We start from the raw sequence: 115,343 nt of genomic DNA, 5'->3' as shown, positions 1-115,343 counted from the left end.
GGGCTCTCATTCGCGGACCGCGCGTGCCTGGCTCTGTGCCTGGACCGCGGGCTCCCGGCCGTCACCGGGGACCGGGACTGGACCAAAGTCAACGTCGGAGTAGAAATCGTCGTGTTCCGATGAGCGATCTCGTCCCGCCCGCACCTCGTTCTCACCTGACCGCACCCGGCGAAATGGTGCTGCCAGCGTGCGTCACCGAGGCCGGGCCCAACGCATGGTTCGCCTGGGAAGAGTTCTTTTGTGGTATGCTCGCCAACCCGCACACCCGGCGCGCGTACACTCGGGCCGCACGCGACTTCTTCGCCTGGCTCGCCCCGACCGGTACCCAACTGCCCGACATCACACCCGGTCTCGTGGGCCGGTATTTCCACCAGCACCCGGGCAGCATCCCGTCCCGGAAACTCGCCCTGGCGGCACTACGCGCCCTGTTCGACGTGTTGGTCCAGCGGCACGTCATGCTCCTGAACCCGGCCGCCTCGGTCCGGGGCGAAAAGTACCGCGTGGTCGAGGGCAAGACGCCCGAGATCACGGTGCCCCAGGCCCGGTCCCTGCTGGCCTCGATCGAGCCCGACACGCTCATCGGCAAGCGGGACAAGGCGCTGATCGCAATGCTCGCCTACACGGGTGCCCGGGTCGGGGCCGTGGCCCGGCTCCGGGTACGCGACCTCCAGGACGACGGTACCCAGTGGCTCCTGCGGTTCCGCGAGAAGGGGGGCCAGGAGCGGGAGATTCCGGTTCGGTACGACCTGCAAGAACTGCTCCTGCAGTTTCGCCGGGCGGCCGGTCCCGTGCACGCCACCAAGGACGCGCCCGTGTTCCCGAGCGTGGCCGGCCGGACCGGGCAACTCACCCACAAACCGCTCTCGGGCAACGACATCTACCGGATGCTCAAGCGCCGGCTCTGCGCGGCCGGGGTGCCGAACCGATTGTGCCCCCACTCGTTCCGGGTCGCCACGGTCACCGATTTGCTCGATCAAAAGGTGCCGCTCGAGGACGTGCAGTACCTGGTCGGGCATGCCGACCCGCGCACCACTCGCCTGTACGATCGGCGCCAGCAGAAAGTATCGCGCAACATCGTCGAGCGGATCACGATCTGAATCGCGGCTCGCCCGATCCTTTTCATGGTCCCACAACGCGCCTGTTTCGATTGCACTTGTGTGACGGGATCATCAGATTGAAGGTAACGCCACCTTGTTGAGCTCGCTCTGGGATGGCTCGGAACTCCCTTTCCCAGAACCTCCAAACGGTTAGCTTTGCTTACCTTTCGGACAGCAGCGGACTGTGATTCTTCGATCGGTGGATAGAGGAATCGGAGCTTGATGCGGGCATCGGCCGTGCAGAATCGCCATCGCACGCCGATCTCCCGCTTGTTCCAATCCTCGGCGTTCTCGTCCTGGGGTCCGTCATTGGCCGACCTGGTTGGGGGCGCTGGTCACATTGACACCCTTCTCCGTAGCGGTGCCGGAGAACGAGTTTCCTTTCCAGATACTCAGAATGCCCAGAACTGCGTAAGTCAGGCCGAAGCACGTGACTCCGACCACGCTGACGACCATTGCCGCAATCACCGTGTCGTTCATCTCGAAGCCCTCCTCAAAAGCCGCCCGACGGCGGCTTGGTCATGAACATCCCGGTAGTCTCTCGCAACCTTCTGGTTCAGAGGCGCGTGACATCTTCGAAAAAGGCCGGCCGCTCACTTACTGCTACGTTTGGCTGGCTTGGTGCGTCTTGCTGACTTGGCCTTCACCCTAGACTTCGGTGGGTCACCTCGAGCTCGACCCTCACCTTGGGTTCGGTCGAGGCGTCGGCCTTCACCTCGGACTGCAGTGGCTTGGGCTCGGTCGGGGGCACCGGGTTCTGTGGTGATATCTCCTCCTCGGTCTCGTTTTTCGCCGCTTGGTCGTCAGGTCGGCGACCGTAGCAAATCGCCAGGATGCCGAGAACGGCGATGGTCAGCGAGAAGCACATGATTGCGATTCCGCCGAGAATCAGTCCGACGATAGCTGAATCGCTCACGCTGAAGTCCTCCTTCGAGAGCACCGACCACTCGTGGGGTCGGATAAAGAACGGGTCAGAAGAAAACTCGGTGGTCTTGGTTAAACCCACACTCCAGGTCGAAACGCTCAGAACTCGCTACCGGCGGCAGCAGCCGAATCGTTGCGTCATCACTGCCCCTCGCGGTATCATGGGTTGGGTTTTCAAACCAGCCCCTGGCTAGGGGCCATCGATCGACATGCTGTATCCTTCAACGAGTGGTCTGAAGGATCACCCAACCCTCGCCGCAACTTCACCACATCCACGGCACCGAACGCGAGAACTCAGGTCATGGCCACTCATCAGCCCAACAAGCCGGGTCGGAGCGCGAAGCCGAATGTGAAGCGGATCGTGGAGTGGCGGGTGCTGAAGGGCTGGACTCAAGCAGATCTGGCTGCCAGGGCGGGAGTCTCGAAACGCACTATCGAGAACCTGGAAAGAGGTAATCCGGTCAACCTCCAGACAATTGCGGACGTGGCGGAGGCACTCGGGGGCGAGGTGGCCGAGATCATCATGTCGCTCGGCAGGTCATCACCAACGCCGGCGGCCACGCCAGAATCATCGGTGGCGTGGTCGGAGGATGACGAACTGTTCGAAAGGGAATACCGCGAGGCAGCATTCAACGAACTGAACCGCGTGGAGCTGATCGGTGCCGATATCGAACACGACGTGCGGTGCTCCGAACTGCTCCAAGCGTTCGTGATGCTGAACCTCAATCACCAGGAATCAGAGGTACAGAGCGATGCGGAATTCGATGAGGCGAGCCAGACAGAAACAGACAACGAACTTGTCAGCGCTCGCACCGCGCTCAATCAACTCCTCTCCGACGGCAACTGTGGCAGGTTGCTGATCCGTGGCAGTGCAGGTACAGGAAAGACGACACTGGTGAAATGGGCTGCGATCACAGCATTGAAATCCTGGTTCAATAGAAATGTTCATCCCCAGATTGCACATCCGATTTTTGCGATCGAAAACCAAGTGATTGTTGCTCCGAAACCCAATAGGGTCTTCGCTGCTTGGGATGACATTCGCTCTACGGCTGAAGCGTCTTTCATCAATCTCTCTCCACGCGGGGTAGTCTCGGTCTGGCCATTCCGCACTCCGCTGATTGTATTTCTCCGTAACTACGACGGCGAAATCCCGCCTGTGGAGGAGTTCACGCGGTTCGCCGGCAAGATGATCGCACCGCAACCGGCGCGGTGGGTGGAACGTGTCCTGCGGGTTGGACGGGGGCTCGTGTTTCTCGACGGAATCGACGAGGTACCCATGTTCCACCGTGAACGTCTCAAGGGGCAGATCAAGACGCTCGTCGAGACCTACCCAAACAACTACTTTGTACTGACCACCCGGCCGCAGGCGGTGCGGCCCGGGTGGCTCGAACCCCTCGGCTTCGGCGAGGCCGAAATCGCCCCGATGTCAATTCCCGACCGAGATCTGTTCATCCGCCGGTGGTACAAGGCCGTCGCCGAGTACGCGGATATGGGCGCACGGAAGAAGGCTCAGATGCCGCAGATTGCAGAAGACCTGATCGCGAAATTGGCCGACGCTCCGGGACTCACCGAAGTGACAGCGAATCCGCTTTTCTGCGGAGTGACCTGCGCTCTGTTCTACGAGCGGCGGGAGGTACCGGAGAACATCGCCAAACTATGCGAGCAGTTGTGCTGGATGCTGCACAAGCGGGAGCGGCCTGAAGGCGAGAAGTGGTGGGAGAAGTTCCCTGCCGCTTATGTCAAAGTTAACTACGACCAGAAGAAATTCCTCAACGGTCAACTCGCCGTGGCCGCGGTGGAATCGGACCAGTCCACGATTCCGGTCCCGCAGGCTCGCGAGGTCATCCGCGAGGCACTGAAGCGTATCCCGGGGGCGGATGCTGGTGACGCCCGCGACGTGCTGGACGGGCTGCACGAGCGCTACGGGTTGCTCCGCGAGGCGGCTCCGGAGCGTGACGACCAGCCGAAGACGCTCACCTTTGTCCACAATACGTTTAAAGAATTCCTCGCCGGATCGCGGATCGCCGCCGAGGGCAACCCGAAGCCGCTGCTCAACCACGCTGACAGCGAGACGTGGCAGCGCGCGGCTCTGTTCGCCCTCGCCACCACGGACAGTGTCGCGTTCAAGAACGAGTTCCTGGGCGCGTTCCTGAAAACGCTGCCCGACCCGTTACCAGAAGAGTGGCGACCGGAAGATCGCAGGATGCGAGATCGCGCCCTGTTCGCCCTGCGATGCTGGAAGCTCACGACCGGCTGTGCCCCTGACATCCTCACGCGAGTGGCGAATCTGGTGCCACAACTGCTGCCACCGCGAGCAACGGCGGACGCCGAGTGGCTGGCCGCGGCCGGCAACGACATCGTGGACCGGTTGAAGCGGACGCCCGGATTGGACGATGTGCAAGCGGCGGCGTGTGTGCGCACCCTTCGGCTCATCAACACTCGCGACGCGCGAGCTGCCTTGGATGCCTACCGAGACGAGAAGCGTTGGGGTGTACTGGCCGAACTCGCCCCAGTTTTCAACCCGCTGACTCTTCCGGCAGTGATGGGCTATCTCCATGAAGGAGAACATTCGCTGCCCGAAGGCGTCGCCCGCGAGGTGTCGGACCTGGGTCCGCTAGCCGGGAAGACCGGGCTGCTGGGATTATGGCTGCGTGGCACGTCTGTGTCGGACCTGAGCCCGCTGTCCGGGCTGACCGGGCTGCGGACGTTAGAGCTGATCGACACACCGGTGTCGGACGTGGGTCCGCTGTCCGGGCTGACTGGGCTGCGGGAACTGTGGTTGCGGGGTACGTCTGTGTCGGACGTGGGTCCGCTGTCCGGGCTGACCGGGCTGCGGACGTTGTCGCTGTTTGGTACGTCTGTGTCGGACGTGGGCCCGCTGTCCGGGCTGACCGGGCTGCGAAGGTTGGATCTGGCAAAGACGCCGGTGTCGGACCTGGGTCCGCTGTCCGGGCTGACCGGGCTGCGGGAACTGTGGCTGCGGGGTACGTCTGTGTCGGACCTGAGCCCGCTATCCGGGCTGAAGAAACTCGAGCATATTGACATACGGACCACACGTGTCAAGGATGTGACGCAACTGGCCCACCTCAAGATGCTCCTGATCGACCGGTGACCGCAATCGGCCACTGCATTCGCAAACGCCCATCACCCGATATCGTTTCCCCCTGCGATTGCCTTCTTGTGAGACTTCCCAAAGGTCAAAAAAGCTCGCCGAAAAACGTTCTGAATTGTCACCTCGTGATGCCTGACGTGCGTTTAGGACGTCGCACCTGTGTCGGTTGCCTCGACCACGAGCGGTTGCGGCGTCGGAATGACCGCGGATGTTCTTTCTTAGGACTACCGGACAAAACCCGATCGTAAGAGGATCACGCAAGCCGCCATCTGGCACCAGCCGAGGTAGTTGCGCGCGTTGCGGTCGCGCCGCCTGCGGACCCGGCCGAACTGGGCGAAGAAGTTGTGACACCGCTCGACGGCGTTGCGCACCTTGCCGACTCCGGGGCGCTTCTGACCACGGCCGGGAGCGTACAACCGGAACCCCTGGGAACCGGCTCGGCCCCGCGACGGTTCGTTCCCGTATGCACCGTCCGCTCGGGCGGTTGGTCGGCCCCGCTCGTCGGTCGTGTCGGTCGGCACCTCCGGGGCCGGCGCACGAACGACCAGGGCCGCCAGCACCTTGTGGGTCTGGCAGCCGTCGTTGGCCCCGGCTTTGGTGACTACGACCGCCAGGGGCATGGCTCGCGCGTCGCTCGCTATGTGGATCGCCGTGCCCGACTTGCCGCGATCAACCGGACTCGGCCCCGAAGCTTCGCCCCCTTTTCCGACGGCTTCTTGGACCCGTCGAGGAGGATCTGGTCCCAGTTGATCCCGTGCAACCGCTGGTACCGCTCGGCCAGTTGTTGCCACGCCCGAAGAAACGCATCCTCGCGGAGCCAGTCCTTGAGTCGGCGTTGGACCGTCTTGTACGACGGGAAGCACCACGGGAGCAACTCCCAACTAATGCCCGAGGCCAGGACGTACAACAGCGCGTGAAGGCATTCCCGATTGCCGCACGGCGGGCGACCGTTGCCGGACCAAACCTTGGTCGGCAGGACCGGCTCAAAGACCGCCCAGATGCCTTCCGGTAGTTCGCGGGCCAGATCCTTCAGTTGCATGGACCGAATCCTGAGCAGAATGGGTGCCGATCAGGATAGGCGACTTCGTAGTTTTGTCCGGTAGTCCTTAGGACGGCTGTGAGACCGCACGTGTACCGGGCCTACTCTGCTCCGCAGGAGAGTTTCACTGACCGTCAGGCGGCCCGCCCCGGATTTGCACGGGTTGCACTGAATCCTGCACGGAACGGGGTAGAAAACATACCAAAACGTGGGCCGGTGCCATCTGTGCAACTGCGGAAGTGTTGATTGTGTAAGGTGTTTACGGCCCGCAGAAGATCAGGTCGTGTAAATTTCTGCTGTTTCACGGAGGAGAAAGGCGGAGGGCCGCAACGGGCGCGGATTCCGTGCGTATCAAATTGGAGGCACTCAAGAACAAGATCCGGTTTTCCGTAAGCTCCTTTTGGTAGGCGGAGTTGAGTCAAGGGAGCGCCGGTCATGGCTGAGATCACGGTCCACCAGTGCCAGTGCCCGGCGTGCGTTCGGGGTGAGGACCATCCCGACCGACACCTCCACCACAACATCAACCTCCTGCTCAGCCACCTCGACGAACAACAGCGACGATGGCTCGCGGCTCTGAAGTCGCAGAAGATCGGGCACGGGGGCGACATCCTGCTCTCCCAGATCACCGGACTCCACCCCGACACCATCCGGCGCGGGCGCGAAGAACTCGACGCCGACCTTCAGGACCGGCCCACCGACCGCATCCGCAAGCCCGGCGGCGGTCGCCCGCGCCTCTCAAAAAAGATCCCCAGATCGTCCCGGCGCTGACGGCACTGGTCGAACCCGAAACGGGCGGCGATCCGATGTCCGCGGACAAGTTCGTCCGCGCCAGCCTCCGATCCCTCAGTGACGCGCTCCACCGACTCGGTCACCCGGCCAGTCCACCCACGGTGGCCCGGTTGCTCCGCGACCAGAAGTACAACCTGCGCGTCAACGTCAAGCGCCTGACCGGTCCGCCCCACCCCGATCGGGACCGCCAGTTCCGGCACATTCGGGAGAAGATCGCCGAGTTCCGTGCCGAGGGTTGGCCCGTTCTGAGCGTCGATTCCAAGAAGAAGGAACTGATCGGCGACTTCCGCAACGCCGGCGCGGTGTGGTGCCGGACGGGTGCCGCGGTGAACGCGCACGACTTCCCCTCGGATGCGTTGTGCAAGGCGGTGCCGTACGGCCTGTACGACGTCCTGGGCAACCGCGGCACCCGTCGTGGTGGGGACCTCGTCGGACACACCCGCCTTCGCGACCGATGCCATCGCCACGTGGTGGGGCCGGATCGGGTCGCGCCGTTACCCGCGCGCCGGAGCGCTGTTGGTGCTGGCGGACGCGGGCGGGAGTAACGGGTGCCGGCCGCGCCTGTGGAAGTACCGACTGCAGGCTCTGGCGGATCGGTACGGGTTGGTGGTGAACGTGTGCCACTACCCGACCGGTGCGTCGAAGTGGAACCCGGTGGAGCATCGCCTGTTCGGCCCGATCAGCGTGAACTGGGCGGGCATCCCGTTGCGGACTCCCGGGGTGATGCTGTCGTGCCTGCGCGGGACTTCGACGCGGGGCGGGTTGCGGGTGAGCGCCCAATGGCAACCGCGCGCCTATCCAAAGGGCGTGAAAGTGACCCGTGCCCAAATGGATCGCGTCCACGTCCTCAGCAACGATCTCTGTCCGCGGTGGAAGTACTCGGTTGTACCCGCCGACATCTGGGAATAATCGAGAGCTGAAAAGTGGACGTTATTCTTTTGTCCCTCCAAAGACGGTGATGCGACGGATTCAGGTGCGGGGCTTGTTCCTGTACCGTGCTTCATGTCGCCCGCTCACCCACCAAGGCCCGGCCCAGTTCGGTGAGCCGCCACCCGCCGTAGATCTTAACAAAGTACCGGCACTCGGGGCGCATGATCGACGTCCCATTGTGCGACAGGCGGCGGGTCACGACCGGGAGGGGCAACCCGGTTCCCTCACTGAGCGCGGCCACCGTGGCCGTTCCGCCCAGGCGGTCGAGAGCAAGTGCGATCACCGCCACCTGCGCGAGTGCCGCACGCTGCGCGTCGGTCATCGTTCACCTCCGTGGTCCCACTCTATTTACGTATTCTGGTGGGCCGATTCACGACGGCCCATCGCCAGTGAAAAAGCACGAGTCTCCGAGGGCACGCGCCTGGAACGCCACGATGCCCGTCGGACGGGGCATGAGCCCGCGGACCTTCGCTCGAAGTACAAGCGGTCACCTGGGTCACCTCGCCGGCCCCACCGCATCGCACCTCAACCGATCGCTACCGGCCGGTACCCATGATACCTGTTGAGCCTCGAATCTAAACGCGCGATCGAAGCCGGGGCGCGGTCGCAAATCCTCCGATTTTTTATCTCCCAATCATATACACCTTGTTTATGCTGATTTGACCGGACCACTCAGTTTACCTCTTTTCCCGAAACACCCATGTTCCCGCACCTCAGCCCGTCCGAGCTGAAGGCCACCGCGGACCCGACCGATGCGGCCGAAGAGCCCGTGCGCCGCGCCCAAAAAATGGAAGCCCTGGGGCGGGTCGCCATCGGGGTGGCCCACGACTTCAACAACCTGCTCACCGTCATCAACGGGTACGCCGAGCTGGTGGCCGAGGACCTCGAGGGGGCCCCGGCCCGGGAACTGGTCCTGCGGATCCGGAGCGCGGGCGAGCGCGGGGCCGCCCTCACCCGCCAGCTCCTCACGTTCGCCCACACGGGAGCCCGGGGGGACGGGGCGACCGACGTGAACGCCGTGCTCCTCGGACTGGCCCCGGTTCTGACTCGGCTCATCGGGCGCGGGAGCACCGTGGCGGTCGCCCCGGGGCCCGACCTGTGGCCCGTCGCGGTCGACCCCGCGGGCGTGGAACAGGTGCTCCTCAACCTGGTGTCCAACGCGCGGGACGCGATGCCCGACGGGGGACGCGTGAGCATCGAAACGACCAACGTGGGACCGGGCGACCCGGCGGGGCCTGGGGACCAGGGGCACGTGCTACTGACGGTTGCGGACACCGGGACCGGCATGACCCGCGAGGTGCTCGAACGGTCCGGGGAGCCGTTCTTTACGACCAAGGATCCGGTCCCTTGGCCCGGGCTGGGCCTGGGTACCGTGTTCGGCGTGGTCCGGGCAGCCGGGGGGCGGGTCGAGATCTCCCGCGCGCCAGGCCAGGGGAGCGTGTTCCGGGTGTACCTGCCCCGGGCCGGCTCGGCCCCCAGGTCTTAATTCAAAATGTTGTGCGCCCTGCCGATAAAATTGTGATTATCGTTAAATTCGGCCCCTCCCGACGGGGCCGAATTCGATAAAACGGCCTTGGCCCGTAGACAATTCACACGCGCCGTCCGTCGCCGCCGGAGCGGGAATGAGCCCACCTGACTCGGTCCCCCCAACGGTTCTCGTCGCCGACGACGAGGGCACCGTTCTTCAGATGTTGGAAGTGGTTCTCACCCGCGCCGGGTTCGGCGTCCGCACCGCGTGTGGCGGGGTCGAAGCGGTCGCTGAGTACCGGCGCGGCGGGGTCGACCTGGTGCTGCTCGACGTCCAGATGGTGCCGCCGTGGGACGGCCCGCGGACCCTGGTCGCACTGCGGGATCTCGACCCGGGCGCGCGGGTCGTGTTCATGTCCGGGAGCACCGGCCCGTACCGGGTCGAGGAACTACTCGCCCTTGGCGCCGTTCGGGTGCTGTCCAAGCCGTTCCCGAGTTTAAAGAACCTGATCGCCGAACTCCGAAGCGCGCTCCCGTCGGACCGGTGAATGGTTCCTGCAGGGGTGCTTTTGCTCGGGTGGTATCACCACGCTCGTATCCGGCGCCCTTGCGCCGCGTATTCAGCCCGACCCGGCAGTGGTATCGCCGCATCCGGGTGATGCACTGAAGTGTTGCCCACCTTTTCTTCGATCGGTTACCCCCGCCACCGTGGAACTTGCGAGGTTCCACGCGCCCTTCATCACGTCGGACGAAATCGGTTTCGTGGATCGTGTTTTCGCCACGCGGCTTCACGTTGTGTGGGCGCGGTGATCTGTGGGACGAATCTGCTGGCGCGCGGCGCGGATCTGTGGCACTAATGATTCCCCGGCCCGGAGCCGGGTTCCATACGACGATCCGAGGAGGACTACCATGATTTCACAACTCGTCACCCGAACCGAGCATACTGGCAACGCGTTACCCGAAACCGTGAACCACCAGGCCCAGTCCCTGTCCGATCTGCTCGTGGCCCTCACGGGCAAACTGTCCGAAGCCGGTCGCGCAGCATCCGAGGCGCGGATCGCTTTAAATTGCGGCGAAACGACGGCCGCCATTAGTGCCTTGCTCCCGACCGAGCAGGTGCTCCGGGACGCCCTGGCCCTGCACACCGCCGCCGTGGTGCTCCATCTCGAGCCGTGCTGACCGGGCCGCCCACGCGTACTGGTCCTGATTCGTTCGTTCGCACCGCTCAGCTAGGTGCCCACAACGTCGCTCACCTCTACTACGAAGCACTGAGCGAGGGCATATCGTCGCGGGTTTTTGCGATCAGGGCCGGCCCGTTTGGTGCAAATCGCCCTCTAGACTGTCAGATTTACGTTCTGCAGGCACAATCGATTGCCGGAACGGATTCACTCTTGCCAAACTCATTCGGGCCGCCGATTATCTCGAAAGGTCCGATATTATAGCTCCAAACAGAGTGCTGGTGGAGTGTACGATGGGCTCCGGAACGTTCACTTTTGTTTCTTTGCTAGAACGCTTTCGCGGCGGCGATCCTGAGGCGGCAGGAAACATCTACGCCGAGTACGGCGGCGTTATCCGCGCAGCCGTTCGCCGCCACCTTCCCGACCGGCTTCGGAAGGAATACGATTCGCTGGACTTCGCCCAGGACGTTTGGGCTTCATTTTGCCGGCTCGCCGGGGGCTCGTACCATTTCGCCACCCCAGAAGAACTTGGTGGGTTCCTGGCCCGGGTCGCGCGCAATAAGGTCATTGACGTTTGCCGGCGGCGCTTCGAGACGCAAGCGTTTAATGTCCGCCGCGAACACCCCCTGACGAGGCGGGACGGAGCCGACATCCCCGTCTCGGGACGCGAACCTACCCCCAGTAAGTGGGCGATGGCGGCCGAGCGCTGGACCGCGATCGCCGCTCAACTACCGCCCCAGCACCTGGTAGTTGTCGCGCGCCTGCGTGAAGGGTTCACACAACAAGAGGTGGCCGAACTGACCGGCATCACGGACCGAACGGTCCGGCGCATTGTGGAACGCGTCCGGGAAATCTGCGAGGACGAACTGTGACTCCCTTGCTGTCGACCACCGGGACCGCCGCCGAACGAGCGCTGGCGACGGAACTGAAACGGCGGTGGCGACGCGGCGAGTCACCCGACGCGGCGGCCGCTCTCGCCGAACACCCCGAATTGACCCGGCACAAGTCGCTCGTGGTCGACCTCGCCTACGAAGAATATTTGCTCCGCGAAAAGGCTGGCGCGGCGCCGGAGATCAGTGCGTTCGCGGGACAATTTCCCGTGTTCGGTGGGAGCGTTCGAAAGGTGCTCGACGCCCACCAACTGCTCACCGAACACCCCGAATTACTCGATCCGGCCGCAGCCGCCTGGCCGGAACCCGGCACTCAGTTCGAAGGACTTGAACTCCACGTCGAGCTCGGGCGGGGGGCATTCGGGCGCGCGTATTTGGCATTCGATCCCGGGACCGATCGCTTGTGCGTACTCAAGTTGACCACAGGGCGGTCCGCCGAAGCACGTGTCATCGGGCGCCTAGCGCACCCGAACGTTACGGACATTTACTGGACGCGCCCGGTCGGACTCCGAACGGCGCTCTGTATGCCGTTCGTCGGGGTCAGTACGCTGGCGGACGTCAACTCGGCCGTCTTCTCGCGGCCCGGGGGCCAGCCGCCCGACGAGGCGCGCGTCATCTTGGAGGCGGCTGAAGCCGACGGACTGGCCGGTTACGCCGACCGCTTATCGCAACCCGTTGTACGACCGGACGAACCGTACCTGGTCGGCGCGTGCGCGGTCGCCGCGAAGATCGCGCACGCGGTTGCGTACCTCAATAATCATGGCGTTATTCACGGGGACTTGAAGCCCTCGAACATTGTGGTCGGTCCCGGGGGGACGCCTCACCTGATTGATTTTAACCTCTCGACAGCCGAAGCGCCTCGAATGGTGCGCGGGACTCCCGCTTACATGGCGCCAGAGTTGCTGTCGGCGGCCCGCGCCGGGGGCACGGCCGCGGGTATTGATGCGGTGCGGGCGGACCTGTTTTCTCTCGGGCTTGTAGTTACAGAGCTGCTGACTGGGCGATTGCCGTTCGAGCTCACCGGCTCCAGAGAGGGCGCGCAGCTTGAAGGGGTGGTCGAACGGGGCGCGGCCCAGTTGCCGCCCGCGCTCCCGGCTGTTGTCGCCTCGGTTCTAGCGTCCTGTCTGGCAACGGACCCGGAACAACGCCCGGCCTCGGCCGCGCCCGTTGCGGTCGCTTTGGACCGGTTCGTTGCGCGCTGGCGGAGCCGGCGGCTGAGGCAGCGCGGCACCGTTGCCGCGCTCGCGTCCCTTGCCTTACTTTGTGGAGTAGCGGCTGCCTTGGCCCGAACGTGGCCCTCTTCCCCCTCGCGTGAACTCATGGCATCGGAACCCTTGCCCCGGAGTGCCAACGATTTCCTGGAGCGCGGGCGGAACTCTCTCCGCAGCGGAAACGTGGCTGCCGCGCGCACCGATTTTGCGGCCGCGTACGACCGGTCGGGGGACCCTCGGGCCCTCGCGTTGGTCGCGTACGGAATGGCCCTTGATGGCCAAGCGGCCCCTTCAATTGAAGCCGGGAAGCAAGCGATCCAAGAAGGGGCCGCTTCGGCTGAAGTGTATAACAATTTGGGGTACGCCCTTTCCCAATCCGCCCGGCCCGCGGACGCGGTTCCCCCGCTCAACGAGGCCATCCTACGCGCGCCGCAACTTCGAGCTGCTTATTACAACCGGGCCTTGGCCCGGTACCGTGCCGCGCTCGCGGCCCAGACGGTGGACCTCCACGCGGCGGAGGACATCGCCACCGCACTCTCGCTCGGGGAGCCGTCCTTGAATCTTCATTTTGATGCCGCGCGGATCTACGCCGCCTGTTCGGTCAAGGCGCCCGAGTTCCGGATCGCCGCGCTGGAACAAATACGAGCCGCAATTTCCGCCGGCAAAGACCCCGTCGCGTGCCGGACGGATGCCCTCCTCGCTACCCACTTGAAGATCGACCCTGGGTTCGAGGCGGCGCTCGCGACCCCACGCGGAGAACCGCCGGGGCGGGTTCCGCAACTCCGATTGGTAGAGCCGCTTTCGTAACTCACCTGTTTTTTGACCAAGGCCGCCCGCGGGGCGGCCTTTTGTTTTTCCTGTCCGCTTTTCGGGCCGCATCTCGATCGGGGGGCTGCCTCCGGCGGTAACACGTAGCCCTACGGTCCGCCCGGAGTCGCCACCGCGATCCCGGAACGTCAATGCCCCTTTTCGTTAAACCCCCTCGGCCGGGCCGAGAGGGGACCGCCCTCCGTGCGCGCCTTTCTTTGGAACGATTAGACGCCCGCGTTCTCCCGACGCCCGCATTAACCGATCCCCCGCCCGCGGTTCCGGGCATTGAAGCCGCAACCGGCCCGCAGATCCTGGACTTCACCGGCGAAGAGGTCGAGCACGGCTGGTACTACTTCAGCGGTCGGGTCAGTGCTGCTCCGTCTGCCAGCGGCATCACCGTCACGTTTGGGGGCGTGCCATCGCTTCAGGGGAAAACCGTGACAACCGCGTCAGACGGCACCTTTGCCCTCCTCATTCGCGTTAAGACCGATGGCTCGGATGATGGCACCGTGACGGTCCAGGCCACAGTCAACGGGCAGACCTCAAACATCGCGCTCTGGGACATTACCCCGACACCCTAGCCGTCGGCTTTCCTCGCCGCCGAACCGAATCGCCCGACCTTTAGCGGGCCGTTGATGGCGCCTCCTCCAAGCAGCAACGAGCGATCTCACGCTTCGTCCGCACCGGCTCAGGCACTCTGCGCGGACGAATTGCTCCCCTTAGTGCGGGCTGCCATGACTCAAGGGAGTGGCCCGCCCGTCGTGCGGGACTGGCTCGAGCGACAGGGCGTTACGACCATTTTTCTCAACGATTGGACTTCAGACGACGAAATGCGCGCTTGGATGTTGGCACTGCGGCTGGCCGAAGATTTGGACCTTATCCGGCAGCAAAAAAACGCCACCGAAGTGTTCGGGCCGGCCCCCACGGCCGGTGGAAGCGACCGTTCGAATCAGAACGCCGCCCCCTGATTCTGCCCAAAGAAAGTTTCAAGAAGCTTCAAAAATGTCGCTCAGAAATGGCCCCATGCGTTCCCTGGACCCAAGTGCGCCGGTTGCTGGCGCCTGCGACGCAAGACTCTCAGCCCCCATTCCCTCTCTGGCCCGGAAAAAGCGCCTCTCCGCCGCCCTCCCGATTCTTTGTGATGCGTTCGATGACGCGGTAGAGTGCCAGCGCGACCGATGGGATTTTTCGATTAGTGTCAGGGAGTTGTCCACTGCGGGGGTATCTGGGGTCGACCTTCGCTGGCTCATTGCGCACGACCTTTTGGCACACAAAACCGTAGCGGGTCAACGGAGCATCGGGTACCAGCCTCCGATGCCCGGCATCGAACTGGTATTGACCGGGCAATCCCGGTTTGTGCTGACGGAGCGGGGGCGCCGGTTCGCACGTGCGTTCGATGGGCACGAGCAGGAGACCGGTCCGTTTCTCGGGCCGGAAGTCGAATCGGTTCCCGTTCCGCACTGGGACGAGTCCACGCGGCAACTGAACTGGCGGGGGCGCGTGGTCAAGCGTTTCCGCACCCCGGCCAACAACCAAGAGCGGATCCTCGCCGTGTTCGAAGAAGAGAAGTGGACGCTCCGGATCGACGATCCGCTGGTCGGGGGCGCGCGCGACCCCGTTGAGCGCTTGCACGACGCGATCCGTCGGCTCAACGGCAACCAACTTGATGGGCGCATCTATTTCAGTCGAGATGGAACGGGTAAAGGGATCTGTTGGCGCGGGGAGTGAACTACCCCTGATCCGGGACTGGGCAGTGCGGACGTCACGGCCTCTCTTAGGGCGGCGAAGGGATCGATGGGCGTAGACGTATATCGCCCCCGGCGCGCCACTACCGCGCCCCTTCGGTAGGGCGGCTATCAGGAGTAATATGCCTCAGCCCACTTCAGTTGCTCTATTCAGGTGAGGAAACTGCCATGCTCAGTTGCGTACTGGCTCTGTCGACTTTGGTGGCACCCACCGCTGCGGCGCAACCGCCGGGTGGTCCAGCAAACAAGCTGTACATCAAGAACGCGACCAAAGTTACGGCCCGCTTCGACATCATCCGTCACGAAGGCGATAACACGATCGTGACCACAGTTTCCCTGGGAGCGAATCAGGACACGCACCTCGACCTCAAAGCGATTAAAGGAGATCGCGCACTCATCGCCGGATCCGGCAACCCGAACCGGCCGTGGAAGGTGTATGGCCAAGCGTATTTCAACGCGGCGGATTCCCCATTTCCAACCGTCGGGTACGTCCTTCAGCAAGACGAGGACGGGCACATCGAGCTAGTTGCTCTGTTGCAAGGGGCCGCTGGTCCGAAGGGGTTACCCAAAGAGTTTAAGGGTAAGGCTGTCGAAGAGAAGCCAAGGAGTGAGCGGCCGTTAACTGCTCACCGCGCGTTACAGTCCCCAGAGGTTGAGGGCCACATCCGATGATGTGGCCCGAGTCGTTTGCGGTACGAACGATTCTTTAGAGTGTTGATGCAAGCCCCGCCCCGAGTTCTCAAAGGCGACACTGCTTCGATTGCCCGACGAGTTACCCCCAGCTATCGCGCCAGCTCGATCGAAAAGCGTCTCGCTAGCTGGGGATAACTCGCTCGATCATAAAAGAACAAACGACGAGTTAGGTTTTCGCGGGTTTACTGAGATTGTTGACCGGCACACTTTAGACGGCGAGCCTTTAATCTCGAACTCGTCCCAACCTTCCCCACAAAAGGCCTCCCTTGCTACTGCTTTATTTGATTGTCCCTTGCCGTGGTTTTTTCGAGTTCAGGTGAGCCGCAGTGAGCTTCATCATTGTCTGTTTTGTAGTTGACCGGTAGGGCGGTTCGATACTCCTCGCTGCAGGAGGGCAAACTCGAGAGGTTGAGGGACCAACCGCTCTCGGTGACTTCTCATCAAGGGGCGGTTCGCCGAAATCAGAGCGAACGTCAAGTCGGGCCGCCCCTGACGCGCCCCCGCCGCGCCCCTTGGTAGCACAGGGGTTATGGGTAATATGTGGCGAGTTCGCTGTTTATCCCGACTTTCGTATGAGCCGGGGCAGTTCGTGTTTCTTGTTGAAGGGGCTGTAATGGGTACGAAGCTCGCAAAGTTGAGCATCCTTGCCGGACTCGTGGTCGCCCTCGGTGCGACACCCGCAGAAGCGTTTGGGCGGCGACACGCGACGACGAGTTACTACTACCCGCGCTACCCGATCCCGACGTGGCCGCACGACGGGTGTTGTGTGTACCGCGTCTCCGAACCTGCCGAGAACCTCCACCCGCCGTACTCGGGTAAACTCCGGGTGGTGAAACTTCATCATGGGGCTATTGTCGAAATCAACGCCCCAACGGGCACGAACCCCCAACCGACAGGCACGATCAGTGTGATCCAAACGGGTCCGGGAGAAGTGAAGTACGAAGGGTACAACAGTTGCGCTACTGCCCCGGGTAAGCCCGGCGCCCCGATCCGTTGGTCCATCTTCTTTTGCCCAACCAAGGTCGGGAAGACGAGCGTCAAAGTGGGGTTCGTCATGTCGGACAACACGATCGTGAACGTTCCGCTCGAGTTCGAAGTGATTCCTTAAAAAGTGCAGTTCGCTCGACGAACCTAAGCTCCAAAACTCCGATTCGGATTTGGCGCGACCGCATGTTGCGGTCGCGCTTTTTACGCATGCGATTGATATTCGTATGTCTTGCTGTGTTAAATAAATTTAAAATATTCAGGCTGAATCTGGATATTTTGATTCGGGTTGATTCGTAAATGAAATTTGAAAGTAACGGGGTGTTAAGGTCATGAAATTATTGCACACCGCGCTAGTGATCGCAACTCTGTTTGGGGTCGGGGCGATCGGGGCGATACCCGTGACTGCCGCTCAACCAGCGGCCGCACAACCAGAAGCGCCACTACCCGGCCCCGCAGCAGAGGCCGCCTACGAGGCAACCGGAGAAATGATCGTTCGCTACGAGGCCGGTAAAGCTGACGAGGCAATCGCCGAATGCAAGGAACGTGGGTTGGTTGTGAAAGAGGTACACGGCCCAGGCAACCTGCTGCTCTGCGGGTGGCCGAAAGAAGTAAAAGCAGTAACGGCCCGGACCGAATTGCTCAAATCTAAAGCAATCGTGTACATCATACCGAACGCCCCGGTCAGTATCCCACCATTACAACCCGCTGGCAAAGCGCCTCTCGCTCCGCGTGAGGCGCCGGCCGCGGCCGCTCCTCCGGCTCTTGAGGCGAAGAGCACCTCGGTGAGTGGCTACACCGGAGCGGGTGCTCCGAACGACCCCTTTCTCAACAAACTGTGGGGTATGAGCGCCATCAACGCCGACAAGGCATGGGGATGCGCCCGTGAGGCGAAGGTGGTTGTGGCCGTTCTCGATACCGGGATCGACTATAACCATGAGGACCTGGCCGCCAACATGCGGCGCAACCCTTATGAGGTACCCGGAGACGGACTGGACAATGACGGGAATGGCGTGGTTGATGACGTATTCGGGTTCAACACGTTCACCGGTGGCGGTGACCCTATGGACCGACACGGACACGGAACTCACTGCGCGGGAACGATTGGCGGAGTCGGGAACAATGGTCTTGGAGTGGTTGGTGTAAATTGGAAGGTCCAGTTACTGGCGGTCAAGGTCCTTAATGACAACGGGAGTGGTAGCACGTTCGGCTTAGTGAAGGGAATCGATTACGCTTGGCGCGCTGGGGCCAAAGTCATGAGTGCCAGCCTCGGCTGGCAACCTGGAACGCCTCGGGCGCTGGTGCTTCCGGTCCGCGAGGCGATCTCGCGTGCCGAAGTTGCTGGTGCGGTGTTCGTCGCGGCCGCCGGAAACAATTACCGGAATAACAACGACACCCGCCCGGTTTACCCCGCGTCGTTCGGTGATCCCAGCGATCCTGACGGGGCACTCGGTAATGTGATTTCGGTCGCTGCCATCAACATCAATCAGCAGCCCTCGAATTTTACGAACGTTGGTAAACGTTCGGTCCACTTGGCGGCTCCCGGCGGTGAGGTCAAATTCGATTCAGCCGGCGCCTTTTTCACGGACGAGACCGATATCCTGAGTTCGGTGGCCGCAACTAACACGTTCGGTCCGAATTTTAAGCGCGAAGGCGGCGGAAAGTACGCGTACCTGCCCGGAACCTCAATGGCCACCCCGCACGTTAGTGGGGCCATCGCTCTGGTATGGAGTCGTCCAGAGTACTCAGGTCTGTCGGGCCGCGAGATCAAAGGGCTCGTTCTGAGTAAAGCCCGAAGGGTCGACGCGTTGAAGGGCCTGTGCGCAACCGAAGCGATCCTCGACCTCGGCTTCGTGTGCGCGGGCGATGCCGACCCACCGTGCCCCCCGATCATTATCTGCCCCGTGCCCTGTCCACCCAGTTGCGCGTGGCTCCCGCCGAGCCGCCCGAAGTGCCGCTTGTTCCGGCGCTAGCGTTACAAGCCGTTACCTCCGATGCCTTGAAGCCCCGCGCGGCGGGCGGGTATCATGGTGTGACTGGCCCGGAGCGCGCAAGTCGCGCCCCGGGCGGTCCGCCCGGAACTGGAGTAACACGATGGTAGCCTCTTATTTACTTGTGCTGGTGCTCGCTGGGACCGGGCAACCGGCCACGGCGGTTCCCGGCGCCCAACCACCGGCTGACACCAAAGCCACCGGTGGTCCATCTGGATTCGCCCGGGTCGAGGTGAAGGGCCTTTTGAAAGCAGCCCCCAAAAACGAAGTCGGCCATTACACCGTGACTCACAAAACTACCACGCTGGGGCTCGTATTCGACGAGAAAGGTGGTGGAGCGCGGGTGGCAACTGCTCTTGAAGGAAAGGTCGTTGTCGTCGTCGGGGACCTGGAACCGGCCTCGGTTGCTGAGAAGGGATCTGGCTTTATCGTGCGAGTTCACTCGATTGCCCCAGTCGGGGCAGACCCGAAAGACGGCCACATGACTCTAATAAAGCAACTCCGGGAGTCAAAAGAGGCGCTCGTTCGGTTCAAAGCGGGACGAGCAGACGATGCGGTCGAATTATGCAAAAAACTGGGGTTGGAGGTCGCAGAGGTGTATGGAACCGGAAGCCTACTGCTCTGCCGATGGAAAGAGGGGATCGACCTAGACGAAGCTGTTCGGAAACTGACAGACAGCAAAGTGATCGAATATGTTGTTCCCAACGCTCCGGTGCAGATCCCGCCTCTAACCCCACCAGTCAAAAAATGATTCTTGTTTCTTATGGCGAGTGGGCATTCTGAGCGGAGGAACTTGAGTGAGTTCTTCCGCTCTCATTTATCGTTCAAGCAAGAGGTGGGTCGATCGGAGTTACACCCCGTAAATGGGACCCCCAAGAGCGTCCGGCCTGTACAGACAGCGGAACTCGGACGCGTAAAGCGTCAATCGACTCCACCGCTCCTCCGCTTCACGCACCCGCTGCAAGTCCAAATCGAGTGTGAATTTGAGCGTGCGTGAGGACTCGTCCTGTTCCTGGATCCCCACCGCTCTGCTCCCGTAGATCCCGGTGTCGCACAGCAGGTCCGGCTCGCGCGATAGTTCGGCCTCACGAACGATCCAGAGTCGCACCCCGCGCTGGTGCTGCTCCGCGAGCCACGGGTAAATGCCCGCTTCGGGTGCCGGTGCGTTATTCGGCCACAGCGCGCGCGACAGGATCACGATCCGCTCGACCGCCACCCCGCGGCCCACGGCCTCGAAGTTCGCACGCATGCTCTGGCGCCCCGGTGCGTCCTGCCAGTAGTCCTTCGTTCGCACCCATGCGACCGAGCGGTACGACTTGAGACCCGGGGACATCAACAAGTGCTCGTACACCGTGCGCCACCCTTCGGTCAACGCGAACACAACGCGCCCCTCCCCTAATTCCGCGACCTGAGCCACGACCGATTCGAGCTTTTGGACAGCGGCTTCGCGCAGAATACCGTCGGGCAACCTGGATACGGCTTGCAGTCCGTCGCACAAGGATCGGTACACGCGGAACACGTCGGGGTCGCCGGCCAGGGCCAGCGGTACCGACAAATTTTCGAGGGCCGCGTTGCGGCGGCGCTCGCGCTCCTCTTCTTGGCCCAGATACGCGAGAAACAGTCCCCCCACGACGCTAATCAAGCATCCGAGTGTTGCGAGTTGTGCCGGTAGCGTGCCGAGTGCCGCAACGAGGCCCATAAGAATGGATCCGAATGCGGCGCTGAACAGAAACCGGAAACTCAGCAGGGCCGAGCGCCTTTGGGGAGGTTGTTCACGTGGCATGGCCCGCACATTAGCGCACCCGGGGCACGCGCGCAAGTGCGAGATAGCCGCCGAGGTGCAAGCGGAGCGAGTGGCTCGATGTGGCTCGCCGAGCGCGGTGTGCCGTTTCGGGATTCACGCCACCGTGTGCAGCGCGCGGGACAGGTGCTCCCGTTCTGCGGAGGTGAATGCAGTGGCGGGCATCGACAGGCGGATCAACCCACCCTCGTACGTCGTCGCCGCGATACCGGCGTTCCGAAGTGCCGTTCGCAACATGTCGGGAGAAACGGACCGAACAGCGGGGCGTTCGGCTTCGAGGAGTAAGATTCCCGAGCGGAGTGGCAGGTCCAACAACATGGGACGCCAGCCTACCTCGGCTGCGAGTGCCGCTGCTGCTTGGACATTGTTCAATTGCTCGGAAATGGCACTGCGTTGAAGCGCATCGTGGGCCGACGCGCGGGCCGTGAATAAGGGTGTTAAGTTCAGTGTCTCAATGGCGCGATCCTGCCCCTCCTCGAGTTGTGCCGAGAAACGCAGTAGCGGGTCATCAAGCACCTTGGCCGCAACGAGATCGGTTGCCGTCATTTCAATCACGACCTGGGACCGGCGTCGGCCGCAGAACCCGAGCCCCATCGGATGATGGGCGCCGAGCCACTTATGGGTGCCGGTCAGGTATAAGTCGCAGTATTCGGCGTCCAATCGCCCCGGCACGTGGCAGAACTCTTGGGCTCCGTCCACCACCACAAACCACACCCGGCGCCTCGCTTCAAGGCACCGGACAATACGCTCGACCGGGAGACGAACGCCCCAGTTGCTCACCGCCGAGAGGAACAATCCGTCGCACCGGTTGCGCGTGTAAGCAGAGCATACACGCTCGATCAACTCGGGTTCACTCAGTTGGCCAGAAGTAACGTCAGCTCGCACTTCGATCCGCGTCAGGCGCCGGTCCGCGCGCTTGGCCTCGTGTTCCAGAATGTCGTGATAGGTCGGCCAGCCGAGGTCCGTAACCAAAACGTTGCGGCATGTGGTGAACAACAGGTGCCCAGCCAGCTTCATTAGCTCGGCCGCGCGATGGGCCACGAACAAGGGAAGGTCTGGGCGATGGCCAGCTAGCGCACGAAACGTTTGCTTCAACTCGCCGACGCCCGCCCAGTGCTTGAGTCCCGAATAATGCTCTTCTTGGGTCGCGAGCGGGCTTGCTTCAAACCCGAAACGCACGAACTGCTCAAAGTAGGCAGACGGACCTTCCTGCCCTGCGAGCGACACGAGCGCGCGTTCGGCCCGTTGCGCAGCGGGCGTCATGCGGCCGAGGCGAGCAGTATCCAAGTACAAGAGGTCGGACACGTTGATCTCCGGAAGCCGGGCTTGATCTTAACGGCTCCGATCAGCGCGTTCCAAGAGTTCTCCGTACGGAATCCCGATTTGTGACAAACGATCCAGCCGTTCTCGAGCGATGCGAATGGCGTCGGGTGCAAAGTCGAGGGTGACACGCAGCGTTTGATCGCGGTCGTCCAGGTTCCGAGTCCCGACCCCCCAATCATCGAAGACGCAGGTGTCGACCGCTCTCCCCGTGTCGTTTAACAGATCGCGCTCGCGCAGGAGGATCACGCGAAGCCCGTGATTGTGCTGATCCTCGATCCACGGTCGGATGTCGTCGGTTGGGAGTATCCGGTCGGCCGGCCAGAGAGAATCGGAAACCACAAGCACGCGCTCGACCAGAACGCCCCGGCGCACCGCCGCGTAAGTCGCGCGCAAGCCCTCCTGGATGACCGGATTGTGGATGTCTGCGGGCGCCCGCACCCAAATTACTGCTAAATATTCTTTCAAGCCCGGAACGGTGAGGACCGCATCATGCGCGACGTACCAGGATGCGGGTCCGGTAAATGAAGCCGTTCCGGAGGCCACTCTGCGGAACTGTACCCCCAGAGCTATTAACTTCTGCGTGAGGGTGTCCCGTTGTTCCCCTGCTGGTTGTTCCGTGATTCCGGCCAAGGCCTCATGCAGGATTCGGTACAATCTCGCAAGTTCCGGGTCCGAAGTGAACTCAGGTGGAAGCCCTTGTTGTCCGCTGTGTACTACGCGGAATCGCCCCCGCATGCTCCATGCAACGAGCATCCCCATAAGGGCGCCGATGCCGATCCCGAGGAATGCGAGCGTGAGCGCGGGTAGCCCGAACCAGGCTGCGGGCACCAAAAATGCGGTTTCCGCAGCGGGTATCCAAAAGATAGGGTGAATGAATGAGATCGAGCGGGACTCGGTATGCGCGCGTGACATGAGGCGCAGGGTAAGGAACCGGCCCCTGAAGGCAAGCGCGGCCGGATGTCTTAGATTTGCGTTAAGCCAGTGGAACAATCGGTTCGGCACATATGGTCAAATAAATTCTAATGTATTCGGAGGTTTGGATAGAAGGAGAGGCATTAGTGGTTGAATATCCTGCCTTCCGTGGATCTATCGCATTGTATAACTAAGACGAAGTTGGCGGGGCGATTGGGCTGTTGTAGATCTGCACTTGGTGATTGCAGGATAGGTAGTTTAATCCGCACCCATCGCCGAGAATTATTGCGACGTTGGTCTCTAATGCGCACTGTAAGATTTCACCTGGAACATGTGTGGAGAAGTTAGCCGCATCTGAGGTGGCGGCCGGGACTGCCCGGAGGTCTAATGCTGGAGGGGTTCTGGCAATCCATACTTCATCAAATCCTGTAAATATTTTATTTTTCAGGGCTGATTGCAAATTGCTGGCGGGTAGAATTATATTACCGTTGTGATGACAGCACGTGATTTTGTGATTGCATAGTATGTTTTCCAATTGAGCTGGTGAGGTGATGCTATCGATGCTACGGATGATGGCAATCCAATCGCGATCGAAAAAAATAGCTGCGATGGTCAAGGCGTCGCGAAGGCAACAGTGTACCAAGTGTCCATATGAAAAGGGGGGCATAATCTCATTCTCCTGGTTTAAGAGGGCGGCCAGGTTGACGAGGTTTCATCTGAGTCCAATCCCAATCGTGTGCGTGTGGATCACCAGCACCGTGATCGTGGCCAAAATCAATGTCTTTTGTTGCGCGACCATCCGGCCCATATTCTCGTGTCTGTCTATTACCCTTGCCATCATCCTTTGCAGCTGTACTGTTTGGTGTGCCTCGCGCAGGCAGATCTCCTCGTGGCCTAGGTGCTGATCCGCTCTCATCTTGGATAAGATCACGGAGTATACTAGTTTTTGACCATCTAACTGATAGTATCGTAAATCCAGCTACTGCAATGTCAAGAATTAAATGCTCTACGAGACGATTTGGGTCATCTTGATAATTAACGGTTGTGGTGTAGATTCCATATCCAAACGAAGCCGTCGCCAATCCTTCTAAAAAGGCTATTGTTGCTTGCGCGAGGGTGCTGCCGGCGGCAGCGGCAGCAGAGGCGACTCCAAATGTTGCGCCAAGAAAGGCGCCAAGAATTCCACTGGTTGCAATGTCAATGTAATCGTCTTTAGTCCATTCGTCTGCTGGTTTGTCAATTGCTTTGTGGCCGGCACCCACAAGTATCCCAAACAATCCTCCAACGGCCGCGCCGATAACGAGATTAGTTGTTAATGAATACTCAATCGCCTCAGTGTTTCCGCTTGGGTCGGTACTGTTTATCGGGTGATTGCCAGTGTATTGATAAAAATTAATTGAATTTCCTAGCAACCTGATTGAATCTTCGGTGTTAAACCGGCCATTTGTTGGGTTGTAAAAGCGTGCCCGATAGTAATAAGAGCCTGTTTCATTATCTAACTCTCGCCCAGTGAACGTGAAACGGTCACCATAGGTCGTGCTAGTTTGGCTAATAATATCACCAAAACTACCATAGTCGATTCGACCTAGCACTGCGCCGGTATCGCTGAATAGCTCACGGACGGTGCCAATTTTGTCGGTGAGGTACCACACGGTCTCTTCACGTGGCCTGAAGCGGGCCAACATTTCATCAATTCGGTCGCCCAGTAGGTAGTGGGCGCTAACATCTCCAATTGTGTTGTAATCGGCCCAAGTAGCGTTGCCATCGTGAACAGTGAGGGTGCTCACCCCATTCACGGTTGTGGCAATGCGGCGGTCGAGGGCATCGTAGGTGTAATGTACCTCGGTAGTGATGCTCCCAACCGTATCTCGTTCCGTCACGCCAACCAGACGATTGCGGTAGTCGTAGGTGTATTCAGTGAATGCGCCCGTGGTGATCTCCGTCTTGCGGACGAGATTGCCCTCGAAATCGTAGCTGTAATTGAACGTGCCGTCGCTCAGCAGACGATTTGCCGGGCCGGTTTGGTAGCCACTGCCCGTGCGGTTGCCGGCAGCATCGTAGCTGTAAGATTCGTCCGGTCCGGTGGCGCGGTCCGCGCCTAAGAGTTGGCCGATCGCATCGTAGCGGTAATCGATGACCGTACCGTTCCGCAGTTCGCGGGCAAGTTGGCTCGCGGCGTCGTAACTGTAGCCGTAAGCAGAAACCGCGGTTCCGTTTGCACCGAAATGGTCAATCTCGCTGACACGGCCGAGTTTGTCGTAGCTCAGGCTACTGTGACTCACGAGTTGCGAACCCGCGAGGTCGCTGTAACGGGCCACACTCGTGCGCTCGGTCCGTGCGTCGTACCCGAAATCAATTCTCGCGTCTGAGACCCCGCCGCCGGACCAGCGACGCGAAGTGAGCAGATCGCGGGCGTCATACGTGGAGTCGACCGTCACGCCCGTGTTGTCCCGCACCTCGATGCGGTTCCCGACCGCATCATAACGGTTCGTCAGGATGAGGTGCGGCAGGTTCGGGGTGCCCGCATTGTCCACCGTGATTTGTCGATCGAGGGCGTCGTAGGAGAACTGGTACGTGCTGTCAGGGTCGCTGATCCGCATCAGGTTGCCGACCGCGTCGTAGTCCGAGTGGATCGTGCGGATGGCGGTTGCACCGTCCCACCAGGTTTCGTCGGTTAATCGATCGAGTTCGTCGTAGATGAACGTCCGCTTGCGCCCATCGCGGTCAACCACCTCAATGCGGTTCCCAACTGCGTCGAAGCGCGTGTTGATCGAATGCCCCAGCGGGTCGGTCTCGCGCACCTGACGGTTCAACTCGTCGAAGCCGAACGTGGTGCGGTTCCCGACCGGATCGGTCAGCGCCGTTCGGTTCCCTGCGCTGTCGTACTCGTATGTCACGATCCCGCTTGCTGCGTCGGTGACCTTGACGAGGCGCCGCAGAAGGTCGAACGTGTAGTGCGTCTCGCGACCCAGCGGGTCGGTGGTCGAGACCAAATCACCTGCGAGGTCATATTTGTTCGACGTGACTCCGTGTTCCGGGTTCTCGGTCCGCACCAATCGGCCCAAGCCGTCATAGTCGAACCGGGTGATAAAGCCGAGTTGGTCCGTTGTAGAAACCTGATTCCCGGCCCCGTCATAGCCGAACGTGACGCTGAACCCGGCCGGGTCGGTTCGCCGGGTCAGCCGGTTGCGGGAGTCGTACGTGCTTTGTGTGGCATGGCCGTTAGCGTCGGTGACAGCCGTTTGGTTCCCGTTCGCATCGTACTGATAGCGTGTCACCCCGTTTAGCGCGTCGGTCTCGGTGACGAGTCGGTTCAGCTCATCGAACTCGTACCGCGTGATGTGGCCGTTCTTGTCGGTCCGGCTCACCAGGTTGCCGACGGCATCGTAGGCATAAATCTCATCGGGACACGGGCAATCGTCCTTGCGGACGAGACGATTTAATTCGTCGTAAATATAGTTCCGGCGCCGGTCGAGCGCGTCGATCTCGGCCGTGCGGTTGCCGGCCGCATCGTACTCATACCTCGTTATCCCGCCCGCCGCATCGGTTACGCTCTCCACCTGACCGTCGGCCCGGTAGGCCGTGGTCGTCGTGTGGTTCATCGGATCGGTCGTCGTAACCAACCGGCCCGCCTTGTCGTATCCGTAGCGCGTCACGCCCTTGATTGCGTCCGTTTTGGCAACGAGTTGGTTTGCGGCATCGTACGCATACAGCGTGACACCTCCGAGCGGGTCGATCTGGCTGGTGAGCAGGTCGCCCGTGTAGCGGTACTCGGTGAGCCCGGTATCGGGTGCGAGAACGCTGAGCAACCGGCCGCTCGCGTCATACGCCAGTTTCAACTTGGCGCCGCGCTCGTCGGTGATGAGCGCCGGCAGTCCCAGCGCGCTGTATGCGATGGTGCGGAACGTCCCGTCCGCGTGCGTCACCCGGGTGGGGCCGGCGACCGACTCGTCGGTGTACGCGTAGCTCGTGACGTTCCCGTTGGCGTCGGTTTCGGTGACGGGCCGGCCCTGGTCGTCGTTGGTCCGTGCGGTCGCGTAGCCGAGCGCGTCGACCGTGCCCAGCGGGTTGCCCTTCGCGTCGTACCGGTAGGTCGTCACCCGGCCGAGCGCGTCGGTGGCGCTGGTGACCTTGTCGAACGTGTTGAACGTGTACCGCGTGGTGCCCCCGCGCGCGTCCGTTTCGCTCAGCACGTTGCGCCGCGCGTCGAACGTCCGGCGCGTCACGTGCCCGAGCGGGTCCGTGGTCGTGATCTCGTTGTCGGCCGCGTCGTACTCGCGCAGCGTCGTGCGGCCCAGCGGGTCGGTCTCTCGCACCACGTTACCGCGCGTATCGTAGACCAGGGTGGTCACGTTCCCCAGCGCGTCGGCCACCGTCTCCGTAAAGTGGTCCGGGTCGTAGGCTTGTACCGAGCGGTTGCCCAGCGCGTCGGTGGTCGCCACCAACCGGCCTGACGGGTCGAACTCGGTCTTCACCGCCCGGTGCTGGAGCGGGTCGTATACCTCGCCCAAATAGTGGGGCCGGTCCGTGCGGTACACGTTCGTCGTGACCTGGTTCGTCCGGTCCGTAACGGTGACCAGGTCTCCGGCGCCGTTGTACCCGTAGCGGATCGACTTGCCGTCGGGATCGATTACTTCGGTGATCCGGCCCCAAGTATCGCGCAGGAACCGCACGGCCACGCCGGTCGAACTGGTGATCCCGTCGCGCGTGAACGTGAGCGTGGTGCCGGTGCGGTCGGTGACCGTGCGCAGCCCGCCCGCCTGGTCGTAGGTGTAGGTGCGGCCGTCCTTGGAGGTCAGCCGGTACGTGTCCGGGTTGTACGGGAACCCAACCAGGTACGCCGCGAACGTCCCGTCGGCCTTCTGGATCAGCGTGAGGTCGTCCACCGTGAGCGTGTCAGTGACGCCCGGGTCCGGGACGAAGACCGGCTTGAAAGCCGCCGTGAAGAACGCGGGCGTGGGCACCGGTTGGAACGTGAATCCCTCGCGTTTGCCCTCGGCATTGGTGAGGTACACGCGGGTTCCGACCCGGAACGCGGCCCCGGTGGCGAAGAACCCGTCCCCGGTCTGGGGCACGGTCTCACGGATCCGCGCGTCGGCGATCCCCAGGCGCCACCCGAACCCGAAGTCCCCCTCCTCGCCCGCCTCGCGCGAGTCGTACACGCGGGTCACGGTGATCGGGATCCCGGCCAGCGGGATCTCGAGGTCGGTGACCGCGAGGGTGAACGCGCCGATTTTCGGCCCGCCGGTGACGCTCACCCGGACCGGCTCGACCCAACCCTGGCCGTTCAGGTCGAACGCGGCCACCACGAGCACGTACTCGTCGTCGGTAAGAACGGTCGGATCGAACGCCGCCAGGCGCCCGTTGGCGATCGGCCCCCGCCCCTCGCCGATGAGCACGTAGTCCGGGTCCGTGAGCCGACCGGCAACCGCGTCCCATTCGGGTTGGGACGGGTCGACGCGGTCGGCGCGAGCGTAAAACACCTTGTAGAAGTCTACCTGCCCGCCGGGACTGGCGACCGTGCCGGTCACCTCGACCGGTAACCCGACGAGCGCCCCGTTGGTCGGCGAGGTGATGGTCACCACCGGCCGCGCGGCCGGGTCGGGAACCGTGACGGTAAACGTTTGGGTCGCGGTTGCAAGGGACGGATCGGTCGCGGTGACGGTGACGCGGGCCGAACCGACCTGATCGGCCCGGGGCGTCCAGGTAACGGCCCCGGTGGTCGGATCGATCGTCATCCCGGCGGGGGCTTCGGTGAGCGCGAAGACCAGCGCGTCACCGTCCGGGTCGCTCGCCGCAACCGCGTACCGGTACTCGGCCGCGACCCGCGCGACGTCCGGTGCCGTCGAGGTGATCCGCGGCGCGCGGTTGTCGGCCGCGGTGTGGACCACGATCCGGAACGCTTGGGTCGTGGAACGCTCGACCGCGTCCCATACCCGGAGCACGACGTCACTCGGCCCGGCCTGGTCGGGAGCAGGCTCCCAAAATAGGGCGCCGGTTGCCGGGTCCACCGACATGCCCGCCGGGGCGCCGACGAGGTCGAACCGGACCGGGCCGGCGGGCGCGGCGACCGTCGGGGCGTACCGGTAGGGGTGGCCGACCGTTGCGCCGGTCAGAGGTTGTGACGTGAACCGCGGACCCGCGGCCGGGGCGGCGGGCGCGTACACCGCGACCTCGTCGATGACCGCCCCGAACGACCCGCCCGCCGGCCCCAGGCTGGCGAACTCGAGGGTCGCGGTCGGCCCGTCGGCGACGAACGTCCACTCGACCCGGCGCCAGTTCATCACCGCCGTGGTCGAGTTGGTGACGTCGAACCGGAAATCGGCCGACTGGCCCGCGGCCGAAACCCGCATCTCCTTGACGGCCGGGCCGCCGTACATGTTCCCGCCCAGGTCGAACGCGACCCGGTACGTTTGCCCGGGCACGGTCGGGATCGTCTGGGCGATGGCCCCGGCCCCGGGGGTGCCCGCCAGGTCGATGCTCCGGGTCCCGTCGAGTTCCGTCCAGTGGGTGCCCTCGTAGTCGATCGTGTCGCGGGTGACGGTCCACCCCGGGATCGCGGTGCTCCCGGCCCCGTAGATCCGGTACCCGAGGTCCGTGGGGAGCGGGTCCGGGCCGGTCTCGAACCCCCCGTTGACGATCAAGTTGGGACTCGCGGTCGGGGCCACGACGAACGCCTGTTCGGTTGCCCCGTTGCGCCCGTCCCCGACCCGCACGCGCACCGGATACGCCGGAGCTTTGGTGCCCAGCGCCAGTTCCGAGATCCCGAACTTAATGTCAGAGCCGAACGTGTTAACGACCTCGACCCGGCCGATCGGCACCGACGTGCTCACGCCCGCGAACACGCCCGGTTCCACGTCCACCTGCGCGAGCAGGCTGCCGCCCGCGTCGTACACGCGCATGTACCCGCCGTCGCCAGTGGGGTTGTCGAACGGGTGCCGGTTGGTCACCACCCCGACCGCGTAAGTGGGCACGGTGAACTCGAACCGGATCGCGCGCCCGAGCAGGTCCGAGACCGGGTTCGGGGACGAGTTGTTGGCCAGCAACCCGTCGCGCGCCGGGTCGGGGATCTGGTGCTGCTGGTTCCGAAGAATATACGGGTACACGTTGGTGCCGGTAAACGGCAGGAACCGGACGCCCTGGCTCAAATAGGACGGGTCGATGCGGGGATCGTTCACGGCCCGTTCGTTGGTCGCGGTCGGACCGTCGAAATGGAGCGCGGTCGTCGCCGCGGCCCCGCCCGCGGACGCTTCCCAGGCCGCTCGCCCCTGGAACGTGGTCGCCTCGCTCGGCGCGGGCCAGGTGAGAACCCCGGTGACGGGATCAACCGCCATCCCGGCCGGCCCCTCAACGAGCGAATAGCTCAGCGGGTCGCCGTCCGGGTCGGTCGCCTCGACCGGGTACGTGTAGACGGTACCCGGGACCAGAGTGGGAGGTGTACTGGTGATGACCGGATCGTGATTGCCGGAGTGCGCCCGGATCGTAAAGTTCACACCGTTCGTGACCGCCCCGCCGGTGACCGCGACCGTCCGAAGACCCGCGGGCGGATCGGTGATTTCCCACCCGACGGGGAGATCGACGGCGACCGCGTAGGACCCGGCTTCCAACCCGGTGAGCACGTAATTCCCGTTCGCGTCCACCGGGACCGCACGCTCGCCCGCGTCGCGCCGCCCGTTCGCGTTGGCGTCCAGGTACACCGCGAGCGCCGACGGGAGCGGTGCGCCAGCGGTCACCGTTCCCCTCACCTCCCCGGTCGCAGAAACCGCGACCGTGAAGCTCTGGCGGGCCGTGCGGCCCTGATCGTCGGTGGCCTCCAAGACCACTTGTTGGGTACCAATGTCGGCCGCGGTCGGGAGCCACCCCAGGTACCCGGCGACCGGATCGAATTGCGCGCCGGTTGGTCCGGAAACGAGGGCGTATTTCAGGGCGCTGAAGCCCTCGGCCCGGGCCGCGTACGCGTACAGGCGACCCACGGCGGCGGTGCCGGCCGGCACGCTACGGAACGCGGGCGCCGCATCGGGCGGGGTGACGCTCAACTCGAACTCGGTGGACGCGGTGAGCCCGCCCTCGTCCGTCACCCACAGCGTCACCCGCGCGGTGCCCGTCACCCCGGCCACCGGCGCGAGAGCCACCGTGCGGTCGGCACCGGACCCGCCGAACACAATGCCGTCATCGGGCACCAGTGCCGGGTTCGACGACGAGGCGCGGACCCGCAAGCGCGCGGGCGGCGTTTCGTGGTCGTCGACCCGGAACGCGATCGGCCCGGTCGCGGCGCCCGTGGTTGTGTGCTGGGCCGCAACGGCCGAAATGGTCGGCGGGGCGTTGGTCAGGACGGGCGACGGGTTCGATCCGCCGTTGGTAACGGGGGGCCGGATCTCGACCAGCAGGTCGTTAAAGTCCTCGTCGCCCCCGCCGGGCAGGTCCTCGAACGCGAACCGGTTGCGCGCGAGCACGCGCAGGTGATCGAACCCGTCCGAATTGGCCCCGGGGAACGAGAACCAGGCCACGGGGCCGCCGTCGCGCACCGCGTCCGCCGGTTCGGTCGCGCGGGCCGCATCGGCGGACCCGCCCCGGACCAGGTAGAGCCCGTAATGGCGCCCGGCGACGAGACGCGCGCTCACCTCGGAGGGCGAACCGGAGCCATAAAGCGGAACCCGGCGGCTCGCGTCCAGTGCCGCCCGCGTATAGCCCGGGGCGCCCGGCGCGAGCCCGCCGATCGTGCCCGTGGCGTCGTCGACCGCGAACAACCCGGCCTCGCTGTTCGTGTACAGCGTGTGCTGTCGGTAGCGGATGAATCGAACGTCGGTGGTAGCACCGGCAGTCCCCGGGATCACGACCGCGCGCCCGTTGAACACGGTCGAGGCGAAACTCCCGGTGGGGACCGCGAACCCGGCGGCCGGATTAACTACTCCGTCGGCCGTTACCGCGCGCTGCCAAAGTGCTGTCCCGTCGAGCCCGCGCGTCGCGTATAGTTGGTCCCCCGAACCGGCGACCAGATCCGCGAACCCGTCCCCGTCCTGATCGGCGGCGGCGATCGTGGTTTCGCCCTGCCGTGCCGGATCCGCCGCGAAATAGTTGAAGAACAGGCTGCCCTGTCCGCTAAACACGGCGACGTGCGGGCCGGCCCGCCGAGTGGCGTGGCGATGATGTCCGCCGCGCCGTTGCCGTCGACATCGGCGGCGGCCACGCGGACGCCACCGCGGAATGCGGGGGCGTAGACGAAGAAGCTGTGCGTGACCCGACCTGTTCCGGCGTCAATCGCCACGACGTGTGGCCCGGCCCCGGGGCCGGCCCCAACGATGATGTCGGACCGACCATCGCCGGTGACGTCGCCCGCGCTAACCGAAACACCACCCCGGAACGTGGCGGCAAAGGCGAGGAAACTACCGATCGGTCCGGACGCCAGCGTCCCGGAAGCCCCGTCGAACACCTCCACGTGCGGCCCCGCGCCGGCCCCGGCTCCAACGATGATGTCGAACCGCCCGTCGCCAGTCACGTCGCCCGCGCCAACCGAGATCCCCCCGTGGAACCCGGCATCGAACGCGAGCCAGGAGCGGACGATCCGTCCGGTCGCGCCGTCGATGACGGTGGCGTGCGGGGCCGCGCCAGGCCCCGCACCGGTGATCACATCGGCCCGGCCGTCACCGGTGACGTCGCCGATCGCGAGCTCAACGCCGCCCAGGAATTGCGGATCATACGGGAACGCGTCCCAGAGCGCGTGCCCGTCGCGCCCGCTGACCGCGCGAACGAACGGGGTACGACCCGGGCCGGACGCGGTCACGAGGTCCGGGATCATGTCCCCGTCGACGTCGCCCAAAACGAACCGCGTGGGGGCCGGGAGCGATGCGGGCACGACCCGGTCTTCCAGCACTTCCAGGGCCGAGGTCAGGGGCCGGCACTGGGGTGTGACGAACGGACGGGGAACGCGGACGCGTGCGGCGGCCCAGGCAAAGAGCCGGCGGATGCGGGGGCGACGGGACGGCATGGGCGACTCCGGACCGTGCGAGCGGTCGGGTAAGAGCCGGTCGATCGTATGCAAGTCGAGAAGTGAATGTTACTGAACTGAACCCCGGCGCGAAGGCTAATTCTCGCGAAAGTTCAGATTTGATGGGCCAACTGGAATGCGCGTGCCCTGCTGAAACAGTCATCTGCGGGATGACTGTGTCGCGGCGCGGTTTCAGGTGTATGCAAAAGCTGCCCACGAGCAATGTGGCGTGGCCCGAAAGGCCGAGCGCGGGCCCATCGAGCAAGATCGGGCCACCCTCACGTTAGCGGAACATGAGGCGCTCGGGGAACCGCTCGTCACTGCCGAGCTCGGATACCGTTAGGGCTTTTTCAAACCGGTTCCCTGCCGCAACATAAAACGGCTCGCGCGGGTGCCGGGAGTGGTCGCGCTTTTCACTCCGTTCTTGAGTCGGCCGTCGGTTTAGGGTACGGTCGGACCGAAAGGGATCGCGATGGGCAAACGCAAACCGCCGACAAAAACGGCGGCACTTCAATCCGTGAACCCGCCGGCCGACTTTGAGGCGGTGGTGGCAATGATCCGCGACGCCCGGGCGCAGGCCGTGGCGCAGGTGAATTCCACTCTCGTCGATCTGTACTGGCGCATCTGAGCCCACTTGTCCGCGAAAATCGCGGTGGGTGAGTGGGGGGACGGAACCGTTGAACAACTTGCCACCCACATCCGCCGGACACAGCCGAACGCAACCGGGTTCTCGGCCAAAAATCTGTGGCGAATGCGCCAACTCTATGACACGTATGCCGCCGCCCCAATTCTCGCAGCGCTGCTGCGAGAATTGCCCTGGACGCACAACATGGCCATTCTCGGCCGGTGCAAGCGCGAGGACGAGCGAGAATTTTACCTGCGCATGGCGGTCCGCGAACGGTGGACCTCGCGCGATCTCCAACGGCAACTCGACGGCGCGCTGTTCGAGCGAGCGGCCCTGTCACCGGTAAAACTGTCCACGACGCTGACGGAATTGCACCCGGACGCGGCCGCTGTGTTTCGAGACAGTTATTTGGTCGAGGTGCGCCATGACAACCGTGAAGGCATTGCTGACTCAGTCAGCAGAACACTCGGGAGGAGGTATCTAAGCCGACCAACTTACTCACCGTCGAAAGACGTTGGGGAACATAGCCTGTTGGTGAAGCGGCGGTGGGCGACGAAGTGCCCGGACCCACGTGCCGCAAGGCTTGCGAAGAAGGGTGAAGGCTATACTGCTTGAACTCCAGTTCCACCGGACCTCAGGTAGTCCCGTCGGCATGGCACTCGATGACGACGCCGACCGCTCCGCTCGCTTAAATCGATGGCGTGCGGAATCCCGGCGGTCGGGGTGACGGGTGATGAGCCCGCCCACGGAACGAACGGAGCACCTACCCTTCGCTCGGACGTGTCTTCACGGCGAAGCATGGGATGGCCTACCGGGCGCGAGCCCCACGGCCACGGAGTCCCCGTAATAGTCCGCGCCGGGGAAAGCCCGGCACATGGCGAAGGGGGACAGGTCACTCGGTGCCACGGGTCCTGAGGTGCGCGAGATGCGTAACGCCGAAACGATCCTGGGCATCATCCGGGAGCGCGGTCGGAAACGGCTGCCGCTCGGGGACGTCTACAGACAACTATTCAACCCGGCTCTGTACCTGCACTCCTACGCACGGCTCTACCGTAACAGTGGAGCCCTGACGCAAGGAGCGACAGCCGAGACCGTGGACGGGATGTCGCAGGGGAAGATCCACGGGATCATCGAGCGGGTCCGCCGCGAGAGTTACCGTTGGACCCCCGTGCGACGGGTTCACATCCCGAAACCGAAAGGAGGTACCCGGCCGCTCGGGATTCCCACCTGGTCGGATAAGCTGCTCCAAGACGTAGTCCGCGCCATTCTGGAGGCGTACTACGAACCGCGCTTCTCTGACCGCTCCCACGGCTTCCGGCCGGGGCGCGGGTGCCACACCGCCTTGACGACGATCAAGAAGGTGTGGACCGGCACCAAGTGGTTCATCGAGGGTGACATCCGGGGCTGCTTCAACAATATCGAGCATTCGGTCCTGTTGGGCATCCTCCGGCGAGACATCACTGACAACCGCTTTCTCCGGCTGATACAGAACCTCATCCGGGCGGGCTACCTGGAGGACTGGCGACTACACCCCACCCTGAGTGGGTCACCGCAGGGCGGGACGGTCAGCCCAATCCTCTCGAACATCTACCTGGACCAGTTGGACCAGTTCGTCAAGCAGACACTGATTCCGGAGTACACGAAAGGCAACCGGCGGGCGAAGAACCCGGACTACAATCGGATCTCGAGCCGGGCGCGGTACTGTCGGAGGACGGGGCGGGGGGAAGAGGCGAAGGCACTGGAAGCGGCCCGACGGGCCGTCCCGGCGAACGACCCTCACGACCCCAACTACCGCCGACTGTATTACGTCCGGTACGCGGACGATTTCTTGCTCGGGTTCGCCGGACCGAGGTCGGAGGCGGAAGCGATCCGGGACCGACTGTCGGCGTTCCTGGCTCAAGAACTGAGACTGGAACTGTCGGCGGAGAAGACCCTGATCACCCACGCCCATACCGAGAAAGCTCGCTTTCTCGGGTACGACATCTCGGTCGCCCACTGCGACACCAAGATCGCCGCCAACCGGCGCTCGGTGAACGGGGTGGTGACCCTGCGGATGCCACCTTCCTTCGTGGCGGAACGGAGCCGCTTCTACACGAGGGACGGCAAGCCCATCCACCGGATGGAACGAACTCACGACTCGGACTACAGCATCGTCTGTGGTTACCAGGCGGAGTATCGGGGCTTCGTGCAGTACTACCAACTCGCGGATAATATCGCCTGGCTGAACCGGCTACACTGGGTCATGCAGACCTCGCTGTTGAAAACGTTGGCCCACAAGCACCGGTCATCGGTCGCGAAGTTGGCCCGCCGATTCAAGGCGAAAGTCGAAACGCCGCATGGTCCCAGGACGTGCCTGGAGGTGCGGGTGACGCGGGAGGGGAAACCGCCGCTGGTCGGACGATTCGGCGGGCTGCCACTTCGGACAACCCTGTCGGCGTCCATCGACGATCGACTTCTTGCTCGCAAGAGCCGGGGCCGCAGCGAACTGCTCCAGCGTGTTCTGGCGGACGCGTGCGAGGCGTGTGGGTCCACGGAGAACGTGGAAGTCCACCACGTCCGCAAGCTCGCCGACTTGAACCGCCGGAACGGACGCCCGCCACCCGACTGGGTGCGACTCATGGCCTCTCGGCGGCGGAAGACGCTGGTCCTCTGCCGCGTATGCCACGACAACATCCATGCTGGGCGGCCGCTGCGACCCAAGTCGGAATGAGTGGCTGGAGAGCCGGATGATGCGAAAGTATCAAGTCCGGTTCGGAGGGGGGCGGATGGAAAAGGTCCGGGCGACCGGAACCTCGCCAGCCGCCTACCCAACTTTCTGGAACTTCCGCACCCGCACGCGGAAGCCGATCTGCAACGCGGGTTGGTGGAGCGGCTGAAAGACTTTCTGCTCGAACTCGGCCGCGATTTTTGCTTCGTCGGCAGCCAGTATCCGCTTCAGGTCGGGGGCAAGGATTTCGCCCTCGACCTGCTGTTCTTCCACCGCGGGATGGCCGCTCTGGTTGCGATCGAGCTCAAGATTTCGGAGTTCGAGCCCGGGCACCTCGGGCAGTTAGAATTCTACCTCGAAGCCCTGGACCGGGACGTGCGCAAGCCGCACGAATGCCCGTCCGTCGGGGTGCTCTTGTGCGCCGCCAAAAACGCAGAGGTCGTCGAATACGCGCTCAGTCGGTCGGCCTCCCCGGCCGTCGTCGCTGAATACCACACCCAGTTGCCGGACAAAGCCCTTCTCCAAGCCAAATTGCACGAGTTCTATCAGCTCGCGGCACCGGGTGTGGACGCGGCACCCGACTCGGGGACGAAGAAACGTCGCTGAGCGCTCGTCGCCACGTTTCGCCGCGAAATTTCTGGTCGGCGGGGCTGAGGGAATGCGCCCGTAGCGCCTTGGCTCTCAATCACTCACTGTCGCAGAACCGCTGAGATTTGGCACTTCCGCTCTTCGCCGGATCGACCAGCGGCAACGGGTCTATCGTTCCCCGGAAACGCGCTCGGCCCAGTTGCGCCCGGTGGCGCCTTTGAGCGTATCCACCTCCACCCGCAGCCGCGCGATCTCGTCGCGCTGGCGCTCGATGATCCGGTACGCCAACTTCTCGCGCGGCTTGCCCGCCAGCAACCACTTGTAGTGCTTCAGGAAGGCCGCCACTTGGGCGTCCGGGACCGGGAACCGACGCGCGCTCATGTCACGTTGGTAGCACCATCAGAAAGTTCTTTCAACCCCCGCGCGAACGCGCTACGACTGCCCGCTCTGGTGCGGCTTTGTGTCGCGTTCCGTCGGATGGTCCGGCGGAATCAAGTGGGCCGGGCGAGTGCGCGAACACTCCCCGGCCCGTGGCCCTGTCGTGAAAGGACAGGACGATGGCCACGATACGTTCGCTGTTGGCCCTGGGCAACGCCAAGCTCGGGCGCGCGATCCACCACTTCGACTTGGCGGCGGTACACACCTGCCCCGGGCGCTCGAAGGTGTGTGAGGCGGCATGTTACGCCACGCGCGGGCGGTTCCACACGAGTTTGGTGCGGGACCGATTGCGCTGGTGCCTCGCGCAGTCGAAGCGCCCGGACTTCGCGGACCGCATGGTGCGCGAGGTTCGTGGCAAGGGCGCGCTGGTGGTCCGGGTCCACGTGTCCGGGGATTTTTACGACCCCGAATACGCGGGCAAATGGCTCTCGGTGTTCCGCCGGTGCCCGACCGCCACGTTCTACTTCTACACGCGCTCGTGGCGCGTGGCGGAAGTGGTGCCGGTGCTGGAACAGGCCACGGCGCTCGATAACGTCCGCGCGTGGTACTCGGCCGATGTCGAAACGGGGTTGCCTGATCCGCTCCCCGAAAGGGTGCGGGTGGCGTGGCTCCAGACGGACCCGGACGAACCGGTCGCGGGGAACCTGGTGTTCCGGGACGAGCCGGTTCGGGGCACGCGCCCGCGCACGGCCCTGCCGGTGGTGTGCCCGAACGAGACCCCGGCCGGGCACCGGTTCGGGGTCAACTGCGGCAACTGCGGGCACTGCTGGAAGGCGTGACCGCGGCCCCCACACCCAGTTGGGTGTGGGGGCTTTATAACGCAGGGTGGCGCAGATGACGTTGCGGACCCACAGCCGTTTTGGGAAAAGGGGCCGCGCACTGGCGCCGCAACAGCGCGATCTGCTGGTATTCGTCCAGACCAGCCTGGGCCGCTCCTACCATCGATAGTCGGGCCGTGGTTCGGAGAACGCATGATGGGTATCGCGCCGCTGGTTTTGTTCCTCGTTGCGCCGCCCGTGACCGATGAGGTCATGGAGCAGGTTAAGGGCGAGGCGTTCAAGGCCCTGATTACCAACGAGCGCCCAAAAGCCGAGCGCCTGGCAGGGATTGCGGCCGCGTACTATCGCGGCCGCGCGGGGTATGATCGCGCGTATGCCGGTGCGCTCAACACGCTCGCGGTAGCCCAGGCGCGGAACCATAAACATGCCGACGCCGATCGCACGTTCCAAGAATTATGCCGGATGTTCCAGGGAAAATGGGGCGCGGGTCAGATCGCAACCCCAGCTCCGGTGATTAATTACATTTTCTTTCTGACAAACCAGAGCCGGTTCCGTGAAGCCGAACAATGGCTCACCGCGCACCTGACGAATACGGCCCTTTGTTACCCGGATGAGCCGGACTACATGGCGAAAGTGCTCGCGATCTTCGCACAGCTGTACCGGGTGGCTGGACGACTCGAAGACGCCCGCGTGTGCGGACGCCGTGCCGTCGAGTTGTACGGCGATAAGGCGGCTTACGAAACCGGTGTTGCCGAGGCCTCGATTGAGTTGGTTTCGGTGTACTGCGTGCGCGGCGAACTGGAGTTAGCCGAGAAGGCACTGGAGGCCGTGGGCCGGTCGGCGATGTTCCGCTACCGGGTCGAGGAATTGCGAGCCGAGTGCCTCCTCGCCCGGGGGCGCCCCCGGGCGGCGCTCCTGGCACTTGAAGCCAGCCGACAGAGGCTCGAAGGAGAGAAACCGAGCGACGTGTTCGCCGCGGTTTTGCATGAACACGTGGGCACGGCTGCGTTTCAACTCGGCGATACGGTAGCGGGCAAGAAGTTCCTTCTGGGAGCAATTGCCGCGTGCGAGCGCGAGTACGGGCGCGACAGCCAAGCAGTTCTCCGGCTCTGTGAGAAACTGGTGCGGCTGTGCCCGGCCGAACGGGATCACTACGCGGAGCGGATCGCAGCCGTTCGCGACAAACTCAAAGTCAATGAGCCGAAGGGGCTGAAGGCCGTGGGCATCAAGCTGCCCTGAGCATCAACCGATGGGGTTCTGACCCGTTACCGCTGCGAGCACCAGGGGCGGCCTTGGTGCTTTCTTTTTGTCGGAAACGCCTGTTTTCCACCTCCGTACTCCGAACGCCTGAAGGTCGACTCCGAGCAACCTCGGGCTCAAGAGGGGGAGCCAAACATCGTCCCCCTCGGGCGTGTCGCCTCTGTCCGTCGTCGCCGTGCCCCAACTCGGGCGAGGGCACGGCGATGACGGCCGACGGCGACGGAGGGGGACTTTGGGAGCAGATGCCGGTCGCGCAGCGGCCGGCACGAAACGGATGACCGGACCGATGGCTTGCCGCCCGGTGTCGGTGCGGAAATTGCTAGACCACTGCCCGCCATGCCGACCGGGTGAGAAACGAGGGCCAAATGGGCGGCAAAGGGACGTGGCTGGAGCGGGCATCCGGGTGGGCGACGAAGTGGACCGGCAGTTCCCTCGCGTTCGGGCTCGCGGTGGGCACGATCGTCGTGTGGGCCGTGACCGGGCCGATCTTCACGTTCTCGGACACGTGGCAGCTCGTCATCAACACGGGCACCACGATCGTGACGTTCCTGATGGTGTTCCTGATCCAGCGGGCCCAGAACAAGGACTCGCGGGCCGTGCACCTGAAATTGAACGAGATCGTGGCCGCGCTGCCCTGGTCGAGCAACCGGCTCATCAGCGCCGAGGACCTGACCGAGGACGAGGTGCGGGTGCTCACGGAGCACTTCCGCAAACTGGTCGAGCTGGCGAAGCAGGACGAGGACTTTAAGGCGTCGCACTCGATCGAGGAGGCCCAGGTCGAACACGACCGAAAGCAGGCCAGCCGAGGTCCGAGGAGCGGGGTGGGTTCGGGTCCGGACGAACCTCGCGGCCGCGGTGCGCAGGCGGGTTTCCGTTCTTGACGACCGAGTAACCGCCGGTGGCGGCGCGCACGGGCCCGCGGTCCCCACGAACCCGAACCGGGCACCCCTTGCTTCCTTTGCGTTCGCCATCGTCGCGGTGGGTGCAAAGGTGCGAGCGATGACCGAGGTACAACAGCTGACGAGCACCGAACCCGGGCCCGGGTTCGATGCGGTTGCTGGGCGGACCGGGCCGACCAGCGAACACAAGGCGCGCCCGTTCCGCCGGGCGTGGGGCCGGTGCCGGGATGGGACCGCACTCGGTGATGGATCGTTTCACCCGTTCGGCCAACGGGTGCTCAATTGTCTGGAACGCGGCCAACGGGTCGGTCCCACGAGCACAAACGGTGCGATAAGGTGTTCACTCAAGGAGGTCTCACTCGACCAAACGGTTCTCGGTACCGAGTTCGGAGAGCAGATGGATCTCGGGGAACGTGTCGCGCACGGCATCCCGGAACGGTTCGTCGGCGGTCACCAAGGGTACGTTGTGGCGCGCGGCCAGGGTCAGGTACAAGCAGTCGGCCAGCGGGTGCCCGAGGGCCAGGGAGCGGGCCGCCGCGTCCGTCAGGAGGGCCCGGTCCGGGGTCAGGCGCACGTTCCCCAGGCTCAGGAACTCCCACCACGAGTCGAGCGCGCGCTCGGCCGCGGGGCGGTCCAGTTCGCGGTTCCGAACCTTGCGAGTAATCGCCGAGGTGACTTCGAGCGCCACGAGCTCGGGGGCCAGCAAGAGCGGGTACCGAGCGACCAGGCGGGCGGCCGCGGCGGACTGCGACTCTGCTACGAACAGTTTGGTCGCCACGCACGCATCGAGCACGATCACCACCGGGCCTCGCGCTCGGCGCGGATCCCCGGGGCGCTGTCCGACAGCTCCCCGAACTGTGCGAATTGCGCGGCGCGCTCGGTCGCGAGTCGATCGAGTAAACGGCCCTTGCGGGCACTGGCGATCTCGCGGAGCCCGGCCCGGATCTCCTGTTCCATCGTGCGCCGGTTCTGTCGGGCCAGTTCCCGGATCACGGTCAGTACCTCCGGGTCCACGTTCCGCAGTCGCACCTCCGTCATACGCCCCTCGTCCCATTGTTGCCTATAGTTCGACCGTAACACGAATTCGCAAATAGTGTCAACAAATTTAGAACGTGCGGACATATGTCGGTACGCACGGGTTCTAATGGCATTGTGGGGTTGTGAAGTATTCGGAGCGAGGCCGACCAATGGGCACGTCAGTTGACGGGTCGGTACGGTGGCGGGTTGGCATACACCGGACGACTCGGACCTGACAGCACGGTGTGTTCCGTCGTTTCCCTCGGTGCGGTCCGCAAGCCACTTCCGGGACCGTTCCGGAGCCCGGGCCGGGGCAGACGTTTCGCTTGCGGCTGTGATCAATGTGAGTAAATCTGGGTCCTGTTCGAACAACCGGTAGCCGGCCGATGCCGAGTGCCCGAGGTCGAGGGAACTACAGGTCCGCTGGAACGTGGTCCGGTGCCGTGGGTCCGACGCGCGTGTTCCACGTTTCGACCGGAACGGACAAGGATTCCATTGCACATCCCGTCCGCGAACATTGGGCGCGCGGCGGGCGCTCTCGGATGCGTCTGAGGAAGCGTCCCTCCGCTCCACAAAATGGGCAGTGCAGCAGCCCTTCTTGTACCGGTGTGTTGGTCACGCATCCCTCGTTTCGTTGTTGCCGATCTTTCGACCGTAACACGCATTCGGCGACGCTGTCAACGAATTCAGAATGTGCGTGCCGGGGGACCACATTAAAACGGCCCCGGCTCACCAAGGCGCCGGCGACGTCTTCCCGTTCATTTTCTGGTCCGGGTTCCAAGTACCCGAACAACCCCATTCGAACGTGCGCCCGCGCAACTCAAATCGCTCGAAGCTTCGAGCGGAGGCGGACGTGCGTCCGGTGGATTGCTGCGGCAACGATGGTGGGAACCACGCCGGGGTGATTGGCGCGATGACGAACCACAGCGGGGATCAGAGCGGGACCGGGCGCCGCGAATGCGGTGAGGCACCGTTAGCGCCCTTTGCGACCGGCACGAACCGAACGCACCGGCCGGTGAGCCGACCGTTCGTCCCTGAACGAGTCGAGTCACACGGCCGGCTTCGCACCATTCTCGGAACGCGTCCCGGGAAGGCAACGCCCGGCCGGTGGGGTGGGATCCGTCGAGAGGGCTTGTTTGGGTACGAGTGCCCGGAGCGTGGCGCCGTCCCGGCGTAACTCGGCCGCACGGGCCATGACCACCCAGCGCGGCACGCGCGGGCCGACGCGCGCGAGGATCTGCGCCGCCACCTCATCGAGTGACCCGGCCGCGTTCCACAGGGCGATGAACTCCTCTCGCGGCACCTGCCGTACCTTCTCACCCATCCCGACTCCTTCTTGTCCGCACGGAACGATCTACGAGGTACCACTGGCCGAACGGATGCGTGCTCGTCCGTTCGGGCCCCGCAAGGTTTGAATCGGGTTCTCACGTGGCCGAGCCAGTTGAGCCGCGGCGCCCGGCTCGTTTGGCCTTTACGGGCCGCGTTTTCGGCACCTGAGCGCGGGGGACGTACTCGGTTTCGCACTCGCCGTACTCGGCCGCGTGCGCGCCCAGCGGGGTCAGCGCGCACGTGGCCCCGAACGGGTCACCCTCGCCCCCGGTCGCGTACGTCAAGAGCCCGCGCGACACCAGCGCGGTGAGGAACGATCCGTCCTTGGTGCGCCGGGTCGGGGCCAGGCGCAGGGCGCGCCCGGGCACGGGCTTGCGGCTGCGCCCCACGGCCCGCAGCACCTGCCACTCGAAGTGGAGGACCGGGAGGATCAGTTTCATCGGTTCTCCTGATGGGAACGGGTTCGGAACCTGGCAACTGCAGCGTATCCGCCACCGCGACCGGCGCCCAGTCGACGCGCTCGGGCGCCCGGTCCGGATACGCGAACCCGGTCGGTACGAGCGGATCGCGTTGTCCTGACGGCGCGAATCCCGTGCCGCGCACGTCCGTTCGATCAACCGGTTCCGGGACGCGTGCTCCCTCAGCGGCCGTGGGACCTGGTTCGAGCCCGTCTGCCATTCCCGCCGGGGCCGTTTCCGACTCACTCGCGAACGCCGAAGCGGACCCGCGCGGGCGCCGCTCTCGTTACTCCTCTTAACTATGGGCGGCCCGAGCCCTCGGGTCTTGGTGTGGGACGCTGAACCGGGCGCCGGGGGCCGCAAGGACAATGACGGTTCCTCCGCTGCGCGGCCCCGCCGTAATTGTCCGTGCACCCGCGCTGCGCTCCCGGCTCGACCCGGTTCGCCCGCGGTCCCACAAGGCCCGGGGGTCGGGCCTCTCAACCAAGAAGGAGAAACATCATGTCACAACCCGCTCACAAGATCCGCATCGGTGCACTGCAAGCCACGATCTGGCGCAACCCGTCCGAGAAGGGCGACTGGTACTCGGTCAAACTCACCCGCGGGTACAAGACCGACGACGGGTGGCGCGAGTCCGACAGCTTGGGTCACGACGACCTGCTCGCAGGAGCGAAGTTGCTCGACTTGGCCCATACGTGGGCAGTGCACCAACTCGAGGTCGACCGTCAGGGCCGTAAACAGTCCGAACAGGCCACCGAGTAACCCGACCGGGCGGGGTCTCGGGGCCCCGCCCGCCCATCACCCAAAACAGAAAGGAACCGTATGGGACTCGACATGTACTTAACCGGAGAACGATACTTTTACGGCGCACGGACGCGCGGTGACAAGAAGTCCGAGCAGTTCGATCTCGGGCACTGGCGGAAGCACCCGGACTTACACGGGTTCATCGTGCAGGCGTTCGCGGACGGGGTCGACGACAGCCGGGACATCCCGCTGTCGGCCGAGCGCGTGCGGGAGATCATCGGGGCCGTCACGGCCCGCCGACTGCCCCACACGACCGGCTTCTTGTTCGGGGTCAGCGCAGGGCGATTGCGCCATGATGGGTGATTTGGGATGATCGGGAGATGGCAACCTTCGGTGCCGCGGATCACCGGATTGCCGACGTACTCGGGATCTCGTGCCATCATGTCCGACAAGCTCTGCTCTCGGATCCAGGATCACTTCGCCGACCTGACCGACCCGCGCCGTCGCAAGGTCACGTACCCGCTCATCAACATCGTGACCATCGCCGTGTGTGCCGTCATCGCCGGGGCCGATGATTTCGTCGCCATCGCCGCATGGGCGCGCCAGAAGCGGACTTGGCTGGCCCGGTTCCTCGACCTCACCAGCGGGATCCCCTCGCACGACCGGTTCAACGCCCTGTTCCGGGCGATCAACCCCGACGAGTTCGAGCGGTGCCTGTTCTCGTGGATCACCTCGCTGCACGAGATCACCGCCGGGCAACTCGTGGCCATCGACGGCAAGACCTTGCGCCAGAGCTTCGATAAGGCCGATGCCAAGTGCGCGATCCACATGGTGAGCGCCTGGGCCACCGCCAACCACATCACCCTGGGTCAGGTGGTCGTCGATCAGAAGAGCAACGAGATCACGGCCATCCCCAAGCTGCTCGAACTAGTGGATGTGTCCGGCTGCCTGGTGACCATCGACGCAATGGGCTGCCAGGCCGAGCTCGCCAATCGGATCATCGAAGCCAAGGCCGACTACGTGCTGGCGGTCAAAGGGAACCAGCCGACCCTCCACGATGGGATCATGGACTTCTTCGTGGACCAGATGGAGGACGACTTCGCTCGGGTGAAGGTGAGTCGCCATGAGACCAAGGAGCACGGGCACGGTCGTGACGAGCACCGGACGTACTTGGTGTGCGACGTGCCCGCGGGCTTTCCGGATCGGGGCCGTTGGAAGGGGTTGAAGCGGATCGGGGTGGCCATCCGTGATGCCGTGCGTGGCGGTAAGGGGTGCGATGACGTGCGCTACTACATCCTGAGCAAGAAGTTGAGTGCCCGCCGGTTCGGGGCCGCGGTTCGGGGGCACTGGGGGATCGAGAACGGGTGCCATTGGCAACTCGACATGTCGTTCGGCGAGGACCGGAGTCGGATTCGGAAGGGGCGAGCCGATGCCAACTTCGCGGTGGTGCGGCGGATGGCTCTGAGCATGCTGAAGAACGAGAAGAGTCAGAAGGTGGGCGTGAAGGCGAAGCGGCTCACCGCCGCCTGGAGTGATGACTACCTCGAACAAGTGCTATTCGGAACATGACTTATGGTGCAATCGCCCTGGGGGTCAGCGAGAGCACCGACGAGCAGGTCGCGGATGACCTCGAGATCCTTGAGGACGCACTGGAGTGGCTCGACACCGAGGAACCGGACGTGTGGCGCTCGGTCGCGTATCGCGCGAGCTGGTAACGAACCGGGCGGCCCAAGAATAGGCCGCCCACCGCAGGACGCCGCACCCGAACGGCGTACCCGACGCGCCGCCTTTCACCTCTTTCATCGCCTCCGTGCTCGCGGACCAAAGCCTTCAGCGGTGGCCCGTTTGATCAACGCGGGATGCTGTGCCGCGTATCACGCGCGGTACGAATCGCCACGGGCGTTCGAGTCGTCGCGGGCCGAGTTGCCACCGTTGGGACGGTTCGGGGCTCGACCGGCCGGCCGACATGTCGGACCGCCGGCAAGCTGGCCGGCCAGCCGGCTGGCTTGCAAGCTGGCTGGCCGCTTTTGGTCAGCACCCGTCGGCGCCCAAATTGGCGCCGACGAGCCCGCGCACTGCGCGGCCCAGTTCACTCGCGCCCACTCGACGCGCAGTGCCCACGCGGCGGCCCCCAGGCGCGGTGCAGGGCCTGATGGCCGAGCATCGGAATCGGGTCGGCGAGATGGCGTTCCCGAGAGCGCGCGGCGAATCCGGAACCGTGCACGAGGGCGGAGTGGATCGGTACGGTCGGGGCCGGCTCTCGGGTGCCGGACCCACGCCGGGCCGATTGCGGGGAGGCTGAGGCACCGGGCGTGCCCGTCAAGCTGCCAACCGGGTTTCCGCTCCGCGGACCCTCCCGGTTTCGCTGGACGGGTCACTCGGGCCGGCACCTCGGGCGCTCCCCATCGGCCCCGCGGTGGGGCCGGCTCACACCGAAAGGAACCCGACTATGACCGACGACCCGCTCGACACCCCCTGGACCCTGCTCTTCGACCGCGACGGCACCGAGGACCGGGGCTTCATCTGTGACGCCAACGGGCACGTGCTCGTGACCAGCCGCCCGTTCTGGCTCCCGGAAGGCGACGACCCGGTGCCCGCGACGCTCGCGTCGCTCTGGGCCATGACGGCCGCACCCCAACTGGTCGGGGTCCTCCGCGAGGGCCTGGATCTGCTCGCGGAGGCGCACCGGCTGAGCTCGACGTGCAGTTTCTCGGACCTGACGACGCGGTTGGGCTCGCACCTCGGGCGGGTGCGCGCGGCGCTCGTCGAAGCGGACCGCGGCCCGGCGGACCCGAGCGCGGCGGCCCCGATCGTCATCGAGGTGGGGGACGGGGCGGTACGCGAGGTGCGCAACGTCCCGCCCGGGACCCGGTACGTGATCATGTACGACGACGACCGGCTCTAGCCGGTCGTCCCGCGGGCGGCCACGTTTGGGTCGCCCGCGGGACGTAGTAAAGGCCGGGTCGCGATCCGGCGGATCGTGCGAGCCAGGGTGAGCCCGGCGGGCAGCCCGCGCCGGCCCCGCTCCAGGGCCTTGGCCACCGCGTGCCACGTCTCCCCCGCGGTCCCCGGAATCGCGCCCGAGCCCCGCGTCGGCCATGCGCCGGTGCGCGCGTGGTGGTCCCGGGCCCAGCCCCGGATCCGGGTGAGCGTCAGGCGCGGGAGCGCGGCCGGGTTCCGCTTGCCCCGGTGCCGGGCCAGGAACCGGGCCAGTGAATCGCCCCCGGGGAGCCCCCGGAGCCCGGCCCGCAGGGCCGCTTCGACCGCCGCCCACGTCTCCCCCGGCGCGCCGTCGATGGCCCCGCCGGCCCCGACCGGCCACGCGCCCGTGCGCCGGTAGTGCGCGTCGGCCCAGGCGAGGAGGTGTTCGGGCGCGAGCGCGGGCGGGGCCGCGGGATTGCGCACGCCCCGGTGCTTGGCCAATAGTCGGGCCAGGGACCCGCCCCGAGGGAGCCCGCGGTGCCCCATCAACAGGGCCGCGTCCACCGCGTGCCACGACTCGCCCGGGGCGCCCGCGACCGGGCCGCTCCCGATCGCCGGCCACGCGCCCGTGCGCCGGTAGTGCGCGTCGGCCCACCTCAGGATCTGTTGCGCCGTCAGCGCGGGCAGGTCCAGATGGTTACGTGCCCCGCGCCGGGCGGTGAGCAGTCGGGCCAGTGAGGACCCGCCCCGGAGCCCCCGGCTCCCGGCCCGCAGTGCGGTCTCGACCGCGAGCCACGTCTCCCCGTTGGTGTCCGGGACCGGACCGGAGTCGTGCCCGGGCCAGTCCCCGGTGCGCGCGTGGTGCGCGTCGGCCCAGGCCAGGATCTGGGCGAGCGTCAGGCGCGGCGGGTACGTCCTGTGGCGTGCGCCCCGGCGGTCCCGCAGGAGCGCGGCCAGGGAGTGCCCCCCGGACAGGCCCCGGTACCCGCGGGCCAGGGCCAGGTTCAGGGCGCACCAGGTGAGGTCGGCCCCCGGGACCGGGCCGTCGCTGATTCGGGGCCAGCGCCCGCGCCGGTCCCGGAACGCGTCGCACCAGGCCAGGACCGCGTCGATCGTGAGTTGCGACTTCATCGGCAGCGTATCGGGTTTCGGGAGTGCCCTCCGGGAACCCGCAGGGCGATTGCACCATAAGTCATGTTCCGAATAGCACTTGTTCGAGGTAGTCATCACTCCAGGCGGCGGTGAGCCGCTTCGCCTTCACGCCCACCTTCTGACTCTTCTCGTTCTTCAGCATGCTCAGAGCCATCCGCCGCACCACCGCGAAGTTGGCATCGGCTCGCCCCTTCCGAATCCGACTCCGGTCCTCGCCGAACGACATGTCGAGTTGCCAATGGCACCCGTTCTCGATCCCCCAGTGCCCCGAACCGCGGCCCCGAACCGGCGGGCACTCAACTTCTTGCTCAGGATGTAGTAGCGCACGTCATCGCACCCCTTACCGCCACGCACGGCATCACGGATGGCCACCCCGATCCGCTTCAACCCCTTCCAACGGCCCCGATCCGGAAAGCCCGCGGGCACGTCGCACACCAAGTACGTCCGGTGCTCGTCACGACCGTGCCCGTGCTCCTTGGTCTCATGGCGACTCACCTTCACCCGAGCGAAGTCGTCCTCCATCTGGTCCACGAAGAAGTCCATGATCCCATCGTGGAGGGTCGGCTGGTTCCCTTTGACCGCCAGCACGTAGTCGGCCTTGGCTTCGATGATCCGATTGGCGAGCTCGGCCTGGCAGCCCATTGCGTCGATGGTCACCAGGCAGCCGGACACATCCACTAGTTCGAGCAGCTTGGGGATGGCCGTGATCTCGTTGCTCTTCTGATCGACGACCACCTGACCCAGGGTGATGTGGTTGGCGGTGGCCCAGGCGCTCACCATGTGGATCGCGCACTTGGCATCGGCCTTATCGAAGCTCTGGCGCAAGGTCTTGCCGTCGATGGCCACGAGTTGCCCGGCGGTGATCTCGTGCAGCGAGGTGATCCACGAGAACAGGCACCGCTCGAACTCGTCGGGGTTGATCGCCCGGAACAGGGCGTTGAACCGGTCGTGCGAGGGGATCCCGCTGGTGAGGTCGAGGAACCGGGCCAGCCAAGTCCGCTTCTGGCGCGCCCATGCGGCGATGGCGACGAAATCATCGGCCCCGGCGATGACGGCACACACGGCGATGGTCACGATGTTGATGAGCGGGTACGTGACCTTGCGACGGCGCGGGTCGGTCAGGTCGGCGAAGTGATCCTGGATCCGAGAGCAGAGCTTGTCGGACATGATGGCACGAGATCCCGAGTACGTCGGCAATCCGGTGATCCGCGGCACCGAAGGTTGCCATCTCCCGATCATCCCAAATCACCCATCATGGCGCAATCGCCCTGCGGGAACCCGGTCAGTATCGCCCTTTCTGATCGTGTCCGCAAGCGGTCCGCCGGTACCAGAATTAATGAGTTAGCCGTCTGAATGACTCTCGAGTTCGCACGACCCAAAGTTGTTCCGACCAGCAGGCATCTTCCCGATGCACCGCATCGGCCGACTTGCACCGTGAAAGACGCCTGACCGGGCGGCATTCCGGCTGGGCGACGGGCCGGAATGCCGCCCAGCGTGCCGACATACCGGCTTGCGGACGTGCTGGCTTGTCGGCGCGACTTCAGAACTGCCGTACAACTGGCCGACTCAACGGAAGGCTGGCCGGCCATCACGCCTGTGTGCTGTCCGAACGGCCGAGAAGTCGGCTAACTGGACTGCGAGTTGGCAGTCTGCTCGGTTGGCCAGCCGGCTTGCATGCCGGCCAGCCAGCTTGCCGGCATGCAAGCCGTACCGGTGGTACGACGGCTTGCCGGCGGGACGCACATATTGCTTGCCAACCGTTTCAAGTGGCGCTACGGTCCGGGGCATGATTATTGTCCTCGCGAACTCCAAGGGCGGGGTCGGCAAGACGTCGATCTCGGTGCACCTGGCGGCCTGGCTGGCCGAACAGGGGCACTCGGTCGTGCTCGCCGACTGCGACGCCCAGGAGTCCTCGAGCGAGTGGGCCGCCGAGGCCGCGCCCGGGATCCGCACCGTCCGGCTCGCGGACCCGACCGCGATCCTCGACGCCATGCCCCAACTGGCCCAGGAGGCCGACTTCGTGGTCGCCGACGGACCCGGGAGCAACACCGAGACGAGCCGCGCGCTGCTGCTCCGGGCCGACCTCGCGCTGGTCCCGTGCAAGGCCTCGATGCTCGAGGTCCGGGCCCTCGCGCAAGCCACGACCGTGCTGCGCCAGTCCCAGGACATCCGCCAGGGCAAGCCGGACGCGGTGATCGTGCTCTCGATGGTGGGCAAGCGGTACCGGCTCACCCAGGACATGAAGGACGCCGCAACCGCCCTCGACCTCCCGCTGGCCCGGACGGCGCTCACGCTCAAGCAGATCTACGCGGACGCGCCGGGCCAGGGCACCGTGGTGTGGCGCATGGGCACCCGGGGGCGCGAAGCCGCTGCCGAGATGGAGGCCCTGTTCCGCGAGGTGCTGCCCCATGCGGTGGCCCAGAAGAAGCGCCGAAATAAATCAACCGATGTGACGCAACACGAAGCGAAGAGGAGGTGGGGATGAGCGAGCGCCGTCCGCTGATCGAAGGATTAAAGTCGAACCCGGCAAACGACCCGGTGGTTGAGAAGCAGTTCGTGTTCGGGGGACGCACGGAACCAGTCCCGCCGGTAGAACGCGCGGTGGCGGCGCCGGTGCGGGCCCCGCTCACGACCCGGATCCGGGCCGACTACGTGGCCGCACTCAAGCGTGCCAGCCTGACCCGGCAACTCGACGGTCAGATCCCGAGTTCCCTCCAGGAGATTCTGGAAGAGGCGTTGGAACCGTGGCTCACGGCCCACGGGTACGTCCCGTAGCGGTCATGGGCGCGCTCACCGACGGCCTGCATCTGACCCGGACCCAGCGCAAGCGCCTGGACGCCGCGGGCGCGATCATGACCGCGCGCCCCGAGCGCATCGACTTCCTGCACACGGTCCAGTGCCAGTGCGGGATCCCGTACGGGAACCCGGGCGACGAGGTACGCGAATGGGAGCGCAAGCAGGGCCTGGCGACGCTCCGGATCGAGGCCGGGTCGGCGTACGATCCGGCGACCGGGGACTTCGTCCGGCTGGGACTCCCGTACGGGGAGAAGCCCCGGCTCGTGCTCATCCACCTGGCCACCGAGGCGATCCGCACGGGCTCACCCGTGGTGGACGTCGAGGACTCGATGACCGCGTTTGCGCGGGCGCTCGGGATTGCGGTCAACGGCCCGCACCTGCGTCACTTGAAGGACCAGCTCTCGCGCCTGGCCGCGGCGACCGTGCGCATGGGCATGGTCGAGGGCGGCCGGGCCGTGCAGTTCAACACCCAGATCGTCAGCGCGTTCGACTTGTGGTACCCGACCGAGCCGGGCCAGCGCATGCTCTGGCCCTCGACCGTGCGCCTCAGCGCCGAGTACTTCGCCAGTTTGGAGCGGCACGCGGTCCCGCTGGACCGCCGGGCCGTGGGCGCGCTGTCCGGTTCGGCCCTGGCCCTGGACGTGTACACGTGGCTGGCGCAGCGCCTGCACCGGGTGCCGACGGGCAAGCCCCAATTCATTCCCTGGACCGGAGTGTATGACCAATTCGGTCAGGGGTACGCGCGGATCCGGGACTTCCGGCGCCGGTTCCTCGAGACGCTCCGGCAGGTCCAGGCCGTGTACCCGCAGGCGCGACTTACGGCAGATGAAAAGGGCGTGACCCTTGAGCACAGCCCGCCGCCAGTTACTGCAAAGCCGGACCGGCTTCAGATCGGTTGAGCTTCCGAACGAGATGGCTCAAAATCGCACAGAAATAGGCCTGTGAAGCGTGAAGGTGTGTGGAGGTGGGTTGATAGCCAGTGCTTCGGCTTAGCGCTTGGGTGGGTGTTTTCTGCGAGAACGTGGTGGGGTTGCCTCCGGTCCTTCGTCTCCGTCACCTGCAAGCCAATTCGGACTCAAGCTGCCCCGGATGCAGCCGTTATCCCCGTAATCCACCGAAACGGTCGACCAACTATCGGTAGAAGTATAGGTGTATATAGGTTTGTGCGACCAAGTGTACGTTATAGCCCCGCAGAAACTGGCGAGGTGGCGCGACCAAGTGTACGTAACACGCGCGACCAAATGTGCGGGGATAACTTTACGGCGCGACCAAGTGTACGTGGATGACCCTCATACCGCGATTGATCACAAAACAGCGTGCCGAAGCTCGGAGAGGAGCACTGTGGACCGGTTCTACCATTTCGTTACCCGGTTCTACTCCGCAGTTTTGCAAATTTTAGAGTGCCGGATCGACAGGTCGATACTCGCTGCCGTCCTGCCTCGCTAAAAATGCCTTATTTTCTCGGGGATTTTGATCGCGTCACAGGCTTCCGACGCTTGCCGTGACTTCACACAGATTAGCGCCTTTTACCTTGGATTACAATGCCTTCGGTACCCATTCTGTACCGATTCCGTACCAGCCAAAACGCGCACCTGAGACCTTTCCCGGTGCTTTCCTCGTACCCGCAAGGCCTTCGGAGGCACATCAAACGCGAAAGCCCCGGCATCTGCCGGGGCTCCGGAGTCGTTCTGGTCACTCGGCTGCAGCAACGGTTTCGAGCTGATCCTCCCGCACCTCGACATAGTCGGGGGTCGGTTTCTTCCGCAGGCGGACCCGGTAGACCTGCATGCCCTTGGGACCGAGGGGGCCGCGCAGTTCGACGATTCGCCCCGTCACGCCGTTCGCGTGCAGGATCTTCACCCGTTCGCCGACCTTGTGTAGGGTCACGATTTTCTTGCTCTCAGCCATCGCATCCCTCCCGGCAGGCTCACCAGGGGTGTGCCCCGGTCAGCGTGTGTAATTGATTGTACATGATGCCGTCAAGCGCTGTCGCCAGCGCGTTGCAAGAATTCCGCCAGCCGACCACGGTCGCAACCGTAAATGGCAGCCCAACCGTCGGTCTTGAGACGTTTTGGTGGGCGGCGTAGTTCCGCCACTCGTTCATGTAATGAATCAGCCTGACGTGTGCCTTGTTCGCTGGGTTGGCTGGAGGATCTGTTGCGATGCCCAGTGCTGCCTTGAGATTGAACCCGAACCGCTCGAAATCGGCTTGGAGGCTGTCGAAGTTCGGGTTTCCCTTGTCGAGCTTTCGCGACGCGACGCCCTGCCGTTGAATAGCGAACTGCATTGTCGCTGGGGTTGCAGCGGCAAGAAACTGAACGCATTCGGTGTGCAGGTCGCGGCAGAAGCCCTGAAAATGAGCGCTCAGCAGGAGCACGTGCGCGCGCATGTTCTCATCGGCCAGGTTAGGGAGCGGTACGATGGCGTTCGTTGCCACGCACTGATTTTCGACCTCAATGAGGTTGGGAATCCTGGTGTTCTGCCAATTGAGAAGCGCTTGGGATGGCATCCCTTTTCCTCTGCAAGCTCAAGAGCGGATGGCATCACGGCCGAGCGGAACTGATCAAGCTCACTTCGGCGGATTGCAAACGCTGCACGGCTCGTATTTCTTCGCCTTCGCGTCAGCGAGCGAGCAGAGAATCTTCGATTTTGCGAGGAATTTGCAGCCGTCGGCGTGGTACTTCGCGCCGCTGCTGGTGACGTACACCTCACTCTTGACGTCCTTCGGCTCCACCTTATCGGCCTTCGTGTCCTTGCCGTCGATCGGGTCGGCACTTCCCCACAATCCGCGCCCGGCCTCGCGCGCTGACTTCTCGTGGGCACGGAACTGCTTCATCAGATCGTCGTCAAACGGAAAGCGGGTGTATGCAAAACCGTAGCCCTGACGGATGATCTCCGCGTTCACGAACAGCACGTCCGGCGCGCGGTAGACGAACGCCAGCGCTCGCCCGTACTTGTCCGGCTTCGCGTCGAGTTCGAGGTAGACCGATTCGCCCTTCAACAGGTTGGAGGTGAACCGCGACGCTTCCTTACCGTACTGCTCAACGGGCTTCGAGGGGTGAACGGTTTCGGGCGTGTCCACGCCGATGAGCCGTACCTTTACGGGTTTGCCGTCCTTCTCAACCTCGATGGTGTCGCCGTCGATCGTGCGCAGCACCTTGTACGCAGTCGTGCTCTTGAGGTCTTTCTTCTTCTCGTCCGCGTGCGCAAAAAACGTGGCAACGAGGAGAACGGGTATGAACAGAAGTGTGGTACGGACGTGATTCGGGCGCATCAGAATCCCTCGATTCATCCGAGCTTACCCGTCTTGCCGTACGAGAGCAACGAATGTTGAGGGTGAGGGCCGGGAAAGCGGGTGATTGCGGGTCAGACATCGTTTAGAATCCACTATTCTGCGATTGTCCGAGGTCCGTGAATGATCGCCCCACAGTTCATCCATGGAGTTCGACCGGAAGGGTTCCTCGAGGTCGATGCGGCTCGCCTGCTCCTCATTCTCCATCGGTTCGCGCGACCGGCGGAGGAGCAGACGTTTCCGGCCCGGTACGCGCCTGCGCAACCATTCGTCGCGCACTTCGCGTCCGAGTACTACCTTCAGAAGCTCGACTTCCTGCTGCGATACCCCGCCTACTTCATCCACGAACTAACGGAACTGTACCAAGAGAACGCTGCCGATCGCGATATCGTCATCGCGACCATCCGCCAGATCCACCGCGATCGTGAGCCGGAGCTGCAGACGATCCCGTTCCGGAAGTTCTGGCGCGGGGCGTACGAGCGGCGGGACGACGTGGAAGCGTGGTGGTGGTCACGAGGTCTCGTGTACATCCGGTTCGAGTTGCGCGGTTCGGCTCGCCCGTGGAAGCACTATTTCCTGACGCAAGCCGGAGTGGACGTGGCCGAGCGGCTCGTTAGGAACCTGTCGCACGCCCAATGGTACGCCGACCGAATCGGCCAGATCCATCACTACATGGGCCACTTGAGCGCGTCCGACATCAAAGACCGGCAGTACCGTCATGCTCGGTACAAGGACGCGAACCTGAACGAGTACATACCCGACCTTACCGCGCAAGAAATCGCGGACAATTTCTTTTACGTATTCGGCGAGCAGCTTGAGGTGTCGGATGGCTAAAGGCCCCAAGAAGAAAGCGGAAGAGCCGGCGGCTTCACCCCTGACCATAGACGGCGTGACAGACGCGGCGCTTGAGCGTTTCCAGACCAAGGTGCGGGAGAGAATTCCGCGCGATGAGGTGCGCGCGATCGTCGCGAAGCTCGATCTCGCCAAGATGCGGTCAACTCGAAAGGTTCCGCGCCTGCTCGTCCGGCGGTTGAAGTTTGTCGGAACCAAGGTACTGAAGGACGTCACGTCGCCAATCGATTACGACCAGGAGTTTCAGAGTGGGGTCAACGCACTCGTGATCGAGGATAACTTGGTCGGGAAATCCTCGGTGTTGAAGACGATCAAGTTCGCGCTGACCGGCAGCTACGACGAATACGACCAAGAGGTCCGTAAGTGGATCACGGACATCTGGCTCCAGTTCAGCCTCGATGACAGGCGCTACACCGTCCTGCTCGGCTGGCGCAAGGAGGAACTCCGTTGCGTGTTGGTGCCGGAAGATCACACCTGCCTGATGGAAGACGTTCCGAAGGCCGTAATCCGAAAGGGGTTTCAGCAGAGCGGAGACGAGGAGGTGCAGGCGGCGCTTGGCGCGTTCTTCGTAAATGAGTTTGAGTTGGCGGCGCTCGGCTGGAATCGGGCTCACCCGACGAAGGGCAAGGACAGCATCGATATACCGGCGACGTGGCCCGCTTACTTCCAAGCCCTGCGTATCCTCGACGACAATCACACCTACTTACTTTGCAAGCCGGAGTACGCCAATCAGGACCGAATCCTGTTCTCGGCGTTCCTCGGTTTGCACCTCAGCGAACCACTGAATCAACTCAGCATGGAAGCGGCAGCAATTCGGAAGCGTCAGGAGGCGACCGCAACCGAGGCGGGAGAATCGGCGGAGAAGCGGGCGAAACTGGTCGAGCGACGGGAAAAGCTCAGGAAGGATCTGGCCGCTCTCGATGCGGATCAGGCGAAGCGGCTGGAAGTGATTAAGGGCGGGGATCTGACGGCAAAACACACTGAGGCTCAGGGGAAGTTGATCGAGGCCAACACGGAGGTGACCGAGATCGAGGAGCAGCAACAGACACTCAACACTCAGATGAAGCAGCACAACGCGACGGCGCGGCTGCTCCGCGAGCAAATAGATCTCAGCCGGGAGTTGACGGGGCTCGACGTCAGCATTTGCCCGAGTTGCGCGCGGGGGATCGATCCCGAGGCGCTGGAGCGCGAAAAAACGGTCCATCAGTGCCGGCTTTGCGTTCGGCCCGTACCCACGGTCGGTGCCGATGACGCGGCACAACTTGAAGCCGCCGCAAAGGATCGTGAACGACTCGCCGCCGAGATTAAGGAAAGACTGCCCAGCGTGGCGCGCGATCTGGCAGAGGCGAGAAAGAAGGCCGCGGAGCAGCGGGCGGTCGTCGAGGCGCTACGGGCCTCCATTACTGACGGCATGACCAAGGGCTTCCCGACCCCCGAGGAGAACGAGCGCCGCGGAAAGATGCACGAAGAGATCGGTGAGATTAACCATGAGGTCACCGCCCTGGACCGCGTTACGGGTGGAGGGACCGCAGAAGACCACGAGCGAAAGCTCAAGATCATCGAAAAGGTACAACTCGTTCTGAAGGAAGAGGCCGAGGAGCGGAACAAGGAGATCGAGGCGAAGCTCAACGAACTTGCGACGGAAGTCATCAAAGCGCTCGGAGCCGACCAGATCACGGGCATCAAGTGCTACGCGAGCGGGCTGGTGAAGCTAACGAAGAACGACGAACTCGTTTCGTTCTCCAACATCAAGAACCCCGGCGAGCGTTATCGGGCGAAACTGGCGCTGTTCCTGGCAATGATGCGTCTCGGATGTGAAGCCGGAGTCGGGCGGCACCCGGGCTTCCTCATGCTCGACCAACTCGGAACCGCGGAACTTGTGCCGGAAGCGCTGAAAGCCTCGGCCGTGGCGCTGAAGCAAATCGAGGACAAGTATGCCGAGCACGTCCAGATCATCTGCTTCACTGCGAAGCCCGAGTTCCGCAAAGCGACCATAACCACGAAGGTCTATGGGCACCGAGCCGTGACGAGCGGAAAGAAGTGCGCGTTCTAGCAAGGGCAAAGAATGGCCGATTGGCAACCTTGGGTCGGAAGGCTCGAGAACGAAGGTGACGATGCGGTCGATGAACTCACCGCGTTACTGCTCTCCACACCGCCTGATCCCACGGCGACCACCATCGCTATCAAGGCGCTGTCAGCCGCACGATCCGATCTGAGCGTCAGGTCGGCTGCGCTCGCCCTCGCGTGGGTCGCAACCGATGACGACACGGACTCCGTGGATCAGTTGGAGCAGGCGTACGATTCGCGCCGGAGCCACGTGTTCCTCGCTCCCGCGCTGCTGAGTTCGCTGACGCTGCTCGGCCTCCGGAACCCCACAGCCCGTACTGGCGCTGCTCGCTACCTGCTCAAACTGAAAGTGGGCGAACCTGGGCCGCTGTTGGTGGCCGGCGCGAAAGCCATCGGCGTACTCTGTGATCGGTTCGACCTGCCCGACCTGCGGATGAAGCTGGTCGCGATCGCCGGTAGTTCAGACGTGCCCGTTCGCGCCGAAGCCAGATGCCAGCTCGCTTTGATGAGGTTGGCAGATGCACTGCTCGCGGATTCCGGGGACGGGTTGACCAACTCGCTGTCCGCCGCGCGTGAGGCGTTCAGGGTCGCTGAGGAATCAGAGGAGGTGCGCCCGGACGCAACTTTGTTTCGGCTCTTGCTCGACGCGGTTCTCCAGTTCGCGGCTTTAGAACGTGACCGCTCTGCTGCTGCGGTTGGTGTCAAGAAGGTGGCAGCCCAGTTGCGTGACATGGGCGGCAGGCTCGCGGAGGAGATCTTCAGGATGGACCGCAGTCCTGCCGCGTCGCAAGTTGCAAGCCAGTGTGCGGTCGTTGCGTCCGCACTGGAAACGGCCGCGGCGGAGGTCGAGTCGTCGGTGAGGTGGACGAACTTTGATTGTTCAGTGGTGCGTCTGGCGGAGTGCTATGGAGAGGTACGATACAGGCCGGCAGCTTTGGTCGGGAACGACCAAGCCTTTGCTGCGCTGAGCAGCGTCGCCGACCGCGTCCTCAAGCCTCGGCTCGGCCCTGTACTGGCCCTTAAAGTTGGGAGAGAAAGCTTCGAGCAGGTCATCCGCAACTACGAGTCCAGCGGCGGTCAGCAGGAAATTCTCGACGGGCTTAAGGCTCTCCAAGAGGCGTCGATCGAGGCCGAGCGCGTCAAAGGGTTTCGGCTATCCTCTGAGGGAGCCGCGCTGCTTTACGAGCAGGCGAAGACGGCCAACTGCACACCGGACGAGCTGGTTCGTCGGTTTAATCTGACTCTCAGCGCCAACGGCGGGAACGGTCTGGCCCTTGGCATAGAACTGCTACCACAAGGTGCAAGAATGAACGGGTCGGGGCTAGATCCCAAAGTGCGACTGGTGCTGTCCGGGCGGCTTGTCACCCGCTGGACCGAGCTAGCGATTTACTTCGACATCCCGCCTTCGGACAAAGCGAAATTTAAGCAGGGTCACGAACCTGAGCACATCTTCGAGTGGCTGGAGCAGAGGAGTCGGTTGGGGGAGCTTCGGGGTGCCTTTGATCACCTCAAGTGGCCCGATCTGATCGAGGAACTCGACCGCCACCCTTGGTAGCCCCCGGCGCCGTCGCTAGCGAGCGACCGGGGGTTATCGAGGCCGTTGCGTTGTCCCTGCGCGACCTGCGGAGCCGGTTCGTGGCCGCACAGGATCGCTTCCCGAGGGAGGTATCGTTTGCCTTGGTGCTAATCCCGCACGAAGAACGACGTGCTTGGAACGAGGCGTACCGATGGTTTCATGACTTCCCCAATGGACCGCCGCAACCGTTTGGCTGGAGATGCTTGGGCTACGCGGGCGGCGGGGACCGGCCAGAAATGGTCAGAATACCCGCATCTGAGCGACAGGACGGAATCAACGACGCGACGATGTTGAGTTCTGTCGAATCCTGGCGGTGCTGGCTGCTGAGGCGATCTAAGAACGCCCCGTTTCCGGAGAGTGCATTGAATATGTTCCACTCTCTGGCGGGTGAAGTCATCAGGTTGCTCGACCTGAAGGATTGCGGAATGACTGTTGATGGTAGCTTCGTCCCTGGCGGGCGAGCGGAGTACCAGCATCTTCTCAGGTGGGCTATCGAAAAGCTCAGCCCAGACGAATGCCGGAAACAGACATGGTTTGATCCGCCCGAAGATTACATCAAGACGACCTGGGGTCAGAAGGACACTCCAAAACGGTGGTTGGTTGAAATGTCCTGCGTCTTTGCGGCTGTTTCCCTCGCGCTGGAACGCCACCTGAATGGGCAAGGAAACCCGTGGCCCCCGACGTGATTCTACAGCGCCCTCTGTTTGGAAGCTGCCCATGAACAGCGCCGCGATCCTGAGCCGGTTCGAGAAGATCAACGTCTGGAAGAAGGGTGACCAGCGCGCGCCGCACAAACCGCTGCTCATTCTTTATGCTCTTGGGCAGTGGCAGGGCGGGCGGAGCGAAGTCACGTTCAAGGAAGCAGAGCCGGAGTTGAGGAAGCTTCTTCAACGATTCGGCCGTCCCAGAAAGTCGGATCACCCCGAACAGCCGTTCTGGCGGCTGCAGCGCAACCGCGTGTGGGCCGTTCAAGCACCAGCAGACATACCGCGGAAAACGGGCGACACCATTCCGACTATCGACGCGCTGCGGTCCCCGGCCGTGCGCGGGGAATTCTCTCCGGAAGTCCAGACCGCGCTGACCGCGGACAAAGCGCTCATTACGCGTATCGCAAACCTCATCCTTGAGCGCCACTTCCCGGAGTCGTTGCACCAGGAGATCCTCGACGCCGTTCACCTCTCGACGGAAGCGGTGACGCGGAAGAAACGCGACGCGAAGTTCCGTGAGAAGGTACTCGATGCGTATCAGGGGTGTTGCGCCGTCTGCAAGTTTGAAGTGCGCGTCGCGGACGTGCTCGTCGGGTTGGATGCCGCCCATATTCGCTGGCACCAGTTCAACGGCCCGGCTACCGAGCAGAACGGCCTCGCCTTATGCGTGATGCACCACAAGCTGTTCGACTTCGGTGCCTTCACCATTCGTGAAGGGCGGCTGCGGGTTTCGAGCAAAGCGAAAGGCGCGGGGTTCCAAGAACACCTGATGAAATTCCACTGCCAGGAAGTGAAGAAGCCCATCGACCCGGCCCTACACCCGACCGAAAGCAATCTCGCGTGGCACGCTCGGGAAGTGTTCAAGGGCGAAGAGCTGCCGTGCATCTAGGAGCACCATGATCCTCGAAGTGGCGATACTCGATGTGCGATCTGGGTCCGAAGCAGCCTTCGAGGCGGCTTTCGCAGAGGCCCGCCCACTGATCGCATTGATCGACGGCTTCCTCGGGCTCGAACTCCAGCGCTGCCTGGAGCGGCCTTCTCGGTACGTCCTCTTAGTCCGATGGCGCAAACTGGAGGATCACACCGAGGGGTTTCGCGGGTCGCCACAGTATCTCCGATGGAAGGCGCTCCTGCACCACTTCTACGACCCGTTTCCCACGGTCGAGCATTTCCAACTCGTCAACCTGCCGCCCTGATCCTCCGTGCCATGGTGACCCACACTACGGGCGGTTCTACGCGCACGTTCGCCACGAACAGCCGCGCGTCTTTGCCGCCGATCCGCGCGGTGATGAGCTGACCTTCGCCGATCTGAAGCTGTTGCCAGTCGTCGATTCCGAACCGCACCCGCACTCCCTCGTCGGACTCCACAACGTAACCCCAAACGTCGGCACCGTTCAGGTTGACCGGCTGCATGTACGAACCCTCTTCACTCGGATAATGCACTTATGTGCGCTATTCGTGCCGGAAAGCAAATTGGTTTGCGGGTTTTAGGTGGCGGCGGAATGCGCAAGTGCGGGAAGTGAGGGTATCGGGAGAAGAGGCTGCCGGGCTGAAAAGGAAAAGGCGGGGCGCTCCGTGGTGGGCCGTCGCCCATTCAACCCACTGCGGTCGCCCCGCCCACTTGAGATAATGCAGCCCGCGTGCCGAATCTTGAACAAAGTAACGTGCGACGACGGTTTCAAGGCCGCACTGCGGTGGGCCGCGAGATGAGCTGGCGCTGGATTTTCCCTCTCGTTGCTGGCATTATCGCCGCCGTTGCAATGGCTGATTTGGGAAGGAGCTGGTAATGAACTTCGCGGTCATCACCCGCGTACAATCCGATCTCGAAGGAGTTCGTGAGCTGGAGCACGAGTGCCTCCGGCGCTGGTATTCGGGGGAAGGCTCTCTGTGGAGCGAACACGCCTCCGTGATCCGCGGCTGGGTTCCTTGGACAATACGCATTGAGAAATCGCCCGTTTCACGACAAGTCTGCTGATATGCTCCGCGCCAGCCCCTACTATGGCGCATGCTCACAATAATCCCGAGGACCAACGCCGCCACTGCCAAGTAGTATTACCAGCGCGAGGACGCTGCCGTTCAGGGCTTGGCCCGGTTCGCCCCGGAGTTCGGCGGGCAGGCGATGGCCCTCGGCGACTTCGACACGCGCGCCTTCAACCGGCTGGTCGATGGGAAGCACCCCGCCACGAACGCCCAGCTCACCCCTCGGCATCGCTCCGACCGCATCTGCCTGTGGGACTTTACGTTCGACTGTCCCAAGTCTGTCACGCTCGCGATCTGGTACAACCCGGAAGAAGAACGCATTCGCGAGGCGTTTCACCAAGCCGTTCGTGACACGATGCGCGAGGACGTCGAGCCGCTCGCTGCAACCCGCATCCGCGGAACTGTCGTCTCCTTCGATGACGGCAAGATGCAGATCCGCCCGCACTACGACGACCGGCAGACGGGCAACATGACCTGGGCGATGATCCCGCACTCCCTCGCGCGGCCCGTGAAGGGAAGGCCCGATCCGCAGGAGCACGTTCACGCCACCATCTTCAACCACACGTGGGACGCCACCGAGAATCGCTTCAAGGCGCTGAAGGTCCACGAGATCAAGAAACAAGCCCCCGTGCTGCAGGACGCCTTTCACCAGCGATTGCGGAGCAACATCGAGGCGCTGGGCTTCAAGACGGTGGACAAGGGCAGCGTGTTCGAGCTGGCGGGGGTATCGGACAAGACGATCAAGAAATTCTCGCAGCGGCGCAACGTCATCACCGAGTTCATCGACAAGCACCTTGTGAAGGGGAAGCGCCTCGGGAAGGTCGGGATCGAAACGAGGGAAGAGAAAGGAGAAGAACACACGCTCGCGGACCTGAAGGCGGAATGGGACAGTCGGCTGACGAGGAACGAGCGGGTCGGGCTGGAGTGGCTGAAGGCCAAGCCGAAGCTCGGGAATCTCGGTGCGTTGGTGCGGAAGAACAAGGCGCACGTTGCGCTCTTGCAGCGGATCGGTACACTCGCGGGGTTTGGAAATGAGCGGGAGACCCGCACCAGTGTTTGGGGACGTAGCTGACAAGAAAGAGAGCGATCAGGTCGAAGACACCCGCGCGCCGGGACGCAACAGCAACGCTCATCTCGTCGCGCTCTTGGTCACGGACGATGAAGGGAAGGTGTGGTTCATTCCCGACGGATGCTTCCTTCCCCGTCCCGCAGGCAAGAAAGGCGAAAAGGCACGGCAGATCTACTTCGCCAAGGACGATCAGCAGGAGGTGGAGATCGAGATCCGGGGCGAACAGGCCGCTTATGTGGTGGACATGATCGCGGCAGGGAAACGGGCCTCGGTGCGGCCCGGTTCGGGGGCGATCGATTCGATCACGATAACGCCGGTGGTGTAGCCTCGCAAGCAGCACAACCGGCACCGATTAGCTTGACGCTTGTTCAATCGCTCGCGCGAAATCGAAACTGTTGGCCCACGCAATTCCCGTCGCGTAGAATCACTCCCAATCGCGCTCCCAGCCGGACTGATGCACTTCGCGTGCCGGCCCCGACATGCGGGTCGCGATTGCGCCTCGCTTCGACCGAGTGGAATGCCCCGCCATGCTTGCAGCGTCTGATATTCGCGGGTCGGTAACTTTCGGCATCCTGACGGTACGCTCGGACGAGTACACCGCCGTTCTGGAGCATTTCCCCAACAGGGAGACAGTCAAGGGACGTGTCTTCTACGAGTACAGCCAGCAAGAGGCGGCGGACGGGAAGCGAGTCGGAATCGCCGTTGCCCGAAGCCTTGAGCAAGGTCCGGGCGCGGCTCATGATCTGACTCGCGATTTGATTGAAGATCTCGATCCGGATTGGATACTTGTGGTCGGGATCGCCGGAGGGCTGCCCGAAGACGATTACAGCTTAGGTGACGTGCTGCTTGCGAGCAGAATCTACGACTTTTCCGTGTCCGCTGAAATTCTGGACGGCGAACAACATCAGCGAGAATGGAGCCTAGGTGGTGGCGCAGTCCACCCCGATGTTGCCGCGGTCTTGGGCGCCATTCCGGGCTGGGAGTCTAAGCTCAAGGGATGGAATAAGCAGACCACAGTCGGAATGAAGAAGCCGGTTTGTGAAATTCCGCATGACGCGTCGAGCGACCGGCTGTATGGCCCAGTGGATTGGCGATCAAAAGTGCAGAAAAGTCTCGCGCGCCACTTTCCAGAAAGCAGAAAGCCCAGATTACCCAATTACGCGGTCATTCCTGTCGGTGGCGGCGGCATCCTCGTCAAAGACCCCGCGCTAATTACCGAGTGGAAGCAAAGCGCGAGGGCATTAGGCTTCGTTGAAATGGAAGCGGGAGGAGTGTACCGCGCCGCCCGCCGCACGGAACGAGAGTATCCGGTCTTGGTGGTACGGGGGCTCAGTGACATTGTTGGCTTTAAGCGCGCTGGCGAGTGGACCAGTTACGCATGTAAAACCGCCGCGTCATTCGCAGGCGCCTTTGTCCGCTCTGGTATCGTCACGCCGAAGCCGCTCAAGTACACTCAGGCTCAAGCCAAGTCGCCCACGGTTGCTGCGGGGAAAAACGATCGGGCGGAGCAACAAGGAGATAATAGGGCCGAGCACGTAGTGTTCATCGAGTTCTTGCTTCGGGGGCCAATCGAGGAGTTCAACGAGTCAAATTTCCGGCAAGCGTTACAGACCACTACCGGACTTGACGTTTCGTCCGCCCGTATTGCATCTATTCAGAAAAGAAGCACCCTGGTTCGCCTCGAAGGCGACCCGGAGGTCTTGGCTCGGATTGTGGCACAATTCAAAGCATCGCAGGACGCACTTCACGCTTTCGCGACGACGACTGGGCTCACCCTGATCCGATGGCACGTCGGCAGTCAACAATACGAGCTGACTGTTCAGTCAGAAGGCAACAGCCCGCACGAAGCCAAGCAGGTGACGCCGCAATTGCTCTCATCACCGAGTTCCGATCAGAAGGCGCACGGCTTGCCGCCTGCATCAGGCCGGACCGCTACATTTGCGAAAGGTCGCGCGCTGGTGATTGGCGTGGCGAATTACCCGCACGTCAACAAGCTGCCGGGTTCAGTACTCGACGACGCGCGCGATGTGGCCGATCTCCTGCGCTCGTCCGATTTCTGCGGCTACCCGCCAGCGAACGTAGAGGTGCTGTTGGATGCGCAGGCTACTCTGAACGGAATCCGTGAGTCACTGACGCGGCTGACCCAAACCTCCGCACCGGATGAGACGGTCGTTGTGTACTTCTCTGGACACGGCGGTCGCATTCCTTCCGGTGAGTTTTTGATTCCATTCGACTGCAACCCGAGGAACATCGCGAACACGGCGCTCAGCGGTGCAGAACTGACCACCTTCTTGAGCACCATTAAGGCGGAGCGACTCGCGATTCTGCTGGATGCGTGCCATTCGTCCGGGACTGCGGAGCTGAAAAGCCTCGATCCCGCCGAAGGCGTCAAGGCGGGGTTGTCCGACGCCGCGTACAACCTGCTCGCTCAGGGGAAGGGGCGGGTGATGATGGCATCGTGCCGCGCAGATGAAACCTCGGTCGTACTCGGCGGAATGCGAAACAGCCTTTTCACGCATCACCTATTGGACGCGCTCCGCGGTAAGGCCTCAACGGAGAACGTGGTTCGCGTGTTCGATGTGTTTAATTACGTCTCGGACAAAGTGCCAGCTCAGGAGAAAAAGCAGCACCCTGTCTTCAAGGCTCATAACCTGGAGACTAACTTCCCGTTATCGCTGCGAGCCGGCGGGAAAGCCCTTGGCGGCCCGGAAGCCCCAGTGCCTCCAGCTCCACGGCTCATCAAACTTAGTGGCAAGGCAAAGCTGACGCTTTATGCAGGTCTTGTCACCCGCTGGAGTGCGCTTGCCACATACCTCGACATCTCGCTAGAAGATCGGGCGAAATTTTTGCAGGGCCACGAGCCTCGACAGATCTTTGAGTGGCTGGAAGAGCGGAATCGGCTTGGCGAGTTAAGAGGCGCCTTCAAGGATCTTGGGTGGCCCGACCTGATCGAGGAACTCGACCGCCACCCTCAGTAGCCTCCGACGCAACAGTAGGCGAGCGTTCGGAGGGAAGTGGGAAGCCTGCAACCTCGGCTCGGGCGGCGATTCATCGCCTCCGGAACAACTTCTTCTGTGGACGAGAGGAGATTCTGTCGCGCCTCCGAGGTGCGTTCCTGCAGCCCGGAAAGGACGGAGTAGCCAACATCCAAGCCATCTGGGGTCTTGGCGGTGTTGGAAAGACGCAGATCGCCGTCGAGTACGTGTACCAGCATTACGCCGATTACAAGCACGTCTTTTGGGTCAATGCTGCCTCGACGTTCACGATCGATACCGGAATCGCAGAAATCGCGCGGCGGCTTAAGCTGCCGGAGGCCCATGCGCAGGACAAGGCTATCATTACCGAAGCCGTAAGGCTGTGGCTGGAAGCCAACGAAGGATGGCTCTTCGTGACCGACAATGCAGATGAGCCTGAGTTGGTGCAGCCACTCATCGTTGGTAATCGGCTGGGGAATTATCTCGTCACTTCTCGATCGCCCGAGCTTGATGGAATTGGTGTAGCAAGCCCGATCCAGGTCGGGACTCTTACTCCCGAAGAGGCGATCGCATTTCTCCTGAAGCGAACTAATCGAGAGGGCGCCGAAGGCGCAGATCTGGAAGCGGCAAAGCAGATCACTGCAGAACTGGGTGAGCTACCGCTCGCGCTCGAACAGGCTGGCGGCTATATCGTCTCGCGAAACACCGTCTTTGCAGCATACTTATCATCTTATCTCAAGCGAAAACTTAAACTGCTTGACCAGTCGCGCCCAAAGGCTGGCGAGTATCGAGAAACAGTTTCGACAACCTGGTCGCTGAACCTCGACGCCGTGAGAGAGGAGTCGAAGGCTGCAGCAGAACTGCTCGGGTATATCGCTTTTCTCAGTCCGGATAATGTACCATTCGAGCTACTCGCGAACGGAGCCAATGACTTTGGAGGCGAGATCCAAGTCGCCCTGAAAGACTTCTACGTCGATCACGACGAGCAGGTGAATCCTCAGCCACGTATCGATGAAACCCTTATAGACGACCTGCTCTTCCCGCTACTTCGCTACTCACTCATTGAAAAATTCTCTGACGGGCGCACGTTTTCGATTCATCGTCTACTCCAAGAGGTGATCAGAGCAAGTATTGATCAAGCAGAGGGGAAAAGCCTTCGCGCTCGCCTGCTAAAAGCCTTGGCGAGCGTTTTTCCCATTGTCCACTTTGAAGTCTGGGCTGGCTGTGAGCGATTGCTTCACCAAGCAATTGGGTTCGTAGGATCGACCGACGATTCTGAGCTTCAGACAGTTGAAGCCGGTGTGCTACTTCATCGTATCGCACATTATCTGGAAGAGACGGGGAGCTATAAACTCTCGCTGTCAGTGTACCACAAGGCCGTCGAAGTAAGAAAGGTGGCGCTCGGTCCTGAGCACGCCGACGTCGGCACAAGCATGAACAATATGGGCATGATGTTGTTCAAGCTCGGTCACTACGAGGAGTCCGAGAAGATATTGCTGCAGGCGCTTCAAATCCGTTCGAAGGCGTGCGGCGAGCAGCATCGGGATGTCGGACAGACTTGCAACAACCTTGGGCTCACAGTCGGTGAGCTTGGGCGATTGGACGAAAGCCAAGCGTACTTTGACAGAGCGGTTGCAATTCTGGAGCGAGACGCGGATGGTGAGTGGGATGAAGGCGCTTCGACGACGTTGTGCAACATCGCCATCTTGATGAATGAGCGTGGAAAGAACAAAGAGGCAGAGGACGTCACTCGGAAGGCACTCGCAGATCGCGAAAAACATCTACACGAAAAACACCCTCTAATCGCATTCGCACTTTGTAATCTTGCTGCTATCGTCGGCGAGCGGGGCGCAACCGAGGAGGGGCTGGTGCTAGTCCGCCGAGGGATGGCCATTCAAGAGGAATCGATCGGGCAGGTTCATCCAGATTATGGAAATGCTTGCAACATCTACGCGCGGCTGCTGTCAGACAGCGGGCATCATGACGAGGCTCTAAAGTGGTACAACACGGCAGGCGATGTGATTGCGTACACAATGGGGGTGGCGCACCCGCGCATCGCCACCATTTACAACAACATGGCTCACTGCCACATAGATCTCGGGCACCTCGACAAGGGAATCGAGTTGTTTCAACGTGCGGTTCGATTGCTAGAAAACGTCGTTGGGCCGGATCACATTAATGTCGCTTCCCCCCTGAACAATATGGCCTTTCACCTTTTGCAGAAGAAGGAGTACAAGGCGGCAAAGGATTTTTATCAGCGAGTGCTGACCATTCGGCGGAAGGTGTATGGCGAGGCCCACAACGGCGTTGCCGTGGCGCTTGCCCAGCTTGCATATATCGAGATGTGGATTGGAACGAAAGAAGATGCGGTCAAGATTTATCAACAAGCCGCTTCGATTTATGAGGCGCTCGGCGATCCAGACATCTCCGACTGTAAAAATGTCCTTAAGAATTACCGCCGATGTTTAAGGGATTTGAGGCACTTCGATGACGCGGCCCTGGTTACGAAACGTCTCAAAGCAATGGGGGAGAGCTAAAGCCTTTCGCTTACGGCGTCGGCCCCTGCTGTGGTGGAACGGGACACTGATCCAGCCACGACATCATTCTGCCCATCCGGCCGCGCTGTTCCTCCATCTGACGTGCGATGGCCTCGTGGTCGATCGGCCGGCTCCGCATCTCGTCGAGCAGTCGCATGAACTCCCGCTGGACCGCTTCCTGCTCTTCCGGAGTCATTTCAGGTGCGGGCGGATGCTGCCCGAAGAGAAAGGTGCGGGCCGCTTCTGTCGTCGCCACGGTGGCGCGACTCTCCTCGCGGTCGATGAGCAAAACGTGGGTTCCGTCCTCTTCGCTCGAACCAAGATCGTAGCCCTGCAAGAGCGGGGCGACGGCACGGTGGCGACGGTACGATGTATGCGTTCACGAGCCAAGGGTTTGGTCGCCTCAAGTGTGCGCCTGGCGTTGGAGCACTTTCCGGCTAGAGATGGAGGGGAAGTTTCGTAAAGCGAACGAATGACTTGAGCAGGTCGGGTTTACCTTGCAGCCGCTCAAACTCACTCGTGACTCTACTACGCAGGACCGAGAGATCGGGCGGGCAGTAATTGGCGAGCCGGCCATACTTGATATAGCGCCAGATGCCATCAGCTGGGTTCAGTTCCGGGGCGTATGGCGGGAAGGGTTCGAGCACCACGTCGGGCGCAATTGCAAGGTACTCGGTCACTGCCGAACAGTCGTGGATTGGAATCTGATCCCAGAAGACCGTCATAGGAGTGGCTAAATCTGCATGCAGTGTGCGGAGGAATTGCGCCACCGTCGGACCTCGGTAATTCACGTTGTCTGCCAACAGGCCGTAGTGGAGCCGAATACAATCCCGCAGGGGGCTAACTATGATCGCTCCGATGGCCGAAATGCGGCCGTGCTCGTCCGCTACTCGCTGCACCAAGGTGTGGCCCCGACGAGCATAAGCCCGGCGGACGAGTGGCTTCATCATGAACCCGCTTTCGTCGATGAAGACGACGTACGCGTCCCGCGTCGCTGCTCTTTTCAGGACCTGGGGAAGCCTTCTCTTGATCCACCGCTCGATCACGGCATCGTCGCGCTCTATCCGCTGAAACACTGGCCTTATAGTCCTGTAGTCCCAGCGCCGCAGGTACTCGCCGGCGGTCCGCACCGCGATACAGATACCGTACTCCCGTCGGATCAAGTCGCACACGGCGCGCCGCGTCCATAGCGGGACGGTGATGCCCACCTCTTCGGGGGTGTGCCCATCAATGATTAGCTGGAGTTGGGCGGCCTGTTCGGCACTTAGCGCGCGGCCCGAACCCGAGGGCCGCCCGCTGCGCTCGTGCGGCAGGGCCACCAAGCCGCCCGTGACGTACGCGGACCACCAGCGGGATACGGTTTCGCGGGTGACTCCGAGGACGTCAGCCATCTCGGTCTCGGTGAAGCCTCTCTCGCAGCCGCGCAAGGCCCGCATCCGCCGCATCCGCGTCCGGTTCGGGATCGGCACTTATGCACGCACGCAAGAGTTCGTCCTCCGGTGGTTGGATGCGACCTCGAACCGTCGGGAGATTGTCCGCCAGCGGTGGAATTTCAGTGCCGGCGGGTCGGTTGAGGAGGTGGAAGACTACCGGGTGGACCTGATTGGAGTCACCGAACTGGAGTTGGTCGTCACGCCGGACGTGTCAGGCGGTGACGAGCACGCGTCCCTAGCTGAGATGCGCCTCGCGTAACCTCATCGTTTCTGTTTCGAGGAGAAACATCTTGGGGACGCCGGAGGTGTTTTATCGCGCGGATGTTGGTAACGAACAAATCCCCGCTCGCTTTGGTCCAGGTTACGAACGAACCGCGGGTGCCCTCGTTCGACCAGCACGAAAGCACATTCAGGTGTGCTCCCTACAAGTGCTCTCTATCCGTATCAACGGCTGCAAAAGAGTGCATTCTGTGTAATTCATGCGATCTTGTAAACTCTTACCGAGATGGATCTTCCGGTCAAAAGGTGGTGCCCCGCCCTTGTCGAAGAGAATGAGCGTGGACAAGGAAAAGGAACCTGTTCCACCCCGTGATTTTCACCGCCCGGAGCCGAACTTCCACCAGGCGCACATTCCGATGGCTCTGCCCGACCCGATGTCGTTGCTCGGGTTCACCGACCGCTGGCTGGCCTTGGGGGTCGTCACCCGTGAGCGGGTCGAGGCCCTCGGCCGGGAATTCGAGTCCAGCAGCGACAAGAACCCAGAGCACTATCGGTACGCGGCCTTCCGCGACTACCTGGCGGCCCACCGGCCGCTACAGCCCGCCGTCGCCGAGGCCCTCTACTTGCTGGGGGAGGCGGGCCCGGACCGGGGGATGGGCGGGGCAATGACCAGGGACATCGCCTGCCTGCCCGAATGTCCGTCCGTGGTCCGCGACCGTGCCCTGGGGTCCGGGGAGCGAAGTTTGGTTGCGGCCGTCCGGCAGGCGGTCCTGATCGCCGAGTTGGCCTGTGGGCTGACGGAGGAGTTGTTCGACAGGTGCCTGACCGCCGCCAACGGAGCCGTCCACCGCGCGCTCGTGGCCCGACCGGAGTTGACGCGGTGGCAATTGGAGCGAATCGCGGAAGCGGGGGCAAACAGGGCCGTGAGGAATCTGGCGGCGGTTCGACTGAGAGGATGGCGGTAACAATGGCCCCGTACCCATCTGCCGAAGTAAGCGTGACGGACCACTAGGCGGCCCCGGCGGCCGCCCGGGCGGGCCGCTTCGGGGGCCCGGGGACAAGAAGGTCGTGGACCCGGGCCAGCAGGGCGGTCAGGTGGGCCGGGTCCGCGGGCTTGACCAGGTGCAGGTCGATGCCCGCGTCCGCCGAGCACACCCGGTCCCGGTTCGTCCCGTACCCGGTGACCGCGACGACCACCGGTTGCTCGCCCGTCGATTGGGCCCGGAGCCGCCGCGCCACCTCCCACCCGCTCATCCCCGGCAGCCCGATGTCCAACAGGACCACGTCCGGGGCGTCCGACCGGGCCGCGCGCAGCGCCTCGGCCCCGCACGACGCGATCCTCACCTCGTGGCCGCACGCGGCCAGCAGATCGGCCGTCGACTCGGCCACGTCCGGGAGGTCCTCGACGACGAGAACGGAAAGTGGGGCGCGCGGGGAATCACTCATCTGGGGTCCGTTGAGGTCGGTAAAGGTCGTCGCCATGCGCGGAGGGCCGGGCTCCGGTTTAGAGTGGCAAGCCACGCGGTCACGCACACCTTCCGGCGCGACTGGCGAACGTCAATTATTGGCACGCATTCGCGTGCCTGGTCCATTGTTTGCGGCGGACGAACGGTACTGATGAACCACTTGAGCGAGTGCCACAGCTTAGATGCTGTCCCCTGTCAAAACGATTCCGGTTTTCTGGAAAGATTATCCGGTGCAACCCGCACCACCTGTTGGGAAATCGGAACCGGAACGAGGGATTGCATTTGCGCCAGGCGGGCCGGCACTCTTGAATAAACGAGAGCCCCGCGTCACTGCTACACGCGTCACACCTTTACTCCAAGAGGGCACCCCAATGCCGGCTCCGGTCATGAGTTCCATCGTTCGTACCATCTTGTCCGAGGACCTGGACCTGTCGGCCGATGAGGTCATTCAGAAAGCCAAGTCGCGCGGGGTCACGGCGCCGGACCGGGTCGTCCGGACCACCGCGCACAACATCAAGAGCGAGCTGAAGAAGAAGGCCGCGAAGGCGGTTCCCGTTGCGGCCGCGGCGCGCACGACCCGGGCCCCGGAGCCGGCCGCGGTCGCCGCTTCGGTCCCGGAACCCGTTTCATCACATTCGGGGCCGGACCTGACCTCGGTTCTCGCCAACGTCGCGCTCGTGAACTCGGTGCTCGTCGGTTGCGGCGGGGCCGAGCCCGCCCGGCAGGTGGCCGCGGCGGTTCGTGCGTGCGGGGGCGTCGAGTCGTTCCTTCAGCACCTCGACGTCGTGACCGGCATCCGGGGTCCTTCGCCCGCGTGAGTGCCTGGGTCCGGGCCGGAGAGCTCGATGCTCTTATCCTCGCTCTCCTGCCCGTCAACCCGAATACCTCGTGCTCGTCACCGGGCCGCGTTCACTCCGAGGGCCGAGTACACGGAACAGTGCCCGGTAGCCCCGCGGTACGCCGGCGCCCCGCCCAACGCCGCGAGCGCCAGGCCGGCCCACCCGCCTTGACTCACCCCCAGGCCCGCGATTACCGCCCCGCCGATCGTGGACGCGGCCTGTTCACCCGGACCCACGTTCACCGCGGGCCGGGGCGAGCGCACGGGATGGTTCAGGTCTCGCACGCCTTGTCGGGTCTGCGCGTATTCCGCCGTACCGGCCATTTTGTTCTCTCCGGGTTGCACCGGGCACGAAATCGGCCCGTACACTTCAGAGCCAGCAACTCGAATGCCGGAACCGATTGGGAACGCACGGCTCTGATTTGGTGTGTACGCCCTCCGAGCCGGGGCACGCGCACTAGTGTTTGGTGTCGCTCTCCTGCCGAAGAAGGGCCGATGTCGCAACTCGGGACACACGCGGAACGGGTCAACATCCTGGTGGTCGACGACGAACCCGCGAACGTACTCGCCCTCGAAGTGGTGCTCGCGGGCCTGGGCCAGAACGTGGTCCGGGCCGGGTCCGGGGACGAGGCCCTGCGCCGGGTCCTGGAAGCGGACTTCGCGGTCGTCCTCATGGACCTGCGGATGCCCGGGCTGAGCGGGTTCGAGGCCGCGCAACTCATCCGCTCGCGCCCGCGCTCCCGGTCCACCCCCATCATCTTCCTCACGGCCGCGGACGGGGACGGGTTCTCGGCCACCGAAGCCTACGCGCTCGGGGCCGTGGACTACCTGACCAAGCCGTTCGTCCCGACGATCCTGCGGGCCAAGGTCGCGGTGTTCGTCGAACTGTACCAGAAGACCGAGGCCCTCAAAGCGGCCGAGCGCGAGCGGGCGAGCGCGGCCGTGCGTGAGAGCGAGGAGCGGCTCAAGCTGGCCGCGGGCATCGCCCGGCTGGGCACGTTCGACGTGGACCTGCGGACCGGCGCGGTGGTGGTGAACCGGCCGAGCCAGGACCTGTTCGGGATGGCGACCACGCACACCACGTTCGCGCGGGCCCAGGAGCACTTCCACCCGGACGACCGGGTTGCGGTGATGGCCCGGGTCCGGGCCGCGTTCGACCCGGCCGGGCCGGGCGAGTTCGAGGTCGAGCACCGGGTCGTGCGGCCCGACGGTGAGGAGCGTTGGCTCCGGGCCCGGGGGCGCGCGTTCTTCGCGGGCGAGGGGGTCGGGCGGAAAGCGGTCCGGTGCCTGGGCACGTACCTGGACGTGACCGAGGCGAAGCGGGCCGAGGAGGCCCTGCGGGCGAGCGAGGAGGAGTTCCGCACCACGTTCGAGCGGGCCGGGGTCGGGAAGGTGCACGCGGACCCGCACACCGGGCGCATCGTGCGCGTGAACCCGGCGTTCTGCGCGCTCGTGGGGTACACGGCTGACGAACTGTTGGGCCGGACCGTGAGCGACGTGACGCACCCGGACGAGCGGGACGCGAGCGACGAGCGGTTCGGGGCCCTGGTGCGCGGGGACATCTCACAGTACGCGGTCGAGAAGCGGTACGTGCGCAAGGACGGGTCGGTGCTCTGGGGGCGCGTCACGGCGACCGTGGTGCGGACCCCGAACGGGTTCCCGGTCCGGACGTGCGCCATCGTCGAGGACATTACGGCCCGCAAGCACGCTGAAGCGGCTCTACTGGAGGAGAGCCGGCGCAAGGACGAGTTCCTGGCGACCCTGGCCCACGAACTGCGGAACCCGCTGGCCCCCATCAGCAACGGGATGGAACTCCTCAAGGCGTACCCGGTCGAGAGCCCGGCCACCCAGAAGGCCCTGGTCCGGATGGAGCGCCAGTTGGCCCACCTGGTTCGGCTCATCGACGACCTGATGGACGTGTCCCGAATCACCCGGGGCAAGCTCGAGCTGCGCCGGGCGGCGCTGGCCGTTGGGGACGTGGTCGAGAGCGCCGTGGACACGAGCGCGCCGGCACTGAGCGCGGCCGGGCACACACTCGGCGTGCGGGTGCCGGCCGAGCCGCTGGTGCTGCACGCGGACCCGGTCCGGCTCACCCAGGTGGTGTCGAACCTGTTGAACAACGCGGCCAAGTACACGCCCCCGGGCGGGCGCGTCATGGTGACTGCCGAGCGGGACGGGGGCCACGCGGTCATCCGGGTGTCGGACACGGGCGTGGGCATCGAGCCCGAGATGCTGCCCCGGGTGTTCGAGATGTTCACCCAGGTGGGCAAGACCCTGGACCGCGCGCAGGGCGGGCTCGGCATCGGGCTCGCGCTGGTCCGGCGCCTGGTCGAGATGCACGGGGGCACGGTCACGGCCGAGAGCCCGGGGGCCGGGCACGGGAGCACGTTCATCGTGCGCCTGCCACTCGCTGAGAGTCCCGGAGAAGGAGTGACCGAAGCAATAGAAGGAGCGGTCAGATGACCTCGCCGACGAGCAGCGGCATCCACTCGGACCGCGTCATCACCTGGTAATAGCGTGTGGCGGGCTGGCAGATGAGGAACACGACCGGAGCGTTCGTGTGGTCGTGGACCAACAACCCCCGCATTCCCTGCTTCAGTTTGAACCACACCCCGTTCGCGAGCGCGTAGGTCGCCGGCACGACGACTGGCTCGGGGGCCAGTGCGGACCACTTACCCGCGGCGACAGAATCTTCCCAGGTCCACCCGGTCGGGGGTAATTTCCGTTCGGCCCGGTCCTTGTTCCCCCACCGAACGACTTGCAACCGCCCGTTCCACCAGACCGGGAGCAGGGTCGGGGTCGCGGCCCAGTAGAACCGCACTTCCTTCTCCCCGCCCCGGTCGTGGATTCGTTCGTCGAGGCCGTTCTGTTCCATAAGCAGGAGAGGGAGTTCGCTGTACGCCAGGGCCACACCGACACACATGATGTTCACCGCCTCCACACTCACGCCGAGCGCCGGAACCGGGCCTTTGGTCTTCCGAACTGGTTGAAGGCAGCCGGATAGCGGGCGACCACCACGGACCGGAACCGGGCGCGAATCGCCACGGCGAACGCGAGCACCTCGTCCCGGCTCGGATGTGTTGGCACTGAGACCGGAAGGGTGATGTTCAGCGCCCCTTCACAGACGGACCGTAGTCGGGCAACGGCCGGGGCGTATTGCCCCTTACGAAAAAGCAGATGGGCCCACGCGAACTCGCGGTACAGCGCGCACACGGTCGTGTAGAACGCGCTCGTGTCACCCGGGTACGCGGCGCGAACCGCGTCTCGAATGGCAACCCACTCGATGGCCCCTCGAACGAACTCGTCGGCGCGCATAAACGCCTCCCCTCAGAAGCACACCTTCCCGCGCACGTCGCAGATGTCGAAATCGTTGGCCGGGTCTTTGTAGACCTTCGGGAGGTGCAGTGTGGTCCCGCTCCGCACCTTGAACCGACCGTACCGCGCGTTGATGGCCGCTTTCGCCGCCGCCAGAGCTTCGCGTTTTGGGTCCGGAATATCGAACAGGCTCAGCTGGAACCCCTTCGCCCGGCGCAACTCGGGCGCGATGACGTGCAAGTGTGTGGCGGTCCCGTCCGGTACGTAAGCGCGCCGGAGAGCGACGCGCGCGGCGTCGAGCAGTTCGTCGAACCGGTCCGAGGGGCACGCGAGCCGGCACAGCCCGCCCGTCGATTCTCCGTTCTTCCACGCGACCTCGACCCCGAGCGTGCTAGTCCGTACGACGTGGAAATGCAATTCCTCGATGAGTCGCTCGACGTGGCGTACGGTCCACGCCCACAACAGGGTCGGGTCCGACACATTGCCCATCAGTGACCCGCCCCGCGCGAGCACCTTGTGCGGGGTGCGCTCGGTCCGGATGGGCGTCACCGGGCGCCCGTTAAGCTCAAGCCAGAGTTCGTACCCGGCCTTGGTCAGGAGCTTCTGCACGAGTCGCCCGTCCGCGTCGGCCAGGTCCAGGCACGTGCGGATGCCGTAGGGCGCGAGCCGAGCTGCGCGGCGCCCCGCGATGCCACTGATTTCGGTCACCGGCATGTGCGCCAGGAGTTCGCGCTCGTGGTCCCGGCCCAGAACGGCAACGGCCCCGAGGGGCTTAGCCGTGTCGCTGAACAGTTTCGCGAGCGTGCGCGTGCGGGCTACGCCGATGGTTACGGGCAGGCCCGCGGTTTCGTAGATGTGGTCCCGGATGTCGGTTGCCGCTAGTGCCGAAGGTTCGGCCCGGAAGAAGAACTCGTCGATGCTGTAGTATTCGATTTGGGGACTAAACAACCCCACGATACCCAGCATCTTCCTGCTCAACAGCTCATACCAGTAAAAATCTCGCTTCACGTAAACGCCGTCCGGGCACAATTCCTTGGCGTCCCAGATGGGCGTCCCGGTCTTCACGCCCCGGGCCTTCATCTCGTAGCTCTTGGCAATCACACACGCCCCGTTGTTCCCGAGCACCCCGACCGGCTTCCCGGTCAGTTCCGGGTGCCGAACGCGCTCCGCGCTGACGTAATAACAGTCCGCGTCCAAATGGGCGAAATACGCAACCATGACGATTTTCCCGATTGTGCCGTCTGCCACTGCGTTCAGTACCGTCCTCACGCTTGAAACTGTACACCCGAATATTAAGCTGGTCCAGTGGGGAGAATGTTCCGGTACCTTCCGGTAACGAGTCATGATTGACCCGAGAGCCGTCGTCGAGAGCGCGGCCCGCGAACTGTTGCGGGCCCTATCCGCGTTACCGGTTGCGCCCCGGGTGCGTGTGGCGAGTGCCGACGGCCGCGTGGCGTGCCTCATCCAGGTGTGGGGCGGTGACCACGTCATGCCGACCGCGACCAGCAAGCGTCGGAAGCGGGCTACGGGCGGACGTGACGAGTGCCGGGCGGATATCCTCGCGGTCGTGACCGCGGCCGGGCAGGCGCGAACGCAGAAAGAAATCGTTCGCGAACTGAAGTTAGCAGGGAAGGCTCACGGCCCGGGCACGGTGGTCAAGGCGCTGGCCGATTTGACGACGTCGGGGGTGCTCGTGAACCCGCGAGACAAGAAGGGCTACCGGTTGGCCGAGTGGCGCCGAAACAAGACCCCGAGCTTGTTCGACTGAGCGAGGGCGTCCGGCACCGGTGCGCGGTTCTCCGAGTGCGATTGCTCGCGTACTGAGCACACACCGAACAACGAGAGTGGTTCGGGGAGACAATCAAGGACGGAAAAGCGGCTGAGAAACGATGGCCGGAGCGAGATTCTGGATGGCCCCGCGGGATTGGCCCCGGGTGTGCTTGTGGACGGGCGGCTCCGAGTTGAGACGGTTCGTCGTGCGGGGCGAGGGAGAGGCGCTCCGCACGGCGTGCCGTTTTCACGAACTGTAACACGCGTCGTGGTCACGCAACCACCCGGGCGGGCGCCAGTCGTAAAGGCTGGCACACGTCCGGGTGGCGTCCTTTTGCGGGTCGATAAGCGCGCTGACCTGCCCGATTCGACTCCCCGCACCACCACAGCAGGGGACACCGGGGCGAGATTGCGGCCGTTATCATTTCTCCCCGACGCACCCACACATCCGGTGTGCATTTTCAGGACCGTTTCCTCTTTCGGAACGTTTCGGCCGGTGTGTCCCTACGGAGTTCACGCCCCCTCACCGGGGCGGATAATATGGGTATTCGCTCGCCACCGCCGGATTCGCTGTGAACGACCCGCAGAACTACCGCACCGCCCTGGACAACCTGCCCCAACTCGTGTTCGGCGCCGCCCCCGACGGGGCCGTCGAATACATGAACACCCGATACGTGGAGTACACGGGCCTTCCCCTGGACGACCTGCTCGGGTGGAACTGGGGCTGGGTCGTCCACCCGGCCGACCTCCCGAACTCGCTCGACGTGTGGGCCGCGGCCGTGCGCACCGGGACCCCGCGCGAGGTGTCGCACCGGTTGCGCCGGAGCGACGGCGAGTACCGGTGGTTCCTGGCCCGGGCCGAACCCGTGCGGGACGAGGACGGGCGCGTGGTCCGGTGGTTCGGAACGTGCACCGACATCGACGAGTCCAAGCGCGCGGCGGACCAACTCCGGGGCACCCGGATGCTGTTCCGCTCTTTGGTCGAGCGGAGCCCGGACGGGGAGGTGCTGGTCGGGGCCGACGGGACCGTGCGGTACGCGAACCCGACCGCGGCCCGGCTCCTCGGGTTCACGGTTGAGGAGTTCTCGGGCACGGACCTGTGGGGCTTGGTGCACCCGGACGACCGTGGGGCCGTGAGCGCGTGGCTGGAGCGGGTCATGCTGGCCCCGGGCGAGCACCTCCCGCTGGTCGTCCGGTTCGTACTTCGGGACGGGTCCGTGTTCGTGGCCGACGTGCTGGGCACGAATCTGCTGCCGGACCCGGACGTGCGGGCCCTGGCGATTCAGTTCCGCCGGGACGAGACCCCGGCCCGGTAGCACGTGTGAACACAGAGACCTGAGCCTAGGAGCGTCGGTGGCTTCATTCGACATCGTGTTACGGACCCAAGGGAGCTTGCACCCGGGCGGCTCGCCGACCGAGTTCGTCTCCGAGTACGCGGGCCTCATTCGGTGCACGGACGACGAGACCGGGGTGGTGACCAACGTGGGGCGGGTGGCCGCGCGCCGGGTTCACGCCGAACGGGCGTGTGACGCCGGGGAGTGGCTGTACGACGTGTGCGACGCGCACTCGGCCGAGTTGCACGACCTGCACGGGTTCGTGTACGAGCCGGACGGGTACGACTTCAAGGCCCCGCTGGTGCGCCGGTTCGAGACGACCGGGTGCGACCTGTTGGTGCTCGACTACGTCATCCTGAGCCCCAAGTGGCGCGGGCTCCGGTTGGGCCTGCTGGCCGTGCGGAAGCTCGTGGACCTGATTGGGGGCGGGTGCGGATTCGTGGTGAGCGAGATTGCCCCGCTCTCGGCCGAAGGGTACGAGGCGCTCCGGGTGCCCGCGGCGTGGCTCCCGCCGCTTCCCTCGGACGAGGCCATCCGGGACGCTACAGTGCGGCTGCGCAGGTACTACCGGCGCATGGGGTTCCGGCGCCTGGGGCGCACGCGGTACTACGCGCTCCCGCTGAACCAGGTCACCCCGACCGCACACGATTTGCTCCGGCCCACGTGAACGGGTTCTCGTAACCTTCCCCTGATCGTTGGTCGAGGTGGCGTGCCTACACCCGAAGCCGTGAATCGTGCGACCGCTCAACGAGAACCGAATTCGGTGCGAAGATTTCCGCGCGGCTGCCGAGTTACGAACGGGTTTCTCTGCTGGGCCCCCGGTGCCTGCCCAGACGACGCAAAAGGAACCTGGTCCCGGCAGGCCGGCCTTACCGGGGTGTTAACCACCCTTTCCAGATGGGGCTTGGCACAAGTACATGTGCCCCTCGTACCGGTACCGGGGGTGCTTGGAGACCGCGCGGTGATCGGCCGTGGGCACCGCGTGGGCCGCGCCGACGGCCGCGATGACCGCGTCGAGCGCGTCCCGCCGGGGTTCCGCATGATGACCCGGCGGAACCGGTCGCCCACCCGAACGGCGCCTTCGAGCCACTCCAGGATCGCGTGCCGGGTCGCCCTTCGCACCCGGGTGAGTGGCCCGCCCTTGGGCTGCTTGTAGTTCTGATGCGGCACTCCCAGCAGTTTCAGGACCGAGCCCGGGCAGCACTCCACCACGACGCGTTTCGCCCGGGCGAGCTTGCGGTACTGGAACGGGAGCACCGCTGTGCACGCCGCCCGGCGGAGCGGGTTGACCACGTCGCGCATCCCGAAGAAGGTCTGATAAATGAGCCGGTAGTGAAACGTATCAAACGGGGTCCGGGCTTCGGTGTCGGACGCCCGGCGGATGTGCTTGCGCTGGAGCAATTCGGTCGCCCTCCGGACGCACTCCAACCCGCACCCGTACGCGTCGTCTTCCCACTCCGACAGGAAGGCGAACTGTTCTTCCCACGGCGTTCCCTTCGGGAACAGTTCCACGGGCAAGCCGAACGGGAAGTCGAACCCCCAGAGCGCCCGCTCGGACTCGAGAATCGAGCCGACCAGGTGCGCGAGGGCAGGGGCGCGTTCGGCGGTCCCGCAGATCGCGGAGAGAGGACGAAGGGACGTCAGGGCCAATCGGGGCGGGCGGGGGTGCGGCTCCAGTTCGGCCACCCAAATGAAGTCCCCGGCCTGCCGCGCGCCGCTAAAATCGACCCCGAAAAAGTGCTCGAGAACCGGAAGCTTCATGCAGTCATTATCCCGCGTTTCATAGGGTTCCGGCGAGGTCAGAAGTGGTTACGCACTTTTCGCAAAAAATCTACTAGGGCCGCATCTTTTCCCGCACGTTATCCTGCGCAAATCGTGCTTTTTTGTGCGGTCTAAGCGTTTCATGAGAGCCGCGGAATACTGGGATTTGCAGGTTTCTCTAGCGTTCTACAGCTCCTCCTGTTCCACTACCGCATGATTTACCAGACGTTCTTTGGGATGCGCGACGTGGTGCAGCATTTGGCCGCTACACCGGGAACGGCCGTACTGCCATTCCAGTATCGCAAGTTGCCGAAGGCGAAGCGCGTCGTGGTCGAGTGCTGTCCGTCGTCGGTCCTGAAGAAGAACAAGCTCCCGCACCAGAACTACAAGCAGCCCAAGGGCGGTCCGCTGCTCCGGCTCCGGCGCTTCACTCGACACGAGATCCTGGCGGACGCGGACAAGTGGGTGCGGATCAGTGACCGGCACCGGCGCGTGATTATGCGCAACCCCGGTGGGGACGCGCTGGACGCGGTCTTGGCGGCGGTCGGGGCGTTTCGCGGGTTCTGCGCGGCCGACCATGCGGTTCTGTCAACGCACCCCCGACTCACCCGTGAGGGGTGGATGTACGTGTGATGTTCGGCAGGCCGTTCCTCGGATCATCTTGGCGCGAGCATGCTTGTTGGATAGATATGGCAATCCTTCGACCCTAGGTGTGTGGGTTACAGGGCCTGATTCACCGGTGCCGGGGGCGCCCGCACGGACTCCGCGTGCCCACGCGCTCGGGTTCCGGCGCGGCAAGGCGCCGGCCACGGGTGGATGAACCCTGCGGGCCACTCCGATCCTGACCGCCCGCGACCGGTGGGCGGGGTTCCGGGCCCCCGGAACCGGGCAGTGAAGCGAATGGCCACGGTGGAAGTGATGCACGGGATCACCAACCTATCACCCGAGCGGACCGGTGCGCGAGCACTTCTGAATTGGGTCCGGTCACTGGCGCATCGAGAACCAGTTGCACTACGTGCGGGACGTGACCCGGCGCGAGGATCCGTGCCGGGTGCGCGGTGGCGCGGCCCACAGGTGCTAGCCGCGTTCCGTAACGCCGCGGTTCACCTGTTCGCCACCGTTCCCGCCAAGAGATGCGCCGAGGCCATCGGGTGGTTGCCCGTGTATCCCGAGCACGCACACGAGCTTATTGGCATCCCCCAGCGTGAATAACGGAATGCCCCTGCCCCACGGCCCTGGAAAATTCCCGCCACCGCTTGCCCCTTCGGGGGTTCGAGAGATATACTTATTGATGGTCTGCAGACCACACGCCAGCGGGGTTACCTTCAACCTCCTCTACAATCCAGTTCTGTCACATTACCACTCAACTGAGGAGGAAGTTATGTCCGCATCTTTATTCGCTGTGTTTGGTCTCGGCCCGCCTGAGATCCTGCTCCTATTGGTTCTCGGCGTTCTCCTGTTTGGCCGGAAATTGCCCGACATCGGCCGCTCGCTTGGCAAAACGGTTGTCGAGGTGAAAAAAGGGTTAAAGGGAATCGAAGACGAAGTCAGCGAACCAGGTGCCCAACGCGCAGCGATCGAACCCGAACCAATCAAAGCTCCAACCCGTGTGACTCCATCGAACACTCCAAAATTCGACGATTCACCCGCTCCGGCCAGCGTCCCGCCCAAACTTTGATTAGGGCTGTTTAGTTCGTTAATTCTGACAACTTAGCGAGTTTCGGTTATGCGCTCCCGGGAAAAGGACCGGGAGACCGGTATGGGAGCCGCGCCGTCGTTAACAGAGGTTTTGGCCGCGCTCCCGGACCCGCGTGATCGGTCGGGGCGCCACGCTCCCGGTGGTTCCGAACCTCGTGATCGTCGCCCCACTCGCGGGCATGCGTTCCCTGGAAGCCGTTGCCCAGTTCGCACGCGACCACAACAGCCACAGACCCTCGCGCTGGGGTTCCGGTCCGCCAAGCCCCGCGCGAGGCAACTCCCTCCGCCCTCCTGCCCCCATTCGGTATCGGGCGGTGAGGGCGCCGGCCGTGTTCGTTGTGGCAACAGTCCACGGGTGCTGGCCCCAAGTCGCAACGCTCTCACGCATCTCTTGCGCCGTGGCCAAAGTACCGAACTTCGCGGCAGTACGCCGAGAACGTTGTTGAAGTCGTGGGCGACGCCGGCGGCCGTCTCGATGAGTTCGCCCACCCGCCGCGACTCGGCTAACTGGGCCGCCTGCTCCTGCAAGCCCCCGCGCAAGTCTTCGGCTTCGGCGGCGCGGATCTTCAGCGCGAGCACATCGGCCATCGAACCGGCGAAGTCGCGCTGCTCGGTGGTCCACTCCCGCGGTGCCCCGATGTGCTCGTGGCACAGGACGCCAATCATCTCCCCGCCGACGTAGATCGGCGCGTCGAGCTTCGAGGTGATGCCCAGCGGGGCGAGATAAGCGTCGGCCAGCCGTGTTGTCCGGGGGTCCACTACGACGTTCTCGGCCGGAAGAGTTTTGCACCGGCCGAGGGCGGCCAGGTATTCCGGGAACTCGTCCACGCGCATGGTCGCGCCAGCCGAGTGGACGGTCTTCCCCCGCTCGAACAGATCGACGCACCGGAGGAGGCACCGTTCGTCGGCCAGCAGCCAGATCCCGACGCGCTCAACGTCGAGGACGTTCGCGGCCGCCTCGGTGACGCGCTCGAACACGGGACCGAGCGAGGCACCGTCCTTGATGCGCAGCTTCATCAGTGCCAGGCGGGCGTCGTCGGCCGGGCGGGACGGTTCAGTCGGGAGTGACGGTGCGGGCACGAGAAGCGCCTCGGAGTTTCCAACTCTGTGACCGAACTTGGAATTGATTTACGGGCCGGTCCCTGTACTCGTTTGCTTCGGGTGACGAACGAGTATGGGTGTGGGTGCGACGACAATCGGCGTAACGATCAGCAGAACAACTCATTCGTCACCGCGCTCGAGCGGAAAGTGGCCCGTGCTCGTTTGCTCTGATCGGCGAAGGACATCGTGTCGGCTCTCACGCCGACCTCGAAGGGGTCCGCGGAGCGCTCGTAATCGGGACACAGAGCGGATTTAGGGGCGTCAGCGCGCCTCGAACCGGATCTCACCCGGGCCGAGACGTGAACCCGTTGACCGCATACGCCCGCCTCGTGGTGAACGACCCGGAGCGCCCCGCGAACCATGAGTGTCTTCCCTTCACGCGACTTCCGAGAAAGGTGTACGTGGCCCGATTGGACCCGACCGACGAGCGGAGCACGGGCCGGGCACCCTTACGCCACGTCGAACGGGCTCGGCAGATCGTTCCGGCAACTGGTCCTATTTTTTGTCCTTCGGCGGCCCCGGCGGTGGGCCGAACTTCGGCGCCGGGAACACGGTCGTTAGCAGGTCCGAGAACGCTTCCTCGTCCAATCTCCCGCCCTTCTTCTTGTCGAATTCATCGAATGCCGCCTTTGCAGCACTGAGCATCTCCTCGGAAGTGAGTTTCTTATCCTTATCCGCATCCGCCCGGTCCATGATGGCCGTCGCCATGAAGGTGCCGAGGTTGAAGCCACCCGGCGGCGCGCCCTCGGGTGCGGGCGGGAGCGACTTGCCCAACCCAGCGGTGAGCGCCTTCAGGTCCACCTTGCCGTCCGGCCCCTTCTCACAGGCGTCCCACAACCGCTTCACCGATGCCAGTAACTCGTCCCGCGACACGAAGTCGTCCCCGTCCTTGTCCATCGCTTCCATCATCGGCGGGGCCAGCAACGCACCGAACTTCGGCGGCCCGCCGAACCCGAATCCCGCCGGGATGTGCCCCTTCGACGTGCCCGCGACCTGGGCCGCGACCGACGCGGTCCGCTTCTCGATGAAGCCCTTCAGCCCCGGCGGCTTCACGAACATGGTGACCGCGCCCGGGGCTTCCTTGCGTGCCGCGGCGGCCTTCTGGTCCCGCTCCAGTGGTGCCTTTACCGCCAACTCCGCCTCGACCAGTTCTTTGAGCAACCGCTCTTTCGAGAACGCGCTCCCGGAAAGCTCTTTGAGCAGCTTCTGGTACTGTTCGCGGACCTCGGGGATCGCGAGGAGCCGATCGGTCAACCGGTGCGTCCCGGGGTACGGGTGCGTCAGACTCAGGTTCATTTGCTGGCTGTTCGAGCCCAGCACCGGGAAGTTCGCGAACGCCCGGTCCAGGTCCCACGGGACCAGGTGCAGCTTGTTGGTCCGCGGGTTCAGGTACAGGCAGTAATTGTGTCCGAAGAACAGGCTGTCCCCGTTGGCCACGAACGCGGTGGCCGCCAGGAACCGCAGGTAGTTGTCCACGTCCAGGTACGAACCGATGTCCCTTTCGAACGTCGCGTCGTCGCCCTTGTGGACCAGTTTCGCGAACGCGATCACGCGCGCGGCCTCGCCCCTCGTCGGTTCCCGCTTCGGGGCGTACTGCGCCTTGTACTTGCTCCAGTCGTCGCCCCGGTCCTCGAACTCGCGCAGCCCCTCGGGCTTCATCAGTACCCCCTTGTCGTCCCCGAACCGGTCCTTCAGGAACGACTTGTCCACCTCCTCGACCAGCGTGTACACGCCCAACAGTTCCTTGTCGAACTTCCCCGGCACAGTGAGCCACACCTCGGCCAGAGCGGTCCGCGGGGCGGGCACCCCGGCGCCCCGGTAGATCGCGTACCCGAGCACCTCCCGGCACTTCGTCGGGTCGGTCACCTCGCAGTGCAGGTTGATCGACTTGGACCCGCCGAAGCGCCCGCTCCCGCCGGCCCGGTCGAGATCAATCTTGATCGACTTCTTGGCGGTCCGGGCCGCGTCCATGATGGTCCCGTTACCCTTGTACCGGATGCCCACCTTCTCGAACGTCTGATCCCCGATCGCCACCGAAGCGGTACCCCACGGCAGGTCCGTACCGAAATTGTTGCGGTGTACCTCCCGTTTCGAGTCGACCGGTTTGTCGGGAGCTTTGGGAGCCGGTTGGCCGAAGCCCGGGAACCCGCGGTTGCCGCGCGGCTCGATGGCGGCGTACTCCTCGGCCGATAGGGTGATATGGACCGGCCACAGTTTGCCGGGAGCGAAAACTTCGGACTTCTCCGCGGCTGAAAGCGAAGGGGTGCCGAACAGCCCCAATACCGTGAAAAGCACTGGCAACGACCGTTCTGCGGCCCGGCGTGCGGAACGAGCTGTCATCAGTAAACCCAGAATCGAGGGGATGTTCAGCCGACATGGAGAAACGGCTCGATCATCATACCCGAAAATTTCACGCAAGTTTCACACAAATTAAGACGGGATACCAGAGCGGTGGAATGAGGCGGTTTGTAACCGTCACCACGATGTGATTTTACTTCCGTGCCTTTCTGTCCCCAGTTACTCTCGCGTCTTTGGTACCACCCGGGTCCCTACCCTGGGGCACGCATGAGCACGAATAGGCCTTGCATTTCGTTTCAGCCGGTATTGACCGCAATCGTAATGGCGGCTCTTGTTGCCGCACACAGTGGGGTGTGGGAAGCGGTGTCGGCTGTGGGTAAGACAGCGGCAAAATCCTCTGCTCATCTCGCGAATATCGAACTCACACTTCCACCCGCCCGTGCACCCGAGTAAGCTGATCGCCACGTTTACTGACGAGTTGCAGCGCGCGGGCCGCAGCACTCGGCGAGGCTGTGCCCGCACTGGGTGGCTCCATGCGCACGGTATTTTGCATCTCTCTGTCCGTGTTCGCGGCGAGCGCACCTGCGTGCGAGTTCAGAGTGGTACACAGATCCGCTAAGAAAAGTGAGTCCCAGAGGATAACTCTGGAAGAGGCCCGGTCCCAAATGGTCTCACAAACGAGTGCAGGGGGAATGAATCGGGATGAGGTCAAGCAGCTGATGGGGCGACCGAGCCACACCCATGAATCGGACCCCCAAATCGGGTTCAATGACATCTGGATCTACGAAAATCAGAAAGTGATTTGGGACAAGACCGCCAACAGGTATTACTCGCGAGTTGACATCGTCTTCAACCGTTCCGAGAAGAGCAAGGTTCTCGGGATCGACGCGAGGTAGCGCGTCCGTTTGTCCCCGGAGCAATCCGGGGAAATGAATTTGTTTAAGGACGGGTAGCGGCGCCACGCGCCGTCATCTAGGCACTTCTCCTCGGCCCGCGGCACTGCGAGAACGGTCATTGAGGGCCTCGCGCCTACTCGCTACACCATCGTGCCCGGTCTCGCGCAACTCGGTGGGCGAAACGTCCGCACCCACCGCACGACCACCGCCGCCCAGACGCGGACGCCGGACCGGGGCCGCCCGGTACCCGCTACGAGAAGACGGCCCGCAACTTCCTCGCATTCGTTCAAGTGGCGTCCGTCATGGTCCGGCCCTGGCAATCTGTCAATCCGTCCACTAAATCTAGGAACCTGGACAGTTCTCACCTACGGGAAATCCTTCTTGGAGCTGTGCTCGCGCGCCTAATTTTTGCTGCGTGTTGCTTTCTGGAAAGGTGGAATATAGTTACTTTACCCATTCCGTTTCCCCTTGCGGTGAAAGCGGTTATAGTGATTAAAGAGGGCCGGAAGCCGTCGATTTGGTACAGGAGCGAGTACCGGGCCGATTGCTGGAGGTTCTGACCGTGCTTCGAGCCGTCATTGCGTTCGCCCCGGTCGCACTGATCGTCCTCTGTCCCCTCCCGAGTTCGGCCACACCTCCGACGGCATCGCTATCACGACAGCAGGCCGAGCAGCAAACAAAAGTCGGAGGGCGGCTCGCAGAACTGCGTACCGTCCGGGACTTGCTCTCCACATTCAAAATCGATCCAAAGCAGCTAAAACTGTTCGACGAGCCGCCGGACCGACTCGCAATCATCCGTGTTCATGCCACATCGAGTAATGGGAAGCAGCGCGTCACATTGTCCATCCGGCTCAAAAACGCAGACGATTTGGTCGTCGCGTACCGCAACCTGGACGTGAACAGGCTCTTGGACGCGGAAGTAAAGAGTGCGGCGATCGAATACGATGACGTAACGCCCTAACGGGTTCGCTCCCCATCAGAACGCGCCGGCCGCGTTTCAGCAATTTTTGTCACCTAGCACGGGGTTGAGCGACAACGGACTTCGGGCGCGGTACTTCGCCGTAGAAAAGCACTCCGACGCGGTTCTCCACCCGGGCGAGTGGCGGGAGGTCACACGGGCCGCATTCCGTGCGCGCCACGACCAGCGCGGGGTTGCTCCGGGCGGCGTGCTTCGCGGGCAGCACGGATAGCTCGGTCGCGGTGAACGGGCGCGAAACGGTCCGGCGCCGGAGGTAGGTGCCGCGTTTGAAGAACGTCGGATAATCGGACCAGTTCACGCCCTTCTTCCAAAGCAGCTCCTGCATCTCCGCGCCGCTCTTGGCGTGCAACTCTCGGTGATCGTAGTGTGCGTGGGCCGCCATCGCGATCGAGTTCTTGGTCGCGTCCAGTTCGCGCCACAAGAAGGTGTTCGCGGCCTCTTCCAGCGTCGGCACGTTCCATACGCGGCAATCGAAGACCGGCAGCCGGTCAGCGAATTCGCTGGGCAAAAACGCGGGCAATCTTCGATTGAAGTGAGCCGAGCACAGCGCCGCCAGCGTGGACGTCATCTTTTGAATGCGGCCGTCGAAGAAGACCTGCGTGTCGTATTCCCCCGGTACCCACGCGAGCGTGATCTCGTCCGACTGCGTGTAGCCCACCACCGCGTTCGTTTCGCGCACGAGGAACGTCGCGGTATCGATCATGAGATGGGAGAGGCGCTTATCGAACGGTCTCTCCAGCCCGCGCACGAACGAGTGGAACGCGCGCCCGTCGAGCCGCGCGAGCGCGGGCACCAGTGGCATCAGGCGCCGACCGGCCTCCGCGCCCTCGTACCGCTTCATCCGGTCGCCCAAGCTGTCGCTCATGGCCGTCTCGTATTCCCGCGCCGGTCCCGGTATCAAGGTATGAGGGGCGATGCGCGGACGGGTTCATCGCGCCGCCCGTAACGACGCCGCACGGGTCGAGGAGGTTCACGCCATGTCCGCACCGCACGTCGAACACGTCGAAATGACCGGCCACATCGTCGACTCGCTCCTTTTGCCGAAGGTGCTCGACGCGATCCTGTCACGCGGCGGGCGGTACCACATCGAGACGCTGAAGCTCGGCGAGCGCCAGGACGATCCCAGTTTCGTGCGCATCGAAGTGCGCGCGGACTCGCCGGACCAGCTCGACGCGATACTGGCAGAGGTCCACCCGCACGGCGCGGTGCCGGCGCAGTCGGAGGACTGCCGCACGCTCGCGGCCGATCTGGACGGCGCGTTCCCGGACGGGTTCTACTGCTCCACCAATTTCCGCACCCAGGTGAAACTGAACGGCGAATGGGTGGACGTGGAGGACCAAGAGATGGATTGCGGGATCGTGGTCGATCCCGAGGGCGGCGCGGCCCGGTGCCTCCCCATGACGGCCGTGAAGACCGGTGACCGCGTGCTCGTTGGGCGCCGAGGGACGCGCGTGTTCCCGCCCGAAGCCGAGATGCGCAAGCACGAACTGTTCGAGTTCATGGCCAGTCCCGTTTCGAGCGAGCGCCCGAAAGCCGTCAGCGTGCGCGAGATCGCCAGCGCGATGCGCAAGACGCGCGCCGCGGGCGACAAAGTGCTCGCGGTCCTCGGGCCGGCGGTCGTTCACACCGGCGGGGCCGAACTGGTCGCGAAGCTCGTGCGCGAGGGGTTCATTAACGTGCTGTTCGCGGGTAACGCGCTCGCCACTCACGACATGGAACAGGCGTTCTACGGCACGAGTCTCGGCGTCTCGCTCGACCGGGGATTGCCGACCGACGAGGGGCACGAGCACCACCTGCGCACGATCAACACGATCCGGCGAATGGGGGGCATCAAGAAAGCGGTCGAGGCCGGGCGCCTCAAGAGCGGCATCATGTACGAGTGCGCGACCCGGAACGTGCCGTTCGTGCTCGCGGGCAGCATCCGCGACGACGGCCCGCTGCCGGAAGTCGTTACCGACGCGCTCGCGGCCCAGGACGCGATGCGCAAGCTCATCCCGGGCGTGGGTTTCTGTCTGATGGTCGCCACGACGCTGCACTCGATCGCGGTGGGCAACCTGCTGCCCGCGTGGGTGAAGGTCGCGTGCGTGGACATCAGCCCGGCGACTGTCACGAAGCTCATGGACCGCGGGAGCACGCAGACCGTGGGGATCGTTTCCGACGCCGAGCCGTTCATCCGCGCGCTCGTGACCGAACTCGATAAGGGCGGGGCGTGAAAGGGTCGCGGCATCCAGCCTGGGCGTCCGCATGCGATCAGGGCCACAGGGGGCGCAACGCTTCCTTCTGTGGCCTCGAACGGCGGGTGCAGTGAGGTATATTAGCGGGCACGTGATCCACTCACCGGGCTTCGCCGATGCACCTCTCCCGTTCCGGTCGCCTGATATTCCTGGGGGCACTTGTGCTCCTCGGCTCCGCGGCGTTGGCGGCCTGGTATTTCACCCTCCCCACTCCGCCTCCCGTATCGACCGAACCCGAACCGCCTCAACCGGACCCACCAACACCCGATCCCCGCATCGTGTTCGATTCTCCGTACCGGAACGTGAAACCGGGGGTCGGTTACGTCGGCGACGCGGCGTGCGCGAAGTGCCACCAAGCCCTTACCAAGTCGTATCACGCGCACCCAATGGGCCGGTCCGCGGCGCTCGTATCCCAGGCAACGCCCATCGAAAAGTACGCCCCCTCTGGGCACACCGAGTTCACCTCCGGACCGTTCGCCCTCAGCATCGAAAAATCGCCCACAGAAGTGCGGCACCGGGTTCGCGTGTTGGAACCGACTCCGGTTCCCGTGAGTGATGTCATCATCCCGGCCGAAATCGCGATCGGCTCCGGCACTCGCGGGCGATCATACCTGAGCGTCGAGGGCGGGGCCGTCTGGCAAACGCCCGTGAGCTGGTTCGGGCCGGAAGACCGGTGGGACGTTTCGCCCGGATTTCACCTCGGAAGCATGGCCCGACGCGCGATCGTGCCCGAGTGCCTCTACTGTCACGTGGACCGGGTCGAGCCCGTGCCCGGGGCCGACAACCGCTACCGCGAACCACTGCTCCCCGTCCAGGCCGCGATCGGGTGCGAGCGGTGCCACGGACCGGGCGCGCTGCACGTCGCCGAGCGCACTGCGGGCGCAACCCCTCAAACAGACACGTCTATCGTGAACCCGCGGCACCTCGCGCCCGCGCTCCAATCCGCGATCTGCGAACAGTGCCACCTTCAGGGGGAAGAACGAGTACCCCGGCGGGGGCGTGATCTGTTCGAGTACCGGCCGGGGCTACCGTTCGAGCAGTTCGTCAGCGTGTACGTCCGGCACCCGGACCTCGCCGCGGCGAACCGCTCGGTCGGCCAGTTCGAGCAAATGGAGCAGAGCCGCTGTTTCACCGGGAGCCGCGGCGCGCTGTTGTGTACGAGCTGCCACGACCCGCACGCCGCCCCGGACGCCCCGACACGCGACGCGCACTACCGCCAGCGGTGCCTGAGCTGCCACAAATCACAGGGATGTACCCTGCCCGAACCGGACCGGCGGACGAAGAACGATAGTTGCGTCGCGTGCCACATGCCCAAGGCCGCGAGTGCCAACATCATCCACGCTAGCGTGACGAACCACCGCGTCCCGAGGACCGCCGCCCCCGGCCCCGCGCCCAAGGGTTTGCCCTTCGCGGAATCCCCGCTCGTGCGGTTCCGAAGCGGCCCGTTTTCCCCCACCGGTGACGAACGCGAGCGCGACCTCGGGCTCGCACTCGCCGGGTTCGCCAAGAAACGGCTGCCCCCCGAAATCACAACCCGTAGCGACTTGCGGTCACTCGCGACCGAGCGATTACGCGCCTCACTCGCTCGATGGCCGGGCGACGCGGACGCCTGGCGCGCGCTCGCGTCCACGCGCCCCGATCCGGCCGAAGCCGTCGAGAAGTTCCGCGCCGCGCGAAACGCACTCGCCCTGAACCCGGAAGCAGAAGCGGCTCTGGCCGGACTGGTCGAAGCCGCGACGGTAGCGGAGCGCTACGACGCGGCCCTCGAAGCGGCCGATACGCGCGTCCGAATCAACCCGACCGCGGTCGATCCGCTCCTCAGTCGCGCGATCGTACACCTCGCGCGCAACGATTGGGAGCGGGGCGAAGCGGATTGCCGCGCGGCGCTGCGCATCAACCCGCTGCACCCACAGGTGCGCACGTACCTCGGCGCCTGTTTGCACAAACGCGGCGACCCGGCTGCCGGTCAGCGCGAGCTTCAAACCGCACTCCGGTTCGAGCCGGACGTGCGAGTACAAGCGAACCTGCGCGAATGGTTCCGACAGGCCACGCGCTAGTTGCGGCTGTCAAGGCGCGCGAGCCGGCTTCGCCTCGGCGCTCTCGATCAGCGCCAGGCCCGCCCACGCTACCCACCGCCCGGGGAACTCCAGTTGACCGCCGGCCCAGCGCTCGGGCGAGTACGTGAGCGCCGCGCGGAAGGAATCCCGGGCGCGGTCGATCGTTCCCGCTTCCAGCGCAATTACCCCGCGGAGCACCGACATATCGGCCACCTGGCTCAGTTTCAGTCCGATCTGTGTCATCCGGGTCCGGAGGTCGAATTCGCTCAGCGCCCGCATCACGACCTGCGAGGTGAACGACGTGCTGGGTTGAGCGTCCAGGAGCGCCTTGCCGACCACACCAGCGACCTCGGTCCCGACCGGGGACGGCACGACGAGCAGGCTCCCCGGTTCGATGATCTCCCCCAGTTCGGTGTCCGCCGCCGCGTAGTCGCCCAGTGCAATGTGCGATTGCGCGCGGAGCCAGTGGTACGTGAAGCCCCCGAGCGAGCCCTCCAGTTCGGGCGTCGTCCACTCCAACACGTCCTCCGGCCGCCCCGTGCGCAACAGCAGGTTGAGTTCCAGTTCCATGCCCTGCGTGCCGAACGCCGAAACGTCGGACTTCAGGAGCAGGTCGCGGGCCGCACCCGCCAGCCCGCGCCGGTCGGCCATGATCGCCCGGTCGCCCACCGAGGAGCGGGCCGATTCGTTGGCAAACGCGCGCGTCTGTTCGTCCACTTCTTTGGTCAGCCGGTCGAGTTCGGCGAGAATTTCCGCGGCCCGCCGGTCCCCCTTTTTCGGCCCGCCGCGGCTCGCCGGAACGTCCCGGTACGCGCGCAGGTGGGCGGCGGCCAGGTCCAGGTACTTGATCGTCAGGTACAGTTGCCCGAGCGCGATGTGGGCCTCGGCCAGGTTCGGGTCCAGGGCAACCGCCCGGTTGAGGGCCGCACTCGCCTGGATCTGCCGGAGGCGCACGAGGTCCGGTACCCGCCCGGCCCAGCTCTGCTCCGACGTGATCCGCACGAGCGCGGCGTAAATCCGCCCCAGGGCAAAATAGGCGGTCGCGTCGTTCGGGTTCTCCGCGACCGCGCGCCGCGCGGCCCGCGCCGCCACGTACAGGATCCCGACGGGCGCTGACCCGCGGTCGTACTCGAACCGCTGCTCGAACCCGAGCGCCAGTTGCGCAACTTGTGGGGGCGGCGCGTTCCGCACGAGCGGGGGCCGGACGAACGCCCCGCGGATCGTCGCGTCGAGTGCCCCCGCGGGCGTACTCCACCCGCTCGCGGCCCCGACGAGGCCGCCCATCTGCCCGGGCACCCACACACTCAAGTGGCGCTGGGGGGCCGAACCGAGCATGGCCTCGGCCTTCTCGAGCAGCACCAGCGCCTCGTCCCGTCCGGCGGGGCGGGACGCGGGCGCCGGTTTCCAGAAAGCGTCCCACCAGCGCCGGCCCGCCGGTCGCGCGCCGGGCGCGCGATCCTCGTCGCCCGGGCGGAACGCGCGCCCGGTGAAGTCTACCCCCCGGCCCTCATACGGGTCCGCCCCGCGCCCCCGAGCGGGATCGCGCCAGCCGAACACGACGAGCCCCCCGGTCAGGTGCAGCACCGGCCACTCGTCCGGGTCGGCCAGGAGGCGTGCGCGTGCCTCGCGCGCCGAGCCGTCGGTTTCGGCCACGAACGCGACGACTCGCGACACCCCCAGTGCACGGAGTTGCTGGCGGGCCTTCTCGGGCACGTCGGTCTTCAACAATTCCTTCACCGCGTCCTCGTCGCGCAGTCCGCGGTCCTCGGGGCAGAACCAGGCGAGCATCGACGCAGTTTCCGAAGAGAGGTAAAGCGTTCGCGACTCCTGGGGCCACAAGTTGCTCGCGTGCGCCCGTCGGAGGAACGCGGCACCGTCCAATACGGCACTCGGTGGCTCCACCGCCCACCGGCGCGGCTCGAACGGCGGCGCCTGTAACCAGCCCGGCCAAGCGGCCACCAGGAACCCGACCGCCAGTGCGACCGTGAGGCCGCGGAGGGCGAACCGGACCCGCGGGCGCACCAGCGCCGGCGCCTCGCGCCCGGTAAAGTACGTGACGAAGTTCCAGGCCGTAACCGGGCCTGCAACAACCGCGAAAAACGGCACGAGCCGGACCTGGATACCGCTCACGAGCGCCAAGCCGATCCACGGCAGCACCCACGCCCAGTGCCACGCCTTGCGGTTTAACAGGAACGACACCAGCCCCAGCCCCAACAGGGGGAAATAAGACAATACCACGGGGCTTTCCCGGAAACTGGCGAAGAACTCTCGCGTAAACGGTGAGTTCACAGCTCCGCCCCCGCCTTCTTCGTGTAGCGCGGCCAGGGCGCGCTTGAGTTCGGCGGGCACCTGTAAGTTGTGTACGTGCGCGGGGCCGGCACACGCGGCCACGACCAGAACCGCGATTCTCGCAACCATCCGCCCCAACTCCGACCCGAACGCGCCCGAAGACCGTGCATCCAGCAGGCGCCCGAACTCGATCAGGGCGACGACACACAGTCCGATCACAACGTTCTGGTCGACGTTCCCCCACACCACGAACAACGCGACCAGGTACCAATCGGGACACCGCGCGCGCGGGCGGTCCGCGGGGCGCGGGGCGCGGAACAAGAGCCGAACCGCAACAGTCAAGAAAAACGCGGAGAACGTCGCGGGGTGGAGCAGCACCCGGCTCCCCAGCGCGAGTACGGCCAAACCCGAGATCGCCAACGGGAGCAACCGCCCCCCGCGTGCGCGACTCATTTGAAAGATCAGGAGCGCGATCGTCCCGGAAGCCAGGGCCTTTACGAGCACCAGCGCACCGCCGCCCGCGACCGAATACACCGCATAAACCACGAGGTCGTAGAGCCACGCGGGGCCGATCGTGCCCGGGCGCGAAACGAACTCGCGCCCGGCCACCAGGTGCCGCCAGATGTCGCCGTCCCGCCCGGGGAACGACGCCAACAGCACCCCGAAGAGGCCGATGAACGCCAGAGCGAATGGGAGCTTGGGCGCGGAGCGCGAACTGGCGACGGAGGGCCGCCCTTGTTCTTCCCCGCGGGGGGAAGAAACAGAGAGTTGGGAGAGCATGCCAGGACTATTTCCAATATATTAGATAAATAAATTAAAAACAATCGCTACGAAATAGAAACTAACAACCGGACCACACAATCGCCATCCCGAACATTGAACTCTTTTGAGCCGGAAGAACCAATTCCTACCTCCGAGGTAGCGCCGGGTGCAGGCCAAATACGCCACGGCAATTTAAGTCGTCGGCCGAACCTTGCCGCCGGAAATGCTAATCAATGAGAGAAAAATTGCCAACTCATTGCCGATTAGAACAAAAACCATTGTCGAATTATAAAATCGACACAAACACCTGAAAAACACGGCCAATACGCGGAAAGCCGCTCCTTCAACCTCTCACAAAATATGATTTTGGGGTTGACAAAAGTGGCAATTTTGACGAAATATTGACACATTCTCCTTCCGTGGGATTCTCCCATTCTCCGCGGGTGCTTTAATGTCCCTCCATTCTTTCCGACCGGCCGGGCGTAAGGGTTTTACGCTCATTGAGTTGTTGGTGGTCATCGCGATCATCGCCATTTTGATCGGTCTGCTGCTCCCAGCAGTCCAAAAGGTCCGCGAAGCCGCGGCCCGCATGAAGAGCCAGAACAACCTCAAGCAGATCGGCATCGCGCTACACGCCTGCCACGACGCGGCGGGCAAACTGCCCACTTGTCACGGGTCTTTCCCCACCGGTAACGACCCGAACTGGGGCGCGGCTTACAACCCCTCGCACTTCGGAACGCAACAGTACTTCCTGCTCCCGTACCTCGAGCAGGACAACGTCTACAAAGCTTCGGAAATCAACGCCGGCGGGACCGCCGCGGGCAACTCGTGGCGCTCGACCGCAATCATCAAGACGTTCCTGGCCCCGAGCGACCCGAGTCTCCCGGGCGACGGGCGCACCTGGGTCAGCGGTAACGGGCGCGGGGCTACGAGCTACACCCCGAACTGGCACGCGTTCGGCGGCGGGTGGGGCGAGGACTGGCAACTCGGCGGGAAGGCGCGCATCCCGGCCTCGTTCCCGGACGGTACGTCCAACACGATCGGCTACTTCGAGTGGTACTCGGTGTGCGGGAACCCGAGCGCCCCGACCGGCAGCGGGTACACTGAGCGAGTGTGGTGCGAAGACGGGCAAAACTGCAACCCCCTCGCCGAGATGTCGGGGCGCAACGACCCGAACGTGCGATTCGTCCCCGCGTGGTGGGCGTACTACCCGGGCGGATTCGACCTCGGGTCGCCCGAGAGGTTCCCCAGTGGGTACCCGCAGAACTACATCACGCTCCCGCAGTTCGGCGTGAACAAGAACCAGTGCGACCCGCGGCGCGTTCAGGGGTTCACCTCCGGTGGGATCAACGTCCTCCTGATGGACGGCAGCGTCCGGTCCGTGAGTTCGGGCGTCTCGCAGTCGACGTGGGCCTTCGCGATTATGCCCAACGACGGACAAGTGCTGGGCAGCAACTGGTAGGCAGAAGAATCGTTCGGGATCGGCGACTCGCAAACGGAACTCGCAGATTCCCACCGGGCCGCCCCGCGTGGGAATCACTTTCTTCCCCAACCAAATTCATCCGATCCGACCAGCGGCCGACCCACAACTGCTGGTTACACGCCCCTCTGCGTACTCAGGGGCAAAAGTTCATCTTCACCCTCTTCCGAGTTCACACGCCATGACAAAGCGACGTTTAATCTTCGTACCTCTTCTCTTTCTCCTGACACTCGGGCTGATGATCGGCTGCTCACAGAAGACCGCGCCGGCGAAAGTGTCCGGAACGGTGACGTACAAGGGCGCGCCCGTGACCGGCGGGAACCTGGCGTTCCACACCGATTCGGGCGTGTACAGCGCCGCGCTCCGCACCGACGGAACCTTCGAGGCGAGCGACTTACCCATCGGAGACGTGACCGTGACGGTCGATACCGAATCACTCAACCCGAGCGTTAAAAAAGAAACGTATATGGGGCAATCATCGGGCGGCCCCGGCGGTGCGTCCTCGAAGTACGGTAAGGGCGGTAGCGCCCCCCCCCGGTCACCAAAGGCCCGCCCGTGGGCGTGAAAGGCGCCGGGAAGCAAGAGAAAAGTCCAGCCGGTGAGGACTCTCCCCAGGGCGACCCCGGCCACTACGTCAAGATCCCGCGGGCCTACGCGGACAAAACCAAGTCCACGCTGAAAGTGAATCTCAAAGAAGGCACGCAGCAAATCACGCTGGAACTAAAAGATTAAGCATCCAGTTCTCGGTGGCCCGAACCGTGGGTCACCGAGGTTGCCGACACGTCACGTTCTCGTGTGCCCGCGAACCCCGAGCACCGGCCTCGGTGATACACTCATGTCCGATGCTACCGATTGCCAATCATTGTTCGCCACGGCCCCGGTCCAAGAAGCCAAACGCGGTAGCGGATCGTGGCACTTTCTGAGCCGGGTTTTGCGATTCCCGTTCCGCGCCGCGAATGGCGCCCGGCGCCACCCGTTTCTGACCGCGCTGTTCCTTCTGGTACTACTGGCAGGATCGGGCGCCGGGCTGTGGGGCTACGCGCACTACCAGTGGCGCGCGGCTCAGGGCGCACTCAGCGCCGAGCGCCCGGATGAGGCGCGCGAGCGGCTCGCGCTCTGCCTGCGGGTCTGGCCCCGGAACCCCGAGGTCCACCTACTCGCGGCCCGCGCCGCCCGGCTCACCGGCGATTTCCCCGGGGCCGAAACGCACCTCAACCGATGCCTCGAACTTCAAGAGGGCGCGACAGAGGGGGTCCAACTCGAGTTCCTCCTCATGCGGGTCCAGGCCGGTGACATCGATACTCTGGCCCCCGCGCTGTTCCGCCTCGTTGACCAGAAGCACCCCGAATCACCGATGATCCTCGATTCGCTCGCGCGCGCGTACATTCACCGCCTCCGGTACAAGCCGGCGTATGGGTGCCTGAGCCGGTGGATCGAGGCCCGGCCCACCAGCGCCAAGCCCCACTACTGGCGCGCCTGGACCCTCGAGCGCCTCAACAACCCCAAGGCCGCCAAACTCGACTACGCGCGCGCCCTCGAACTCGACCCGGACCTCTTACCCGCCCGGCTCCGGGTCGCCGAGATGCACCTCGAGGACCGCATGCCCGACGACGCGCAGCCCCACCTCGAGTACCTCCAGCGCCAGGCGCCCGACGACCCGCGGGTCCGGGCAAGGCTCGGAATCTACCACTACCTCCGGGGCAACGGCACCCGGGCCCGCGAACTCATGGAGCCCGCGCTTACCGAACTCCCCACCGACGCCCCGCTGCTCATCACGCTCGCCAACCTCGACATCCAGGAGAACCAGCCCGAGCGCGCCGAGCCCCGGCTCCGCGCCGTGCTCCGCGCCGACCCCGCCGACACCGAGGCCCTGTTCGCACTCGCCGCCGCGCTCCGGCTCCAGGGCCGCACCCAGGACGCCGCCGACGCCCTCGCCGAGCACGACCGCACGCGCGCCGCGCTCGCGCGCATCAACGCCATCCTCAAAGACCTCACGGACAGCCCGACGGGGACCGCGGACAACGACGCCGAACTCGGGGGGATGTTCCTGGAGATCGGGCGCGAGAACGTGGCCCTGTACTGGCTCGAGCGCGCGCTCGAGCGCGACCCCAACAACGCCCGCGCGCACCGCGCCCTCGCCGAACACTACCAGCGCAAGGGCGACCGGCCCAAAGCCGAAGCACACCGACAACAAGCCCGCGCGCCCGCTACGATACCGACGCCGGGTTCGGGTACGCGCCCCGCACCGTAGGCTCGCCACGACTCACGCATCAGATAAATTGATCGAATTTCCTGGCGCGCCACTGCACATCGCTCGATGCGCCTGGTGCCTAATGACTTGGTAATTGGGCTGTGGGTGAGCGCGAACTCGGCCGCGGCCCCACGATTCGACCCGCGGGGATCACAGCGTATCAGTTCTGTAACGGGCGATCGGAGTCGCATCAGGCTCCACGAATGCCCGCGACCAGTTCGACGTGCTGAAGGAACGCTTCGACGCTCCCACACGCCCGAACCGCTTCCGCCACCTGCCGGGCCGACTCCGCACCGCCGCACGCCCCCACCACCGTGTTCACCAGGGCCACGTTCGCGAGCACTCCGGCCAAATCGGACGCGGGTGGCGCTACGACGGTAGGAACCGCTACGACCACAGCCTCGGGCACGGGGACCAGAGCAGGCGCCGCACTCTTGGTCGCGCGGGCCGCGGCCGGAACCGCCTTGGGCGCCGTTCCTTTCGCCAGCTTCTTCTTGAGCTCGCTCTTGATGTTGTGCGCGGTGTACCGGATGGACGAATCGGGAGCGGTTAGCCCGCGAGCCTTGGCCTTCTTGATGACCTCGTCGGCCGACAAATTGATGTCACCGGCAAGAATCTCGCGAACAACGGTACTGACGACTAGTGCTGGCACGGGTACACTCCGGTCGGGCGAGATTGGGCCGTCCGTAGCGGGTGCGCAATCCTTGAGGTCATTTTTCATCCGAACTCGCTAGCGGACAACCTCACGCCCATCCGAGATTTGGGATTTCACCTGTAATTTGTGTGGGTTGTGCCGCGTGAACGCGGGTGCGACCCGATCCGAGGGCGCGGAATGCTCGTTCGTACCTTGCACGCGATTCTCCTGATGAGCTTCATCATCGCCCCGGTTCGTTCCGCCGATCCACCGACACTCCAGCAGCAACTGACCCAGGAACCGATCGGCGCACTCGCGAAATCAGCGCGCGAGCGCGGCGACGCCGGGCGCGGGGCCGCCCTGTTCTTCCAGCAGTTTCTCACGTGCGTCAAGTGCCACGACAGCGAAGCCGGCACGACCCTCGGCCCGGACCTCGCGAAGGCCGGCAAAGAAGTGACCGCCGAGTACCTCATCGAGTCCGTTCTGACGCCCTCGAAGGTACTCAAAAAGGGGTACGAAACGGTCGTCGTCACCACGAAGGACGACCGAACGATTACCGGGTTGGTCACTGCCGAAACGCCCGATGCGCTCACGCTGACTGATCCGGCTGCGAACGGAAAAATGATCGCGGTTCCGAAAGCCGAGATCGAAAAACGAACTGCGAGCGCCAAATCGCTGATGCCCGAAGGGTTGGCCAACCTGCTCTCGGACCGGCAACAGTTCCTCGACCTCGCCAAGTACCTCATCGAAGTGTCCGAAGGCGGGCCGTCACGGGCCAGAGAGCTGCGCCCGGCCGTGACCACGCTCGTGATCCCGGAGTACGAGCAGGACATCGACCACGCCGGCCTCATTCGCGCGTGGGACGACAAAACGCTGCGCCGCGGGGAGGCGATCTACGCCCGCGTGTGCGCGAACTGCCACGGGACGAAGGATCAGCCCGGGTCGCTCCCGACGTCACCCAAGTTCGTGGCGCACGTCTTCAAGAACGGGAGCGACCCGTACAGCCTGTACCAGACGCTCACACGCGGCTACGGCCTCATGGCCCCTCAAACCTGGATGGTCCCCCGGCAAAAGTACGACCTCATTCACTACCTGCGCGAAACCTACCTCAAGCCGCACAACTCGACGCAGTACACGAAGATTGATGCCGTGTACCTCACCGCGCTCCCGAAGGGCACGACCCACGGCCCGGCCGCGGTCACTGTTGAACCGTGGGTGATGATGGACTACGGCCCGAGCCTGATGAACACCTACGAGGTGGGCGGAACCGGTCCCAACATCGCGTACAAGGGGATCGCTGTTCGGCTCGACACCGGCACCGGCGGCGTGTCGCGCGGGACGCGCTGGGCGCTGTTCGATCACGACCTGATGCGGTTCGCCGCGGCGTGGACCGGTGAGGGGTTCATCGACTGGAACGGGATCCACTTCAACGGCCTGCACCAGATCCATCCGAAACTCACCGGCGAAGTGCGGATCACGAACCCGGTCGGTCCCGGCTGGGCCGAACCTACGACGGGGAGCTTCAAAGACCCGCGCCCACTCGGGCGCGATAAGCGGCCCTACGGCCCGCTCCCCAAGGAATGGGCGAAGTTCCGCGGGGTGTACCACTACGGCGATCAGACTATCGTCTCCTACACTGTGGGCGACGCTCCGGTGCTGGAACTGTCCGGGGCGGAACTCGATCCGAAGAAGCCGGCAGATGTTCTCTTCACGCGCACACTCGAAATCGGGAAATCATCGCGCGAGTTACTCTCGCGTATTGCGCCGACTCGCATAGCCGCGGCAGTGATCGGTAACGACCGCGTCACCCTCGAAGAGCGCGACGGATTCACTGTGCTCCGCGTTCCCGCAAACGCGACTCCGGTGCGCGTGAAGGTACTCATCACGAAGGGAGAGGCCGCCGCACTGAAGGCATTCGCCAAAAACTCCCCTGCACCGCGTGCGCTCGAACCACTTACGCACGGCGGACCGAAGCACTGGCCCGACGCGCTCAAAGCCCCCGTCACGGTCGGCAAGGACGACGGCCCGTTCGCCGTCGATACGTTCGGTTTGCCGAATCGAAATCCGTGGAACGCACAACTCCGACTCACCGGGTTCGACTTCACCCCAGACGGTAAGCGACTCGTTGTCTGTTCGTGGGACGGCGATGTGTGGCTTGTGTCCGGGCTGAATAACCTCGCGAATGGGCTGACATGGCAGCGGATTGCGTCCGGGTTGTTCCAACCGCTCGGGCTGAAGATCCGGGACGGGGCCGTCTTCGTGTGTTGCCGCGACCAGATCGTGAAGCTGCACGATCTCAACGGCGACGGCGAAACCGACTTCTACGAGTGCTTCAATAGCGACCACCAAGTCACGGAGCACTTCCACGAGTTCGCGATGGGGCTCCAGACCGACGCCGAAGGGAACTTCTACTACGCGAAGAGCGGCCGACACGCGCTCCCCGCCCTCGTCCCGCACCACGGCACGCTGCTGAAGGTGAGCAAGGACGGCGCGAAAACGGAAATCCTCGCGACCGGGTTCCGCGCCGCGAACGGCGTCTGCCTCAACCCGGACGGGACGTTCTTCGTGACCGATCAGGAAGGGTTCTGGACCCCGAAGAACCGCATCAACCTCGTCACGAAGGGCGGGTTCTACGGCAACATGTGGGGCTACACCGATATCACGGACACGTCCGACTCCGCGATGAAGCAACCACTGTGCTGGATCACCAACGAGTTCGATCGCTCGCCCGCGGAGCTGATCTGGGTGCCATCCAACACATGGGGGCCGTTGAAGGGCGCGCTGCTAAACACCTCCTACGGGAACGGGAAGATCTTCGTCGTGCCGCACGAGACCATTGACGGGCAGGCCCAGGGCGGTATGTGTGCGCTCCCGCTCCCGATGTCCCCCACCGGGATCATGCGGCCCCGGTTCCACCCGACCGACGGGCACCTCTATGTCTGTGGGATGTTCGCGTGGGCCGGGAACCAGACGCAGCCGGGCGGGTTCTACCGTGTCCGCTACACTGGAAAGCCGGCCGACTTACCCGTCGGTCTGAAGGCCAAGACGGGCGGCATCGAACTCACGTTCACCGACGCACTCGATGCCAAGAGCGCGGTGGACGCGAAGAACTACAAAGTCAAGGTGTGGGGGCTGAAGCGAAGCCAGCAGTACGGCTCCAAACACATCGACGAGAAACCGCTTACGATCTCAAAGGCGACCGTCTCCCCGGATGGGAAAACGGTTCACCTCGACATCCCCGACATCGCCCCAACGTGGGGCATGGAGATCACGTACCGAGTGAAGGGTACGGACGGACGGGCGGTTACGGGCACGATCCACAACACGATTCACGCGCTGGGGAAATAACCGCCCCGGCACTCAAGCGAGGATCTCCTTCACGACGCGGGCCGGGCGCCCGTCGGTCAGCCGCTGCGCCTTCCCGCCGTGGTGGTACACGAGTTTCGTGTGGTCGAGGCCGAGCAGGTGCAGCAGCGTCGCCTGGAAATCATTCGGCGTCACCACGTTCTCGGCCGCCTTGTGGCCCACCTCGTCCGTGGCACCGTAGGTCATACCGGCTTTGATCCCTCCGCCGGCCAGCCAACAAGTAAAACCCTGGCCGTTGTGATCGCGGCCCGCGTTGGCGTCCAGTTCGCCCTCGCACACCGGGAGCCGGCCGATCTCGCCGCCCCAGTGGACGATCGTCGAATCGAGCAACCCGCGCTGTTTCAGGTCTTTCACGAGCGCCGCGGCCGGTTGATCGGTCCGCGTGCAGATCGCGGGTAACCCGGTGCGGATGCCGTTGTGCGTGTCCCACGGTTGACCACCGAGGAAAATCTGCACGAACCGCACCCCGCGCTCCACCAACCGCCGGGCGATCAAGCAGCGCGTGCCGTACTCGCGCGTTTCCGCCCGATCGAGACCGTACATGTTGCGCACGCGGGCCGGTTCGCGTGACACGTCCAGCGCCTCTTTCGCGGCCGTTTGCATCGAGGCGGCGAGTTCGTAACTGGCGATGCGGGCCTCCAGGTCGGCCTCGCCGGGCCGGGTCGCGAGGTGACGCTTGTTAAGTTCGGCGAGCAAGTCCAGATTCTGGCGCTGGACGTCGCCCGCGGCGTCCGGCGGTGGATCGAGGTTGAGGATGCGCGGCTCCTGGGGCCGCAGCACCGTGCCCTGGTACAGAGGGGGCAGGAACCCGCAGTCCCAGTTGTGGGTCGCGTCCACCGGCGCGCCACCCGGGTCGGAAAGCACCATGTAGGCGGGGAGGTTCTGCGCTTCGGTGCCCAAACCGTACACGATCCAACTGCCCATCGTCGGGCGCCCGGTTACTCCCGCGATCCCGCCGTGGAAGTACCGGATCGAAACCTCGTGCCCGTTGAACCCGGTGTGCATCGACCGGACCACGGTGATGTCGTCCACGATCCCGGCCGTGTGCGGCAACAGCTCCGACACCTCGGTCCCGCACTTGCCGTGTTTCGCGAACTTCCACGGGCTGCCGAACAGTTTCTTGCTCGCGCGATTCACGAAGCTGTAATGAACGTCACCCTTATACTCGGTCCCGCTGTGCTTCGTGAGTTCGGGCTTCGGGTCGAACAGGTCGACGTGCGACGGCCCGCCGTGCATGAACAGCGAGATCATCGCCTTCGCTTTCGGCGCGAAGTGCGGTTTCTGCGGCGCGAGACTCGCCGGGGGGTTCTCGCCGGGCTTGCTCGGCCCGTCGGCCCCGAGCAAGCCCTCGCGCTGGAGCAGGTGCGTGAGCGCGAAGAACCCGACCCCGCCGGCCGTTTGCGACAGGAACGCGCGGCGCGTTGTGGGGATGGCGTTAATCGACATAGAGGAACTCGTTCGAGGCCAAGAGTTGCTGGCAGAGGTTGGTCAGCGCCGCAAACCGAGGGTCTTTCGCCTTCCCTTGAAGCGCGGCCGTCTGGGTCTTGAGGAACGCGGACCCGATTTTCAGTTCGTCCGCGGTGGGGCCGCGCAGGTAGGCCCGGTTCCACGCCCTCTCAACGAGCCGCTCCACGGGAACGTCCGCCTTGAGAGCCGCGACCACGGAGATCGGGAACCCGGAGCGCGCGGGGAGTGTATCCGCTTTCACCGCGGCGGCGACGTGTTCGGCCTGCTTCCGCACGAAGGTACTGTTGAGGAGCATGAGCGATTGCGGGGCCGTGGTGGTCGCGTTCCGGCGCTCGCACTGGAGTTCGCCGGCCGGGGCATCGAACGCTGTGAGGAACGCGACCGGCTTGCTCCGGCGCGCCTGAAGGTAGACACTGCGGCGCGGTTTGTCGTCCGGCGTCCCGACCTGCCCGGCGCCGTCCTCGACGGCGGCCACCGGCGGACCGAACGGCGTGCGATCGAGCCGGTCCGCGGCGACGAGCATCCGGTCGCGCACGGCTTCCGCTTCGAGGCGCCGAACCGGAAACCGGCCGTAAAGCGCGTTCGCACGGTCCATCGTGTCTTTCACCGGCTCGCGCACCGACGACTGCCGGTACACGGTCGACATCATGATGAGTTTGTGGAACTTCTTGAGGCTCCAGTTCTGGCGCGGCAACTCGATCGCGAGCCAGTCGAGTAGTTCAGGGTGCGTCGGAGTTTGGCCGAGCTTGCCGAACTCGCCGGGCGTGTCCACGATCCCGCGCCCGAAGTGGTTCAGCCAGATGCGGTTCGCCATTACGCGCCCGAACAGCGGATGCGTACCGTCGGTCAGGTGCTTCGCCCACGCGAGCCGGCGCCCGGTGGTCGATCCGCCAGCGCTCTGCGGGACGATCTCGAATCGTTTGCCGTCCCGCGCGGCGATCGTCAGATCGGCGGGAGCCAGGTCCGGTCCCTTCGGTTGGCGCGCGTCCCCGCGGTAGAACAATTTCGTAGACGGCACGCGGCCCGGCACCTCGGCCATCACCGCAACAAAGGGCTCGACCGGGCGTTCGGCGCGCTTCGCTTGGATCTTCGACTGCATCGCCTTCAGTTCGTTGTCGGACTTCACATCGTACTGGTAGAGCACGCCCGGCGTGATGTTCAACTTCGGGTTCGATGCCACCAGTTTCTTCTGCTCGTCGGTCCGCTTGTCCGCCGGCGCGTCGAACGCGACCTTCAGCTTCGGGCGCGCGTCGGCGGGGAATTTTTCCAGTTCCTTCTCGAACGCGGCGCGAACAGCAGCAGACTGCTTCTGGTTGAAGTCCGACTGCATCTTGGCTGCTTCCGCTTCTACCGCGGCAGCCTTGGCGCGATCCGCGTCGGTATACAGCGACACAACGCGCTCTCCGGGCCGGCGCCACTTCCCCGGGTCCAGAGCCGGCTCGAACACGGCCCGGAGCTGGTAGTAGTCCGCTTGCGGGATCGGGTCGTACCGGTGATCGTGGCACTGCGCGCACGCGACCGACGACCCGAGCAAGCTCGACGTGACGATTTTCAGCGTGTCGGTCACCACTTGTTCGGTATCGGCGGGGGTTCCGCCGCTCGCGGTGCCGTCCGGCGCGGTCCGCAAGAACCCGGTCGCGGCCAGTAATTCGATCTGCTCCGGTTTCAGATTCGTCCAGGGGCGAGGAACGAGTTCGTCCCCCGCGAGTTGCTCGGTCACGAACCGGTCGAGCGGCGTGTCGGCGTTAAGCGCGCGGATGACGTAGTCGCGGTAGCGCCACGCGAACGGGCGCACGGTATCGGTGGAGCCGTCGCCGTCACTGTCCGCGAACCCGGCCGCGTCGAGCCAGTGGCGCCCCCAGCGCTCGCCGTAAGCGCTTGATGCGAGCAGCCGGTCGAGTAGTTTTTCGTAAGCGTCCGGTGCGGGGTCCGCGACGAACTCGTCGATCTCCTTCTGCGTGGGCGGCAGCCCGGTGAGGTCGAACGCGGCGCGGCGAATCAACGTCGCACGATCCGCATCGGGATTGAAACTCAGCCCCCGCTCGCGGAGTTTCGCCAGCACAAACGCATCAATCGGCGTCCGCACGCGGTTCGTCGGCGCGAAAACGGGTGGTGCGGGTCGTTTCAGCGGCTGGTAGAACCAGTACGCACGTTCTTCGGCGGTGATGCCCAGCCCCGGCGGGAGCGTCGCGGGTTCGTCACGAAGTGCGGGCGCGCCGGCCGCGATCCACTTCTCAATGATCGCGATCTGGTCCGCCGGCACCTTCTTCCCCACGGGCGGCATGTCGCCGGACTTCATCCGTTCGATCAGCAGGCTCTTGTCCGGCTCCTTCGGAACGACCGCCGGACCGTTCTTACCGCCCGCCACAGCAAACCGCTTCAGGCGCAGGTCGAGTTTACCGGATACCTTCTCCTCGGCGCCGTGGCAATCGAGGCAGTACGCCTTCAGAATGGGGCGCACGTGCTGCTCGAACGTGATCGGTTCGGCCGCGCGCACGGGTGTGGAAATCCACAACAAAACCACAATGGTGGGAAGCGAGCCGTAGCGCATGAGACGGGCCGGGGCAGGCGGGGCGGGCGAACGTAGCGGAGGATGCAAGCGTACCGCGCCCCGTGGGCCGAGTCCAGACCGTACCGTGTCCAAATGTTGGTCACGCCCGGCGCGAGTGTGCAGCACAGCCAATCGCACCGGCCCTCATATCCCATGCGACCACTGCCCAATTTCAATGCGACGAAATAGAAAACTATCCACGATGCTTAATTTACGCGCATGACATCTCCCATTTCGCCCGATAAAAATTAAAATAGAAGCACAAAGTGTCAAATACTACTGCGTCGCTATAGACATACTTTTGGGCCGTAGATAAATTCCTCCTCGGTCCGTCTCCCGCCCCCCCGCCGCTGTTTGCCCACCGCGCGGGTTATCTCCGTTCGCCCCCAACCCGTCCCTCTTCCACCAACCTGCCGCTCGGCGGGTCGTACTTCTTTTTTCTCATTCGGGAGTTCCGTTCATGCGCCGTCTCGGGTTCACGCTGATTGAACTACTCGTGGTGATTGCGATCATCGCGATCCTCATTGGGCTGCTGCTGCCGGCCGTGCAGAAGGTGCGCGACGCCGCGGCCCGCATGACCTGCCAGAACAACCTCAAGCAGATCGGGCTGGGCCTGCACAACTACCACTCGGCCCAGCAGAAGCTCCCCCCGGGCACCAGCCCCGGGTCGTTCGCGGGGCCGAACGTGTTCCTGCTCTCGTACCTGGAACAGGACAACATCGCCAAGCTGATCCCGAACCCGGAAACCGAGTCCGCGTTCGGGGCCTGGAACGCCAACAAGCCGAAGGTGTTCGTGTGCCCGTCCGAGAGCGAGCGCGGGGAGTCCACCACGTTCGGGTACGGGAGCTACAAGTTCAACTCGGGGAGCTGGAACCAGATCAGCGGGTGGGACGGCGTGTTCGGGATGCGCTCGGCCGACGAGGGCGCGCCGGCCCAGCTCGCGAAGGTCGTCACCCTCACCGACATTACCGACGGCACCTCGAACACCGCGGCGGCGGCGGAAGGCGGGAACTACCCGTCGTCCGGGGCGAACAGCAAGTTGGGCGACTGCTTCGAGGCCGGGGCGATCTCCGCGACGACGCTGCCGGCGGCGCGCGCCCAGCTCCTCGCGATGAACTGGCAGACCGCGTCGCTGGCCGGCGGGGGCTGGCGCGGGCGCGGGTACCCGTGGGGCGAGGGGTCCATGTGGCGCGGGCTGTACAACCACCTGCTCCCGCCGAACAGCCCGTGCTGGCGCCCGGGCGCCTACGGGCGCATGGTGGCACCACCCGGCAGCCGGCACAGCGGCGGGGCGAACGTGGTCATGTGTGACGGGAGCGTCCGGTTCATCACCGACGGGGTCGGCCAGGACGCCTGGACCGCGGCCGGCACCCGCAACGGCGGCGAAACCCTCCCCCTCAACTGATTCGGAGTTCGGTTCATGAAACGGTTTGTGATTCTGGCCGCGGTGTGCGGGCTGGCGATCGGGTGCGGCGGATCGGAAGTCACCCCGACGGCCAGTTCGGACGCCATCAAGCGCGAACAAGAGCGCCTCGGGGGCGGGGGCGGTCCCGCGAACGCACCGAAGGGCGCCAAAGACGACGCCGTCAAGCGCGAACAGGACCGGCTCAAGGGCGGGCGGTAGCCCCGGGCCGGCCCCAGACGTCGACACCGCGCGGCCGAGGACCGTTCCCGGCCGCGTTCCCGTTTGCGCGCACTCGTTGGCCCACGGAACGATTGGGCATTACGGCCGCACGCCTCGGCTTCTGTCCCCGATCTTGCAGCCGAGTGCAAAAATGGTAGACTTCACACACGAACTTAATGGACCAAGTTCGTCGGGACGGACCGATCCGCCTCTCTCCGCCGGTCCCGAACACAACCGCGTCACGCCGCGCCCCGCTCACTAAAAGTACGAGGCCAACAGAGCGCTCGTGCTTTGGTGCCCCGCGCGAAAGAACACAAGCGAACCGTGGCCAAGCAGCAATCCCCCACGTTCAAGATGCGGCTCCGGGAACTGCGCAACGCGGCCGGGCTGTCCCAGGCGCGCGCCGCGAAAGCCGTGGGCGTTCACATCCAGACGTACATGCGCTGGGAGCGCGGCGAAACGGAGCCGACCTTCACCGAACTGTGTACCCTGGCGGGCATCCTCGGCGCGACGCTGAACGACTTCCGATCCACTGACGAGTAAGAACGCGCGGCCCCTGCCCCTCCGGTAAACAAGAGCCGGGCCACGGGTACATGGTGGTTCCGCTACTTCGGCTTCGCCTCGATCAGCATAACGCTGCGCTTTTTGCGCCCCTCTACCGGGGTACCGACCGTCACCACCAGCGCCCCGTCTTTGGCCGCGACGTCTGCGTAGTCGGGCACGCCTTTCGGGTAGACCGCCTCCGCCGACGCGCCCGCCACGGGCATCCCGTTCACCACCGGCGGGCCGAACGTGATCGTGACCTTCGGGATCTCCGAAACCGGGCGCCGGTTCCCGTAGATCTCCACGAAGTTCGCGACCTTGCGATCCAGAGCCAGCTTCTCGCCCTTAAATCGAAGCGCCCCAACGAACACGTTCTCGTCCTTCTCGTGGGAGTACACGAACGCCCCGACCCAGGTGAACGGCTTGCCGTCGATCTCCTCTCGGTCCATACGAGTCAGCCGGTAGGTGTATTTCCCCTTCTTCCACGCGAACGGGCGCCGCACGCTGACGAAATCCCCCTCGTGGCCCGAACTCTGAAAGAACCCGCCGTCGGACGGGCGGATGGCGTCATTGCCGCGCTCGCCCCACATGGAGAACAGGAACCCAGGCCCGATGCCGCGGAGCTTCAGATCCTTCTTGGTGTAGCCGTCGGATTGCGTCTGGATGCCGCCGTAGAACTGGGTCTTGCTCAGGTGCCCCAGTCCGATCGGTGCGACGTACAAGTTCACGGAAGCCGGAACGTCGGCGCCGATCGTCACGTCCACGGCGAGACTCTCGAACGGCGTTTCCTGCCCGAGATCCCACCAGGTATCAGTGAGGTGCCACGGCATCGGTGCGTATTTCGGCTCACCTCCACCGGGCTGACCCGTAGCGGCCAAACCCAGAGCGAGTGCGAACACGGACGTGAGGAACGCGAGCTTCATGACCGACCTCGGCGCGGGTGGCGATTCACAACGAACTCCGGCATGATAGTGCGCGGGGGAGTTCCCCTCGCCTCAGACATCACTGCCTGAAGTTCCCCCGCCCGCTCCGCTTTGATGACAGATTTTTCGCGCCGAGAAGCATGAGAAGCCAACGAAGCTTGTACTCTCCCAGAACCGCATACAACAGAAAGAACAGCACGAAGAGGACACCCAACAGGAGATCCGCCTTCAATCCCTCTCTGGCCATCATGATCGTGACGAACAACCCGAGAACCCCAATCAACCCCGCCATCAACCGGAAGAACGTGCTGTTCATGCCCATACTCAAGCCTGGACAGGGTCCATTGTCTACTTGATTCCTGCCCCTGTGACGACAAGCGGCGGCTCACGCGCCTTGTTACAATCGCGGGTTGTGAAGCGTGCGGTGAACCCGGATCTGCTCAGACGTCTCGACCAACCACTCGTGGCACCGCGTTTGCAATACTCCCGAACGTGTCGGGCCACTGCCCCGAGTGGGTCGGAGCGGAACCCCGTCCTCAGCACCAACACGGAAGAAATCCCATGCGCGTCATCGGCATTATGCTCGTGCTCCTCGGCATTCTGGCTCTCGCCGTACCGAGCATCACTTTCATGACCACCGAGCGAGCGGTGGATACCGGCTTCTTGCAAATCGACTATCAGAAGCCCCATACGATCGTGCTTAACCCGATTGTCGGCGTCGTGGCCGCGGTCGCTGGCATCGCGATGATATTCGCCGGCCGCCGGACCGGTACCGTTTAAACTACCCAATGAGTTTCGATCTCAGCAGGACGTCGGCCCACAGTTGTGGGCCGACGTCCTCTCGTTTTTGTGCGTCAGCCTTGCCCGCGTTCTTCTGTAGAACGGCTCCATGCCGAAAACCAAAACTGCGTACATCCTGCTGTTCCGCGGCGTCGGTGGTGCGACTCAACTCCCCACAGCTCCCCTTCGCGCGGCACTAACCGAGGCAGGGTTCGAGAACGTTGCCACGTACATCAGCAGTGGCAACGCGGTGCTCCGCAGCCACCTCCCCCGCGAGAAAGTGATCGCCAGCGTCGCGAAGATCTGTGAAGACAAGTTCGGGTTCACCAAGGCGATCTACGCCCCGACGCTGGAGGAATGGGAAGTCCTAATTCAGAACAACCCGTTTCCCAACTTCGAGGCCGGCAAGTACCTGCACGCGGTGGTTCTCGCGGGCGATCCAACCAAGGAAGCGATCGAAGGACTTCGGTCGTTTGCAGTCGACGGCGAGCAGATCGAAGCCGTCGGGCGGGTCGCTTATCTGTACACCCCGCACGGACTGGGCACATCCAAACTGGGCGAAAAGTTCGATAAGGGAATCGGGGTGCCCAACACCGCGCGAAACTGGAACACCGTGCTCAAGCTGCTGGAGTTGGCAAAGAAGGCGGCCGGGTAAACGAACCGACCTGCGCCGTTCGTTCACGGGAGGGAAGTGAACTTGTTCTCGAACCCGTTGAGGCGGTAACGGGTACGCTGTCCGGCTCCGGATTCTTCCACCAGCAAGGATGCCATGACTCCCACGTTCTTCGAGATCCCGGTTGCCTTCGGGGAGTGGCTGGCCGAGAACCACGCCACCAGCGACGCTCTGTGGGTGGGGTTCTACAAGAAGGGGTCGAAGCGCCCGAGCATCACCTGGCCCGAAGCGGTCGACGAGGCGCTGTGTTACGGGTGGATCGACGGCGTCCGCAAGGGCATCGACACCGAGAGTTACGTGATCCGCTTCACGCCACGAAAAGCGGGTAGCGTGTGGAGCAACGTGAACATCCATCCCGTCCGGGTACTGACCGACCTCGGCCGCATGCGGCCCACCGGCTTGGCCGCGTTCCAGGCGCGCAAGGAGAACCGATCGGGCATCTACTCCCACGAACAGGGGGACGTGGACCTTCCCGAGGTGTATCAGAAGCTCTTGCAAGAGAACGCGGCCGCGTGGGAGTTCTTCCAGAAGCAACCGGCGTCGTATCGGAAAGCGGTCAGTTGGTGGGTCTCGAGCGCCAAGAAGGACGAAACGCGACAGAAGCGATTGGACGCACTGATCGCACACTCGGCTCGCACCGAGCGGGTGCCGCAGTTTACGTGGAAGAAATCGTCCGGGTGAGCCTCTCGGTGCTGTGGCGCATCCGCTTCCCGCGGGACCGTTCGCTAGGTGCGTATATTGCCCCTGAGCACAAAGGGGAGCGGCGATGTCAAAGCAGTGGCTGGCGATTCTGATCGGCGGGTTGTTACCCGCGTTCTTCCTGGGCGTCTCGGGCGTTCTCCAGAAGACCGCATCCCGGACCGGCATCGCACCGGGACCGTACCTTCTCATCATCGGACTGGTCGTCGCCGCCATCGGAGGCGCAGTTGCGCTCGCCCAGCGCGACGTTTCGGTCACCGTGTCCGGGGCCGTCCAGACCGCGGGGTTCGCCGCCCTTTGGTCCGCGGGCATCTTCGGGATCATGCTCGGACTGGGGAAGTACGAGGGGCAGGTGAGCGTGATTGTCCCACTCTACAACATGAACACGCTGGTCGCGGTTGGGATCGGCCTGGTCCTGCTCGGAGAGTGGCAGGGCGTGAACGTCTGGCGGTTGCTCGCGGGTGCAGCGCTGATCGTCGCGGGCGGGGTGCTCGCGGGCACGTCGGTTAAGTGACGACTACGAGCACTTTCGCCGAAGCGCCCTACCTCCGGATCTGCCGCTTCAGGAACTCCACCAGTGGTGTCCTCACTGCTTCGATGTCGTCGATGAACGGCCAGTGGCCGAGCCCCTGAAGGACGTGTACTTCGGCCATCGGAAAGTACCGTTTCTGTTTCTCGGCAAACTCGACCCGTATGAACGGATCGCCCGCACCCCAAATCACGCACACCGGCAGGGTCTTCGCGAATTCGGGCATTTCCAGGGGCCGCGTCCCGACGTTCTTCGATGCCCGGTACAGTCTCAGCACCGCCCGCTTGTGTCCCCAGTCGGCAAACTTCATCACCCGGTCGAAAAAAGCGTCGGGCATCGGCTTCGGACTCATCCCGTTGATCGCCCGCTTCATCCCCCACTTCGTCGTGGTGAGTTGCGACAACTCGCCCAGGATCGGCGTCTGCCACACTCGCGCGAAGCTGTGCCACTTGTACCCTTCGAGTACCCCACTGTTGATGAGTGTCACGCTCGCAACGCGACCCGGGTTCGCCAGCGCCCACCGCAAGCCCCACGGACCGCCGAAGTCGTGCAGTACGAGATGTGCGCGGTCCACCAACAACTGATCGAGCAGTTTCCCGAGGTAGTGGGCGTAGCCGTCGATGGTGTAGTCGAACTTCCGTGGGTGCTCGGCCCGACCGTACCCGGGCATGTCCATCGCGACAGCGCGAGCAAAGGGAGCGACGGCGGGGACCAGTTCTTCCCAGTCGTCCATCGGACCGGGGTTACCGTGGACGAACACCACGGCTTCGCGCGTCCTGGGTGCGCTGTCGTAGACCGCGCACCGGACGCCATCGATCACGTGATCCGTTGTCGGCAGCATACCCGCCCCTATTTCGGTGCGTCGATCAGGATCTGGGTCCGCTTCAGGTACGCGACCTGGTCGTCGATTTCCTTCACCTGTTCCTTGGTGAGATTGTTGCCTAGTTCAGCCTTCCGTGCCTCCAGGAACCCACACTCCCAACCGAGCCGGGCGTGGGCCCACACGTACCCGTTGTGCTCACCCGATTGACCGATCGCGATTACCGCCTGTTGCAGTTCGTCCCGCTTCGGGTCAGCGGGTCTCGCTTTCAGGAACGTGTCGATCGTGCGCATGGCCGCGCCGAACCTCTCGGCCGCGTTTTTGCTTTCCTTCACCCGCCCGCCCCCGGGTGCCATCCGGAAACTCGCGTCCCACGCCGCCGGCTGGTACTCCTTATCGTTGCGATTCAAAAACGCCGGGTACACTCCGTCCTTTTCCAACGTCGGCATCGACTCGAAGCCGGGGATCGGCTTCACCGAATCGGTATAGGCAATGATGAGCTCCTCGCCCTTCCTGGTGCCGAACGCCGACTTCTCGACGCCCAACACCTTTGCAGTGACGGTCACGTCCTTGTTCGCCCCGTTGACGACTTCCTTTACCGACACGACCTGAATCGTCAGGACCAACTCGGCCGCGGCGCGCCGGTCATCGTCCTCATCGATCGCCCGGTTGAGTGGCACCGTTTTCGCCACGGCCGAGTTCTCCGGAGAGGGGGCGGCACCGACCGTGGTGCGCAACAGGCCGAAGCCGCCCAGCACCGTGGCCGCCACCAGCACCCACGCGCCCACCATCCGTACTTGGCTCAGAGTCATGGCTCGAAGTACCTCGCTCAATAGGGGTAATATGACCGCCGAGAAAACCGTTCCGCCCGTGTCGGCCGCTCTCACCGCGGCGCCGATGAAGTGCGCCGGCACTTGTGCGGTCGCGGCCCACGTGCCCCCCGCCGCGAACAGGGTTGAACCAACTGTTACCCCGCGGCGTCTCAACCGGTTCGCGAGGGCGGCGCGCCCTCGACTCAGTCGGCTCGCGACCGTACCGACAGGCCAGCCGAGTTCAGTGGCCGCCTGCGCGACCGTCAGTTCGCGGACCTCGCAGAGCACCACGGGCAGTCGGTACTTCGCGGGGAGCCGGTCCAGTTCCGCGTCCAGCACTTCCGCCAGGTCCGGTTCCCACTCGCGACACGGTTCAGTCCGTTCGATCGGTGTGTCAGACGTCGACTCGCGGGCCGCACGGCGATTGCGGACGTGACGCACCTTCCGGGCCGTGAGGAGCGCGACGCCGTGGAGCCACGCGGCGACCCGACCGGGCGGGCGGACAGAACCGGCCCGGCGGGCCAACACCATGAACGCCACCTGGAAGGCGTCTTCGGCGTCCGGCCCCGTTCCGAGGAGCCGCCGGCACACACCGAGGACGGTTGGCCCGAGCCGGCGCACGAGTTCGGCGAAGGGCTCGTTGTCGCGCGTCGCTACGAAGCGCACAAGCAGTTCGCCGTCCGAGAGTTCGGCCAGCCGAACGGAGGACAGTGTGGCGCGAACCAGTGCGGGGAGCGTACCGGGCGAATCGGGCTTTCGTACCACGAACGGATCCCTCGGGGTGAGCGGCGTGTTTCCGGCGCCGACTACATACAACTTTCCCGCCACCGGCACACTTATCCGGAAATTTCCTCCCGTAACGCGGATTCTCTCGTCGCGGGCGTCACTTCGCGTTGAGGGCCGCGATCAGTTCCGAGAGCCCCAGCCAGAAGATCTGCACGCCGATGCAAAACAGGATGAACGCGAACAGGCGCATCGCGACCTGGGAGCCAACGGCCCCGAGCAGGCGTTCCACGTTGGCGGCGAACCGCACGCACAGGTAAATGCTGACGCAGAGGATCAGCAGTGCGGTGCCCACCGCGGAGGCGTGAGCGAGCGTCGGGCCTTCGCGCGGGAACCCCGTCGCCAGCGCGATCGCGACCGCGATGGACCCGGGACCGACCGTGATGGGCAGAGTCAGCGGGTAGAACGCCTGCACGCGGAGCGCCTCGCGGTCCGAGCCTTCCACTTGGGGCGGCTCGTGCCCCTTCTTGTCGTCGTGGGGCGAGTGCAGGAGCTTCCACCCGGCACTGCCGATCACGATCCCGCCCGCGATCCGGAGCACGGGAATCGAGATGCCGAAGAAGGCCAGCACGTAAGCGCCGATCGAGAGCGAGGCCAGCAGGATGACGAAGCTGTTGAGCGCCACCCGCCGGGCCAACTCCGCGCGCTGGGCTGACGTTCCGCCCGGGACCAGACTCAGGATGATGAACCCGGCGCCCGGTGGGTTGATGATGGGGAACAGCCCCGCGACGAGTAGCAGAACGGTGGACGTGAAGTCATGCAACACGGATCGGTTGTCCTTTCGTGCCGGAACGCGGTACCGTCTTCGTAGAAGAACACCGCGTCTCGCGCGACGGTACCGTCCGAATGCGTCTCGGTGATGTACCTCGTGATCGCGGTCCCGTCCATCGATTCCCCGCTAGTTGCTCCTTGCGTGTCGAGTGCCTCAGCGTCCAACGCTTGTGCCTTGGAGTTGGCGCCACCGCGAGGTACAAGGGAGTGGTCGCCCGAAGCGAGATCGACCATGTCCCGCTCATCCCCCGCCGCTCAGCGCTCCCGGCCCGCATGCGGCTTCACACTGATCGAATTGCTGGTAGTAATCGCGATCATCGCGGTCCTCATCGGATTGCTCCTGCCCGCGGTCCAAAAAGTCCGCGAAGCCGCGGCCCGAATGAAGTGTGCCAACAACCTCAAGCAAATCGGGCTGGCCCTCCACGGCTACGAGGGCGCGCACGGTCAGTTCCCGCCCGGGTACCGCGACCCGCGCCCGGACACGCAACCGGGACCGGGCTGGGGTTGGCCCGTGTTCCTCCTACCGTTCCTGGAGCA

The 115,343-nt window shown here is 64.1% G+C and carries 105 protein-coding genes and 3 pseudogenes (2 of these 108 running past the window's edge); 67 read left to right on the top strand and 41 right to left on the bottom strand.

Features of this window, described 5'->3' with window-relative positions; genetic code table 11:
- Positions 1-123 carry the final stretch of a type II toxin-antitoxin system VapC family toxin gene (locus tag VT84_RS06425; RefSeq protein ID WP_082838928.1) on the top strand. 261 nt of this gene lie to the left of the window's left edge, so 123 of the gene's 384 nt are visible here — the last part of the coding sequence; the start codon falls outside the window, past its left edge; it ends in the stop codon at positions 121-123.
- Positions 120-1,097: a tyrosine-type recombinase/integrase gene (locus VT84_RS06420; protein WP_082838927.1), complete on the top strand. Its 978-nt coding sequence runs from the start codon at positions 120-122 to the stop codon at positions 1,095-1,097. Before VT84_RS06425 ends, VT84_RS06420 begins: the two co-directional genes overlap by 4 nt.
- A 306-nt stretch (positions 1,098-1,403) precedes the next feature.
- Here the strand turns inward: VT84_RS06420 and VT84_RS38165 are convergent, their stop codons facing one another.
- Positions 1,404-1,577 (bottom strand): hypothetical protein, encoded by a 174-nt coding sequence (locus tag VT84_RS38165; RefSeq protein WP_157469241.1) that lies wholly within the window; start codon positions 1,575-1,577, stop codon positions 1,404-1,406.
- Positions 1,578-1,740: 163 nt separating this feature from the next.
- Entirely contained in the window at positions 1,741-2,037 is a 297-nt protein-coding gene (locus tag VT84_RS06415) for a hypothetical protein (protein ID WP_082838926.1), read from the bottom strand.
- Positions 2,038-2,322: 285 nt separating this feature from the next.
- Here VT84_RS06415 and VT84_RS06410 point away from each other — a divergent pair, with 285 nt between their 5' ends.
- Positions 2,323-5,133, top strand: coding sequence for an NACHT domain-containing protein (locus tag VT84_RS06410; protein ID WP_082838925.1), 2,811 nt, complete (start codon positions 2,323-2,325; stop codon positions 5,131-5,133).
- A 224-nt stretch (positions 5,134-5,357) separates the two neighbouring features.
- On the opposite strand, the gene VT84_RS06405 is transcribed toward VT84_RS06410, so the two are convergent.
- Positions 5,358-5,753 (bottom strand): hypothetical protein, encoded by a 396-nt coding sequence (locus VT84_RS06405; protein ID WP_082838126.1) that lies wholly within the window; start codon positions 5,751-5,753, stop codon positions 5,358-5,360.
- A 17-nt stretch (positions 5,754-5,770) separates the two neighbouring features.
- The gene (locus VT84_RS06400; protein ID WP_082838127.1) at positions 5,771-6,172 is read right to left on the bottom strand and encodes a transposase; all 402 of its coding nucleotides are present in this window, start codon (positions 6,170-6,172) and stop codon (positions 5,771-5,773) included.
- A gap of 435 nt (positions 6,173-6,607) precedes the next feature.
- Here VT84_RS06400 and VT84_RS39475 point away from each other — a divergent pair, with 435 nt between their 5' ends.
- Genes VT84_RS39475 through VT84_RS41630 form a run of 3 tightly spaced genes read left to right on the top strand, consistent with a single transcriptional unit; the run spans position 6,608 to position 7,870 of the window.
- Positions 6,608-6,940 carry a transposase gene (locus VT84_RS39475; protein ID WP_162271616.1) on the top strand — a complete coding sequence of 111 codons (333 nt, stop codon included), beginning with the start codon at positions 6,608-6,610 and terminating at the stop codon, positions 6,938-6,940.
- 35 nt (positions 6,941-6,975) lie between these two features.
- Positions 6,976-7,506, top strand: coding sequence for an ISAzo13-like element transposase-related protein (locus VT84_RS41635; RefSeq protein WP_162271615.1), 531 nt, complete (start codon positions 6,976-6,978; stop codon positions 7,504-7,506).
- Positions 7,421-7,870, top strand: a complete 450-nt coding sequence (locus tag VT84_RS41630) for an ISAzo13-like element transposase-related protein (RefSeq protein WP_255359559.1) — start codon at positions 7,421-7,423, stop codon at positions 7,868-7,870. The genes VT84_RS41635 and VT84_RS41630 overlap by 86 nt, the downstream gene beginning before the upstream one ends.
- 91 nt (positions 7,871-7,961) lie before the next feature.
- Here the strand turns inward: VT84_RS41630 and VT84_RS06385 are convergent, their stop codons facing one another.
- Complete coding sequence (locus tag VT84_RS06385) at positions 7,962-8,213, bottom strand: hypothetical protein (protein WP_082838922.1); 252 nt, start codon at positions 8,211-8,213, stop codon at positions 7,962-7,964.
- A 378-nt stretch (positions 8,214-8,591) separates the two neighbouring features.
- Between VT84_RS06385 and VT84_RS06380 the strand changes: the two genes are divergently transcribed.
- The 11 genes from VT84_RS06380 (at position 8,592) to VT84_RS06325 (ending at position 19,611) form a co-directional block, all read left to right on the top strand.
- Positions 8,592-9,377, top strand: coding sequence for a sensor histidine kinase (locus tag VT84_RS06380; protein WP_082838921.1), 786 nt, complete (start codon positions 8,592-8,594; stop codon positions 9,375-9,377).
- Between the two features lie 136 nt (positions 9,378-9,513).
- A complete protein-coding gene (locus VT84_RS06375; protein ID WP_082838920.1) occupies positions 9,514-9,906 on the top strand; it encodes a response regulator in 393 nt (130 codons plus the stop codon).
- A gap of 361 nt (positions 9,907-10,267) precedes the next feature.
- Positions 10,268-10,537 carry a hypothetical protein gene (locus tag VT84_RS06370; protein WP_082838919.1) on the top strand — a complete coding sequence of 90 codons (270 nt, stop codon included), beginning with the start codon at positions 10,268-10,270 and terminating at the stop codon, positions 10,535-10,537.
- 292 nt (positions 10,538-10,829) lie between these two features.
- A complete protein-coding gene (locus tag VT84_RS06365; RefSeq protein ID WP_082838918.1) occupies positions 10,830-11,408 on the top strand; it encodes an RNA polymerase sigma factor in 579 nt (192 codons plus the stop codon).
- The gene (locus VT84_RS06360) at positions 11,405-13,444 is read left to right on the top strand and encodes a serine/threonine-protein kinase (RefSeq protein ID WP_162271613.1); all 2,040 of its coding nucleotides are present in this window, start codon (positions 11,405-11,407) and stop codon (positions 13,442-13,444) included. Before VT84_RS06365 ends, VT84_RS06360 begins: the two co-directional genes overlap by 4 nt.
- Positions 13,445-13,596: 152 nt before the next feature.
- On the top strand, positions 13,597-14,028 hold the full coding sequence (locus VT84_RS06355; RefSeq protein ID WP_082838916.1) for a hypothetical protein: 432 nt from the start codon (positions 13,597-13,599) through the stop codon (positions 14,026-14,028).
- 733 nt (positions 14,029-14,761) lie between these two features.
- Positions 14,762-15,175, top strand: coding sequence for a hypothetical protein (locus tag VT84_RS06345; protein ID WP_082838914.1), 414 nt, complete (start codon positions 14,762-14,764; stop codon positions 15,173-15,175).
- A gap of 185 nt (positions 15,176-15,360) precedes the next feature.
- Positions 15,361-15,864: a hypothetical protein gene (locus VT84_RS06340; protein WP_082838913.1), complete on the top strand. Its 504-nt coding sequence runs from the start codon at positions 15,361-15,363 to the stop codon at positions 15,862-15,864.
- A 634-nt stretch (positions 15,865-16,498) separates the two neighbouring features.
- Positions 16,499-16,993, top strand: coding sequence for a hypothetical protein (locus tag VT84_RS06335; RefSeq protein WP_082838912.1), 495 nt, complete (start codon positions 16,499-16,501; stop codon positions 16,991-16,993).
- A gap of 208 nt (positions 16,994-17,201) precedes the next feature.
- Positions 17,202-18,842 carry a S8 family peptidase gene (locus tag VT84_RS06330; protein ID WP_082838911.1) on the top strand — a complete coding sequence of 547 codons (1,641 nt, stop codon included), beginning with the start codon at positions 17,202-17,204 and terminating at the stop codon, positions 18,840-18,842.
- Between the two features lie 121 nt (positions 18,843-18,963).
- Complete coding sequence (locus VT84_RS06325) at positions 18,964-19,611, top strand: hypothetical protein (RefSeq protein ID WP_082838910.1); 648 nt, start codon at positions 18,964-18,966, stop codon at positions 19,609-19,611.
- A gap of 99 nt (positions 19,612-19,710) precedes the next feature.
- Here VT84_RS06325 and VT84_RS06320 read toward each other — a convergent pair whose 3' ends face one another.
- From VT84_RS06320 to VT84_RS06300, 5 genes are all read right to left on the bottom strand, one after another.
- Entirely contained in the window at positions 19,711-20,559 is an 849-nt protein-coding gene (locus VT84_RS06320) for a hypothetical protein (protein ID WP_082838909.1), read from the bottom strand.
- Between the two features lie 198 nt (positions 20,560-20,757).
- Complete coding sequence (locus VT84_RS06315) at positions 20,758-21,966, bottom strand: aminotransferase class V-fold PLP-dependent enzyme (RefSeq protein WP_082838908.1); 1,209 nt, start codon at positions 21,964-21,966, stop codon at positions 20,758-20,760.
- A 27-nt stretch (positions 21,967-21,993) separates the two neighbouring features.
- Entirely contained in the window at positions 21,994-22,638 is a 645-nt protein-coding gene (locus VT84_RS06310) for a hypothetical protein (RefSeq protein ID WP_157469239.1), read from the bottom strand.
- A gap of 929 nt (positions 22,639-23,567) precedes the next feature.
- Positions 23,568-31,517 (bottom strand): choice-of-anchor C family protein, encoded by a 7,950-nt coding sequence (locus VT84_RS40555; RefSeq protein ID WP_239465908.1) that lies wholly within the window; start codon positions 31,515-31,517, stop codon positions 23,568-23,570.
- A 299-nt stretch (positions 31,518-31,816) separates the two neighbouring features.
- A complete protein-coding gene (locus VT84_RS06300; protein ID WP_082838905.1) occupies positions 31,817-32,881 on the bottom strand; it encodes an FG-GAP repeat domain-containing protein in 1,065 nt (354 codons plus the stop codon).
- A gap of 472 nt (positions 32,882-33,353) precedes the next feature.
- Between VT84_RS06300 and VT84_RS38160 the strand changes: the two genes are divergently transcribed.
- The 4 genes and pseudogenes from VT84_RS38160 to VT84_RS06285 all read left to right on the top strand — a co-directional run.
- Positions 33,354-33,509, top strand: a complete 156-nt coding sequence (locus VT84_RS38160) for a hypothetical protein (RefSeq protein ID WP_157469235.1) — start codon at positions 33,354-33,356, stop codon at positions 33,507-33,509.
- A 6-nt stretch (positions 33,510-33,515) separates the two neighbouring features.
- Positions 33,516-34,121, top strand: a complete 606-nt coding sequence (locus tag VT84_RS06295; protein ID WP_082838904.1) for a DUF1016 N-terminal domain-containing protein — start codon at positions 33,516-33,518, stop codon at positions 34,119-34,121.
- Positions 34,122-34,431: 310 nt separating this feature from the next.
- Positions 34,432-36,216 carry a reverse transcriptase/maturase family protein gene (locus VT84_RS06290; RefSeq protein WP_082843227.1) on the top strand — a complete coding sequence of 595 codons (1,785 nt, stop codon included), beginning with the start codon at positions 34,432-34,434 and terminating at the stop codon, positions 36,214-36,216.
- A gap of 102 nt (positions 36,217-36,318) precedes the next feature.
- Positions 36,319-36,819, top strand: a pseudogene (locus tag VT84_RS06285) (PDDEXK nuclease domain-containing protein); the annotation flags it as partial.
- A gap of 150 nt (positions 36,820-36,969) precedes the next feature.
- Here the strand turns inward: VT84_RS06285 and VT84_RS06280 are convergent.
- Complete coding sequence (locus VT84_RS06280; protein WP_082838902.1) at positions 36,970-37,182, bottom strand: hypothetical protein; 213 nt, start codon at positions 37,180-37,182, stop codon at positions 36,970-36,972.
- Positions 37,183-37,358: 176 nt separating this feature from the next.
- Between VT84_RS06280 and VT84_RS39470 the strand changes: the two genes are divergently transcribed.
- The 3 genes from VT84_RS39470 (at position 37,359) to VT84_RS06265 (ending at position 40,159) form a co-directional block, all read left to right on the top strand.
- Positions 37,359-38,018 carry a GP88 family protein gene (locus VT84_RS39470; protein WP_082838901.1) on the top strand — a complete coding sequence of 220 codons (660 nt, stop codon included), beginning with the start codon at positions 37,359-37,361 and terminating at the stop codon, positions 38,016-38,018.
- A gap of 192 nt (positions 38,019-38,210) precedes the next feature.
- Positions 38,211-39,257, top strand: a complete 1,047-nt coding sequence (locus VT84_RS06270) for a tetratricopeptide repeat protein (protein WP_157469233.1) — start codon at positions 38,211-38,213, stop codon at positions 39,255-39,257.
- Positions 39,258-39,643: 386 nt separating this feature from the next.
- Positions 39,644-40,159 carry a low affinity iron permease family protein gene (locus VT84_RS06265; RefSeq protein WP_082838899.1) on the top strand — a complete coding sequence of 172 codons (516 nt, stop codon included), beginning with the start codon at positions 39,644-39,646 and terminating at the stop codon, positions 40,157-40,159.
- A 373-nt stretch (positions 40,160-40,532) separates the two neighbouring features.
- Here the strand turns inward: VT84_RS06265 and VT84_RS39465 are convergent, their stop codons facing one another.
- From VT84_RS39465 to VT84_RS06250, 4 genes are all read right to left on the bottom strand, one after another.
- Complete coding sequence (locus tag VT84_RS39465; RefSeq protein WP_162271612.1) at positions 40,533-40,979, bottom strand: type II toxin-antitoxin system VapC family toxin; 447 nt, start codon at positions 40,977-40,979, stop codon at positions 40,533-40,535.
- Positions 40,973-41,215 (bottom strand): FitA-like ribbon-helix-helix domain-containing protein, encoded by a 243-nt coding sequence (locus tag VT84_RS39460; protein ID WP_162271611.1) that lies wholly within the window; start codon positions 41,213-41,215, stop codon positions 40,973-40,975. Before VT84_RS39460 ends, VT84_RS39465 begins: the two co-directional genes overlap by 7 nt.
- Positions 41,216-42,242: 1,027 nt before the next feature.
- A complete protein-coding gene (locus VT84_RS06255; protein ID WP_082838897.1) occupies positions 42,243-42,518 on the bottom strand; it encodes a hypothetical protein in 276 nt (91 codons plus the stop codon).
- 100 nt (positions 42,519-42,618) lie between these two features.
- Positions 42,619-42,963, bottom strand: coding sequence for a hypothetical protein (locus VT84_RS06250; protein WP_082838896.1), 345 nt, complete (start codon positions 42,961-42,963; stop codon positions 42,619-42,621).
- Between the two features lie 519 nt (positions 42,964-43,482).
- Here VT84_RS06250 and VT84_RS06245 point away from each other — a divergent pair.
- The 5 genes from VT84_RS06245 to VT84_RS06230 all read left to right on the top strand — a co-directional run bounded on the left by VT84_RS06245 (position 43,483) and on the right by VT84_RS06230 (position 46,630).
- Positions 43,483-43,743 (top strand): hypothetical protein, encoded by a 261-nt coding sequence (locus VT84_RS06245; RefSeq protein WP_082838895.1) that lies wholly within the window; start codon positions 43,483-43,485, stop codon positions 43,741-43,743.
- A 60-nt stretch (positions 43,744-43,803) separates the two neighbouring features.
- On the top strand, positions 43,804-44,088 hold the full coding sequence (locus VT84_RS06240) for a hypothetical protein (protein WP_082838894.1): 285 nt from the start codon (positions 43,804-43,806) through the stop codon (positions 44,086-44,088).
- Positions 44,089-44,166: 78 nt separating this feature from the next.
- Positions 44,167-45,294, top strand: a complete 1,128-nt coding sequence (locus VT84_RS06235; RefSeq protein WP_082838893.1) for an ISAs1 family transposase — start codon at positions 44,167-44,169, stop codon at positions 45,292-45,294.
- Positions 45,291-45,440, top strand: coding sequence for a hypothetical protein (locus tag VT84_RS38150; RefSeq protein ID WP_157469231.1), 150 nt, complete (start codon positions 45,291-45,293; stop codon positions 45,438-45,440). The genes VT84_RS06235 and VT84_RS38150 overlap by 4 nt, the downstream gene beginning before the upstream one ends.
- Before the next feature lie 734 nt (positions 45,441-46,174).
- A complete protein-coding gene (locus VT84_RS06230) occupies positions 46,175-46,630 on the top strand; it encodes a hypothetical protein (protein WP_082838892.1) in 456 nt (151 codons plus the stop codon).
- Here the strand turns inward: VT84_RS06230 and VT84_RS06225 are convergent.
- Both VT84_RS06225 and VT84_RS06220 read right to left on the bottom strand, forming a co-directional pair.
- Positions 46,627-47,778 (bottom strand): hypothetical protein, encoded by a 1,152-nt coding sequence (locus tag VT84_RS06225; protein WP_082838891.1) that lies wholly within the window; start codon positions 47,776-47,778, stop codon positions 46,627-46,629. The two genes, VT84_RS06230 and VT84_RS06225, sit on opposite strands and share 4 nt — an antisense overlap.
- A gap of 61 nt (positions 47,779-47,839) precedes the next feature.
- Positions 47,840-48,966, bottom strand: a pseudogene (locus VT84_RS06220) (ISAs1 family transposase).
- A gap of 619 nt (positions 48,967-49,585) precedes the next feature.
- On the opposite strand from VT84_RS06220, the gene VT84_RS06215 reads away from it, so the two are divergent.
- The 3 genes from VT84_RS06215 to VT84_RS06205 are packed head-to-tail and all read left to right on the top strand — an operon-like array spanning position 49,586 to position 51,494.
- On the top strand, positions 49,586-50,284 hold the full coding sequence (locus VT84_RS06215) for a division plane positioning ATPase MipZ (protein WP_082838890.1): 699 nt from the start codon (positions 49,586-49,588) through the stop codon (positions 50,282-50,284).
- The gene (locus VT84_RS06210; protein WP_082838889.1) at positions 50,281-50,574 is read left to right on the top strand and encodes a hypothetical protein; all 294 of its coding nucleotides are present in this window, start codon (positions 50,281-50,283) and stop codon (positions 50,572-50,574) included. The genes VT84_RS06215 and VT84_RS06210 overlap by 4 nt, the downstream gene beginning before the upstream one ends.
- A gap of 5 nt (positions 50,575-50,579) precedes the next feature.
- Complete coding sequence (locus VT84_RS06205; RefSeq protein WP_082838888.1) at positions 50,580-51,494, top strand: replication protein RepA; 915 nt, start codon at positions 50,580-50,582, stop codon at positions 51,492-51,494.
- A gap of 793 nt (positions 51,495-52,287) precedes the next feature.
- Here the strand turns inward: VT84_RS06205 and VT84_RS06200 are convergent.
- The 3 genes from VT84_RS06200 to VT84_RS06190 are packed head-to-tail and all read right to left on the bottom strand — an operon-like array spanning position 52,288 to position 53,869.
- Positions 52,288-52,503: a hypothetical protein gene (locus VT84_RS06200; protein WP_082838887.1), complete on the bottom strand. Its 216-nt coding sequence runs from the start codon at positions 52,501-52,503 to the stop codon at positions 52,288-52,290.
- 19 nt (positions 52,504-52,522) lie between these two features.
- Complete coding sequence (locus VT84_RS06195; RefSeq protein WP_082838886.1) at positions 52,523-53,104, bottom strand: hypothetical protein; 582 nt, start codon at positions 53,102-53,104, stop codon at positions 52,523-52,525.
- A gap of 60 nt (positions 53,105-53,164) precedes the next feature.
- Positions 53,165-53,869, bottom strand: coding sequence for a thermonuclease family protein (locus tag VT84_RS06190; RefSeq protein WP_157469229.1), 705 nt, complete (start codon positions 53,867-53,869; stop codon positions 53,165-53,167).
- 141 nt (positions 53,870-54,010) lie between these two features.
- Between VT84_RS06190 and VT84_RS06185 the strand changes: the two genes are divergently transcribed.
- From VT84_RS06185 to VT84_RS06160, 6 genes are all read left to right on the top strand, one after another.
- Positions 54,011-54,721, top strand: a complete 711-nt coding sequence (locus VT84_RS06185) for a hypothetical protein (protein ID WP_082838884.1) — start codon at positions 54,011-54,013, stop codon at positions 54,719-54,721.
- Positions 54,714-56,792 carry a hypothetical protein gene (locus tag VT84_RS06180; protein ID WP_082838883.1) on the top strand — a complete coding sequence of 693 codons (2,079 nt, stop codon included), beginning with the start codon at positions 54,714-54,716 and terminating at the stop codon, positions 56,790-56,792. Before VT84_RS06185 ends, VT84_RS06180 begins: the two co-directional genes overlap by 8 nt.
- A gap of 12 nt (positions 56,793-56,804) precedes the next feature.
- Positions 56,805-58,361 (top strand): hypothetical protein, encoded by a 1,557-nt coding sequence (locus VT84_RS06175; RefSeq protein ID WP_082838882.1) that lies wholly within the window; start codon positions 56,805-56,807, stop codon positions 58,359-58,361.
- Between the two features lie 80 nt (positions 58,362-58,441).
- The gene (locus VT84_RS06170; RefSeq protein WP_157469227.1) at positions 58,442-59,068 is read left to right on the top strand and encodes a hypothetical protein; all 627 of its coding nucleotides are present in this window, start codon (positions 58,442-58,444) and stop codon (positions 59,066-59,068) included.
- A 31-nt stretch (positions 59,069-59,099) separates the two neighbouring features.
- Positions 59,100-59,978, top strand: coding sequence for a phosphorothioated DNA-binding restriction endonuclease (locus VT84_RS06165; protein ID WP_157469225.1), 879 nt, complete (start codon positions 59,100-59,102; stop codon positions 59,976-59,978).
- Positions 59,979-59,985: 7 nt separating this feature from the next.
- Positions 59,986-60,285 (top strand): antibiotic biosynthesis monooxygenase family protein, encoded by a 300-nt coding sequence (locus VT84_RS06160; RefSeq protein WP_082838879.1) that lies wholly within the window; start codon positions 59,986-59,988, stop codon positions 60,283-60,285.
- Here the strand turns inward: VT84_RS06160 and VT84_RS06155 are convergent.
- The gene (locus tag VT84_RS06155; protein ID WP_082838878.1) at positions 60,269-60,502 is read right to left on the bottom strand and encodes a hypothetical protein; all 234 of its coding nucleotides are present in this window, start codon (positions 60,500-60,502) and stop codon (positions 60,269-60,271) included. The two genes, VT84_RS06160 and VT84_RS06155, sit on opposite strands and share 17 nt — an antisense overlap.
- Before the next feature lie 649 nt (positions 60,503-61,151).
- Between VT84_RS06155 and mobF the strand changes: the two are divergent.
- The 4 genes and pseudogenes from mobF to VT84_RS06135 all read left to right on the top strand — a co-directional run.
- A pseudogene (gene mobF, locus VT84_RS06150) lies at positions 61,152-62,141 on the top strand (MobF family relaxase); the annotation flags it as partial.
- Positions 62,122-62,463 (top strand): hypothetical protein, encoded by a 342-nt coding sequence (locus VT84_RS06145; protein ID WP_082838876.1) that lies wholly within the window; start codon positions 62,122-62,124, stop codon positions 62,461-62,463. The pseudogene mobF and the gene VT84_RS06145, both read left to right, overlap by 20 nt.
- A 202-nt stretch (positions 62,464-62,665) precedes the next feature.
- Complete coding sequence (locus VT84_RS06140; RefSeq protein ID WP_162271610.1) at positions 62,666-65,116, top strand: caspase family protein; 2,451 nt, start codon at positions 62,666-62,668, stop codon at positions 65,114-65,116.
- Positions 65,074-67,650: a tetratricopeptide repeat protein gene (locus tag VT84_RS06135; protein WP_162271609.1), complete on the top strand. Its 2,577-nt coding sequence runs from the start codon at positions 65,074-65,076 to the stop codon at positions 67,648-67,650. Before VT84_RS06140 ends, VT84_RS06135 begins: the two co-directional genes overlap by 43 nt.
- Before the next feature lie 10 nt (positions 67,651-67,660).
- On the opposite strand, the gene VT84_RS06130 is transcribed toward VT84_RS06135, so the two are convergent.
- Positions 67,661-67,939, bottom strand: coding sequence for a hypothetical protein (locus tag VT84_RS06130; protein ID WP_082838873.1), 279 nt, complete (start codon positions 67,937-67,939; stop codon positions 67,661-67,663).
- Positions 67,940-68,087: 148 nt separating this feature from the next.
- Positions 68,088-69,041, bottom strand: a complete 954-nt coding sequence (locus tag VT84_RS06125) for an IS630 family transposase (protein WP_239465710.1) — start codon at positions 69,039-69,041, stop codon at positions 68,088-68,090.
- Between the two features lie 10 nt (positions 69,042-69,051).
- On the opposite strand from VT84_RS06125, the gene VT84_RS39455 reads away from it, so the two are divergent.
- A complete protein-coding gene (locus VT84_RS39455) occupies positions 69,052-69,342 on the top strand; it encodes a hypothetical protein (protein WP_162271607.1) in 291 nt (96 codons plus the stop codon).
- Between the two features lie 280 nt (positions 69,343-69,622).
- Positions 69,623-70,267 carry a hypothetical protein gene (locus tag VT84_RS06115; RefSeq protein WP_157469221.1) on the top strand — a complete coding sequence of 215 codons (645 nt, stop codon included), beginning with the start codon at positions 69,623-69,625 and terminating at the stop codon, positions 70,265-70,267.
- A gap of 43 nt (positions 70,268-70,310) precedes the next feature.
- On the opposite strand, the gene VT84_RS06110 is transcribed toward VT84_RS06115, so the two are convergent.
- Positions 70,311-70,784: a response regulator gene (locus VT84_RS06110; protein WP_082838869.1), complete on the bottom strand. Its 474-nt coding sequence runs from the start codon at positions 70,782-70,784 to the stop codon at positions 70,311-70,313.
- Positions 70,785-71,139: 355 nt separating this feature from the next.
- On the opposite strand from VT84_RS06110, the gene VT84_RS06105 reads away from it, so the two are divergent.
- On the top strand, positions 71,140-71,586 hold the full coding sequence (locus tag VT84_RS06105; protein ID WP_082838868.1) for a hypothetical protein: 447 nt from the start codon (positions 71,140-71,142) through the stop codon (positions 71,584-71,586).
- Positions 71,587-71,663: 77 nt separating this feature from the next.
- Here the strand turns inward: VT84_RS06105 and VT84_RS06100 are convergent, their stop codons facing one another.
- On the bottom strand, positions 71,664-71,930 hold the full coding sequence (locus tag VT84_RS06100; protein ID WP_082843226.1) for a DUF2892 domain-containing protein: 267 nt from the start codon (positions 71,928-71,930) through the stop codon (positions 71,664-71,666).
- A 171-nt stretch (positions 71,931-72,101) separates the two neighbouring features.
- Here VT84_RS06100 and VT84_RS06095 point away from each other — a divergent pair, with 171 nt between their 5' ends.
- The gene (locus tag VT84_RS06095; protein ID WP_162271606.1) at positions 72,102-74,069 is read left to right on the top strand and encodes a PAS domain S-box protein; all 1,968 of its coding nucleotides are present in this window, start codon (positions 72,102-72,104) and stop codon (positions 74,067-74,069) included.
- On the opposite strand, the gene VT84_RS06090 is transcribed toward VT84_RS06095, so the two are convergent.
- The 3 genes from VT84_RS06090 to VT84_RS06080 are packed head-to-tail and all read right to left on the bottom strand — an operon-like array spanning position 74,062 to position 76,139.
- Positions 74,062-74,553, bottom strand: a complete 492-nt coding sequence (locus VT84_RS06090) for a hypothetical protein (protein ID WP_239465708.1) — start codon at positions 74,551-74,553, stop codon at positions 74,062-74,064. The two genes, VT84_RS06095 and VT84_RS06090, sit on opposite strands and share 8 nt — an antisense overlap.
- Complete coding sequence (locus VT84_RS06085) at positions 74,550-74,921, bottom strand: hypothetical protein (protein ID WP_082838866.1); 372 nt, start codon at positions 74,919-74,921, stop codon at positions 74,550-74,552. Before VT84_RS06085 ends, VT84_RS06090 begins: the two co-directional genes overlap by 4 nt.
- Positions 74,922-74,933: 12 nt before the next feature.
- A complete protein-coding gene (locus tag VT84_RS06080) occupies positions 74,934-76,139 on the bottom strand; it encodes a nucleotidyltransferase (protein ID WP_082838865.1) in 1,206 nt (401 codons plus the stop codon).
- A gap of 124 nt (positions 76,140-76,263) precedes the next feature.
- On the opposite strand from VT84_RS06080, the gene VT84_RS06075 reads away from it, so the two are divergent.
- The 3 genes from VT84_RS06075 to VT84_RS06065 all read left to right on the top strand — a co-directional run bounded on the left by VT84_RS06075 (position 76,264) and on the right by VT84_RS06065 (position 78,692).
- Positions 76,264-76,689, top strand: a complete 426-nt coding sequence (locus VT84_RS06075) for a hypothetical protein (RefSeq protein ID WP_082838864.1) — start codon at positions 76,264-76,266, stop codon at positions 76,687-76,689.
- Positions 76,690-77,263: 574 nt separating this feature from the next.
- Positions 77,264-78,007 carry a PAS domain-containing protein gene (locus VT84_RS06070; protein WP_082838863.1) on the top strand — a complete coding sequence of 248 codons (744 nt, stop codon included), beginning with the start codon at positions 77,264-77,266 and terminating at the stop codon, positions 78,005-78,007.
- Between the two features lie 37 nt (positions 78,008-78,044).
- Positions 78,045-78,692, top strand: coding sequence for a hypothetical protein (locus VT84_RS06065; RefSeq protein ID WP_082838862.1), 648 nt, complete (start codon positions 78,045-78,047; stop codon positions 78,690-78,692).
- A gap of 77 nt (positions 78,693-78,769) precedes the next feature.
- Here the strand turns inward: VT84_RS06065 and VT84_RS06060 are convergent, their stop codons facing one another.
- Positions 78,770-79,786, bottom strand: a complete 1,017-nt coding sequence (locus tag VT84_RS06060) for a DUF429 domain-containing protein (RefSeq protein WP_082838861.1) — start codon at positions 79,784-79,786, stop codon at positions 78,770-78,772.
- A gap of 213 nt (positions 79,787-79,999) precedes the next feature.
- On the opposite strand from VT84_RS06060, the gene VT84_RS06055 reads away from it, so the two are divergent.
- Positions 80,000-80,419, top strand: a complete 420-nt coding sequence (locus VT84_RS06055; protein WP_082838860.1) for a DUF429 domain-containing protein — start codon at positions 80,000-80,002, stop codon at positions 80,417-80,419.
- Between the two features lie 748 nt (positions 80,420-81,167).
- Positions 81,168-81,464 carry a twin-arginine translocase TatA/TatE family subunit gene (locus VT84_RS06050; RefSeq protein ID WP_052560752.1) on the top strand — a complete coding sequence of 99 codons (297 nt, stop codon included), beginning with the start codon at positions 81,168-81,170 and terminating at the stop codon, positions 81,462-81,464.
- A gap of 32 nt (positions 81,465-81,496) precedes the next feature.
- Here the strand turns inward: VT84_RS06050 and VT84_RS06045 are convergent, their stop codons facing one another.
- Both VT84_RS06045 and VT84_RS06035 read right to left on the bottom strand, forming a co-directional pair.
- Positions 81,497-82,564, bottom strand: coding sequence for a GAF domain-containing protein (locus VT84_RS06045; RefSeq protein WP_052560751.1), 1,068 nt, complete (start codon positions 82,562-82,564; stop codon positions 81,497-81,499).
- Positions 82,565-83,080: 516 nt separating this feature from the next.
- Positions 83,081-84,925, bottom strand: coding sequence for a CotH kinase family protein (locus tag VT84_RS06035; RefSeq protein WP_082838859.1), 1,845 nt, complete (start codon positions 84,923-84,925; stop codon positions 83,081-83,083).
- A 1,416-nt stretch (positions 84,926-86,341) separates the two neighbouring features.
- Here VT84_RS06035 and VT84_RS06025 point away from each other — a divergent pair.
- Positions 86,342-86,740: a hypothetical protein gene (locus VT84_RS06025; RefSeq protein ID WP_157469219.1), complete on the top strand. Its 399-nt coding sequence runs from the start codon at positions 86,342-86,344 to the stop codon at positions 86,738-86,740.
- A gap of 49 nt (positions 86,741-86,789) precedes the next feature.
- Here the strand turns inward: VT84_RS06025 and VT84_RS06020 are convergent, their stop codons facing one another.
- A complete protein-coding gene (locus VT84_RS06020) occupies positions 86,790-87,623 on the bottom strand; it encodes a tRNA(His) guanylyltransferase Thg1 family protein (RefSeq protein ID WP_082838857.1) in 834 nt (277 codons plus the stop codon).
- Positions 87,624-87,735: 112 nt separating this feature from the next.
- Between VT84_RS06020 and VT84_RS06015 the strand changes: the two genes are divergently transcribed.
- Together VT84_RS06015 and VT84_RS06010 are read left to right on the top strand one after the other, a co-directional pair.
- The gene (locus VT84_RS06015; protein ID WP_082838856.1) at positions 87,736-88,971 is read left to right on the top strand and encodes a TIGR00300 family protein; all 1,236 of its coding nucleotides are present in this window, start codon (positions 87,736-87,738) and stop codon (positions 88,969-88,971) included.
- 137 nt (positions 88,972-89,108) lie between these two features.
- Positions 89,109-91,049 carry a multiheme c-type cytochrome gene (locus VT84_RS06010; RefSeq protein ID WP_157469217.1) on the top strand — a complete coding sequence of 647 codons (1,941 nt, stop codon included), beginning with the start codon at positions 89,109-89,111 and terminating at the stop codon, positions 91,047-91,049.
- 9 nt (positions 91,050-91,058) lie between these two features.
- Here the strand turns inward: VT84_RS06010 and VT84_RS06005 are convergent, their stop codons facing one another.
- Complete coding sequence (locus tag VT84_RS06005; protein ID WP_082838854.1) at positions 91,059-94,118, bottom strand: tetratricopeptide repeat protein; 3,060 nt, start codon at positions 94,116-94,118, stop codon at positions 91,059-91,061.
- 433 nt (positions 94,119-94,551) lie between these two features.
- Between VT84_RS06005 and VT84_RS06000 the strand changes: the two genes are divergently transcribed.
- The 4 genes from VT84_RS06000 to VT84_RS41940 all read left to right on the top strand — a co-directional run bounded on the left by VT84_RS06000 (position 94,552) and on the right by VT84_RS41940 (position 97,831).
- Positions 94,552-95,562, top strand: coding sequence for a DUF1559 domain-containing protein (locus VT84_RS06000; protein WP_082838853.1), 1,011 nt, complete (start codon positions 94,552-94,554; stop codon positions 95,560-95,562).
- Between the two features lie 199 nt (positions 95,563-95,761).
- Positions 95,762-96,145, top strand: coding sequence for a carboxypeptidase regulatory-like domain-containing protein (locus tag VT84_RS05995; RefSeq protein WP_082838852.1), 384 nt, complete (start codon positions 95,762-95,764; stop codon positions 96,143-96,145).
- Positions 96,136-96,312, top strand: coding sequence for a hypothetical protein (locus VT84_RS38145; protein ID WP_157469215.1), 177 nt, complete (start codon positions 96,136-96,138; stop codon positions 96,310-96,312). The genes VT84_RS05995 and VT84_RS38145 overlap by 10 nt, the downstream gene beginning before the upstream one ends.
- 103 nt (positions 96,313-96,415) lie before the next feature.
- Positions 96,416-97,831 (top strand): tetratricopeptide repeat protein, encoded by a 1,416-nt coding sequence (locus tag VT84_RS41940; RefSeq protein ID WP_082838851.1) that lies wholly within the window; start codon positions 96,416-96,418, stop codon positions 97,829-97,831.
- A gap of 190 nt (positions 97,832-98,021) precedes the next feature.
- Here VT84_RS41940 and VT84_RS05985 read toward each other — a convergent pair whose 3' ends face one another.
- Positions 98,022-98,483, bottom strand: a complete 462-nt coding sequence (locus tag VT84_RS05985) for a hypothetical protein (protein ID WP_157469214.1) — start codon at positions 98,481-98,483, stop codon at positions 98,022-98,024.
- Between the two features lie 180 nt (positions 98,484-98,663).
- Here VT84_RS05985 and VT84_RS05980 point away from each other — a divergent pair, with 180 nt between their 5' ends.
- On the top strand, positions 98,664-101,813 hold the full coding sequence (locus VT84_RS05980) for a DUF6797 domain-containing protein (RefSeq protein ID WP_082838850.1): 3,150 nt from the start codon (positions 98,664-98,666) through the stop codon (positions 101,811-101,813).
- Between the two features lie 12 nt (positions 101,814-101,825).
- Here the strand turns inward: VT84_RS05980 and VT84_RS05975 are convergent, their stop codons facing one another.
- Both VT84_RS05975 and VT84_RS05970 read right to left on the bottom strand, forming a co-directional pair.
- Positions 101,826-103,277 (bottom strand): DUF1501 domain-containing protein, encoded by a 1,452-nt coding sequence (locus VT84_RS05975; protein WP_082838849.1) that lies wholly within the window; start codon positions 103,275-103,277, stop codon positions 101,826-101,828.
- Positions 103,267-105,795, bottom strand: a complete 2,529-nt coding sequence (locus VT84_RS05970; protein WP_204249719.1) for a PSD1 and planctomycete cytochrome C domain-containing protein — start codon at positions 105,793-105,795, stop codon at positions 103,267-103,269. The genes VT84_RS05975 and VT84_RS05970 overlap by 11 nt, the downstream gene beginning before the upstream one ends.
- A gap of 514 nt (positions 105,796-106,309) precedes the next feature.
- Here VT84_RS05970 and VT84_RS05965 point away from each other — a divergent pair.
- The 3 genes from VT84_RS05965 (at position 106,310) to VT84_RS05955 (ending at position 108,016) form a co-directional block, all read left to right on the top strand.
- Positions 106,310-107,254 carry a DUF1559 domain-containing protein gene (locus tag VT84_RS05965; protein WP_082838847.1) on the top strand — a complete coding sequence of 315 codons (945 nt, stop codon included), beginning with the start codon at positions 106,310-106,312 and terminating at the stop codon, positions 107,252-107,254.
- A gap of 15 nt (positions 107,255-107,269) precedes the next feature.
- Positions 107,270-107,473, top strand: coding sequence for a hypothetical protein (locus tag VT84_RS05960; protein WP_052560735.1), 204 nt, complete (start codon positions 107,270-107,272; stop codon positions 107,471-107,473).
- A gap of 324 nt (positions 107,474-107,797) precedes the next feature.
- On the top strand, positions 107,798-108,016 hold the full coding sequence (locus tag VT84_RS05955) for a helix-turn-helix transcriptional regulator (protein ID WP_157469213.1): 219 nt from the start codon (positions 107,798-107,800) through the stop codon (positions 108,014-108,016).
- Between the two features lie 62 nt (positions 108,017-108,078).
- On the opposite strand, the gene VT84_RS05950 is transcribed toward VT84_RS05955, so the two are convergent.
- On the bottom strand, positions 108,079-108,939 hold the full coding sequence (locus VT84_RS05950; protein ID WP_052560733.1) for a DUF3472 domain-containing protein: 861 nt from the start codon (positions 108,937-108,939) through the stop codon (positions 108,079-108,081).
- 79 nt (positions 108,940-109,018) lie between these two features.
- Positions 109,019-109,255, bottom strand: coding sequence for a hypothetical protein (locus VT84_RS05945; RefSeq protein ID WP_157469211.1), 237 nt, complete (start codon positions 109,253-109,255; stop codon positions 109,019-109,021).
- A 245-nt stretch (positions 109,256-109,500) separates the two neighbouring features.
- Between VT84_RS05945 and VT84_RS05940 the strand changes: the two genes are divergently transcribed.
- The 4 genes from VT84_RS05940 (at position 109,501) to VT84_RS05925 (ending at position 111,605) form a co-directional block, all read left to right on the top strand.
- On the top strand, positions 109,501-109,719 hold the full coding sequence (locus VT84_RS05940) for a hypothetical protein (RefSeq protein WP_052560731.1): 219 nt from the start codon (positions 109,501-109,503) through the stop codon (positions 109,717-109,719).
- 109 nt (positions 109,720-109,828) lie between these two features.
- Entirely contained in the window at positions 109,829-110,374 is a 546-nt protein-coding gene (locus VT84_RS05935; protein WP_052560730.1) for a DUF1697 domain-containing protein, read from the top strand.
- A gap of 114 nt (positions 110,375-110,488) precedes the next feature.
- A complete protein-coding gene (locus VT84_RS05930) occupies positions 110,489-111,073 on the top strand; it encodes a YdeI/OmpD-associated family protein (RefSeq protein ID WP_082838845.1) in 585 nt (194 codons plus the stop codon).
- Between the two features lie 85 nt (positions 111,074-111,158).
- Positions 111,159-111,605, top strand: a complete 447-nt coding sequence (locus tag VT84_RS05925; protein WP_052560728.1) for a hypothetical protein — start codon at positions 111,159-111,161, stop codon at positions 111,603-111,605.
- A 28-nt stretch (positions 111,606-111,633) separates the two neighbouring features.
- On the opposite strand, the gene VT84_RS05920 is transcribed toward VT84_RS05925, so the two are convergent.
- The 3 genes from VT84_RS05920 to VT84_RS05910 all read right to left on the bottom strand — a co-directional run bounded on the left by VT84_RS05920 (position 111,634) and on the right by VT84_RS05910 (position 114,801).
- Positions 111,634-112,461, bottom strand: coding sequence for an alpha/beta fold hydrolase (locus VT84_RS05920; protein ID WP_082838844.1), 828 nt, complete (start codon positions 112,459-112,461; stop codon positions 111,634-111,636).
- 8 nt (positions 112,462-112,469) lie between these two features.
- Entirely contained in the window at positions 112,470-114,017 is a 1,548-nt protein-coding gene (locus tag VT84_RS05915; protein WP_162271605.1) for an RNA polymerase sigma factor, read from the bottom strand.
- A gap of 118 nt (positions 114,018-114,135) precedes the next feature.
- A complete protein-coding gene (locus VT84_RS05910; RefSeq protein ID WP_052560726.1) occupies positions 114,136-114,801 on the bottom strand; it encodes a MarC family protein in 666 nt (221 codons plus the stop codon).
- Positions 114,802-115,038: 237 nt separating this feature from the next.
- Here VT84_RS05910 and VT84_RS05905 point away from each other — a divergent pair, with 237 nt between their 5' ends.
- Positions 115,039-115,343 carry the start of a DUF1559 domain-containing protein gene (locus VT84_RS05905; protein ID WP_082838842.1) on the top strand. Its footprint extends 607 nt past the window's final position, so only the first 305 of its 912 coding nucleotides appear in the window; it begins with the start codon at positions 115,039-115,041; its stop codon lies beyond the right edge, outside the window.

This window comes from Gemmata sp. SH-PL17 (assembly GCF_001610855.1).
Taxonomy (GTDB): Bacteria; Planctomycetota; Planctomycetia; order Gemmatales; family Gemmataceae; genus Gemmata; species Gemmata massiliana.
Note: the sequence above shows the minus strand (reverse complement) of the source record. Positions and strands in the feature narration are given on the sequence as shown.

Coding starts and splice junctions, on each gene's coding strand:
- VT84_RS06165 (WP_157469225.1), top strand. CDS start 59,100: ATGAACAGCGCCGCGATCCTGAGCCGGTTCGAGAAGATCAACGTCTGG.
- VT84_RS06075 (WP_082838864.1), top strand. CDS start 76,264: ATGATTGACCCGAGAGCCGTCGTCGAGAGCGCGGCCCGCGAACTGTTG.
- VT84_RS06320 (WP_082838909.1), bottom strand. CDS start 20,559: ATGGGCCTCGTTGCGGCACTCGGCACGCTACCGGCACAACTCGCAACA.
- VT84_RS06085 (WP_082838866.1), bottom strand. CDS start 74,921: ATGCGCGCCGACGAGTTCGTTCGAGGGGCCATCGAGTGGGTTGCCATT.
- VT84_RS06345 (WP_082838914.1), top strand. CDS start 14,762: ATGCCCGGCATCGAACTGGTATTGACCGGGCAATCCCGGTTTGTGCTG.
- VT84_RS06210 (WP_082838889.1), top strand. CDS start 50,281: ATGAGCGAGCGCCGTCCGCTGATCGAAGGATTAAAGTCGAACCCGGCA.
- VT84_RS06205 (WP_082838888.1), top strand. CDS start 50,580: ATGGGCGCGCTCACCGACGGCCTGCATCTGACCCGGACCCAGCGCAAG.
- VT84_RS06175 (WP_082838882.1), top strand. CDS start 56,805: ATGGCCGATTGGCAACCTTGGGTCGGAAGGCTCGAGAACGAAGGTGAC.
- VT84_RS06160 (WP_082838879.1), top strand. CDS start 59,986: ATGATCCTCGAAGTGGCGATACTCGATGTGCGATCTGGGTCCGAAGCA.
- VT84_RS06200 (WP_082838887.1), bottom strand. CDS start 52,503: ATGGCTGAGAGCAAGAAAATCGTGACCCTACACAAGGTCGGCGAACGG.
- VT84_RS06005 (WP_082838854.1), bottom strand. CDS start 94,118: ATGCTCTCCCAACTCTCTGTTTCTTCCCCCCGCGGGGAAGAACAAGGG.
- VT84_RS06380 (WP_082838921.1), top strand. CDS start 8,592: ATGTTCCCGCACCTCAGCCCGTCCGAGCTGAAGGCCACCGCGGACCCG.
- VT84_RS05950 (WP_052560733.1), bottom strand. CDS start 108,939: ATGAAGCTCGCGTTCCTCACGTCCGTGTTCGCACTCGCTCTGGGTTTG.
- VT84_RS05925 (WP_052560728.1), top strand. CDS start 111,159: ATGTCAAAGCAGTGGCTGGCGATTCTGATCGGCGGGTTGTTACCCGCG.
- VT84_RS06125 (WP_239465710.1), bottom strand. CDS start 69,041: ATGGCTGACGTCCTCGGAGTCACCCGCGAAACCGTATCCCGCTGGTGG.
- VT84_RS05960 (WP_052560735.1), top strand. CDS start 107,270: ATGAAACGGTTTGTGATTCTGGCCGCGGTGTGCGGGCTGGCGATCGGG.
- VT84_RS06095 (WP_162271606.1), top strand. CDS start 72,102: ATGTCGCAACTCGGGACACACGCGGAACGGGTCAACATCCTGGTGGTC.
- VT84_RS38165 (WP_157469241.1), bottom strand. CDS start 1,577: ATGAACGACACGGTGATTGCGGCAATGGTCGTCAGCGTGGTCGGAGTC.
- VT84_RS06015 (WP_082838856.1), top strand. CDS start 87,736: ATGTCCGCACCGCACGTCGAACACGTCGAAATGACCGGCCACATCGTC.
- VT84_RS05940 (WP_052560731.1), top strand. CDS start 109,501: ATGCGCGTCATCGGCATTATGCTCGTGCTCCTCGGCATTCTGGCTCTC.
- VT84_RS06265 (WP_082838899.1), top strand. CDS start 39,644: ATGGGCGGCAAAGGGACGTGGCTGGAGCGGGCATCCGGGTGGGCGACG.
- VT84_RS06020 (WP_082838857.1), bottom strand. CDS start 87,623: ATGAGCGACAGCTTGGGCGACCGGATGAAGCGGTACGAGGGCGCGGAG.
- VT84_RS05965 (WP_082838847.1), top strand. CDS start 106,310: ATGCGCCGTCTCGGGTTCACGCTGATTGAACTACTCGTGGTGATTGCG.
- VT84_RS05980 (WP_082838850.1), top strand. CDS start 98,664: ATGCTCGTTCGTACCTTGCACGCGATTCTCCTGATGAGCTTCATCATC.
- VT84_RS06190 (WP_157469229.1), bottom strand. CDS start 53,869: ATGCGCCCGAATCACGTCCGTACCACACTTCTGTTCATACCCGTTCTC.
- VT84_RS05975 (WP_082838849.1), bottom strand. CDS start 103,277: ATGTCGATTAACGCCATCCCCACAACGCGCCGCGCGTTCCTGTCGCAA.
- VT84_RS06385 (WP_082838922.1), bottom strand. CDS start 8,213: ATGACCGACGCGCAGCGTGCGGCACTCGCGCAGGTGGCGGTGATCGCA.
- VT84_RS06155 (WP_082838878.1), bottom strand. CDS start 60,502: ATGCAGCCGGTCAACCTGAACGGTGCCGACGTTTGGGGTTACGTTGTG.
- VT84_RS06100 (WP_082843226.1), bottom strand. CDS start 71,930: ATGGCCGGTACGGCGGAATACGCGCAGACCCGACAAGGCGTGCGAGAC.
- VT84_RS41635 (WP_162271615.1), top strand. CDS start 6,976: ATGTCCGCGGACAAGTTCGTCCGCGCCAGCCTCCGATCCCTCAGTGAC.
- VT84_RS06240 (WP_082838894.1), top strand. CDS start 43,804: ATGGGACTCGACATGTACTTAACCGGAGAACGATACTTTTACGGCGCA.
- VT84_RS06140 (WP_162271610.1), top strand. CDS start 62,666: ATGCTTGCAGCGTCTGATATTCGCGGGTCGGTAACTTTCGGCATCCTG.
- VT84_RS06300 (WP_082838905.1), bottom strand. CDS start 32,881: ATGCCGTCCCGTCGCCCCCGCATCCGCCGGCTCTTTGCCTGGGCCGCC.
- VT84_RS06325 (WP_082838910.1), top strand. CDS start 18,964: ATGGTAGCCTCTTATTTACTTGTGCTGGTGCTCGCTGGGACCGGGCAA.
- VT84_RS06000 (WP_082838853.1), top strand. CDS start 94,552: ATGTCCCTCCATTCTTTCCGACCGGCCGGGCGTAAGGGTTTTACGCTC.
- VT84_RS06185 (WP_082838884.1), top strand. CDS start 54,011: ATGATCGCCCCACAGTTCATCCATGGAGTTCGACCGGAAGGGTTCCTC.
- VT84_RS06215 (WP_082838890.1), top strand. CDS start 49,586: ATGATTATTGTCCTCGCGAACTCCAAGGGCGGGGTCGGCAAGACGTCG.
- VT84_RS06050 (WP_052560752.1), top strand. CDS start 81,168: ATGTCCGCATCTTTATTCGCTGTGTTTGGTCTCGGCCCGCCTGAGATC.
- VT84_RS06370 (WP_082838919.1), top strand. CDS start 10,268: ATGATTTCACAACTCGTCACCCGAACCGAGCATACTGGCAACGCGTTA.
- VT84_RS39475 (WP_162271616.1), top strand. CDS start 6,608: ATGGCTGAGATCACGGTCCACCAGTGCCAGTGCCCGGCGTGCGTTCGG.
- VT84_RS05920 (WP_082838844.1), bottom strand. CDS start 112,461: ATGCTGCCGACAACGGATCACGTGATCGATGGCGTCCGGTGCGCGGTC.
- VT84_RS05930 (WP_082838845.1), top strand. CDS start 110,489: ATGACTCCCACGTTCTTCGAGATCCCGGTTGCCTTCGGGGAGTGGCTG.
- VT84_RS05945 (WP_157469211.1), bottom strand. CDS start 109,255: ATGAACAGCACGTTCTTCCGGTTGATGGCGGGGTTGATTGGGGTTCTC.
- VT84_RS39470 (WP_082838901.1), top strand. CDS start 37,359: ATGGCCACGATACGTTCGCTGTTGGCCCTGGGCAACGCCAAGCTCGGG.
- VT84_RS06235 (WP_082838893.1), top strand. CDS start 44,167: ATGTCCGACAAGCTCTGCTCTCGGATCCAGGATCACTTCGCCGACCTG.
- VT84_RS06250 (WP_082838896.1), bottom strand. CDS start 42,963: ATGAAACTGATCCTCCCGGTCCTCCACTTCGAGTGGCAGGTGCTGCGG.
- VT84_RS06405 (WP_082838126.1), bottom strand. CDS start 5,753: ATGCCCCTGGCGGTCGTAGTCACCAAAGCCGGGGCCAACGACGGCTGC.
- VT84_RS06400 (WP_082838127.1), bottom strand. CDS start 6,172: ATGCAACTGAAGGATCTGGCCCGCGAACTACCGGAAGGCATCTGGGCG.
- VT84_RS06105 (WP_082838868.1), top strand. CDS start 71,140: ATGCCGGCTCCGGTCATGAGTTCCATCGTTCGTACCATCTTGTCCGAG.
- VT84_RS41940 (WP_082838851.1), top strand. CDS start 96,416: ATGTCCGATGCTACCGATTGCCAATCATTGTTCGCCACGGCCCCGGTC.
- VT84_RS06055 (WP_082838860.1), top strand. CDS start 80,000: ATGATTTACCAGACGTTCTTTGGGATGCGCGACGTGGTGCAGCATTTG.
- VT84_RS06180 (WP_082838883.1), top strand. CDS start 54,714: ATGGCTAAAGGCCCCAAGAAGAAAGCGGAAGAGCCGGCGGCTTCACCC.
- VT84_RS06080 (WP_082838865.1), bottom strand. CDS start 76,139: ATGGTTGCGTATTTCGCCCATTTGGACGCGGACTGTTATTACGTCAGC.
- VT84_RS06365 (WP_082838918.1), top strand. CDS start 10,830: ATGGGCTCCGGAACGTTCACTTTTGTTTCTTTGCTAGAACGCTTTCGC.
- VT84_RS06270 (WP_157469233.1), top strand. CDS start 38,211: ATGATGGGTATCGCGCCGCTGGTTTTGTTCCTCGTTGCGCCGCCCGTG.
- VT84_RS06110 (WP_082838869.1), bottom strand. CDS start 70,784: ATGGCGACGACCTTTACCGACCTCAACGGACCCCAGATGAGTGATTCC.
- VT84_RS06060 (WP_082838861.1), bottom strand. CDS start 79,786: ATGAAGCTTCCGGTTCTCGAGCACTTTTTCGGGGTCGATTTTAGCGGC.
- VT84_RS06410 (WP_082838925.1), top strand. CDS start 2,323: ATGGCCACTCATCAGCCCAACAAGCCGGGTCGGAGCGCGAAGCCGAAT.
- VT84_RS38150 (WP_157469231.1), top strand. CDS start 45,291: ATGACTTATGGTGCAATCGCCCTGGGGGTCAGCGAGAGCACCGACGAG.
- VT84_RS06420 (WP_082838927.1), top strand. CDS start 120: ATGAGCGATCTCGTCCCGCCCGCACCTCGTTCTCACCTGACCGCACCC.
- VT84_RS06245 (WP_082838895.1), top strand. CDS start 43,483: ATGTCACAACCCGCTCACAAGATCCGCATCGGTGCACTGCAAGCCACG.
- VT84_RS06225 (WP_082838891.1), bottom strand. CDS start 47,778: ATGAAGTCGCAACTCACGATCGACGCGGTCCTGGCCTGGTGCGACGCG.
- VT84_RS05995 (WP_082838852.1), top strand. CDS start 95,762: ATGACAAAGCGACGTTTAATCTTCGTACCTCTTCTCTTTCTCCTGACA.
- VT84_RS06335 (WP_082838912.1), top strand. CDS start 16,499: ATGGGTACGAAGCTCGCAAAGTTGAGCATCCTTGCCGGACTCGTGGTC.
- VT84_RS06255 (WP_082838897.1), bottom strand. CDS start 42,518: ATGGGTGAGAAGGTACGGCAGGTGCCGCGAGAGGAGTTCATCGCCCTG.
- VT84_RS06330 (WP_082838911.1), top strand. CDS start 17,202: ATGAAATTATTGCACACCGCGCTAGTGATCGCAACTCTGTTTGGGGTC.
- VT84_RS06035 (WP_082838859.1), bottom strand. CDS start 84,925: ATGACAGCTCGTTCCGCACGCCGGGCCGCAGAACGGTCGTTGCCAGTG.
- VT84_RS06290 (WP_082843227.1), top strand. CDS start 34,432: ATGCGTAACGCCGAAACGATCCTGGGCATCATCCGGGAGCGCGGTCGG.
- VT84_RS06010 (WP_157469217.1), top strand. CDS start 89,109: ATGCACCTCTCCCGTTCCGGTCGCCTGATATTCCTGGGGGCACTTGTG.
- VT84_RS06230 (WP_082838892.1), top strand. CDS start 46,175: ATGACCGACGACCCGCTCGACACCCCCTGGACCCTGCTCTTCGACCGC.
- VT84_RS06280 (WP_082838902.1), bottom strand. CDS start 37,182: ATGAGCGCGCGTCGGTTCCCGGTCCCGGACGCCCAAGTGGCGGCCTTC.
- VT84_RS06375 (WP_082838920.1), top strand. CDS start 9,514: ATGAGCCCACCTGACTCGGTCCCCCCAACGGTTCTCGTCGCCGACGAC.
- VT84_RS38160 (WP_157469235.1), top strand. CDS start 33,354: ATGGGCAAACGCAAACCGCCGACAAAAACGGCGGCACTTCAATCCGTG.
- VT84_RS06195 (WP_082838886.1), bottom strand. CDS start 53,104: ATGCCATCCCAAGCGCTTCTCAATTGGCAGAACACCAGGATTCCCAAC.
- VT84_RS05935 (WP_052560730.1), top strand. CDS start 109,829: ATGCCGAAAACCAAAACTGCGTACATCCTGCTGTTCCGCGGCGTCGGT.
- VT84_RS06355 (WP_082838916.1), top strand. CDS start 13,597: ATGCCCCTTTTCGTTAAACCCCCTCGGCCGGGCCGAGAGGGGACCGCC.
- VT84_RS06340 (WP_082838913.1), top strand. CDS start 15,361: ATGCTCAGTTGCGTACTGGCTCTGTCGACTTTGGTGGCACCCACCGCT.
- VT84_RS39460 (WP_162271611.1), bottom strand. CDS start 41,215: ATGACGGAGGTGCGACTGCGGAACGTGGACCCGGAGGTACTGACCGTG.